Source organism: Synechococcus lacustris Maggiore-St4-Slac (assembly GCF_024345595.1).
In the GTDB taxonomy this organism is placed as follows: domain Bacteria; phylum Cyanobacteriota; class Cyanobacteriia; order PCC-6307; family Cyanobiaceae; genus Synechococcus_D; species Synechococcus_D lacustris.
The window spans coordinates 56,847-166,794 of record NZ_JAGQBK010000002.1; the positions used below are offsets into that span (position 1 = coordinate 56,847).

General features: G+C 51.2%; 127 protein-coding genes and 6 tRNA genes (2 of these 133 only partly in view). 75 read left to right on the forward strand and 58 right to left on the reverse strand.

Annotated features, from left to right (window positions below):
- The 6 genes in view from KBY68_RS01930 to KBY68_RS01955 are tightly spaced (at most 47 nt apart) and all read right to left on the reverse strand, a layout consistent with a single transcriptional unit that may run on beyond the window.
- Nucleotides 1-245: the 5' portion of a cell division protein SepF gene (locus KBY68_RS01930; protein WP_255095721.1), read on the reverse strand. 304 nt of this gene lie to the left of the window's left edge; the window shows 245 of its 549 coding nt (coding positions 1-245); its start codon is at nt 243-245; its stop codon lies off the left edge, out of view.
- A 28-nt stretch (nt 246-273) separates the two neighbouring features.
- Nucleotides 274-954: a YggS family pyridoxal phosphate-dependent enzyme gene (locus KBY68_RS01935; RefSeq protein ID WP_255095722.1), complete on the reverse strand. Its 681-nt coding sequence runs from the start codon at nt 952-954 to the stop codon at nt 274-276.
- 3 nt (nt 955-957) lie between these two features.
- The gene (locus tag KBY68_RS01940) at nt 958-1,224 is read right to left on the reverse strand and encodes a PipX family protein (RefSeq protein ID WP_106499798.1); all 267 of its coding nucleotides are present in this window, start codon (nt 1,222-1,224) and stop codon (nt 958-960) included.
- A 23-nt stretch (nt 1,225-1,247) separates the two neighbouring features.
- Nucleotides 1,248-2,114: an energy-coupling factor transporter transmembrane component T family protein gene (locus KBY68_RS01945; RefSeq protein WP_255095723.1), complete on the reverse strand. Its 867-nt coding sequence runs from the start codon at nt 2,112-2,114 to the stop codon at nt 1,248-1,250.
- A complete protein-coding gene (gene der / locus KBY68_RS01950) occupies nt 2,114-3,475 on the reverse strand; it encodes a ribosome biogenesis GTPase Der (protein ID WP_106499796.1) in 1,362 nt (453 codons plus the stop codon). Before der ends, KBY68_RS01945 begins: the two co-directional genes overlap by 1 nt.
- 47 nt (nt 3,476-3,522) lie before the next feature.
- A complete protein-coding gene (locus tag KBY68_RS01955) occupies nt 3,523-3,918 on the reverse strand; it encodes a DUF1823 family protein (protein ID WP_315855639.1) in 396 nt (131 codons plus the stop codon).
- A 12-nt stretch (nt 3,919-3,930) separates the two neighbouring features.
- Here KBY68_RS01955 and dusB point away from each other — a divergent pair, with 12 nt between their 5' ends.
- A complete protein-coding gene (gene dusB / locus KBY68_RS01960; protein WP_255095724.1) occupies nt 3,931-4,887 on the forward strand; it encodes a tRNA dihydrouridine synthase DusB in 957 nt (318 codons plus the stop codon).
- 23 nt (nt 4,888-4,910) lie between these two features.
- Nucleotides 4,911-6,932, forward strand: a complete 2,022-nt coding sequence (locus tag KBY68_RS01965; RefSeq protein ID WP_255095725.1) for a glycosyltransferase family 2 protein — start codon at nt 4,911-4,913, stop codon at nt 6,930-6,932.
- On the opposite strand, the gene KBY68_RS01970 is transcribed toward KBY68_RS01965, so the two are convergent.
- Nucleotides 6,885-7,517, reverse strand: coding sequence for a DUF4079 domain-containing protein (locus KBY68_RS01970; RefSeq protein ID WP_255095726.1), 633 nt, complete (start codon nt 7,515-7,517; stop codon nt 6,885-6,887). The genes KBY68_RS01965 and KBY68_RS01970 overlap by 48 nt on opposite strands.
- On the reverse strand, nt 7,514-8,263 hold the full coding sequence (locus KBY68_RS01975) for an SAM-dependent methyltransferase (RefSeq protein ID WP_241537097.1): 750 nt from the start codon (nt 8,261-8,263) through the stop codon (nt 7,514-7,516). Before KBY68_RS01975 ends, KBY68_RS01970 begins: the two co-directional genes overlap by 4 nt.
- Nucleotides 8,264-8,323: 60 nt before the next feature.
- Here KBY68_RS01975 and KBY68_RS01980 point away from each other — a divergent pair, with 60 nt between their 5' ends.
- Nucleotides 8,324-8,899, forward strand: a complete 576-nt coding sequence (locus KBY68_RS01980) for a 1,2-dihydroxy-3-keto-5-methylthiopentene dioxygenase (RefSeq protein ID WP_390634972.1) — start codon at nt 8,324-8,326, stop codon at nt 8,897-8,899.
- Nucleotides 8,900-8,913: 14 nt separating this feature from the next.
- On the opposite strand, the gene KBY68_RS01985 is transcribed toward KBY68_RS01980, so the two are convergent.
- Together KBY68_RS01985 and aroQ are read right to left on the reverse strand one after the other, a co-directional pair.
- Nucleotides 8,914-9,537 (reverse strand): MiaE family protein, encoded by a 624-nt coding sequence (locus KBY68_RS01985; RefSeq protein ID WP_390634973.1) that lies wholly within the window; start codon nt 9,535-9,537, stop codon nt 8,914-8,916.
- The gene (gene aroQ / locus KBY68_RS01990) at nt 9,534-9,977 is read right to left on the reverse strand and encodes a type II 3-dehydroquinate dehydratase (RefSeq protein ID WP_255095727.1); all 444 of its coding nucleotides are present in this window, start codon (nt 9,975-9,977) and stop codon (nt 9,534-9,536) included. The genes KBY68_RS01985 and aroQ overlap by 4 nt, the downstream gene beginning before the upstream one ends.
- A gap of 68 nt (nt 9,978-10,045) precedes the next feature.
- Here aroQ and KBY68_RS01995 point away from each other — a divergent pair.
- The 3 genes from KBY68_RS01995 (at nt 10,046) to KBY68_RS02005 (ending at nt 10,535) form a co-directional block, all read left to right on the forward strand.
- Nucleotides 10,046-10,127: transfer RNA gene (locus tag KBY68_RS01995), tRNA-Tyr, on the forward strand.
- Between the two features lie 7 nt (nt 10,128-10,134).
- Nucleotides 10,135-10,206, forward strand: a tRNA-Thr gene (locus KBY68_RS02000).
- Nucleotides 10,207-10,256: 50 nt separating this feature from the next.
- Entirely contained in the window at nt 10,257-10,535 is a 279-nt protein-coding gene (locus KBY68_RS02005) for a hypothetical protein (protein WP_255095728.1), read from the forward strand.
- On the opposite strand, the gene KBY68_RS02010 is transcribed toward KBY68_RS02005, so the two are convergent.
- Genes KBY68_RS02010 through KBY68_RS02030 form a run of 5 tightly spaced genes read right to left on the reverse strand, consistent with a single transcriptional unit; the run spans nt 10,529 to nt 15,497 of the window.
- A complete protein-coding gene (locus KBY68_RS02010; protein ID WP_106499789.1) occupies nt 10,529-11,560 on the reverse strand; it encodes a DUF475 domain-containing protein in 1,032 nt (343 codons plus the stop codon). The genes KBY68_RS02005 and KBY68_RS02010 overlap by 7 nt on opposite strands.
- On the reverse strand, nt 11,560-12,306 hold the full coding sequence (locus KBY68_RS02015) for an amino acid ABC transporter ATP-binding protein (RefSeq protein ID WP_315855640.1): 747 nt from the start codon (nt 12,304-12,306) through the stop codon (nt 11,560-11,562). The genes KBY68_RS02010 and KBY68_RS02015 overlap by 1 nt, the downstream gene beginning before the upstream one ends.
- Nucleotides 12,303-13,505, reverse strand: a complete 1,203-nt coding sequence (locus KBY68_RS02020) for an amino acid ABC transporter permease (RefSeq protein ID WP_255095729.1) — start codon at nt 13,503-13,505, stop codon at nt 12,303-12,305. Before KBY68_RS02020 ends, KBY68_RS02015 begins: the two co-directional genes overlap by 4 nt.
- Nucleotides 13,502-14,464 (reverse strand): ABC transporter permease subunit, encoded by a 963-nt coding sequence (locus KBY68_RS02025; protein ID WP_315855641.1) that lies wholly within the window; start codon nt 14,462-14,464, stop codon nt 13,502-13,504. The genes KBY68_RS02020 and KBY68_RS02025 overlap by 4 nt, the downstream gene beginning before the upstream one ends.
- A 7-nt stretch (nt 14,465-14,471) precedes the next feature.
- Nucleotides 14,472-15,497 carry an amino acid ABC transporter substrate-binding protein gene (locus KBY68_RS02030; protein WP_255095730.1) on the reverse strand — a complete coding sequence of 342 codons (1,026 nt, stop codon included), beginning with the start codon at nt 15,495-15,497 and terminating at the stop codon, nt 14,472-14,474.
- A gap of 83 nt (nt 15,498-15,580) precedes the next feature.
- Between KBY68_RS02030 and KBY68_RS02035 the strand changes: the two genes are divergently transcribed.
- Nucleotides 15,581-16,945, forward strand: coding sequence for an aldehyde dehydrogenase family protein (locus KBY68_RS02035; RefSeq protein ID WP_255095731.1), 1,365 nt, complete (start codon nt 15,581-15,583; stop codon nt 16,943-16,945).
- 526 nt (nt 16,946-17,471) lie between these two features.
- On the opposite strand, the gene KBY68_RS02045 is transcribed toward KBY68_RS02035, so the two are convergent.
- Both KBY68_RS02045 and KBY68_RS02050 read right to left on the reverse strand, forming a co-directional pair.
- Nucleotides 17,472-19,145, reverse strand: a complete 1,674-nt coding sequence (locus tag KBY68_RS02045; protein WP_255095732.1) for a RecQ family ATP-dependent DNA helicase — start codon at nt 19,143-19,145, stop codon at nt 17,472-17,474.
- A 38-nt stretch (nt 19,146-19,183) separates the two neighbouring features.
- Nucleotides 19,184-20,146 carry a hypothetical protein gene (locus tag KBY68_RS02050; RefSeq protein ID WP_241537101.1) on the reverse strand — a complete coding sequence of 321 codons (963 nt, stop codon included), beginning with the start codon at nt 20,144-20,146 and terminating at the stop codon, nt 19,184-19,186.
- 177 nt (nt 20,147-20,323) lie between these two features.
- Here KBY68_RS02050 and KBY68_RS02055 point away from each other — a divergent pair, with 177 nt between their 5' ends.
- Genes KBY68_RS02055 through mtnC form a run of 4 tightly spaced genes read left to right on the forward strand, consistent with a single transcriptional unit; the run spans nt 20,324 to nt 22,738 of the window.
- Complete coding sequence (locus KBY68_RS02055; RefSeq protein ID WP_106499784.1) at nt 20,324-20,533, forward strand: photosystem I reaction center subunit IV; 210 nt, start codon at nt 20,324-20,326, stop codon at nt 20,531-20,533.
- Between the two features lie 5 nt (nt 20,534-20,538).
- Nucleotides 20,539-21,405: a DNA-formamidopyrimidine glycosylase gene (locus KBY68_RS02060; RefSeq protein ID WP_255095733.1), complete on the forward strand. Its 867-nt coding sequence runs from the start codon at nt 20,539-20,541 to the stop codon at nt 21,403-21,405.
- Complete coding sequence (mtnB, locus tag KBY68_RS02065) at nt 21,399-22,019, forward strand: methylthioribulose 1-phosphate dehydratase (RefSeq protein WP_255095734.1); 621 nt, start codon at nt 21,399-21,401, stop codon at nt 22,017-22,019. The genes KBY68_RS02060 and mtnB overlap by 7 nt, the downstream gene beginning before the upstream one ends.
- Entirely contained in the window at nt 22,016-22,738 is a 723-nt protein-coding gene (gene mtnC, locus KBY68_RS02070; protein WP_255095735.1) for an acireductone synthase, read from the forward strand. Before mtnB ends, mtnC begins: the two co-directional genes overlap by 4 nt.
- Nucleotides 22,739-22,760: 22 nt before the next feature.
- Here mtnC and petD read toward each other — a convergent pair whose 3' ends face one another.
- Together petD and petB are read right to left on the reverse strand one after the other, a co-directional pair.
- Nucleotides 22,761-23,243 (reverse strand): cytochrome b6-f complex subunit IV, encoded by a 483-nt coding sequence (gene petD, locus KBY68_RS02075; RefSeq protein ID WP_106500656.1) that lies wholly within the window; start codon nt 23,241-23,243, stop codon nt 22,761-22,763.
- Between the two features lie 67 nt (nt 23,244-23,310).
- A complete protein-coding gene (gene petB / locus KBY68_RS02080; RefSeq protein WP_106500657.1) occupies nt 23,311-23,967 on the reverse strand; it encodes a cytochrome b6 in 657 nt (218 codons plus the stop codon).
- 66 nt (nt 23,968-24,033) lie between these two features.
- On the opposite strand from petB, the gene ctpZ reads away from it, so the two are divergent.
- Together ctpZ and KBY68_RS02090 are read left to right on the forward strand one after the other, a co-directional pair.
- The gene (gene ctpZ, locus KBY68_RS02085) at nt 24,034-25,254 is read left to right on the forward strand and encodes a carboxyl-terminal processing protease CtpZ (protein ID WP_390625564.1); all 1,221 of its coding nucleotides are present in this window, start codon (nt 24,034-24,036) and stop codon (nt 25,252-25,254) included.
- The gene (locus tag KBY68_RS02090) at nt 25,251-26,507 is read left to right on the forward strand and encodes an HD domain-containing protein (protein WP_255095736.1); all 1,257 of its coding nucleotides are present in this window, start codon (nt 25,251-25,253) and stop codon (nt 26,505-26,507) included. Before ctpZ ends, KBY68_RS02090 begins: the two co-directional genes overlap by 4 nt.
- On the opposite strand, the gene KBY68_RS02095 is transcribed toward KBY68_RS02090, so the two are convergent.
- Nucleotides 26,476-27,129: an HAD-IB family phosphatase gene (locus KBY68_RS02095; RefSeq protein ID WP_255095737.1), complete on the reverse strand. Its 654-nt coding sequence runs from the start codon at nt 27,127-27,129 to the stop codon at nt 26,476-26,478. The two genes, KBY68_RS02090 and KBY68_RS02095, sit on opposite strands and share 32 nt — an antisense overlap.
- Before the next feature lie 42 nt (nt 27,130-27,171).
- Here KBY68_RS02095 and KBY68_RS02100 point away from each other — a divergent pair, with 42 nt between their 5' ends.
- Entirely contained in the window at nt 27,172-27,837 is a 666-nt protein-coding gene (locus KBY68_RS02100; RefSeq protein ID WP_255095738.1) for a septum site-determining protein MinC, read from the forward strand.
- Between the two features lie 8 nt (nt 27,838-27,845).
- Here KBY68_RS02100 and KBY68_RS02105 read toward each other — a convergent pair whose 3' ends face one another.
- Genes KBY68_RS02105 through KBY68_RS02115 form a run of 3 tightly spaced genes read right to left on the reverse strand, consistent with a single transcriptional unit; the run spans nt 27,846 to nt 29,970 of the window.
- On the reverse strand, nt 27,846-28,403 hold the full coding sequence (locus KBY68_RS02105; protein ID WP_255095739.1) for a chromate transporter: 558 nt from the start codon (nt 28,401-28,403) through the stop codon (nt 27,846-27,848).
- Nucleotides 28,403-28,963 carry a chromate transporter gene (locus KBY68_RS02110; RefSeq protein ID WP_255095740.1) on the reverse strand — a complete coding sequence of 187 codons (561 nt, stop codon included), beginning with the start codon at nt 28,961-28,963 and terminating at the stop codon, nt 28,403-28,405. The genes KBY68_RS02105 and KBY68_RS02110 overlap by 1 nt, the downstream gene beginning before the upstream one ends.
- A complete protein-coding gene (locus KBY68_RS02115) occupies nt 28,963-29,970 on the reverse strand; it encodes a phospholipase D-like domain-containing protein (RefSeq protein WP_255095741.1) in 1,008 nt (335 codons plus the stop codon). Before KBY68_RS02115 ends, KBY68_RS02110 begins: the two co-directional genes overlap by 1 nt.
- Nucleotides 29,971-30,077: 107 nt before the next feature.
- Between KBY68_RS02115 and minD the strand changes: the two genes are divergently transcribed.
- The 3 genes from minD (at nt 30,078) to KBY68_RS02130 (ending at nt 31,312) form a co-directional block, all read left to right on the forward strand.
- Complete coding sequence (gene minD / locus KBY68_RS02120) at nt 30,078-30,896, forward strand: septum site-determining protein MinD (protein ID WP_255095742.1); 819 nt, start codon at nt 30,078-30,080, stop codon at nt 30,894-30,896.
- A gap of 4 nt (nt 30,897-30,900) precedes the next feature.
- Nucleotides 30,901-31,233, forward strand: a complete 333-nt coding sequence (gene minE / locus KBY68_RS02125) for a cell division topological specificity factor MinE (RefSeq protein WP_255095743.1) — start codon at nt 30,901-30,903, stop codon at nt 31,231-31,233.
- A 7-nt stretch (nt 31,234-31,240) separates the two neighbouring features.
- Nucleotides 31,241-31,312 (forward strand) — tRNA-Thr (locus KBY68_RS02130).
- Nucleotides 31,313-31,353: 41 nt separating this feature from the next.
- Here KBY68_RS02130 and KBY68_RS02135 read toward each other — a convergent pair.
- Entirely contained in the window at nt 31,354-32,061 is a 708-nt protein-coding gene (locus tag KBY68_RS02135) for a hypothetical protein (RefSeq protein WP_255095744.1), read from the reverse strand.
- Between KBY68_RS02135 and KBY68_RS02140 the strand changes: the two genes are divergently transcribed.
- Nucleotides 32,017-33,138 (forward strand): hypothetical protein, encoded by a 1,122-nt coding sequence (locus tag KBY68_RS02140; protein ID WP_255095745.1) that lies wholly within the window; start codon nt 32,017-32,019, stop codon nt 33,136-33,138. The genes KBY68_RS02135 and KBY68_RS02140 overlap by 45 nt on opposite strands.
- Here the strand turns inward: KBY68_RS02140 and KBY68_RS02145 are convergent.
- The 4 genes from KBY68_RS02145 to KBY68_RS02160 all read right to left on the reverse strand — a co-directional run bounded on the left by KBY68_RS02145 (nt 33,054) and on the right by KBY68_RS02160 (nt 38,448).
- Complete coding sequence (locus KBY68_RS02145; RefSeq protein ID WP_255095746.1) at nt 33,054-35,303, reverse strand: P-type ATPase actuator domain-containing protein; 2,250 nt, start codon at nt 35,301-35,303, stop codon at nt 33,054-33,056. The two genes, KBY68_RS02140 and KBY68_RS02145, sit on opposite strands and share 85 nt — an antisense overlap.
- On the reverse strand, nt 35,300-35,596 hold the full coding sequence (locus KBY68_RS02150) for a YbaN family protein (RefSeq protein WP_255095747.1): 297 nt from the start codon (nt 35,594-35,596) through the stop codon (nt 35,300-35,302). Before KBY68_RS02150 ends, KBY68_RS02145 begins: the two co-directional genes overlap by 4 nt.
- Nucleotides 35,597-35,661: 65 nt before the next feature.
- Nucleotides 35,662-37,890, reverse strand: a complete 2,229-nt coding sequence (locus KBY68_RS02155) for a heavy metal translocating P-type ATPase (protein ID WP_255095748.1) — start codon at nt 37,888-37,890, stop codon at nt 35,662-35,664.
- Nucleotides 37,891-38,115: 225 nt separating this feature from the next.
- Nucleotides 38,116-38,448 (reverse strand): hypothetical protein, encoded by a 333-nt coding sequence (locus KBY68_RS02160; RefSeq protein WP_255095749.1) that lies wholly within the window; start codon nt 38,446-38,448, stop codon nt 38,116-38,118.
- A gap of 168 nt (nt 38,449-38,616) precedes the next feature.
- Here KBY68_RS02160 and KBY68_RS02165 point away from each other — a divergent pair, with 168 nt between their 5' ends.
- On the forward strand, nt 38,617-39,360 hold the full coding sequence (locus KBY68_RS02165) for a hypothetical protein (RefSeq protein WP_255095750.1): 744 nt from the start codon (nt 38,617-38,619) through the stop codon (nt 39,358-39,360).
- Here the strand turns inward: KBY68_RS02165 and KBY68_RS02170 are convergent.
- The 3 genes from KBY68_RS02170 to KBY68_RS02180 are packed head-to-tail and all read right to left on the reverse strand — an operon-like array spanning nt 39,357 to nt 41,329.
- Nucleotides 39,357-40,040 (reverse strand): DUF1345 domain-containing protein, encoded by a 684-nt coding sequence (locus tag KBY68_RS02170; RefSeq protein ID WP_255095751.1) that lies wholly within the window; start codon nt 40,038-40,040, stop codon nt 39,357-39,359. The genes KBY68_RS02165 and KBY68_RS02170 overlap by 4 nt on opposite strands.
- Nucleotides 40,041-40,043: 3 nt before the next feature.
- Nucleotides 40,044-40,556, reverse strand: coding sequence for a hypothetical protein (locus tag KBY68_RS02175; RefSeq protein WP_255095752.1), 513 nt, complete (start codon nt 40,554-40,556; stop codon nt 40,044-40,046).
- Between the two features lie 20 nt (nt 40,557-40,576).
- Nucleotides 40,577-41,329, reverse strand: a complete 753-nt coding sequence (locus KBY68_RS02180; protein WP_255095753.1) for a glutathione S-transferase family protein — start codon at nt 41,327-41,329, stop codon at nt 40,577-40,579.
- Nucleotides 41,330-41,422: 93 nt separating this feature from the next.
- On the opposite strand from KBY68_RS02180, the gene KBY68_RS02185 reads away from it, so the two are divergent.
- The 3 genes from KBY68_RS02185 (at nt 41,423) to KBY68_RS02195 (ending at nt 43,008) form a co-directional block, all read left to right on the forward strand.
- Complete coding sequence (locus tag KBY68_RS02185; protein WP_255095754.1) at nt 41,423-42,211, forward strand: DUF3887 domain-containing protein; 789 nt, start codon at nt 41,423-41,425, stop codon at nt 42,209-42,211.
- A 79-nt stretch (nt 42,212-42,290) separates the two neighbouring features.
- Nucleotides 42,291-42,656 carry an AbrB/MazE/SpoVT family DNA-binding domain-containing protein gene (locus tag KBY68_RS02190; RefSeq protein ID WP_106500050.1) on the forward strand — a complete coding sequence of 122 codons (366 nt, stop codon included), beginning with the start codon at nt 42,291-42,293 and terminating at the stop codon, nt 42,654-42,656.
- Nucleotides 42,657-42,792: 136 nt separating this feature from the next.
- Complete coding sequence (locus tag KBY68_RS02195; RefSeq protein WP_255095755.1) at nt 42,793-43,008, forward strand: hypothetical protein; 216 nt, start codon at nt 42,793-42,795, stop codon at nt 43,006-43,008.
- Here the strand turns inward: KBY68_RS02195 and KBY68_RS02200 are convergent.
- Nucleotides 43,005-43,619 carry a TMEM165/GDT1 family protein gene (locus KBY68_RS02200; protein ID WP_255095756.1) on the reverse strand — a complete coding sequence of 205 codons (615 nt, stop codon included), beginning with the start codon at nt 43,617-43,619 and terminating at the stop codon, nt 43,005-43,007. The genes KBY68_RS02195 and KBY68_RS02200 overlap by 4 nt on opposite strands.
- Nucleotides 43,620-43,862: 243 nt before the next feature.
- Here KBY68_RS02200 and KBY68_RS02205 point away from each other — a divergent pair, with 243 nt between their 5' ends.
- Both KBY68_RS02205 and KBY68_RS02210 read left to right on the forward strand, forming a co-directional pair.
- Complete coding sequence (locus KBY68_RS02205; RefSeq protein WP_255095851.1) at nt 43,863-43,997, forward strand: hypothetical protein; 135 nt, start codon at nt 43,863-43,865, stop codon at nt 43,995-43,997.
- Entirely contained in the window at nt 43,960-44,823 is an 864-nt protein-coding gene (locus tag KBY68_RS02210) for a fatty acid desaturase (protein WP_255095845.1), read from the forward strand. The genes KBY68_RS02205 and KBY68_RS02210 overlap by 38 nt, the downstream gene beginning before the upstream one ends.
- An 11-nt stretch (nt 44,824-44,834) precedes the next feature.
- Here the strand turns inward: KBY68_RS02210 and KBY68_RS02215 are convergent, their stop codons facing one another.
- Nucleotides 44,835-45,050, reverse strand: a complete 216-nt coding sequence (locus KBY68_RS02215; RefSeq protein WP_106500047.1) for a hypothetical protein — start codon at nt 45,048-45,050, stop codon at nt 44,835-44,837.
- 117 nt (nt 45,051-45,167) lie between these two features.
- Here KBY68_RS02215 and KBY68_RS02220 point away from each other — a divergent pair, with 117 nt between their 5' ends.
- Both KBY68_RS02220 and KBY68_RS02225 read left to right on the forward strand, forming a co-directional pair.
- The gene (locus tag KBY68_RS02220) at nt 45,168-45,332 is read left to right on the forward strand and encodes a Nif11-like leader peptide family natural product precursor (protein ID WP_106500046.1); all 165 of its coding nucleotides are present in this window, start codon (nt 45,168-45,170) and stop codon (nt 45,330-45,332) included.
- Nucleotides 45,333-45,456: 124 nt separating this feature from the next.
- A complete protein-coding gene (locus KBY68_RS02225; RefSeq protein WP_255095757.1) occupies nt 45,457-47,265 on the forward strand; it encodes an SLC13 family permease in 1,809 nt (602 codons plus the stop codon).
- 12 nt (nt 47,266-47,277) lie between these two features.
- Here KBY68_RS02225 and KBY68_RS02230 read toward each other — a convergent pair whose 3' ends face one another.
- Nucleotides 47,278-47,709 (reverse strand): Rrf2 family transcriptional regulator, encoded by a 432-nt coding sequence (locus KBY68_RS02230; RefSeq protein WP_255095758.1) that lies wholly within the window; start codon nt 47,707-47,709, stop codon nt 47,278-47,280.
- A gap of 97 nt (nt 47,710-47,806) precedes the next feature.
- Here KBY68_RS02230 and KBY68_RS02235 point away from each other — a divergent pair, with 97 nt between their 5' ends.
- Nucleotides 47,807-48,316: a YqhA family protein gene (locus tag KBY68_RS02235; protein ID WP_255095759.1), complete on the forward strand. Its 510-nt coding sequence runs from the start codon at nt 47,807-47,809 to the stop codon at nt 48,314-48,316.
- A 14-nt stretch (nt 48,317-48,330) separates the two neighbouring features.
- Here the strand turns inward: KBY68_RS02235 and KBY68_RS02240 are convergent, their stop codons facing one another.
- Genes KBY68_RS02240 through KBY68_RS02255 form a run of 4 tightly spaced genes read right to left on the reverse strand, consistent with a single transcriptional unit; the run spans nt 48,331 to nt 51,127 of the window.
- On the reverse strand, nt 48,331-48,492 hold the full coding sequence (locus KBY68_RS02240; RefSeq protein ID WP_255095760.1) for a hypothetical protein: 162 nt from the start codon (nt 48,490-48,492) through the stop codon (nt 48,331-48,333).
- A complete protein-coding gene (locus KBY68_RS02245) occupies nt 48,492-49,124 on the reverse strand; it encodes an L-threonylcarbamoyladenylate synthase (protein WP_255095761.1) in 633 nt (210 codons plus the stop codon). The genes KBY68_RS02240 and KBY68_RS02245 overlap by 1 nt, the downstream gene beginning before the upstream one ends.
- Nucleotides 49,124-50,008 (reverse strand): peptide chain release factor N(5)-glutamine methyltransferase, encoded by an 885-nt coding sequence (gene prmC / locus KBY68_RS02250; protein ID WP_255095762.1) that lies wholly within the window; start codon nt 50,006-50,008, stop codon nt 49,124-49,126. The genes KBY68_RS02245 and prmC overlap by 1 nt, the downstream gene beginning before the upstream one ends.
- 6 nt (nt 50,009-50,014) lie before the next feature.
- On the reverse strand, nt 50,015-51,127 hold the full coding sequence (locus tag KBY68_RS02255) for a DNA-processing protein DprA (protein WP_255095763.1): 1,113 nt from the start codon (nt 51,125-51,127) through the stop codon (nt 50,015-50,017).
- A 104-nt stretch (nt 51,128-51,231) separates the two neighbouring features.
- Between KBY68_RS02255 and KBY68_RS02260 the strand changes: the two genes are divergently transcribed.
- Entirely contained in the window at nt 51,232-52,077 is an 846-nt protein-coding gene (locus KBY68_RS02260; RefSeq protein WP_255095764.1) for a universal stress protein, read from the forward strand.
- A gap of 10 nt (nt 52,078-52,087) precedes the next feature.
- On the opposite strand, the gene psbM is transcribed toward KBY68_RS02260, so the two are convergent.
- Nucleotides 52,088-52,192 carry a photosystem II reaction center protein PsbM gene (gene psbM, locus KBY68_RS02265; RefSeq protein ID WP_106500037.1) on the reverse strand — a complete coding sequence of 35 codons (105 nt, stop codon included), beginning with the start codon at nt 52,190-52,192 and terminating at the stop codon, nt 52,088-52,090.
- Between the two features lie 59 nt (nt 52,193-52,251).
- Nucleotides 52,252-52,662 (reverse strand): 2Fe-2S iron-sulfur cluster-binding protein, encoded by a 411-nt coding sequence (locus KBY68_RS02270; RefSeq protein WP_106500062.1) that lies wholly within the window; start codon nt 52,660-52,662, stop codon nt 52,252-52,254.
- A 201-nt stretch (nt 52,663-52,863) separates the two neighbouring features.
- Here KBY68_RS02270 and psbB point away from each other — a divergent pair, with 201 nt between their 5' ends.
- The 10 genes from psbB (at nt 52,864) to KBY68_RS02320 (ending at nt 60,764) form a co-directional block, all read left to right on the forward strand.
- A complete protein-coding gene (psbB, locus tag KBY68_RS02275) occupies nt 52,864-54,423 on the forward strand; it encodes a photosystem II chlorophyll-binding protein CP47 (RefSeq protein ID WP_106500061.1) in 1,560 nt (519 codons plus the stop codon).
- Between the two features lie 21 nt (nt 54,424-54,444).
- Nucleotides 54,445-54,540 carry a photosystem II reaction center protein T gene (locus KBY68_RS02280; RefSeq protein WP_255095765.1) on the forward strand — a complete coding sequence of 32 codons (96 nt, stop codon included), beginning with the start codon at nt 54,445-54,447 and terminating at the stop codon, nt 54,538-54,540.
- Nucleotides 54,541-54,653: 113 nt separating this feature from the next.
- Entirely contained in the window at nt 54,654-55,139 is a 486-nt protein-coding gene (gene nrdR / locus KBY68_RS02285) for a transcriptional regulator NrdR (protein ID WP_255095766.1), read from the forward strand.
- 85 nt (nt 55,140-55,224) lie between these two features.
- Nucleotides 55,225-56,331 (forward strand): 30S ribosomal protein S1, encoded by a 1,107-nt coding sequence (locus KBY68_RS02290; RefSeq protein ID WP_255095767.1) that lies wholly within the window; start codon nt 55,225-55,227, stop codon nt 56,329-56,331.
- Nucleotides 56,324-57,061 (forward strand): HAD family hydrolase, encoded by a 738-nt coding sequence (locus KBY68_RS02295; protein WP_255095768.1) that lies wholly within the window; start codon nt 56,324-56,326, stop codon nt 57,059-57,061. Before KBY68_RS02290 ends, KBY68_RS02295 begins: the two co-directional genes overlap by 8 nt.
- Before the next feature lie 26 nt (nt 57,062-57,087).
- Nucleotides 57,088-58,311 carry a methionine adenosyltransferase gene (gene metK / locus KBY68_RS02300; RefSeq protein ID WP_255095769.1) on the forward strand — a complete coding sequence of 408 codons (1,224 nt, stop codon included), beginning with the start codon at nt 57,088-57,090 and terminating at the stop codon, nt 58,309-58,311.
- Nucleotides 58,312-59,565 (forward strand): FGGY-family carbohydrate kinase, encoded by a 1,254-nt coding sequence (locus KBY68_RS02305; protein WP_255095770.1) that lies wholly within the window; start codon nt 58,312-58,314, stop codon nt 59,563-59,565. It begins immediately after the preceding gene.
- A 148-nt stretch (nt 59,566-59,713) separates the two neighbouring features.
- On the forward strand, nt 59,714-59,983 hold the full coding sequence (locus KBY68_RS02310; RefSeq protein WP_106500030.1) for a DUF2470 domain-containing protein: 270 nt from the start codon (nt 59,714-59,716) through the stop codon (nt 59,981-59,983).
- Between the two features lie 42 nt (nt 59,984-60,025).
- The gene (locus tag KBY68_RS02315) at nt 60,026-60,676 is read left to right on the forward strand and encodes a ComF family protein (RefSeq protein ID WP_255095771.1); all 651 of its coding nucleotides are present in this window, start codon (nt 60,026-60,028) and stop codon (nt 60,674-60,676) included.
- A gap of 15 nt (nt 60,677-60,691) precedes the next feature.
- A tRNA-Phe gene (locus tag KBY68_RS02320) sits at nt 60,692-60,764 on the forward strand.
- Here KBY68_RS02320 and KBY68_RS02325 read toward each other — a convergent pair.
- Nucleotides 60,746-62,044 (reverse strand): mechanosensitive ion channel family protein, encoded by a 1,299-nt coding sequence (locus tag KBY68_RS02325; protein WP_255095772.1) that lies wholly within the window; start codon nt 62,042-62,044, stop codon nt 60,746-60,748. The two genes, KBY68_RS02320 and KBY68_RS02325, sit on opposite strands and share 19 nt — an antisense overlap.
- On the reverse strand, nt 62,041-63,144 hold the full coding sequence (locus KBY68_RS02330; RefSeq protein ID WP_255095773.1) for an ABC transporter substrate-binding protein: 1,104 nt from the start codon (nt 63,142-63,144) through the stop codon (nt 62,041-62,043). Before KBY68_RS02330 ends, KBY68_RS02325 begins: the two co-directional genes overlap by 4 nt.
- A gap of 190 nt (nt 63,145-63,334) precedes the next feature.
- Here KBY68_RS02330 and KBY68_RS02335 point away from each other — a divergent pair, with 190 nt between their 5' ends.
- Nucleotides 63,335-63,937 (forward strand): chromophore lyase CpcT/CpeT, encoded by a 603-nt coding sequence (locus KBY68_RS02335; RefSeq protein ID WP_255095774.1) that lies wholly within the window; start codon nt 63,335-63,337, stop codon nt 63,935-63,937.
- On the opposite strand, the gene KBY68_RS02340 is transcribed toward KBY68_RS02335, so the two are convergent.
- Nucleotides 63,934-64,245: a hypothetical protein gene (locus tag KBY68_RS02340; protein ID WP_106498727.1), complete on the reverse strand. Its 312-nt coding sequence runs from the start codon at nt 64,243-64,245 to the stop codon at nt 63,934-63,936. The genes KBY68_RS02335 and KBY68_RS02340 overlap by 4 nt on opposite strands.
- A 105-nt stretch (nt 64,246-64,350) precedes the next feature.
- On the opposite strand from KBY68_RS02340, the gene KBY68_RS02345 reads away from it, so the two are divergent.
- The 9 genes from KBY68_RS02345 to KBY68_RS02385 all read left to right on the forward strand — a co-directional run bounded on the left by KBY68_RS02345 (nt 64,351) and on the right by KBY68_RS02385 (nt 71,297).
- Entirely contained in the window at nt 64,351-64,806 is a 456-nt protein-coding gene (locus KBY68_RS02345) for a hypothetical protein (RefSeq protein WP_255095775.1), read from the forward strand.
- Nucleotides 64,807-64,866: 60 nt separating this feature from the next.
- On the forward strand, nt 64,867-65,619 hold the full coding sequence (locus KBY68_RS02350) for a phycobilisome rod-core linker polypeptide (RefSeq protein ID WP_255095776.1): 753 nt from the start codon (nt 64,867-64,869) through the stop codon (nt 65,617-65,619).
- A gap of 14 nt (nt 65,620-65,633) precedes the next feature.
- Nucleotides 65,634-66,341, forward strand: coding sequence for a pentapeptide repeat-containing protein (locus KBY68_RS02355; RefSeq protein WP_255095777.1), 708 nt, complete (start codon nt 65,634-65,636; stop codon nt 66,339-66,341).
- Between the two features lie 72 nt (nt 66,342-66,413).
- Nucleotides 66,414-67,283 (forward strand): phycobilisome linker polypeptide, encoded by an 870-nt coding sequence (locus KBY68_RS02360; RefSeq protein WP_106498723.1) that lies wholly within the window; start codon nt 66,414-66,416, stop codon nt 67,281-67,283.
- An 81-nt stretch (nt 67,284-67,364) separates the two neighbouring features.
- A complete protein-coding gene (locus tag KBY68_RS02365) occupies nt 67,365-68,981 on the forward strand; it encodes a phycobilisome rod-core linker polypeptide (protein ID WP_255095778.1) in 1,617 nt (538 codons plus the stop codon).
- A 57-nt stretch (nt 68,982-69,038) separates the two neighbouring features.
- Nucleotides 69,039-69,782, forward strand: coding sequence for a phycobilisome rod-core linker polypeptide (locus KBY68_RS02370; RefSeq protein WP_106498721.1), 744 nt, complete (start codon nt 69,039-69,041; stop codon nt 69,780-69,782).
- A gap of 29 nt (nt 69,783-69,811) precedes the next feature.
- Complete coding sequence (locus KBY68_RS02375; RefSeq protein WP_255095779.1) at nt 69,812-70,351, forward strand: phycobiliprotein lyase; 540 nt, start codon at nt 69,812-69,814, stop codon at nt 70,349-70,351.
- Nucleotides 70,344-70,979 carry a chromophore lyase CpcT/CpeT gene (locus KBY68_RS02380; RefSeq protein ID WP_255095780.1) on the forward strand — a complete coding sequence of 212 codons (636 nt, stop codon included), beginning with the start codon at nt 70,344-70,346 and terminating at the stop codon, nt 70,977-70,979. Before KBY68_RS02375 ends, KBY68_RS02380 begins: the two co-directional genes overlap by 8 nt.
- Nucleotides 70,980-70,985: 6 nt before the next feature.
- On the forward strand, nt 70,986-71,297 hold the full coding sequence (locus KBY68_RS02385) for a CpeR family transcriptional regulator (RefSeq protein WP_106498718.1): 312 nt from the start codon (nt 70,986-70,988) through the stop codon (nt 71,295-71,297).
- Here the strand turns inward: KBY68_RS02385 and KBY68_RS02390 are convergent.
- Together KBY68_RS02390 and KBY68_RS02395 are read right to left on the reverse strand one after the other, a co-directional pair.
- The gene (locus KBY68_RS02390; protein WP_255095781.1) at nt 71,294-72,616 is read right to left on the reverse strand and encodes a HEAT repeat domain-containing protein; all 1,323 of its coding nucleotides are present in this window, start codon (nt 72,614-72,616) and stop codon (nt 71,294-71,296) included. The genes KBY68_RS02385 and KBY68_RS02390 overlap by 4 nt on opposite strands.
- A gap of 368 nt (nt 72,617-72,984) precedes the next feature.
- The gene (locus tag KBY68_RS02395) at nt 72,985-73,419 is read right to left on the reverse strand and encodes a DUF2656 family protein (RefSeq protein ID WP_255095782.1); all 435 of its coding nucleotides are present in this window, start codon (nt 73,417-73,419) and stop codon (nt 72,985-72,987) included.
- Nucleotides 73,420-73,484: 65 nt separating this feature from the next.
- On the opposite strand from KBY68_RS02395, the gene KBY68_RS02400 reads away from it, so the two are divergent.
- Nucleotides 73,485-74,369, forward strand: coding sequence for a HEAT repeat domain-containing protein (locus tag KBY68_RS02400; RefSeq protein ID WP_106498715.1), 885 nt, complete (start codon nt 73,485-73,487; stop codon nt 74,367-74,369).
- Here the strand turns inward: KBY68_RS02400 and KBY68_RS02405 are convergent.
- The 3 genes from KBY68_RS02405 to cpeB form a co-directional block, all read right to left on the reverse strand.
- Entirely contained in the window at nt 74,341-74,958 is a 618-nt protein-coding gene (locus KBY68_RS02405) for a HEAT repeat domain-containing protein (protein WP_255095783.1), read from the reverse strand. The genes KBY68_RS02400 and KBY68_RS02405 overlap by 29 nt on opposite strands.
- Nucleotides 74,959-75,038: 80 nt before the next feature.
- Entirely contained in the window at nt 75,039-75,533 is a 495-nt protein-coding gene (cpeA, locus tag KBY68_RS02410; protein WP_106498713.1) for a C-phycoerythrin subunit alpha, read from the reverse strand.
- A 54-nt stretch (nt 75,534-75,587) separates the two neighbouring features.
- Nucleotides 75,588-76,148, reverse strand: a complete 561-nt coding sequence (gene cpeB, locus KBY68_RS02415) for a phycoerythrin subunit beta (RefSeq protein ID WP_255095784.1) — start codon at nt 76,146-76,148, stop codon at nt 75,588-75,590.
- A 326-nt stretch (nt 76,149-76,474) separates the two neighbouring features.
- On the opposite strand from cpeB, the gene KBY68_RS02420 reads away from it, so the two are divergent.
- The 8 genes from KBY68_RS02420 (at nt 76,475) to KBY68_RS02455 (ending at nt 81,623) form a co-directional block, all read left to right on the forward strand.
- A complete protein-coding gene (locus KBY68_RS02420) occupies nt 76,475-76,711 on the forward strand; it encodes a DUF8630 family protein (RefSeq protein ID WP_255095785.1) in 237 nt (78 codons plus the stop codon).
- A gap of 2 nt (nt 76,712-76,713) precedes the next feature.
- Nucleotides 76,714-77,328 carry a phycobiliprotein lyase gene (locus KBY68_RS02425; RefSeq protein ID WP_255095786.1) on the forward strand — a complete coding sequence of 205 codons (615 nt, stop codon included), beginning with the start codon at nt 76,714-76,716 and terminating at the stop codon, nt 77,326-77,328.
- Nucleotides 77,328-78,041 (forward strand): 15,16-dihydrobiliverdin:ferredoxin oxidoreductase, encoded by a 714-nt coding sequence (locus tag KBY68_RS02430; protein ID WP_255095787.1) that lies wholly within the window; start codon nt 77,328-77,330, stop codon nt 78,039-78,041. Before KBY68_RS02425 ends, KBY68_RS02430 begins: the two co-directional genes overlap by 1 nt.
- Nucleotides 78,034-78,798, forward strand: a complete 765-nt coding sequence (locus KBY68_RS02435; protein WP_255095788.1) for a phycoerythrobilin:ferredoxin oxidoreductase — start codon at nt 78,034-78,036, stop codon at nt 78,796-78,798. The genes KBY68_RS02430 and KBY68_RS02435 overlap by 8 nt, the downstream gene beginning before the upstream one ends.
- A 201-nt stretch (nt 78,799-78,999) precedes the next feature.
- Nucleotides 79,000-79,518, forward strand: a complete 519-nt coding sequence (locus tag KBY68_RS02440) for a C-phycocyanin subunit beta (RefSeq protein WP_106498708.1) — start codon at nt 79,000-79,002, stop codon at nt 79,516-79,518.
- A gap of 43 nt (nt 79,519-79,561) precedes the next feature.
- Nucleotides 79,562-80,050 carry a C-phycocyanin subunit alpha gene (gene cpcA, locus KBY68_RS02445; RefSeq protein ID WP_255095789.1) on the forward strand — a complete coding sequence of 163 codons (489 nt, stop codon included), beginning with the start codon at nt 79,562-79,564 and terminating at the stop codon, nt 80,048-80,050.
- Nucleotides 80,051-80,127: 77 nt separating this feature from the next.
- Entirely contained in the window at nt 80,128-80,964 is an 837-nt protein-coding gene (locus KBY68_RS02450; protein ID WP_255095790.1) for a HEAT repeat domain-containing protein, read from the forward strand.
- A gap of 8 nt (nt 80,965-80,972) precedes the next feature.
- Nucleotides 80,973-81,623 (forward strand): HEAT repeat domain-containing protein, encoded by a 651-nt coding sequence (locus tag KBY68_RS02455; protein WP_255095791.1) that lies wholly within the window; start codon nt 80,973-80,975, stop codon nt 81,621-81,623.
- On the opposite strand, the gene KBY68_RS02460 is transcribed toward KBY68_RS02455, so the two are convergent.
- Nucleotides 81,565-83,127 carry a bifunctional pantoate--beta-alanine ligase/(d)CMP kinase gene (locus KBY68_RS02460; RefSeq protein WP_255095792.1) on the reverse strand — a complete coding sequence of 521 codons (1,563 nt, stop codon included), beginning with the start codon at nt 83,125-83,127 and terminating at the stop codon, nt 81,565-81,567. The two genes, KBY68_RS02455 and KBY68_RS02460, sit on opposite strands and share 59 nt — an antisense overlap.
- 9 nt (nt 83,128-83,136) lie before the next feature.
- A complete protein-coding gene (locus tag KBY68_RS02465) occupies nt 83,137-83,664 on the reverse strand; it encodes a septal ring lytic transglycosylase RlpA family protein (protein ID WP_106498704.1) in 528 nt (175 codons plus the stop codon).
- Nucleotides 83,665-84,068: 404 nt separating this feature from the next.
- Here KBY68_RS02465 and purM point away from each other — a divergent pair, with 404 nt between their 5' ends.
- From purM to KBY68_RS02485, 4 genes are all read left to right on the forward strand, one after another.
- Nucleotides 84,069-85,103, forward strand: coding sequence for a phosphoribosylformylglycinamidine cyclo-ligase (purM, locus tag KBY68_RS02470; protein WP_255095846.1), 1,035 nt, complete (start codon nt 84,069-84,071; stop codon nt 85,101-85,103).
- An 87-nt stretch (nt 85,104-85,190) separates the two neighbouring features.
- Nucleotides 85,191-85,790 (forward strand): DUF8655 family protein, encoded by a 600-nt coding sequence (locus tag KBY68_RS02475; RefSeq protein ID WP_255095793.1) that lies wholly within the window; start codon nt 85,191-85,193, stop codon nt 85,788-85,790.
- 7 nt (nt 85,791-85,797) lie between these two features.
- On the forward strand, nt 85,798-85,962 hold the full coding sequence (locus KBY68_RS02480; RefSeq protein WP_162532468.1) for a DUF8639 family protein: 165 nt from the start codon (nt 85,798-85,800) through the stop codon (nt 85,960-85,962).
- 33 nt (nt 85,963-85,995) lie between these two features.
- Entirely contained in the window at nt 85,996-86,484 is a 489-nt protein-coding gene (locus tag KBY68_RS02485) for a hypothetical protein (protein WP_255095794.1), read from the forward strand.
- Nucleotides 86,485-86,491: 7 nt separating this feature from the next.
- On the opposite strand, the gene KBY68_RS02490 is transcribed toward KBY68_RS02485, so the two are convergent.
- Nucleotides 86,492-86,562, reverse strand: a tRNA-Cys gene (locus KBY68_RS02490).
- Nucleotides 86,563-86,608: 46 nt separating this feature from the next.
- Here KBY68_RS02490 and KBY68_RS02495 point away from each other — a divergent pair.
- Nucleotides 86,609-87,844, forward strand: a complete 1,236-nt coding sequence (locus tag KBY68_RS02495; RefSeq protein WP_255095795.1) for a lipid-A-disaccharide synthase-related protein — start codon at nt 86,609-86,611, stop codon at nt 87,842-87,844.
- Here the strand turns inward: KBY68_RS02495 and KBY68_RS02500 are convergent.
- Complete coding sequence (locus KBY68_RS02500) at nt 87,841-88,494, reverse strand: ribonuclease D (RefSeq protein WP_255095796.1); 654 nt, start codon at nt 88,492-88,494, stop codon at nt 87,841-87,843. The genes KBY68_RS02495 and KBY68_RS02500 overlap by 4 nt on opposite strands.
- Before the next feature lie 110 nt (nt 88,495-88,604).
- Here KBY68_RS02500 and KBY68_RS02505 point away from each other — a divergent pair, with 110 nt between their 5' ends.
- The 3 genes from KBY68_RS02505 to KBY68_RS02515 are packed head-to-tail and all read left to right on the forward strand — an operon-like array spanning nt 88,605 to nt 90,433.
- Nucleotides 88,605-89,051, forward strand: coding sequence for a helix-turn-helix transcriptional regulator (locus KBY68_RS02505; protein WP_117434622.1), 447 nt, complete (start codon nt 88,605-88,607; stop codon nt 89,049-89,051).
- A 13-nt stretch (nt 89,052-89,064) separates the two neighbouring features.
- Nucleotides 89,065-89,619, forward strand: a complete 555-nt coding sequence (locus KBY68_RS02510) for a cofactor assembly of complex C subunit B (RefSeq protein ID WP_106498700.1) — start codon at nt 89,065-89,067, stop codon at nt 89,617-89,619.
- The gene (locus KBY68_RS02515; RefSeq protein ID WP_255095797.1) at nt 89,552-90,433 is read left to right on the forward strand and encodes a dehydrogenase; all 882 of its coding nucleotides are present in this window, start codon (nt 89,552-89,554) and stop codon (nt 90,431-90,433) included. The genes KBY68_RS02510 and KBY68_RS02515 overlap by 68 nt, the downstream gene beginning before the upstream one ends.
- Here the strand turns inward: KBY68_RS02515 and hemF are convergent.
- The gene (gene hemF, locus KBY68_RS02520; protein WP_255095847.1) at nt 90,392-91,381 is read right to left on the reverse strand and encodes an oxygen-dependent coproporphyrinogen oxidase; all 990 of its coding nucleotides are present in this window, start codon (nt 91,379-91,381) and stop codon (nt 90,392-90,394) included. The genes KBY68_RS02515 and hemF overlap by 42 nt on opposite strands.
- Nucleotides 91,382-91,505: 124 nt before the next feature.
- Between hemF and KBY68_RS02525 the strand changes: the two genes are divergently transcribed.
- The 7 genes from KBY68_RS02525 (at nt 91,506) to ppc (ending at nt 101,401) form a co-directional block, all read left to right on the forward strand.
- Complete coding sequence (locus KBY68_RS02525) at nt 91,506-92,579, forward strand: Mrp/NBP35 family ATP-binding protein (RefSeq protein WP_255095798.1); 1,074 nt, start codon at nt 91,506-91,508, stop codon at nt 92,577-92,579.
- Nucleotides 92,564-93,832, forward strand: coding sequence for a rod shape-determining protein RodA (gene rodA, locus KBY68_RS02530; RefSeq protein ID WP_255095799.1), 1,269 nt, complete (start codon nt 92,564-92,566; stop codon nt 93,830-93,832). The genes KBY68_RS02525 and rodA overlap by 16 nt, the downstream gene beginning before the upstream one ends.
- A gap of 4 nt (nt 93,833-93,836) precedes the next feature.
- On the forward strand, nt 93,837-95,219 hold the full coding sequence (locus KBY68_RS02535) for a sensor histidine kinase (protein WP_255095800.1): 1,383 nt from the start codon (nt 93,837-93,839) through the stop codon (nt 95,217-95,219).
- Nucleotides 95,220-95,247: 28 nt separating this feature from the next.
- Complete coding sequence (gene psaD / locus KBY68_RS02540) at nt 95,248-95,682, forward strand: photosystem I reaction center subunit II PsaD (protein WP_106498697.1); 435 nt, start codon at nt 95,248-95,250, stop codon at nt 95,680-95,682.
- A 90-nt stretch (nt 95,683-95,772) separates the two neighbouring features.
- On the forward strand, nt 95,773-97,260 hold the full coding sequence (locus KBY68_RS02545) for an anthranilate synthase component I family protein (protein ID WP_255095801.1): 1,488 nt from the start codon (nt 95,773-95,775) through the stop codon (nt 97,258-97,260).
- Nucleotides 97,257-98,432: a glutamate--cysteine ligase gene (gene gshA / locus KBY68_RS02550; protein ID WP_255095802.1), complete on the forward strand. Its 1,176-nt coding sequence runs from the start codon at nt 97,257-97,259 to the stop codon at nt 98,430-98,432. The genes KBY68_RS02545 and gshA overlap by 4 nt, the downstream gene beginning before the upstream one ends.
- Before the next feature lie 32 nt (nt 98,433-98,464).
- A complete protein-coding gene (gene ppc / locus KBY68_RS02555; RefSeq protein ID WP_241536935.1) occupies nt 98,465-101,401 on the forward strand; it encodes a phosphoenolpyruvate carboxylase in 2,937 nt (978 codons plus the stop codon).
- 489 nt (nt 101,402-101,890) lie between these two features.
- Here the strand turns inward: ppc and KBY68_RS02560 are convergent.
- Nucleotides 101,891-101,964, reverse strand: a tRNA-Arg gene (locus KBY68_RS02560).
- 53 nt (nt 101,965-102,017) lie between these two features.
- On the opposite strand from KBY68_RS02560, the gene recF reads away from it, so the two are divergent.
- Nucleotides 102,018-103,112 (forward strand): DNA replication/repair protein RecF, encoded by a 1,095-nt coding sequence (gene recF / locus KBY68_RS02565; RefSeq protein WP_255095848.1) that lies wholly within the window; start codon nt 102,018-102,020, stop codon nt 103,110-103,112.
- A 217-nt stretch (nt 103,113-103,329) separates the two neighbouring features.
- Nucleotides 103,330-103,794, forward strand: coding sequence for an adenosylmethionine decarboxylase (speD, locus tag KBY68_RS02570; protein WP_106498740.1), 465 nt, complete (start codon nt 103,330-103,332; stop codon nt 103,792-103,794).
- On the opposite strand, the gene larE is transcribed toward speD, so the two are convergent.
- Nucleotides 103,787-104,602, reverse strand: a complete 816-nt coding sequence (gene larE, locus KBY68_RS02575; protein WP_255095803.1) for an ATP-dependent sacrificial sulfur transferase LarE — start codon at nt 104,600-104,602, stop codon at nt 103,787-103,789. The genes speD and larE overlap by 8 nt on opposite strands.
- A 71-nt stretch (nt 104,603-104,673) precedes the next feature.
- Here larE and KBY68_RS02580 point away from each other — a divergent pair, with 71 nt between their 5' ends.
- The gene (locus KBY68_RS02580; RefSeq protein WP_255095804.1) at nt 104,674-105,816 is read left to right on the forward strand and encodes a cob(I)yrinic acid a,c-diamide adenosyltransferase; all 1,143 of its coding nucleotides are present in this window, start codon (nt 104,674-104,676) and stop codon (nt 105,814-105,816) included.
- 18 nt (nt 105,817-105,834) lie between these two features.
- On the opposite strand, the gene KBY68_RS02585 is transcribed toward KBY68_RS02580, so the two are convergent.
- The 3 genes from KBY68_RS02585 to moeB all read right to left on the reverse strand — a co-directional run.
- A complete protein-coding gene (locus KBY68_RS02585; RefSeq protein ID WP_255095805.1) occupies nt 105,835-106,737 on the reverse strand; it encodes an alpha/beta hydrolase in 903 nt (300 codons plus the stop codon).
- Nucleotides 106,738-106,774: 37 nt separating this feature from the next.
- Entirely contained in the window at nt 106,775-108,931 is a 2,157-nt protein-coding gene (locus tag KBY68_RS02590) for an ATP-binding cassette domain-containing protein (RefSeq protein WP_255095806.1), read from the reverse strand.
- Between the two features lie 62 nt (nt 108,932-108,993).
- Nucleotides 108,994-109,948, reverse strand: the 3' portion of a protein-coding gene (moeB, locus tag KBY68_RS02595; RefSeq protein ID WP_255095807.1) for a molybdopterin-synthase adenylyltransferase MoeB. It continues 218 nt past the right edge of the window; 955 of the gene's 1,173 nt are visible here — the last part of the coding sequence; its start codon lies beyond the right edge, outside the window — the gene reads right to left on this strand; it ends in the stop codon at nt 108,994-108,996.

The window sequence follows — 109,948 nt, forward strand, 5'->3', positions numbered from 1 at the left end:
TCAAAGCTGCGGGGTTCCATCACGATCACCTCTGCAGCACTGGAAGAAATGCCAGGCATGCCGATCACATTCGAGCCGATGAAACTTTCACCGAGGTCAAACTGATTAGCCATTGATAGGGCACCACCGCGGGGAGCTGGTTCACCAGCTTCGATGGCCTCATCGTACTCAAGGTCGTCGTCGTAGTCGGAATCCAGGTAATCGTCACCCGTAACAACCGATTTCAGACGCGAGAACAATGACACCGTCTTTACCCCGTAGGACGTGATGCTCCTAGATAGCGCCCCCTGAATGCACTTGCAAGTTCTTGGTTACAGATTGCTGTTGAAATAGGCCACTGCCAAGCCGCACCAGGGTGCTGCCCGCTGCCACCGCAAGGGGCCAATCGTTGCTCATGCCCATCGAAGAACCGGGCAATTGCAGCTCTGCCGCAAGGCTGGCCCCCTGTTTAAAGATTTGGGCTAGTTCATCAGTTCCTAAATCCTGGGGCGGAATCAGCATTACCCCCACCCAAGCAACGCCAGCTAGTTCCTGCAATTGCGGCCACTGCTGGCGCAATTGCTCCAACTGAAATCCACCCTTATTTGGATCTAAACGCAGCTGCACCTGGGCATAAAGCTTGGGGCTATGGCCCTCCTCAAGGGCAATGCGGCTGATGCGTTTTGCTAATTCCAAACTATCAACGCTATGCAGGCAGCTAAATCTGGCCAGCACTGGCCGCACTTTATTGGTTTGCAATCTGCCAATAAAATGCCAATCGATATCAACTAAATCCGTCAATAAAGCTTGCTTTTCTTGCGCTTCCTGCAACCTACTTTCGCCAAAACTGCGTTGGCCTAGTTCATAAAGCAACCGCACAGCATCGGCGGGTTGCCCCTTGCTCACGGCCAGTAGCTGCACAGAAGCAGGCAGCTCACGCCGCAACTGCCCATAGCGCTGCACTAACGAATCCACGGTTTAGATGAAAGTTTGATCAAACAACTTCTGCCACAGCGGTAAATCAACAGAACGATTACGCCGCTCCCTCAACAGATTTTGCTCAGCCAGATGGCGGGCATCAAGCAAAGGCATCGAGTCGAAATTAGCGCCGCGGCCGTGGTGGCTTACCCGGAAAAACATGCGCTGGGCGTAAAGAGTGGCATAAACCTCCTGGGCTTCCCCAGCCGGACACACCCGATAGAGCAAACCAAAAGTGGGATGGTTTAGGTAACGCTCAGCACTCACAGGGGCTTGCTCCGTGGAAGATCTCAGAGGCTGCCAAAACGCATTCGCAGCGCCATAAGCAACAGCAAAGCCAAAAGGCCCATCCCATCCAACCAGATCAATGGTTTGCGGGGCACCCGCAATGCCGCTGGCGATCGCCACAGATCACTGCGGGCCAATAGGGCCTCAGCCCCCTGTTCCGCCCGCAGCAACACATTGGCAAGCAGCCTCTCACCAAGGGCTAACACAAGCCCCAGCAACTGTTTCCAACCAAGCTGCCGCAGGTTCAAAGCGCGGGTAGCCAGCCCACGGGTGAGGTTTTGTAATTCCTCCTGCACAAGCGGCACAAATCGGAGCGCCAGCAGCAATTGAAAGCCGAGTTTTTGCACCGGCACCCCCAGGCGCTCCAAGGGCCGCAGCAGGGCACTAATCCCCCAGGCCAACTCCTCCGGTGGGGTGCTCACCAGCAACAGATTGGCGCTGTGCATCACCGTAAAAAGCAAACTTGCCGTGTTTAAACCCAACTCAGCCGAGCGTTTAGTGATGCGCAAAGGGCCCGCCTGAAAAATCACCCAGGCTGGCGGGGCGGGCAACTTTTGCTCCACAGGGGGGCGTTGCAGCGGTAGGGGTCTTTCCTGGCCACTGGGCAAAAATGCAGCCAGTAAACCCACCGCCAGGCTTAAGGCCAATAGGGCGGGCAAACTGCGTTGCCAAACCCGCAGGGCGATGCCACTGCAAAAAGTAAGCGCCAGCAAAAGCACCACCAGGGCCAAGCGCCAGCCGGGCCCCGCCAGCACTGGCGTTAGTAAAAAAGCCAAGCTCCAAAGGAACTTAAGGCGTGGATCCAGCTGCCTTAACCAGCCCCCACCAGCTACATATTGGCCAATGGGAAGTTGCCGCAGCCAATCCATCAACGTTCAGCAGCCCTCGATTGATCCCTTTCGGCATCACGCTGTTGCTTACCGCGCCAAAACAAGCGCAGGGGAGAACCTTCAAAGCCCAAACCCTCTCTGATTTGACGTTCCACATAACGGCGATAGGTATCACCAAACAACTTTGGATCGTTCACAAATAAGGTGAAACTTGGCGGCCGCACTGCCACTTGGGTGCCGTAGTAAACCTTGCCTTGGCGGCCACCTCGGGTGGTGGGGGGCGTACGCCAACTAAGGGCTTCTTTGAGCACTTCGTTTACCACTGAAGTGCTCACCCGGCGGCGATGTTGCTCCACCGCAAGGGCGGCCAATGGGAAAATGCGCTCCACCCGTTGGCCGGTGAGCGCAGATATGAACAACATTGGCGCCCATTCAAGGAAATAAAGCTTTGAGCGCAACTCCTTTTCCATGGCGGGCAGGGTGTGGCTGTCTTTGGAAATAAGGTCCCACTTATTCACTGCCACCACACAGGCGCGGCCGTCTTCTTCTATGCGGCCAGCAAGCCTTTGATCCTGCTCTGTTACCCCCTCTTCTGCATCGATAACCAAAACGCATACATCACTGCGTTCAATCGCCTTAAAGCTGCGATTGATGCCAAAAAATTCAGGGCCATAGGAAACGCTGCGACGGCGGCGAATACCTGCTGTATCAAGCAGCTTCCAGGTTTTACCCTCCCGTTCAATGCTGGTGTCGATCGTGTCGCGGGTGGTGCCCCTAATGGGGCTAACGATGGCTCGATTTTCGCCGCAAATTGAATTGAGGATGCTGCTTTTACCCACATTTGGCCTGCCGATAATGGCCAATTGGATCGGTTCCTCCAGGCCCTCTAATTCTTGGCTGGCAGGCAAAAAGCTGATCACCTTATCGAGTAGTTCACCGGTGCCAGCCCCGTGGATGGCGGAAACCGGATAGGGCTCACCAAGGCCAAGGGTCCAGAAATCGGCAGCCATGGCGAGGCCCTGGTCGGGCGACTCGCATTTATTAACCGCAAGTAACACCGGACAATTCTGGTGTCGCAACCACTCGGCGATGCTTTCATCGGCGGCGGTGAGGCCCTGTTGGCCGTCCACAATCACAACAGCAACAGCTGCTTCTGCCATGGCGAGCTTGGCTTGCTCGCGTATTTCAGGCAAAAATTCACTGTCGTCGTTAAAAACCAAGCCGCCGGTATCAACCACCTTGAAGGTGCGATCAGCCCAATAGCCTTCCTGGTATGTGCGGTCGCGGGTAACACCCGGTTGGTCGTGCACGATGGCATCTCGGCTACGGCAAAGCCGATTAACCAAGGTGGACTTACCCACATTGGGACGCCCGATGATTGCCACCACCGGCAGGGCCACGGCTGTTTTCCTCTCTGTTACCTATTTAACCGACCCTACATGCCTGCCTAAACACTCATTTGTTGGCGGCGCCAAGCCAATAGCCAGCTAACTGCCGTTGCTCTGCGGGTTAGCCGCGGCTGCAATTCTCCTATTCGATAACCTTTGAAACCCAGTTCCTCCTTCAACAATTGCTTTAAATCAGCCGGTATGGAACGGGTGAGCATCACAACCGGAGGCCTATTGGCAATGAAATCAGGGGCAGATGGATAGGCTTCACGCCACTGGGCTGGGGTTAGTGGCCCCGCTGGCCATGGATTTTCAGTTGAATGCCCATCAAAATTTAAATTGCTCGGCTGATAACCCAAGCGCTTCCAAATCAATTCACAAACCTGGCGATCACTTAGCTGATCATCAAGGATTTGCCAAAGGATTTCATCATTAATGGTTAGGTCTGCTGCCATCGGAACTACTGAATGCAAATAGCTACACCAATAGTTTTGCAATCTCCCCTCTCCGGGGTAAGCGACCGTTGCTTTCGCTCGCTCGTGCGGCGCTGGGCTCCCGATGCCCTGCTGTTCACTGAAATGGTGAATGCCACCAGCCTGGAAATGGGCCATGGCCGCTACAAAGTAGAAGAACTGGCAAATGAACCAGGCCCCGTTGGGGTGCAGTTGTTTGATCATCGCCCCACTGCTTTAGCGGAGGCTGCCCGTAGGGCGGAAGCAAGTGGTGCGGTGCTAATTGATATCAATATGGGCTGCCCCGTGCGCAAAATCGCCCGTAAAGGTGGCGGCAGCGCCTTAATTCGCAGCCCTGAATTAGCAGCCCAAATAGTGGAAGCTGTTGCCAAAGCAGTTCAGGTGCCCGTAACCGTTAAAACCAGGTTGGGGTGGTGCTGTAATTCAGCTAACCCAATTGGTTTTGCCTTACTGCTTCAAGAAGCCGGTGCCCAAAGGCTTTGTTTACATGGCCGCACCCGGGAGCAGGGCTTTAAAGGCAAAGCCGATTGGCTAGCGATCGCAGCTGTAAGGCAGCAGCTGCGCATACCAGTAATTGCTAATGGCGACATCACAAGCCCAAGTGATGCCAAACGCTGCCTTGAAATCACCGGTGCCGCCGGGGTGATGGTGGGTAGGGCCAGCATGGGGGCGCCATGGCTGGTGGGCCGTTTGCAGGCAACGCTCAATGGTGAGCCTGATCCTGGTGAACCCAGCAGCCAAGAGCGTTTGGCCTTAGCTGGCGAACATCTGCAAATGCTTATTAGTGAATGGGGCGACCACGGGCTGATGATCGCCCGCAAACACATGGGCTGGACCTGCAACGGTTTCAGTGGTGCTGCGCAGTTGCGCCAAGCCTTGATGCGCGCCCCCACGGCAGCGGCGGCCCAAAACTTGTTAAACCAGGCACAAGAAAATTTTGCTCCCACTTAGGGAAAGCATTAGGAAAACTATTAATGGATGTTGTTATCTGGCTGGCGCTACTTTGGCCAACTCTGCTAAGCCGGGTCCCAGAGGAGAAACGTCCCCTCTGGATGCGCCGCAGTTTATTGCTGCTTCTTAGCCTATTCAGCTTGCGATATCTGTACTGGCGATGCACAGAAAGCCTCAACCTTGAAAGCCCAACCTCTACGTTTTTAAGCCTGTTGCTCTTAACAGCAGAAGCATGGCTGCTAATAAGTGGGCTCGTGCCTATTTTGCTCTCGTGGAAGCCCTATGGCGATGGCAGGCTTGCTGCAATTAAGGCAGAAGCTCAGTGGGAAGCCAGCGATTGGCGTCCCTGGGTTGACGTATTGATACCCACCTGCGGCGAGCCATTACAGGTATTAGAGCGCTGTCTTCAAGGTTGCAATCAGCTCATATATAAGAATCGAACCCTATGGGTTTTGGATGATGCCGGGCGAGCGGAAGTTAAAGAATTAGCAGCACAATATGGCTGTTGCTATCAGCACCGCAGTGGTTGCTCAGGGGCCAAGGCGGGGAACCTAAATGCAGGTTTAGCTAATGCCACTGGCGAACTGGTGGCAGTTTTTGATGCAGATTTCATCCCACAAAAACATTTTCTCAACCGTTGCATTGGTTTATTACTGGAGCCCAATGTTGGCCTTGTGCAAACTCCCCAATGTTTTTTCAATGCCGATCCAATAATGAGGAACCTTGGCTTAGAAGCTTGGCTGCTTCCTGATGAAGAAAGCTTTTACCGCTGGATTGAACCAGTGCGTAGTGCATGGGGTGCAGTGGTTTGCGCAGGCACTTCATTTGTGGCACGCCGCAGCGCCCTTGATGACGTGGGCGGATTTATCGAAAATGCGATTTCAGAGGATTTTGTTACCGGCACCGCCCTCACGGCAAAGGGTTGGCGACTGCTTTATACCGCCGAAAAGCTAAGCGCTGGCCTAGCCGCTGAAACAATGTTGGATTTTGTGCGGCAACGCCAACGCTGGGCAGCAGGCACAATTCAAGCGCTTCGATTACCCCAAGGCCCCTTGCGAGTTAAGGGCTTAAGCATGAAACAAAGGCTGGTTTATTTAGAAGGAGCCTTGCATTGGTTTAACACTATTCCACGATTAATATTATTACTTATGCCCCTGAGCATTGGTTTACTTGGAGTGCTGCCTGTGCATTTCACAACAACAGCACTTCTTACTAATCTTTTACCGCTGTGGTTGGCATTTTTATTGAGTGTGGGCTGGTTAAATCGCGGCAGCCGCCATGCTTTATTAGCAGAATTGCCAGGCTGGGTTCTTGCTATTCCTTTGGCAAGCACTGTTTTCCTGAGCCTGGCAGGGAAAATATTACCTTTTCGAATTACACCAAAACATAGGGTGCGGGAAAAGGGGGGTATTGCAATCGAACTAGCAATGCCGCTGCTTGTGTTGATGCTACTAAATGGGATAAATCTTCTGGCAATTATCAGCGCCCTAAATATAAGAACAGATGCGGGTTCAGGTTTAGGTTTGTTTTGGGCAAGCTTAAATTTAGTTGGCCTGTTGGTGGCATTAAGGGTGTGCTGGGATCGCCCCTGCCCCGACCCCACACCCTGGTTCAAGATTCATATGGAAGCTTATTTATTAAACCCAGCCGGCAAAAAATTTCCAGTTAAAATCGATGCAATTAGCGAAAAAGGTGCGGATTTACGCTGTAAATCTGCATGGCCCCAAGGCCCTGGCTGGAAACTAATGCTAGATGATGAAACCTCTGGAACAATAGTGCCAATGGCAATACCGCTTGGCTTAATAACTCCAGGCTCAATTTTAAGTGTTAACTGGCTTGCAAATAACCTGGAAGAGGTAAAGGCCCTAAAGAACTGGTTGTTCAGCCGACCAAAGGCTTGGCCGGATCGGCAGGCAGCGCCTGAATGGAAAACATTTTTTATATTATTAAGCCGCCTAGCCTGGTTTCCAAAAACTCCCAAAGCAGGCAGTAGAAGTTTAATACCCCAACAGATCACGGGTGCCGCTGATTGCCTGCACAGCTAAAAGTATCGCCACTAAAACATTACTAGTTACATGCAATCTGCGCATACGAACTGAACTATGGATTTCTGGCCTTGCCGCCAATGAGAAAAGTAACAAGCCCGTTAGTAATACACCACTCCAATAATGGGAGCCCCAAAAACCAGCACTAAATGGGTTGTCGCTAAGGCGCCAAATTTCTGGCTCACTGCCAAGGCCAAGCACCCCAGCCCAGGTGAGCAGCGCAAAAATTGCCCGTAGTGTTGGGCGTTTTACCTGCGCTAGCGCCAACACTGAGCCCAAGCTGCCTGCTCCCACCAACAACAGCAGAGCCAACCGTTGCAGGCCACCGCTGAAAGCCAAAGCGGGATCAAACCAAGCTTTAAGGAATGAATACACAAAAGCAATCAGCACCACCACCACCACCGCCACGGTGAGCCATCGGCCATGGTCTGAATGTTCAACCGGCACCGCCGCCAGCTGTTTGGTGATCCCCAAACGCCTTTCACGAACCAATAAACCAAGCCGAATCGTTGCACCCACCACTGGGTAAACAAACAGAATCATCAACACTGGATGCAACAGCGCCAACCAATTAATTGCTGTCAAGGCAATACCTCAGGCCAGTTTTGGCGAATCAATAACAAGGAAAAATAGGGCCTCTGTGCTGCTGGCACTTCAGAAGCTGGCAGCAACAGTTGATCCGGCCAACCCACCCGCTGGGCAAACAAGCTGGCAGCTAGTAAACCTCGGGCCTCAAGCACAGGTTGCACCCATAGCCAACGTTCACCCAACTTCAATAAAGCAAGCACGGTGTTGCTTGCTTTGGCTTGCTCCAGCAATAACTCGAGCGCTGCTTGGCTATTGGGGGTGGGGCGAATCAAAAGGCCCTCATCTTGCAAAGCCAGGGGCCAGGGCATCCCCAAACTGGATGCGGCTGCCGCTGCAGCAGCCACTGCCGTAATTCCTGGAATAACAGAAACAGGCCATTGGGGATAGCGGCTTGCAAGCTCCAGGAGCACATAGGAGCAACTGGCAAATAGGGAGGCATCCCCTTCACAGAGCAACACCAGCTGCTCAGCCCTAGCCAGCTCCGCCGCTAATAGATCTGCAGCTGTGCGCCAAGCCGCAAGCCGTGGTGCCGCTGCTGCCACCATCGGGAAAAGCAGCGGTAGATGACGCTGCTCAGTAATCCACGGAGCGGCTATGCGAGCCGCCATACCTTCAGCGCCTGGCTGGGCCACGGGGTAGGCCACCACAGCTGCTTTAGCGATGGCTTGCACTGCTGCAACCGTTAATAGGTTTGGATCACCTGGCCCAACCCCCACAAGGGTTAGGGCTGCCGCCGCCTTCAAATGGAATCCACCGCAGATACCTTTCTAAGCTGCTGGTAATAAACGTTCAAAACAGCTGCCGTGAGCAAACTCACTGTTTATAGGCATCGGGAAGATCTGCAGCAGCAACCAGAAGGTCAACGAGCTCCCCAACCATCTTTTAGCAGCATTGATCCCGTGGTGATCGCAGCAACCCTGGCTGAAAAAGGTATTGGCTTTGAACGTTGGCCAGCGCCGGTAAACCTAAGCAGCAATGCAGAAGCGGAGGAAATACTTAGGGCCTACGGGCCGGAAATCGCCAGGGTGCAAGCAAACGGCAATTATCAAACCATCGATGCGATTCGCATGAAACCAACCCACCCAGATCGGGTTGCATTACGCCAAAAATTTTTAGCTGAACATACCCACGCAGAAAACGAAGTGCGTTTTTTTGTGGAGGGCCGCGGTTTATTTTGTTTACACATAAACGATGAAGTTTTACAGGTTTTATGCGAACGCAATGACTGGATAAGTGTGCCAGCTGGCACTAAACATTGGTTTGATATGGGTGAAAATCCAGAATTTTGCGCGATCCGCTTTTTTAATAATCCCGATGGCTGGGTTGCAGAATTTAGCGGTGATCAAATTGCGAAATACTACCCTTTGCTGGCTGACTAACAAAATCCAACCTATTAAAGTTCCACCCCAAAGGAATGAAAACGTAAATCCTCTGGATTTGCCAGTTCACCTGTTAGAGCAGCCACTTCCGCCAGGGCCAACTGCTCTAATCTTTCAATAATTTGCGGCCTTGGCCAATATCGTTCACAAAGCATCCAGTAAAGGCCGAAATGTTTTGCTTCACTTGAAAGTAGGTTGCCATATAGCTCCCTTAATTCCTGGTCGGGATGGTTGCTAGCAAGCAGGGCCATCCTTTCATGGCTGCGGGCTTCTATTAGGCCAGCCACCAAAAAAGTATCCAGCTGGCGCAATGGCTCTTGCTTGCGGATTTGACCCGCGAGTTGAGCGCCATAGGGTGGTGCCGCCAGGGGTCTTAGGGCAATCCCCCGCTTTTGCAGCAAGGTGAGCACCCGATCGAAATGGGCTAGCTCCTCCTGCGCCAATGGGCTTAATACCGCTGCCAATAGTTCATTGGATGGATATCTAAACATCAATTGCAGCGCAGCACCTGCCGCTTTGCGCTCGCAATGGGCATGGTCGATTAGTAGGTGCTCCGGTTGGGCAATCGCCTGCTCCAGCCAGTGGCGGCTGCTGGGGCGCACCAACCAACGAATTGGGGTGGGCGTTGCACTAATCACTGTTTTTTTGCCTTTAGGTGTCCCACCACCGCCTCTAGGGCCAGGTAATAGCTGGAGGCACCAAAACCACAGATCACACCCAATGCCCGATCAGCAAGGTAAGAGGTTTGCCTGAATTCCTCGCGGGCATGCACATTGCTCAGATGAAGCTCCACATAGGGCAACGCCACCGCAAGCAACGCATCACGCAAAGCAATAGAAGTGTGGGTGTAGGCGCCGGCATTGATCAAGATGCCATCCTCCTCGCCACTGGCCTGTTGGATGCGATCCAGCAATGCCCCCTCATGGTTGCTTTGGTAGCAAGTGAGCTCAACCCCTAGGAGCAGGGCCCTTTGGCTTAATTCAGCGTTGATTTCCGCCAGGCTATGGCTGCCGTAGAGGCCTGGTTCTCGGCTACCAAGCAGATTTAAATTTGGTCCGTGCAGCACGAGGATCCGCATGGCAGCAGCGTTTCTTTACTGATCGTATGGGCAGCAGGGTGCGCTGGTAAATTCTTTGGGTGTGGTGCGGGTCGGTGCCCGAGTGGTTAATGGGGGCGGACTGTAAATCCGCTGGCTCTGCCTACGTTGGTTCAAATCCAACCCGGCCCATCCACACGCCCTTGTAGCTCAGCGGTAGAGCACTCCCTTGGTAAGGGAGAGGTCACGAGTTCAATTCTCGTCAAGGGCTTTTAAGTTCAAATTAAAGTTTTTCAAGATTAAAAGTTATACAATCGGTAAATGGAAACTTTTTTATTGGCCTTCAGCCTGATTGCCCAAGCCTGCAGCTGTGCTTGCAATCCACCAACAGTTGGCTATCAAAGCAATACTGGAAGCTGCATATGTCCGTGTAAAATTCAAACCGAACCCTTTTTAAATATAAACAGCCTCACTGGGCCAAAGGGACCTGGCCCCTATGAATCTCCATCCAGCTGGAATGCTCCAAACTGGGGAATAAACAACGATTATGACGGCTTTGGTTGGGGTGGCTGGGGTGGCTGGCCAGTGGATTTCTATTGAATTGAAACATTGCGGCGGTGGCGCAAAGAATCAAATAATGCCAGTAGAAGTAAAACAACACCAATCAAACCACTCAGCCATTCAGGTAGATGCATATGCCATTGCTTTAAAAGAATTCCAGATAACATAAGCAGCCCCAGGGCGCCGATGGCATAGTGAGCGCCATGCTCTAAATAAACCAAACTATCTAGGGCTTTTTCACGGCTCAACATAAGTGTTAAAGAGCGTATAAACAGGGCCCCTAAACCCAAGCCAGTAAGAATTAAAGGTAAATTAGTAGTAATCGCAAATGCACCAATAGTGCCATCCAAGCTAAAGGAGGCATCTAGCAATTCTAAATAAAGCAAACTGGCCAACCCCCCGCCTGCTGCTAAACGGCCTGCCGCTTCCTCCTCACTGCCAAAGGCTTCCGCTATTGATGTGCTTAATAATTGCAATACCAAGCCAATCACCCCTGCCACTAAAACCTCCCCATGCAAACGCACTGGCAGAGCAGCTACTAAAAGCAGTAATAAAATCAATGCCAATGCCACCTCCAATGCCTCAACCCTTCCCGCCGCACTTAGGCGACGTTCCAATGGCTTAAGCCAATGCAATGTTTTAGCTTCATTAAAGAAATAGCGCAAAAATACCATCAACAAAAACATACCGCCAAAGGCCAAAATTCTTGGTTCGGCAAGATCTAATAATTCCTTGTAATGCTGCGGATTATGCAAGGCAGCATCAAGAGCTTCGCCAACCCCCACGCCACCGGCAAGGCACACCAAAGCGAGGGGTCCCGCAAACCGCACACCAAAAACAGGGATCACCAATCCCCAGGTAAGAAAAAATCGTTGCTGACCTGCGGTGAGCTGATCCAGCACCCTGGCATTAACAACTGCGTTATCAAAGGAGAGGGAAATCTCCAACAGCAACAACACAAAGGTGATCCAAGCCGCCTCCAGCCCCGCCATGCCAAGCACCAAAGCAAGGCCCAAGGCGCAACAGCCCAGAGGGAAAACCAAATACTTGAGATAACGCTGCATTAGAGGATTTGTGCCAAAAAGCGCTTGCTGCGCTCGTGTTCGGGATGGTTGAAAAATTGATCCGGCGGCGCTATTTCCACCACCTGGCCCTCATCCATCAAAACCACCCTATCTGCCACCTCTCGGGCAAACCCCACCTCATGGGTTACCACCACCATCGTCATGCCATCAATCGCCAGTTGGCGCATCACATCCAACACCTCCCTCACCTTTTCAGGATCCAAAGAACTGGTGGGTTCATCAAACAACATCAAGCGGGGTTCCATGCACAGGGCCCTTGCAATAGCTACCCGTTGCTGCTGGCCGCCACTTAACTGACCGGGGAACTTATGGGCCTGTTCAGCAATGCCCACTCGCTCCAATAGGGCCAATGCCTGCTGCTCCACCTCAGCGCGGTTGCGCTTACGCACCCAAATAGGCGCCAGCAACAGGTTATCAAGCACCGATAGATGGGGGAAAAGATTGAATTGTTGAAATACCATTCCCACCTCTTTACGCACAGCATCGATATTGCGCAAGTCGTTATTTAGCTCCATTCCATCTACCACAACTGTGCCTTCTTGATAATCCTCTAAGGCATTAAAAGTGCGTAAAAAGGTGCTTTTGCCAGAACCAGAGGGGCCCATAATCACCACCTTTTCACCGCGATTCACCTCTAAATCAACCCCCCTAAGGGCATGAAAACCATTGGGGTACCACTTCTGAACCCCTTTGGCTTCAATCATTAATTGCTTAGTTGCGTTCATTGGGGTTTAGGAATGGATTGGAGGCCAGGGGAGGCAAGCCGTTTTTCCAAAGCGCGGCTACCTAAAGACAATGCCGCACAGGAACACCAGTAGAGCACTGCCAAGAGCAAATAAACCTCCGCATAACGCCCCAACCAATCTGGATTGGCCAGAACGCTGCGGGCTATGCCTAAGAGGTCGAATAGGCCAATAATTGATAACAAGGTTGTGTCTTGCAGCAGGGAGATGCATTGGCCTCCCATCGCCGGTAGCGCCACTTTTAATGCCTGGGGCAATACCACCAACGCCATGGTGTGAACATTGGATAGCCCAAGGGAGCGGGCCGCTTGAAATTGACCGCGGGGAACCGCATTTAAGCCACCGCGGATAGCCTCCGCCAAATAGGCGGCGGCAAAAACAGTTAATACCCCTGTTGCCCGCCACACCCGATCGGGAGCGAGGCCATTGGGGGCAAGAAAACCAACTAGGTTCTGGCCAAGAAACAACAAGGTTATTAATGGTGCACCTCTAATTAATTCAATGATCCCAACGCTTATGTAGCGAAATAGGGGCAAGGAACTACGGCGCCCAAGCGCGAGGATTACCCCCAAAGGCAAGGCGAGCAAGAGGGTGAGGCTGGTGATTAATAAGGTGAACAGCAAGCCCCCCCAATCACTTGGCCGCACCGCTTGCAACCCCAGCCCCCCGGCTATTAACCACAAACCAAACACGTAAGCCACGCCCCAGATCAAGGCCCACCAATCACCAAAACGCTTGCTTAAGGCTTGGCTAAGCCGATGGCTAAATGCCAGCCGCCCAAGCAACAAAATCAATAGTAAAAACAGCACGCGCATTTGGTTTAAAGGCCCAAATGCCAGCAGGGGCGGCACCCCTACCGCGAGTACCAGCAACAAACCAGCGGCGATCCGATCATTAAGGGGCCAGCCGCTGGCGCCCCGCAGCCGCCCCCAACTAAGGCCAGCCAAACTTGTGAGCATGCCCAAAAGCAACCAAAGGCGCCATTCCTGAGCCTCTGGATAGCGGCCGATGGTGAGGGCCGCCGCATTGGCGCGCACCACTAACCATTGGGCACTATTAATTGCCCAATTCAGCACACCCCAGCCGGCCCACGAAAGCAAAGCGAGCAAACCAACGCTGATGATGCCATCGGCGGGAGTGGCAAATAATTGACGCCTCAGGCTTATGGTTAGCCGCTTCATCTCTCCTGCAACCTCACCAAACGATCAATCGCATTCATCACAACTGAAATCACTAAATCAAGCATTAAATAAACCACTAATAACAACAGAAAAACCTCGATGCCGCGGCCGGTTTGATTAAGGGTAGTTTCAGCAACGGCATAAAGATCTGGATAGCCAATTGCAACAGCCAATGATGAGTTTTTAGCCAGTGAAATATATTGGCTATTAAGCCCCGGAACTATTACCCGCAAGGCCTGGGGAAGCACCACAAGGCGCAAAATTTGCAAAGGCTTTAAACCCAAGGACTTCGCAGCCTCCCATTGGCCAAGGGGTACGGAGGCAATCCCACCCCGCACCACCTCTGCAATAAACGCAGCGGAATAAACAACAAGGCCCGTTAACAGAGCGGCTAGCTCCAAAGAAAGCCTCAGCCCCCCTACTAATTCTCCATTAACTAAATCTGCACCAAATAGATAAATGCCGCTCTTAGCAAGCTGCATACCTGGTAACTGCAGGGCTTGATCAGCAGAAGGCAGGCTAAGAAAAACGGCAAAATACCAAAATACCAATTGCAATAACAAAGGAATATTGCGAATCAATTCCACATAAATCCTGGTAACACCGCGAAGTAATGGGTTGCCACTAAAGCTGGCAGCACCAACAGCTACACCGAGGGCAGTGGCAAGCACTAAACCGGAAACCACCACCCGCAACGTATTAACAAAACCAGCCAACAAGGCGCGGCCATAGCTATCACTTGCCCGATAGGGCAAAAGCGTTTCAGCAATATCAAAACCAGCTGGTTGATTTAACCAGCCAAGGGTGAGCCGCAGGCCAGCGCGGGCGAGATTGCGCTCTAAATTGCCCAGCAACAGAGCAATTGCAAGCAATAAAAACAAACCTGCTGCCAGCTGGATCAACCAGCCCAGCTTGCGATTATCACGCCACCATGGCACCGGCATTGAAGGAAAACTCACCACTAACTCAACGGAAGGGTGGTGAATAGATCAAGCCACCATTTTTATAGGAATTATTCAAACCCCGCTCCAGCTTCAGCCGTGAAGCTTTGCCTACATTACGTTCATAAATCTCACCATAGTTGCCAACACTGGCAATAACCCTAGGCACAAAATCTGCGCTTAGCCCCAACTGTTCGCCCAGGTCGCCCTCCACGCCAAGAAAACGGCGCAGATCAGCCTGATTTGGATTGGCCTTAGCAAAGGCTAACTTCTGCTTGAGATTATTTGAATCAATACCTGATTCCTCCGCCTGCATAGTGGCAAATATCACCCAGCGCAGAGCATCGCTGAGGCCGGAATCGTTATTTACAGTTACTGGGCCCAAAGGTTCCTTACTAAGTACATCGGGAAGCAACGTATGGGCAGCCGGATCGGGGAAGCTAGTTTTTTTTGCGGCTAATTGAGAGCGATCACTGGTTACAGCCGCGCATCTTCCTTGCAGGTAAGCACCATAGGTTTGATCACCGGTTTGATATTTAACTGGGGTATATGGCACGCCAAGCTCGCGAAAGCGATCGGCCAAATTCAACTCTGTGGTAGTGCCATTTTCAACGCAAATTGTTTTACCAGCTAAATCCTTTAGGTTTGTTATGCCACTGGCTAATGGCACCATCACCCCCTGGCCATCAAAAAAGATTGTTGGTGCAAATTCCAGGCCATTTCCACCTTTGGCATCCCTGCTAAGGGTGCGGGTTGTATTGCGTGACAACACATCAACCTCTCCACTGGCAAGGGCCGTAAAGCGCTCGCTAGAAGTTAGTTCTCGATACTCAACTTTGTTGGGATCATTAAATAATGCAGCAGCTAAAGCCCTGCACACATCCACATCGATACCAACGTATTTACCTGAATTATCTTGATAGCTAAACCCTGGCAGTTTGCCGTCTACACCACAGGTGAGGCTGCCCCGCGCTTTGATCGCATCTAAACGCCCGCCGCCAACCCCTTCCCCAGAACCGCCGCAGCCTGCCAGGGCCAGGGTTAGGCCCATGAGCAGAATTGCCCAAGGGGCCTTTAAGCAACTTTTCACAGCGCTCTCAAAAATTTTTCAAACGTTAAGCGCATCCCTTCCCCATGGCTGTTCAAACCGTTCAAATCGCACCGATGCGGTTGCTGGTTTCCCAGGGCCATAGCCGTTCCTTGGCTTGGCGACTGGGGCAACTAGAGCGTTTACGCCTCTTGCTCACAGACCACGAAGAGCAGCTAAAGGCTGCCTTGGCCGCCGATTTGGGCAAACCGGAATTCGAGGCCTACCTCGAAATTTCAATCGTGCGCGATGAGCTGAACTTGGCGAAACGGCAACTGCGCCGGTGGATGGCGCCAAAACCAATGCAATTGCCATTGGTTTATCAGCCGGGGCGGGCTTGGGTTCAACCGCAACCCCTGGGCTGCGTTCTGGTGATTGCCCCCTGGAACTACCCGCTGATGTTGCTGCTGAAACCCCTGGTATCTGCCCTAGCTGCCGGTAACACCGCAGTGCTGAAGCCATCGGAATTGGCACCCCATGTGGGAGCACTGCTGGCTCAGCTGGTGGCTGAATACTTTGATGCCAGCGTTGCAACGGTTGTTCAGGGGGGTATAGATGCGGCCCAAGCCCTACTAAAACTGCCTTTCAACCATGTCTTTTTCATTGGCGGCGCTGAAGCTGGGCGCCAGGTGCTTAAGGCAGCCGCGGCCCAATTGATTCCAGTAACGCTTGAACTCGGGGGCAAAAACCCTTGCATCGTTCTTGATGACGCCGATCTTGAAGTAAGTGCCAAACGGATTGCTTGGGGCAAATTTTTTAATGCCGGGCAGAGTTGCGTTGCGCCCGATCACGTGTTGGTAACACCGGGCCTAAGGAAACCGCTAGAAAAGGCAATAACCGCTGCCATTGCAGCATTTTTTGGCCCTGATCCCAGCCTTTCAAGCAGCTATGGCCGGGTGGTTAACCAAGGCCAATTTGATCGCCTTTCAGCCCTGCTGGAGGGCGCTGAGCTGATCTGCGGTGGTGAGAGGGATCGCCAAAATCTTTATTTCGCACCCACCCTTGTGGCCTGCTGCGAAAACCATCCCTTGATGCAGGCAGAAATTTTTGGGCCATTGCTCCCACTGCTGGAGGTGGCCGATCTAGATGCCGCCCTTTCAAAGCTGAACCAAGGGCCCCAGCCCCTGGCGATTTATTTATTTAGCCGCAGTGGCAAGGCCCAGTCAGAAGTGCTGCAAAGCAGCCAATCGGGTGGCGTGGTTTTTAACGATGTGATCTTGCAAGCCGGCATCGCCAGCCTTCCCTTTGGTGGGGTGGGGGCAAGCGGCATGGGTTACGGCAATGGCCGCAGCGGATTTGAAACCTTTTCCCAGCAACGGTCGGTGTTGCAACGCCCCTTCCAACTCGATCTACCTTTTCGCTACCCCCCTTACGGCAGGCGTCTTAGCTGGTTGCGCCATTTTCTTGGTTAAACAACGGCAAGGGGGACTGGCGCTTCTCGCCAGGCTCTTTAAGGTGCGGCCACTAACCCTTTCACCTCCTTTCACTAGCCATGCGCGCCCCCCTGTTGGCCCTGCTGCTGCTGGTTGCCGCCTTGCCCCTGCGGGCAGAGGAACCCGTCCACGTGGTGCAGCCAAAAGAAACCCTTAGCGCCATCTCACGCCTTTATGGCGTTCCCATGGCAACCCTCATAAGCATCAACAGCATCGAAGATCCAAACAAGGTAAAAATTGGCACCGCCTTAAAACTGCCAGTGCAGGCAAAACCCATTGCACTGAAATCCCAAGAAACAAAACCAGTTGTTGTTAAACCAGTGGAGGCAAAACCAGTTGTTGTTAAACCAGTAGAAACAAAACCAGCAACTCCCCTGCTGCTTGCCAAGAAATCAGCAACCCCCGACTGGCGCCATTACGGGCCCTTGCAGGTGGATTGGAAAAACTGGCGCACCATGGCTGGCAGCCTTGTGGCACCAAGCATCAATAAAGAAGGGCAACCCCTTTATGTGGCCGTTAATTGCGGTGCCAAGAAACTCAACGTAACCGGGCCAGCTGGAGCCTGGAAAGCTTGGGAAGCCCCCTCGCAAGAATTTGAGAAAGAACTGGTGGGTGCCGTTTGCCGCGACACCTCCTTACAAAAGGGTTGATCCCATAGTTGAACCGGTGGCTCAGGCCAAATCAGAGGCCTGGGCTGCCGCAGTAACTGCTCGCCAGCTTCCGTGAGATACACATGTTTCCCGGAGCCGCTGTCGGCCAGCAATTCCAGCTCCACCAGGCGCCGCAGGTGCCAGCGCCATAGGGCAGCTGGCTGATCATCGCTAGCAAATTCAGCCGCCAAGCCAACCGCTTCCAAGCCCTTTGGTGCCAGGGCTAAACGCTTTAGTAATTCGATCGCCGCCGCGGCGTTGTTAATGAGGGTTAAAGGCTTAAGGCAGCGGTCGCATTTCCCGCAGGTGGGGGCCAATTCCCCCACGGCCGCCAATAGAGCCTGTTGTCTACAACTGGCCCCCTCTGCCACGGATTCCATCAGCCTCAATTGGGTTTGGGCCTGGCGGCTGCGCAACTTACTCTCTGGATCCTTGGCTGCATTGATGGCCCAGGCCAGGCTGCTGCGGTCGCCATCGCGGTATAAAACCACCACTTCAGCCGGCTTGCCATCCCGGCCAGCCCGGCCCGATTCCTGCAGATAGCCCTCTGGGCTAGAGGGGAGCTCCAGATGTAATACCAAGCCCACATCAGGTCTATCTACCCCCATACCAAAAGCAACGGTGGCCACCAACACCGGCCGGGGTTCCTGCTGAAACTGTTGCAGGGCCAGCAACCTACTTTCAGCGTCCATGCCGGCGTGGTAAGCCAAAGCTGGCATTTCTGCATTGCGCAACAGGTTCGCCCAGCGTTCCACCCCCCTGCGGGTGCGGGTGTAGATCAGCACCGCACCGCGGGCCGCCCTAGCCGCATCAAGCACAAAAGCCAATGGATCCTCAGGGCGCCACATCATCCGGTAGGCAAGATTTGGCCTGCGGGCAGAACGCACTTGGATCAAAGGCCGTTTCAATTCCAATAAACGAATTACATCTGCCCGCACCCGCGCCGGGGCCGTGGCACTCAAGGCCACCAAAGGCACCCCTGGGCACAGGCGCCGCAACTGGCCAAGCCGGCGGTAGTCGGGGCGGAAATCATGGCCCCAGGCGCTGATGCAATGGGCTTCATCCACTGCAATCGCCACCAGCTGGCCCTGGTAGATGAGCTCCTCCAACATGCGCCTGCAGGCTTCTCCCTTCAGGCGTTCAGGCGCCAAATACAGGAGCCTTAATTGGCGTTGCTGCAATTGCAGCTGTAATTGTTGATGCTGCTCCGGGCTCAATCCCCCGTGCAAACAAGCGGCGGCAATGCCCCTGCGCTGCATCTGAGCCACTTGATCCTGCATCAAAGCCACCAGGGGTGAAATCACCACCACAAGGGCCTGGCGCACCAAAGCGGGCAATTGATAACAGAGGGATTTACCCGCCCCTGTGGGTAACACCGCTAGGCAATCGCGGCCCATCAAAAGCGCTTCCACCACCTCCCGCTGGCCGGGTCGGAAATGCCTATGGCCGAAATTATTGCGAAGGATTTCAAGCAACCGATCCCCCTCAGGGGCTAACTCGCTTGGGTTTTCTGCTTTAAAAGTGCTCACCGGAGGACCATACCGGCTGGTTATGGCCAGGCAAGGCCCTAGGGCATTGGAGGTGCTTCCAATTGATCTGCGGCTTCCTCTACCAATTGCAAGCGCAGTTTTTTGCCACCGGCCAGCTCACCAAGGGAAACCCTCAGGTTTGAGCCACTAAGGCTTTCCAAACCCTGCAGGAGGCTGCGCAGATAGGGGGTGCTACTGCCGCTTTCAAGCCACAGCCGTTCGTGTAAACCGCCGAGCCGCCGCCAGCTGGTGTGGAGCTTGAGCACTGCCTGTTCCAATTGCTGCGCTTGTCCCACCACATCAGCAACCAAACCGAGCATGTCTAGGCGTTGGGCCTCCTGCATCGCCTTTTCCAGGTCGATGGATTCATGTTGCAGGGCCCGCACCGCCAAGCCAGCTTCTGCCGCTTTGGTGAGCCAGCGGGCGGTGAGGGTTACGTCTTTAATCCTTTCAATCTCTGGCTCCTCTTTCAATACCCGGCGCAGATCTTCCTGTTGCGCTTCTGGAAGCCGCGCTAATTCCCGCACCAGCGGTGCCACCACCTTGGGCGGCAGGAGGTTCTGCTGAGTGCGCTCTCGGATCACCTGGGGCAGCAGTTCACTGGTGGCGGAGGTGTATTCATCACTGAGGCGACGCACCTGGGTGCGGGTGATCTGTTGGCCTTCATTGGCAGCTTCACTAATTAATTGCTGCACTTCAGGATCTGCCTGGGCTGTTTCTAAAAAAGCGCGCTTAGAAAAATTATTAACGCTGGTTTCCTGCAACAGGCCACCGCCCACGAGGCTGTCGGCTGATTCAGAAAGCTGAATTAAGCCATAGGCCCTGGTTTTACTGATTTCCCGTTCGCGCAACCACTGCAAAAAGCCAGCACCCCTGCCTTCGCCACCGCGCTTTTCACGGTCGCGCACGGAGCCAAGAATGCGACCACGCCAAATTTCGGTTTGAAGGTCGAAACGATCACAAAGCTCCCATGCCTGCTCGAGGCGAGCATGGAATTCCATGCTGCTGAGATCATCCCTACCAGGATCAGGCAGGTCTAGGTGGAGCACCGGTGGTTCCAGGGAGGGAGCAGCTACCAAAACAAATTGCACAAAGGCCGCGACGAATCATGACGGGAGATCGGCATTGGGGCTTGGGTTAGGTAATTTCAGGCAGACAGATCTAACCCTGGCCCTGCGATGGCAATTTCCCGCGGCGACAAGGTGCGCATCAAGCGTCCTGAGTCCTATTGGTTCAACGAAGTGGGAACCGTGGCTTCTATCGACACCTCAGGCATCCGCTACCCAGTGGTGGTGCGCTTTGAAAAGGTGAACTACAACGGTTTTTCCGGCGTTGATGGCGGCATCAACACCAACAACTTTTCGGAAGCTGAACTCGATCCCGCCTGAAGTGGGTGCCTGAACTTCCAGAGGTTGAAACCGTCCGCCGCGGCCTTGAGCAGCAGGCGGATGGTTTTGTGGTAGACGAGGTTTGCGTATTACGCAGCCGTGCCGTAGCGGCCCCTAAGGGGGATCCGGATGGTTTTGCAGCAGGCCTAGCCGGATGCTGCATCAGCGCCTGGCGGCGGCGCGGTAAGTATTTGATCGCATCCTTGAGCCGAGGCAGCGAGCCCGCCGGTGAACTGGGGGCCCACCTGCGTATGACGGGCCAATTCCAGTGGTTTAAACAAGCTGAAAAGCCCGCCTGCGCCCACACAAGGGTGCAGTTTTTGGGACGCCACGGCCCCCAGGCAGAAGCGAGGGAGTTGCGTTTTGTTGATCTGCGCGCCTTTGGCGAACTCTGGTTTGTGCCCATGGGCTGTGCCACTGAGCAAATAATCACTGGCCTGCAACGGTTAGGGCCGGAACCCTTTAGCACTGCCTTCAATGCCAACTACCTGAGGCAGCGCCTGAAAGGCTCAAGCAGACCAATCAAAAATGCCCTGCTTGATCAATCCCTAGTGGCGGGGGTGGGCAATATTTATGCGGATGAAAGCCTGTTTCTCTCCGGCATTCAGCCCCACAACGCCAGTGGCAAGCTTTCTTTGCTTCAACTTGAAAAATTACATAGCTGCTTGGTGGAGGTGTTGCAGGCCAGCATTGGCGCCGGTGGCACCACCTTTAGCGACTTCCGTGATCTAAAGGGCAATAACGGTAACTATGGAGGTGTGGCTTGGGTTTATCGCCGCGGTGGTGAACCATGCCGTAAATGCGGCAGCATCCTGCGGCGAGAGAAACTAGGTGGCAGAAGCAGTCACTGGTGCCCTACGTGTCAATGCTGAATCCCAAAGCAGCCCTCATTGAAGTGATGGCTGCCGTGCAGCAAAGGGGCTGGTGCGATGGCACCGGCGGTAATTTCAGTTGTGTTTTGCAGCGCGATCCATTGCAACTATGGATGGCACCCAGTGGCGTGGATAAGGGGCAGCTCCAAGAGAGCGAACTGATCTTGGTGAATGGAGCGGGAACGGTGCTTGAGGGCAGTGGCAAAGCCAGCGCCGAAACCCTGATGCACCTTGCAATTGTTCAATATTGCAACGCAGGTGCTGTGCTGCATAGCCATTCCCAAGCTGGCACCCTGTTATCGCAATGGGCGTTATCAAAAGGGGGGCTGGAATTAAGCAATCTAGAAATGCTTAAGGGCCTTGAAGGGATCAAAAGCCACGCCACAAGTGTGCTGCTGCCAGTGCTTGCAAATAATCAAAATCTTGCCGAATTAAGCGCAGCGGCTGCACCGCTATTGCCAGGGGCTCCAAAGGGAATTTTGATCGCTGGCCATGGCTTATATGCCTGGGGTGAAAATTTATTTCAGGCAAAACGCCATCTTGAAATTATCGAATTCCTATTGGAGCAAAAGTGGCGACAATTAATACTTGAAGGCTTAGGAATAAAGCCATGATCAAGTTCAATGGCTTAAAAGGTGTGGTGCTCGACATAGAGGGCACCACCTGCCCGATTGATTTTGTTGCCAATGAACTTTTCCCCTATGCCCACCAGGCCTTACCAAAATTTGTAGCTGAACATAGCCAGGATGAACAACTAAAGGAGTTATGGGATGAGGTAAAGCAAGCGATGCAAATTGAGCCAACAAAGGGGGCACCTAAAGAAATAGCTAGCTACCTGCAATGGCTGATTAAACAAGATCGCAAATTCAGCCCTTTAAAGGAACTACAAGGCATAATCTGGCAAGAGGGCTATGGCGCCGGCAAGCTAAAAGCACCCCTCTTTGATGATGTTGGCAAGGCATTAAACAACTGGCATCAAATGGGTTTAAAACTAGCTGTTTATTCCTCAGGCTCAGTGGCAGCACAAAAATTGCTCTATAGCAATAGCTCAGCGGGCGATCTAAGCAAACTATTTAGCAACTGGTTTGATACCCGTTTGGGCTCCAAACTAGATCAGCTCAGCTATTCACAGCTGGCGAAAACCATGGCGATCCCAGCTGATGCTTTGCTATTCATTAGTGATGCACCAGAAGAATTAAATGCTGCAAAAAAAGCTGGCTACCAAACCTGTGGCAGCCAGCGCGCTGGAAACAAATTTATAATTGACAATAACTTGTTTAACGTGGTTACAAGTTTCAGCAGTTTGGAACTTGAACTAGGGAACCAAAAATAACCAACTAACTAACTAACTAAAATCAAAAGAGGCCCAAAGTGAGAGACTTATCGATTGGCAAACAGGCTCCAATACCCAAGTAAATCGTAAAGAAGGTGCCGAATAAAAAGGCAGCCATTGCCACAGGGCGGCGGAATGGATTCTGGAATTTATTGAAACTTTCGATGAAAGGAATCAACATCAAACCCAGGGGGATCATGGTTTGCAAGGCAATGCCAAGCAATTTATTTGGCACCACCCGCAGGATCTGGAAAACCGGATACAAATACCACTCAGGCAGAATTTCAAGGGGGGTGGCAAATGGATCAGCCTTATCACCAAGCATTGCTGGATCCAGCACTGCAAGGGCAACGATGCAAGCGATCGTGCCAAGGATTACAACTGGGAAGATATAGAGCAGATCGTTTGGCCAAGCTGGCTCACCGTAATAGTTATGGCCCATGCCCTTGGCGAGCTTTGCCCGGAGCTTGGGGTCGGTGAGATCGGGGGCCTTTAGAACATGCATGGTGGGTAGGAGTGATGGAACTAAGAGGTTAATTAACTATAGATAAACCCAAACCAAAATCAAATACTTAAAGGGGACCTGAAATACCTTGCTTACGGATCATCAGGAAGTGGGCAAGCATAAATACTGCAAGCAACCAAGGCAACACGAAGGTGTGCAAGCTGTAGAAACGGGTGAGGGTTGATTGACCAACACTTTCGCCGCCCCGCAGCAGTTCCACCATGAAATCACCAACAACTGGCACGGCAGCAGGAACACCACTAACGATTTTCACAGCCCAGTAGCCCACTTGATCCCAAGGCAGGGAATAGCCGGTAACACCAAATGAAACGGTAATAACAGCCATGGTTACGCCAGTAACCCAGGTGAGTTCCCTAGGACGCTTAAAACCACCGGTTAAATAAACCCTAAATACGTGGAGGATCAGCATCAGCACCATCATGCTGGCGCTCCAGCGGTGCACGGAACGGATCAACCAACCGAAACTCACGTCGGTCATTAGGTATTGAACGGAGGTATAGGCCTCAACAACCGTTGGCTTGTAGTAAAAGGTCATGGCAAATCCAGTGGCGAACTGGATCAGGAAGCAAACCAGGGTTATGCCGCCAAGGCAGTAAAAAATGTTTACGTGGGGCGGCACATATTTAGATGAAATGTCGTCAACGATGTCCTGGATCTCCAGGCGTTCGTTGAACCAGTCGTAGACGGGGGAAGGATTCGCCATGCAACGAAGGAGAGTTTGCCCACAGTTGGGTGTGAGTGAGAGTCTATAGACCGCCTTGATACCGCTGTGACCCTGTTAACCCTGGTGCGGGGTGTGCTCTGCCTATTGCTCAGCTTTAGCTGCTGGAGCTTTGCAGCCCAGCCCAGCCAAGCCCTTAGCGATGAACAGGCCCTAGTGGTTGATGTGTGGCGCCTAGTTAATGAGGCCTATGTAGACCCCAGCTTTACAGGGGTGCCCTGGCGCAAGTTGCGCCAAAAAGCGTTGGAAAAATCAATCCAAACCCCCAGCGATGCCTACAGCGCCATCGACGCCATGCTGGCCCCCCTGCAAGACCCTTACACCCGGCTGCTAAGGCCGGAGGCCTATAGCCAGCTGGAAGCAGCCACAAAAGGCAGTGTTAGCGGCGTGGGTTTACAACTTGGCCTGCAGCCCGAGAGCGGCCAGGTGGTGGTAATAGCGCCTGTGGAGGATTCCCCCGCCGCTGAAGCAGGCCTTAGCGACGGCACCCTATTGGTAACAATTAATGGGCAAGCCACTGGGGAACTGGGCCTGGAAGGCAGTGCCGCCCTGCTGCGGGGTAGCCCAGGCAGCAGTGTTCACCTGGAGGTGATCAGCCCTAAGGGTGAAAATCGCAGCCTTGATCTGGAGCGGCGACCGGTGGATCTGAGGCCGGTGCGCAGCAGAAGGCTTAGGGCTGGCGAACACACCTTTGGTTATTTGCGCATTAGTCAATTCAGCGAAACGGTGCCAGAAGCAGTTGCAGAAGCACTTAATGATCTCCAAGCGAAATCAATTGAAGGGCTTGTGCTTGATCTACGCAACAACTCAGGCGGCTTAGTTAGCGCTGGGCTTGCAGTGGCCGACGACCTCTTACCCGGTCAAGTGATTGTTGAAACCCAAGATCGCAACGGCATAAGCGAAAGGCGGCAGGCAAATCCACAAACCATTTACAGCGGGCCGATGGTTACCCTGATCAATGGCGGCACAGCTAGCGCCAGCGAAATCCTCGGCGGTGCCCTACAAGACAATCAACGCTCCGAACTGCTGGGGGCCACCAGCTTTGGCAAAGGGGAAATCCAAACGATGCTGGCCTTGGGCGATGGCAGTGGCCTTGCCGTAACCGTGGCTAGATACCTAACCCCCAATGGCAATCCAATTCAGGGGGTGGGGCTGATGCCTGATCAGCTGCTCAGCGCACCAGAACCCCAAGGCAGCAGCCTCGGCAGTGATGAAGACCAATGGCTGCAGGCGGCCAGCAGCCAACTGCTGCTGCAACTAAGCCAATGAAAAGGCGCACTTATCACGATCCGCTCCACGGCGAAATCGTGCTGGATAGTGCCGATCCGGCCGAAGCGATGGCCATGGCATTAATCGAATCGGCGCCCTTTCAAAGGCTGCGACGCATTCGCCAACTGGGGCCCGCCTATCTCACCTTTCATGGGGCTGAATCAAGCCGTTTCACCCATTCCCTTGGGGTTTTGCAGCTGGCCCGCCGCGCCCTTAAACATCTGGAGCGGCAAACACCATCGCTAGCTCAACAGCGCGGTTTGCTCTACGGAGCAGCCCTGCTTCACGACGTGGGCCACGGCCCCCTGAGCCACAGCGGTGAAGAGATGTTTGGCCTGCACCATGAAACTTGGTCGGCCCGTTTGATCCGCCAGCAAAAAAGCTTGAGGGAGCCCCTTGATGGTTGGTTGCCAGGCAATAGCGAAGCGGTGGCGCAACTGTTGGAGAGGGGAATTGCCCCCAATCCAGCCATCGCTGCACTAGTGAGCAGCCAACTCGATTGCGATCGCCTCGACTACATCCGCCGTGATAGCTACAGCACTGGCACCGCCTACGGACAGCTCGACCTTTCGCGCCTTATCGGCGCTTTAGTGATCGCCCCCGATGGCCAACTTGCAATTCATCCGCGCGGCCGCACTGCAGTTGAACATTATTTAGTTGTGCGTAGTTTGATGTATGGCAGTGTATATAACCACCGCCTCAATATTGCTTGCAACTGGTTGCTGCAGCAAATTATTGTGCAAGCACGGCGGCTAGGACCAAACAAAATCTTTGCTGATTCAGTGATGAATCAATGGCTCTGGCATATCGAAGATCTAGATAGTGATACTTATCTAGCTAATGATGATTTGCGCACTGGCTATCACTTAATTCGCTGGCGGGAAGAGGGGCCAGCACCATTGCGAGAGCTTTGTGAAAGGTTGCTAGAGCGGCGCCTATTAAAGGCCACAGATGTGCGCCAGCTCAATAGTGGTGAAAGGCTAGAAGCCCTTGCCCTAGCTCAGAGGTTAAGCATCAGCGCTGGCCTAGATCCTGAAATCTGCTGTGGGCTTCGGGAAACACGCACCACTGGCTACAAGCCCTATGTGGGTGGCTTACGGCTCTGGAATGGCGAACAACTCCAGGCCCTAGAACAGGTGTCGCCCCTAGTGGAAAGCCTCAGCCATCCCCAGGAATTGGCCTGGTTGCTCCATCCCCGAGAAATTAGCCAGGCATTGCGGCTTAGCCTCGCGGCAATAGGCCCTCAGCCTTAAGCACTGCACTCACATCATCAAAATCTTCCCAGCGATGGTGCGCTATCTGGCGCTGCTCCAACCAATGGCATAGGGGTGCGCGGGCAAAAACCAGATCTGCCACCTGGGCCATCCCCAAATCTGTAATCGAATCACCAATAACCACACTGGAACCCTGGCCATAGCGAGCTATCACAGCAGCTTTTGCTACCAATTCATCAGAGCTAAAAAATTCACTATGAAATTGCAAACCATCGAGTGAATTGAAGCTAACTTCGGCTGCCACTAGATGTTTAAAGCGATGGCGATGGGGAGCCATCAGCTTGTTTACCAATGGCACTAACCCAGCCGACACAAGTACAAATGGCAAACCAGCGCTTTCCAATTCAGCCAAAAAAGGTAGAAATCCAGGCCTAGGTTCAAATTGAGCCATATGGCTAACCATTTGCTCAAGATCTGATGGCGCTAAGGCTGCTGCCAACAGCTCCATGCTTTGGCGCAAATTGATCTCAAAATTAAACAGCTGAGCTTTTAGCGGGCCCCACACCTCAGGGGCAACTGCGGCGGCAACGGCATCAAAGGTATCTTCTGTGGTGATAGTGCCATCAAAATCACAAAACACCGTGGCAATCGCAGCAGCCATGGGTAAGCAGCAATATGTTCAGCCCTAGCTTGCAACACCCAGATGGTGGCTCGATTCATAGCTGCGCCCTCCCCTGGTTGGCCCCATCGCCTGGAGATGGGTGAATGGCAAGCGGGCCAGTGCCCGCAAGCAAGCCTTAACCAAGCCCTTGGCATAGACGCCCCCACAGGGCTAGTTGAACTGCACTGCGGCGAATGGCCCCTTGATATTGGGGCCCTAAGGGGAATGCAACAACGGCTCAGCAACCAAGGCCAGCCATTGCAACGGCTCATAACCAATAGCGCCACAACCTTGGTGGCAGCCAAAGCACTGGGGATTAATTGCGAAGTAATGGCGGCGCCGCTTGAAAGCCCTAAGGCGCTGGAGGCTGAACTGTTAGTACATCGCGGCACCCTCAGGGCTGGTGATCACTTGGAAAGTGAAGGCAGTGTGCTGGTGCTGGGGGATGTGAACCCAGGGGCGAGAATCAGCGCAGCTAACCATGTTTTGGTGTGGGGAAGGCTGCGGGGTATCGCCCATGCCGGCTGCTACGGCAACAGCGAGGGTCGCATTATTGCGCTGCAATTAAGGCCCCTGCAATTGCGCATTGCCGATGCGATAGCCCGGGGGCCAGAGGAGTTGCCACCGGATGGCCTATGCGAACAAGCTGAATTAATAAATGGCGAAATTCGGATTAACCCAGCGGCAGCAACTCTGCCAGCGCTCTAATAGGAAAACTAACGCTGGATTAATCCAAAACCGCCAAGCAAACCAGCAATTGCCATGAAATAGAGCGGTGATATGCGCGTAAAAAGCATTAAGCCGCACACCAAAAAGGAAACAATATAGGCAAGCCAATGGTGATCAGCGGTGCGTAAAACGGTAAGGCCCACAGAGAAGAGGATGCCCAAGGTGATTGGTCCCAAACCGCGCTCGAAAGCAATCCGAAAAGGTGAATCCTTAAATTTTCCCCAGCTCAAGGCAGCCGCAACCATCAAGAGGGTGGAAGGCAATAAAACAGCGATTTCAGCCGCCAAACCGGTTAGCACCCCCCATAAAACTCCATGGCGCAAACCAGCACCCAAACCAAGCAAACCCACAATCATTGAACTAGGGCCAGGGGCCGCCTCCGCTAAGGCATAAAGATCAGCAAATTGGTTATTAGTTATCCAATGGTAGGTGTCTACAGATAGATGCTGGTACTCCTGAAGCAAAGTATTACCACCGCCCAAGGAAAAAAGAGACAATCCTAAAAAAGTTTTGATCACCTGCCATAGCGTATCTAAACCAGTCATCAGTTTTCAGCCTGGGATTTGCACGGCTTCGGCCAATACAAAGCCATCGCCATGGGGCCGCCAACCAAAACCACAGGTATCAACTTAAAATTGGCAACCTGCAAAGCAAGAAAGGTAAGAATTGCGATTAAAATCGCCAAAGGATCTCTCCAATATTCATGTAAAATTTTAAAACCCATTGAAAGTGCCATCCCAGCAGCGGCTGCTACCACGCCAGTGAGCACATGATCTACGGCGGGCAGAGCATGGCTGCGAAAATAAACCAAACCCAGCAACATTAAAATACTAAATGGCACTAAAAGCATGCCTGCTATGGCTGCCATCGCTCCAATAAAACCTTTAAAAAGGGTGCCGATATAAACGGCCATATTGATTTGATTAGGGCCGGGAAATAAGCGAGCAACAGTTAAGCCAGTAAGAAAAGCTTCATTGCTCATCCAGCGGCGTTGTTCCACAACTATTCGTTGGCTCCAGGCAGAAAGCCCACCGCCAAAAGCAGATAATGCCACCTGAAGCATGCCAAAAAACAAAGCCTTGGGGCTTGGGCTAGGAGCAGGCATTAATCGTGAATGAAGTTTGGATCTGGCGGCAATTCACCATGGTTGTGCATGCTGGGATCAAGGGGATCTGGAGCACTGTATTTACTCGCCTGCTTCCAATCAAAGCTAAAGCATTCAACACAACGGGCTAACACCTCTGGCGCATCTGTTTCAATACCTAATTCACGGCGGATATCAAAGGCGCTGCGATCAATATTCATCGAGCCGATCAAGGCCTTTAATTGATCAATTATAATCAGCTTTGCATGGAGTTTTAAATGTTTCTGGCGCCTCACTTTTACCCCAGCGCTTTCCAATAGCCTTAGGCTAGAAAAAGTATCAAAAATATCCCAATCAGAGATACCATGCTTACCGCCACATAATATTCTCACCTTCACCCCCCTGTTACTTGCTGCCACAAGCCGCTCCAAAATAACTGAATCAACAAATTTTGGATGTTGCACCCAAATGCGTTGCTGAGCCGAATCAATAAGCCTTGCCATTTGACCGCGGCTATGGAAACTGCTCCAAACCAAGCCCACGTTCAAATCAGGCGCGAAGAAAGCTCGCTGCCAATCGGCTTCAAAACCAGCAATAACTTGATCTATGGCAGCTTGCGCATAGGTTATTATTCCATAATCACGGGTTTCAGTAAAATATTTATCCGAAAGGTTAAATGTAGAAATTAGCGCCGCAGAATTATCAACAACAATTGATTTTTCATGGGTTACGGCAAAGGCATCACTGCTCCAGGCAACTTCAATGCCCCATGCCTGAAGCCTTTCAAAGGCCGAATCATTCCAGCGATCACCGCCAGAGGTGTGCGGATTCAGCATTACCCGCACCTTTACGCCGCGGGCATGGGCCTCTTGCAGTGAAAGTTCAATCGCCTCAGATTCCAGCTTGAACTGCTTAAGCCGCAACTCATGGCTGGCGCCAGCGATGAATTCCTGCAGGGCTGCAACCCCATCCTCAGGCATAACCAGGAGGGTTTGATGGTGTTTGAGGCTTGTGATTCCACTCACCATTGGCCAACCGTTCCACCTACTGCACCAAGCTTGTACCAAATAAAAGGCTTTGGCAGTATTTTGGTCAAATCTGTTTCACTGGCCATTAAATGGCTGGTGCCCAATAAGTGACAGCCCCTTCCCAACACACAATCCTGATCTGTTCTGGCAAAGGGGGAGTTGGCAAAACAACCCTCACCGCAAATCTGGGAATTGCCCTTGCCTCCCAGGGGGTGCGCACGGCAGTTCTCGATGCTGATTTTGGCCTGCGCAACCTGGATCTATTACTTGGGCTTGAAAACAGGATAGTTTTTACAGCCCAAGAGGTGCTCGCTGGTAGCTGCCGGCTTGAGCAAGCAATGGTTAAACATAAACAGGAACCAAATTTATCGCTATTGCCAGCTGGAAATCCACGCATGCTGGATTGGCTAAAACCAGAGGACATGCAAAAAATAGTTGAGATGATAAAACCACATTTTGATGTGATTTTAATTGATGCCCCTGCGGGCATTGAAGATGGCTTTAAAAATGCCGCCGCCGCAGCAGAGGAAGCAATAATCGTTACCACACCAGAAGTTTCAGCTGTTCGTGATGCAGATCGGGTAATTGGTTTACTCAATACCCGCGGCATTAATCCAATTCAATTAGTATTAAATAGAGTGAGGCCAAAGATGATGGCAAATCAGGAGATGCTGGGGATTTCAGATGTTACGGATATTTTGGCTTTACCTTTAATTGGATTGGTATTAGAAGATGAACAGGTGATTGTTAGCACTAACCGAGGCGAACCACTCACCTTAGGTAATGGCAAATCACCGGCTGCAATTGCCTATCGCAATGTAGCCAAAAGGTTAATGGGAGAGCAAATTCCCCTGCCAGATCCAAACCAGTTACATAAGGGCCTGCGGGCAAAAGTAAGGCAATTAATGCAAACCAAAATCTTCTGAAGCCATGACATTACTCGACCTAATCGATAAGCTTCTGGGCCGCCAACAGGCCAGTGCCACCACAGCAAAACATCGCCTGCAATTGGTTTTAGCCCATGATCGCAGCGATTTAAATCCCGAGCTGCTGCAAAGAATGCGAAAGGAAATCCTTGAAGTAGTAAGTAAATATGTGGAGCTAGATCTCGACGGCGGCGACGTTACCCTTGAAACGGAAGATCGCAGCACTGCGCTTGTTGCCAACCTACCCATCCGCAGGGTAAAGGAAGCCGCACTGCAGAGCCTCAACCTTAATGGGCCAGCTTTAGAAGCTAAGCCTCAAAGTGATGCTATAGAATGAGCTGATTGCCGGCTTAGCTCAGCGGTAGAGCAGCGCTTTTGTAAAGCGAAGGTCATCGGTTCAAATCCGTTAGCCGGCTTAAAAGAAAACAACTAAATATATGGAGCTCGCACCTTAAATTCAACTGCGGCGGCTATGATATCTGCCAAGAACTAATGCGATCAATATAGCAACATATAATTGACCACCCAATGTGATCAACAAAGCTCCGATCTGAGCCAACGGATAGTCTTGATTAACAACAGAACTTCCTAAAGTTGTGAGGTACCCAAAAGCAGCAATATTTAAAATAGCTGTAGGATTTTGAGGCAGAGGAACGAAAGCAACGGGTTGAAAATAAAAAATAGTATTAAGTAAAACGCCTCCAACAAAGCCAAGCATAAGGTATCCGGCACCAGCACCCATAACCACAGACGTGGTTGCAAAAGGCTCACGAATCAAAGACTTAATTAATCTAATTAATAACAGTCCAAAGAAAAAGAACCAAAGCGTGAAACGAAGAAGGCTAAGGGCCGGCTGATTAAGAGCAAAAAAACCGTCCACATACGAAACGGTATAACTCAAATCCAAGATAAACCATATTAATTCCACAACAAAAGCAGAGGCCCCCAGAAAATACATGAAAAGCCGTCCTTTTCTAAGGTTTGAAACTTTACCCAAAAAGAAAAGAACATATAATTCTAAACCCAATGCCGAAGCACTTAAAACAAGTGGATAACTAAAGCCAAGGGGAATGATGCATATAATTAAAACCTTTAAGAATAGAAGATAGCGATAGGCCACATGGCGCTTGCGGATTCGATTGATATCCCAAAAATGCCGATCCATACAGCACTAACACAATGTATATATTATAGTAAACATGTAAAGGCGGTATGGCTAAAAATGACTGAAAAACTAATCCTAATAAGCTCCGATGAGCCAAGCCAGGCCTCGCTGCTAAGCGAAGCCTTAACCAAACTGCATAACACAGGTGATCCGATTGATCTCACAGGGGAGGGATTGATCAAAACAAGTAAAAATTTTAATGTAATTGATCAGCTGGATGCCCTCTGGCCTCAACTGCAAGAAAAAATATATCCATGGCTTAATCTTCTTAAATTAGACCATCAAATAATTAAACAGCCACCCCTGCTTCCAGGGCTTGAGGACTGCCTTAAGGCACTCTATTTAATAAATGAATTAGAGGAGAATCCAAACCACACAATGATATGCATTCTGCCGCCACCCGCACAGGCACAAAGGTTCCTGCTCGGTATTATCAACGCACCGGATATAATTGGGCAGTTATATATACCATTAATCGCAAGAATTAGTGAGCTAAAAGACAAGCTCAGCAGCTTTGAAGCATTATTAAATCTGAAAATACCAAGGAATATTAGCGAGCCATTAACTGAAAATCTACGCAAAAAAATAACTACACTTGCCGGCATGCTGCAATGCAACAACAGTTGCGAATGTTACCTGGCAATACAAAATAACACTCTTATGAATGAACGCATATCGGGATTTTATTTTTGTGGCATTCAAGTAAGCAAGATATGGATAAATAGTCACATTCCAGTAGAGGGAATAGATATTCTCAAGCAAAAACTTGCGCCAAGCAATATTCTTGCAACAAGTTGTGCCGATGATTTCATGGAATGCGCCAGGGAATGGTTGGAAGTAAAGCCACAAAAAGAAGCCAACATTTTATCATCTATTGATGCTAATGGCATCCATATGATTAGCTTTTTAATGCCCCTAATAAACAAAAGTACACTGCAAGTGCAAAGGAGCGGAAGCTCACTGCTGGTGCGTTCTGGCTATCTAAAACGCAGCTACGCATTAGCAGATAACCTGCTTAGTTTAGAGAGTTGTGGTGCACGCCTGGAAGATCGACGCTTAGAAGTACGCTTTCGCTGAGTCCACCAACCATGCAAATGGTTATTTTTCATATGATTGTAATTAGACAAATTGTTGAGCTCAACAAGCAACATGGGAATATCTGCAAGCAAAACTGCCAAGATAGGATCAAGCAATAACAATAAACTAAGCAATAATGCTGCAGAGTGGGGAAACAATATCAAATAGAAATTAACCCGATTAGCCGCGGCCACATCTGTAGCTAATTCGGTGCAATCTACCAAACGGTCTAAACGCTTTGCCGGCAAAACAATATCAGCCATCTCAATAGGCAAGGAGAAGCTACCATCGCTTACTGCTAAGGCAATATCAGCTGCTGCAAATGCTCCACTATCAATAAGTGCAGAGCCCAGATAAGCAACAGGACCAGATTTACGATCAAATGATCTAATTAACTCCATGCGGCCAATAAGATCAATCGAAGGGTGAATATTTTCTGATGGCAGTTGAAGCTGCCTTGCAATTCCATCTAAAATATCTCCATGCCATGTGCTAACTAAATGCAAAATCCATCCATTGCGCTTTAATCTACGCAAGGAGCGCAAAACCTTCTGATCTAACTTGTCTTCGAATAGCAAACCACCAACTACATTTCCATCTACCACCACAAACAACCAATGGCGACCTGCTTGCTGAGGCATAGAGTTAGGCCTTGGTATCCCTAGATGATGTAATAAAAAACCTCCTCCTAAATACATATTCAATCCAGACACAACACCATTAAGCCCGCAACCTACCACAGCCTTAAAAGATTCCACATGCCTAGGCTCAAGATCATTCTCTTTCAATAGTAGTTGCAGTGGGAACAAAGGAATAGATTCTGGGCTACTAAAAATACGAAAACCGGCTACAATTTCAATTAAGCTATTAACTGAATACTCAGAATCTAGGCTATGCATCTCTAAAATTGAACGATTGATTCCAAAACAAATTGATCCTTCTGAAACAACAAGAACCCTACAATTAGCCAAACGATCAAGCACATTTCCCCTGCGTAATGAAACTCCCCATTCAGCCATAAGCTGCCTCACGCCTCGATAGGCAATGGAAGCACTTAATTGCCAGTCATTCATTGGATCGAATTGCATCAAACCAGCCGCCGCATGACTACGGCCAAGCCCTAGGGCAATAAGACCACTGCCTAACACAAAAGGTAAAAGTTTCTTATGTAAGCTTTTAGCCTTCTCGATGCCCAAAGGTGCAGGGTGGTGCTGTGCAAGATTAAAAAGCTGATGATAAATAGGTTGATCAGTGAGGCTTTGAGTGAGCTTAAACACAAGTTCACCATCAACTATCTGAACACCTAATGGAAGTGGTTGAAATCCTTGCACAGGAATCAGGGCTGAATCACCATCCAACAAACTTTTACAAACCAATCCAGAACCCGACACAACGTAACCATTCAGCGGCACAACTGTTCCACTCTTAATCAAAAGCCTGTCGCCAATTCTTAACTCATCCAGTCGTTTGCTGCCAGCCTGAGGAGCAGCTAATGGGAAAAGGGCTTCCCGTTGCCACGATTCCATGGCTGCGCACAACTCTTCTCCATAATTAGAGCTGCTACTAATTCTTCCTTGAATTGCCTTATTCCCATTATCTAGAGCGATTTCTGTGGCAAACCCGCTAATTTCGCCACGTGCTATTAAGCTAACTAACCACACCAAATCCAAAGATTCCGTTGGTAATTTACCGCGGTTAAGATCGGTCTTGATATTAACCAGAAGCGGCAATAATAAAGGGGGAAGAAATAGTATTCCGATCGGAAATAGCCACGCCTCCAACAGCAAAGATTGGCCAATTAGAAGCAATACAGCAAGGAGCAACCTGATGAAAGGACCACGATCAGCGGCAAGCTCAGTAAATGAATTAGAGGATTCATTACGGCGCTTTGAGTGGGCAAGATTAATTAATTTTTGCACCTCGTTGTAGCGCCAACAAGCACCTTCTACGTGCACTAAAACTATTGATTGTGCGTTAACATTTACATGCAAATAATCCAATTTAGGAAGATCAGCAGCCGCCAATTGCAAATCCACATAATTATTAGATTTGGCTGATAAGTCGTTAATGCATATCCGCAACCTTCCTGGAATTGCAGAACGAACAATCCAGTTTGAACCGGTGGGAGAATCAAATCTATCGCCCACTTGTAAAACAGGATTCATGGGCGTTTAGGGCGCAGAGCCAGCGCTATGAGAAAAAAAGGAGTACCCGGCAACACAGGCAAAGCCCAACCAAGTATGGCTAAAATCATTAATGTGTGTATAATTCGATCACGCCAACTAGGAACATGATCCACTGGATTATTAATTAACTTTCCTATATCAGAAACTAAATTTGGGTCTAAAGGATAAGTTCCATTGCCAATTATAATTCCTTGTCCTAGGCCCCATAGCCGTAATGGCAAATCTGGATATGCACTTGATAGTTCCGTTTGAATGCCAAATGCATGATGCATTTGCAGTGCTGGCTTAAACCTTAAGCGAAGCCGATAGGGAAGGCTATGGGCTACTTCAATGCAAATCATTGCAAATTATTCGCTGTAGATTGGCTAGTAAAAACATTTGAATCAGTTTGGTATAACCACAATAGATTCTCTGGGTCTATGGAGGCACTCCAACTAGAAAAATCAGGCTTACGTCTCCTTGCTACTAATTTTTGGGAAGATACTCCCAGCCTTGAAGACAATTGCTTAAGATCAAGTTTTTGAGAATTCAATTGAGCGGGAACAGATTTTTGAACAATTTCCTTATTCTGTGGCACATACGCCTTGGAAGAAGCGGTAAAGCGCAAAGGGCGAAGGGCATTAAGGGCAGCGAATATACAACTGCCATTATTAATAAAAATTGCAAGCAAAGGAGGAATCGGCAAAAGAACGCCAATCAATAAAGCTGTAAGGTTGGGAACTGCAACAATTGCAATATTTTGCTTCACAACGGAGAAGCTAAATCTCGCCAACTCATAGGCCTCGAGTAATTGAATAATATTCCCACCAGAAAGCACAATTTCAGCAGTTTCTTTAGCTATATCACTACCATGATGAAAGGAAACTGCTACATCTGCGTAAGCAAGAGCTGCTGAATCATTCAAACCATCTCCAACAAAGGCAACTCGATGCCCCTCAGCCTTTAAGCGACGCACAACATCTGCTTTTACATCTGGAAGCGCTTCCGAATGTATTTGCGCGCGGCTCAGTCCCAATTGCATACCAACTTGCAGTGCAACTGCCTCAGCATCACCTGTTAATAAGTGGCTTTGTATACCCCTTGCCAGCAAAGATTCAACTAATTGCAGGGAATCGGGTCGTAAGGAATCAGCAACATAAATAACTCCGGCCAAGCGACCGTCTACGGCAACAATAATCTGGCTTGCCACACGAAGATGGGATTCAGTATTGAAAGGTGGCGGATCTATCCCCTCATCCCTCAATAAACGACGGTTACCAACTAATAAACTTCGACCAGCTTGAATTGCACATACACCACGGCCAATTTCACAGCGCCACTGATCTATTGGAAGCAGGCTTAATTGATGTTCTTGGGCAGCATTAGTAATAGCAAGAGCGATTGGATGGTTTAAACCCTGCTCAGCGCTTGCTGCCAATTGCAATAAATCAGATTCACTGAAAAGATTGTCAAGAACTTCTATGTGAAGCAATTCAGGTTCACCTGTTGTTAATGTACCAGTTTTATCGAAAACAACCACATCTACATCTGCTAAAGCCTCCAGTGCTCTGCCACTGCGGATCAAAATTCCTTGAGAAGCAGCACGATTTAAGGAAGCTAAGATGGAGGTTGGAACAGAAACTCTTAGTCCCGTTCCTAAATCAAGCATCAACAAAGACGCCGCTTGGGAAATACTGCCAAATAAACCAAAGCTAAGTGCCGACAGCGCGAGAGTTGGTAACACAAACTGATCTGCAACCTTGGCTGCATAATTTCCTACACGGCTATCGCACACCGGCGCATCTTGAAGCAACTGGGCGATTTGACCTGCTTTAGTGTGATCGCCAACAGCTATTGTTGAAACTTCAATAGACCCTTCTAGAAGCATTGATGAAGCTAATACCTCATCACCAGGTTCAACATATCTAGGAACAGATTCACCCGTTAAGCTACGCACATCCAAACTTGATTGACCAATTAAAACAGTGCCATCAATAGGAACTTGATCCCCAGCAAATAGAAGCACAATGTCACCAACTATTACATCAGCTAAACGAACACTAAGGATTTGCACCCCGCGGCGCACTTTAACTTCACGATTTAAATCAGCCTTCAAAGATCGGCTAGATGAGTATGCAACCCTCGCTGTGGCATCCCTTATAGATTCACCACCTTCGATCATTGATAACATTAAGGCAGGACCAAACAGGAAGCCTTCAAAGCTGTGAAGAACTACTGCTAAGGCGTCTAACACGTCTACGTTTAGTCTTTTTCGATCCCACAAGCTAATGCGAGCTCGATCAAAACATCTGCCACCCGCCAAAAGAACAATCAATAATAATGGAAAAAATGGGAGCTCAAATGGAATGGAAAAAGTTGTTAAGGCTAAGGCAAATAATGGCAGCCTTAATCTGGGCGGCAAAAGATCTAAGCGAGCGCTGGCGAGGGCTGCGGTTATTTCAGCTTGGGTCCCATCGGCAACCAGGGGTGTAAGTTCAAGATCATCTTGATCAATATTATAAAAAGCAGATTTAGATTTAACTCTATCTGCATGAATCTTACTGAGTGCAATATTTTGAACTTTCAACCAAGAAAAGCAATCAACACCAGCATCTAAACTAACAACTAATGAAGCTGCTGGCCTGTTTAAACGATAGCTTTCAACCGATTGCCATTGCTCATAGAGCATTGGCAGCAAATTGATAAAATCCCTATTAATTGAAAATCGACAACGACGATCAACCCTATGGTGTAATACCAAAGGATTCTGGATGATAGATTTCATTTAAATTGCCAAGTGGTTATAAAAAGATCAACCTTCAACTGTAACTTCAGTAACTTTTTCAACCGCAGAACCATTACTTGTATTGGAACGCTCTTGCGCTAAATCGGCTTTTGCTTCCGCAACTAAGTCGCCAAAGCTTTCACCAAGTTCAGAAACATTATGAACAACAGCAGATGTTGCTTCTGAAACCTTATCTACAACAATCACTCCAACCTTCAAACCACGCTTGGTTAAGTCGCGACCCGTTTCGGCCATGTTTAGCGAAAGCTTGCTGCCTCCAGTAACTGCCGATACAGCAGGAGCTAAGGCCATCAAACCAGCCCCAATTCCGAAAGCTACTAAAACCTCGAGTTCGAACATCGGAATGTCGGCGAATTGTTGATATTATAATGGTACAGCTACTTAAATTTTGGTTAAGCTGTCTCCGTGCTTACACGAGATCCTAATGAGCCTATGGGTATATTTGCGCTTCAGCATATCCTGCCAAAGCGAATACGCCTAAAGCTCATATACGGCAGTCACAAAAAAGTGATTGAGGTTGCAAGCAGCCTTGGGGGCCGTTGGCATGGTGCAAGCCGTTCATTAATTGTTTTAAATCCGCCTACGCTCAGCCAAGTAGCTGCAAATTTGTACGACCAGGGTTGGTGGCTGCAAGCCCCCCATCCGTTACTAGCAACAAACCTAAAAACAAACCCCTGGGAACAAATCGGTTTGGAAATAGGAGCAAGTTTAATTGGCGCTTCAGTGGGCGGAGCACTGGGCCAAAGCTTTGGATTTTTTATTGCTGGCCCCCCTGGGGCAGCCACAGGCTCATTTCTTGGTTTAGTGATTGGGGCCGTTGCCGCCACAGAAAGCCTTGATAATTTCCAACGAAAAAGTGATCTAAATACCGAACTCAATAGCGCTAAAACCCGAGTGAGCTCAAGGCTGGCCAGCCGCCTTGGCGAAGAGGCCGGAGCAATGGCAGGCTTAAGAATTGGGGGGTTACTTGCAGGCCCCTTAGGTGCAAGCGCCGGAGCATTAATTGGCACATTGCTTTTGGGCCAAATTGGAGAAGATGCCGCCCTCCATCGCAGCGAGCAGTGGCGAACTCCATTGCAATGGTTAACTCAAACTGGCAGAAGCGCCGCAGGAGAAGCTGCAAGCCAAAATCTCTTTGGGCTTTTAGGGGGCGCCATACTGCAAAACCCAGGCAGGAAAGCAGGCGAAAAACTTGGCTTATACCTTGGCCGCCGTATCAATTGGCAAAACCTCAAGCCTTTAATAAATTAAGAATTTATCATTAAATTAGCAACTACAGACAAAATAAGCGTGTAGAACATAAACGAACTAAGGGCCTGAATCATTACTATTTTGCGCATTCGGGAAGACTCTATGTTAACATCACTCATGGCAAATGTTAATGCCACAGCGTTTGCAACATACAGGAAATCAGTAAACACAGGTTCGTTATCTCCCGGGAAAATAAGCTCTTGTGGGCCCTGCTCTTCATCATCCATTTGGCTGATCTGATTGCCCCTGTAAAAGATCTTTGCGTAATATGTTGCAAATGAAAGTTGCAATTGAAGCCAACAAAGCATAACACCAAAAAAATAAAGAAATAGCTGCAGCGACCTCAAATCAGACTTTGCCTGAGATAGATCATGAAATGACAAGCTAAGGAATAGTGCCGCAATTGCGATAGTTATCAAAGATCGTTTCAGCAGCCTTCCCTTGCGCAGGTCTGCAGATAAAAATAAATTCATTGTTTGAGCTGCAGATAGGCGTAAGCCATAGGGCAAAACCAGCAACAGATCAACGATCAATGCAAACATTAATGACCCTAAAACCCAAAAATCTCTCAAAAAAATTGAAAACACTACTCCACCAAGAGCGCCTGCCAGAACAGCTCTTTGCGGACGTCTTGGCTCTAGGAATGGTGAATTCCGATAAATTTCAGACAAGTTATCCATCTATCAATCGTTCCTATCAGATATTGCAACTACTTGCCAGCCAGTTCTATGTCCCGGCTGTTGTTGTTTGCGAAATCTCATTCCATAGCGATCAAAATAAGCACCGTTTGCGTCCTGCTGACGGGCGGCCACCCTGCGCAAACCCAAAAGGGCAGCCAATTCGCCAGATTCCAAACAAATACCTCGATCCGCACATAACAACAGCAGGTCTAGGCGCTCGCGAAGCAATCGCAGTTGGGCAAATTGAGTGGCCTCATTCCAACCAGTGGAACCATCGTTTGCAGTGGGCTCAATTTTAACAACAGTGAGAGCCCCATTAATTTCATCTGGGTTAACAGCTTCCGATATTGGATCAGGCTTGATTCCTATTACCGCATCCCTACTTACATAAGTGCGTAGCCCTTTGTGCACAGTTTCGATCTTATGCTTTCGCAGAAGCAAGAGCAATTCAGACCTTTCCAAGCCAAGCTCCTCCTCCAAGTTACGCAAAGGCACCAAGCTCAAAGAATCAGCCATGGGATTAGGTAAAGGGGAGGTTAATCAAGCGGAATGGTTTCACTACCGCTAAACGGCTTCGTGTTAGTTATAACTCTCCCCAGCCTACGATAAAGTTCATCACGCCATATAAATAATGGTTCAAAGTTAGCTTGATCAGCGATACCCATCACACCGCGGGATGCCAACTGAACACCCGCCACTGCTGGAAAACGCAAAAGATATAGTTGTGCAGCTACGGCGATATCAGCAAGGCTTGGTTCATCGCCTAGCAAGTAGGGCTGGGCATTCAAAATCACCATCAGTTGCTCAAGGCAAGCAAGCAATCCCTGGCGTTCGGGTTGCAACAACAAACCCACGCCATTCATCCAATTTGAAGGCACCAAGCCAACAAGATTTTTAAGCGCATCAGGGGTTTTTTCTGGAAGCAGGGCACTACGCAGGGCAGGATCATCCATCGCCCCCTGCACAAGCGCAAACCGAGCGGCGCTGGCCAGGGCTGTGTCGGCCCAATCTTCGAATAGAAGCACCTGTGCCCTTAGCAGTGGCTCTTTGGGTAGGAGAGCTGGTTCTGGCTCAACCGCCTCTAAGTGAAGGGCAATGGCAGTGGAATCAGCGATCCATTCATTGCCGGTTTGTAGAACAGGCACCTGGCGCTGGCCTGTTTGTTGAAAAAGTTCCCATTGACCGATACCAGGCAGCACCTCCACCACGGAATACGAAATCGCTTTGGCCGCCAGCACCAGGCGCACCTTCTCGCAAAAGGAGGAGTGGCGAAACTGATAAAGCTGCATCGGTATTAAACAGAACTGCACCCATGATGCTGGTTCAAAAGGATTAATGGAGCCTGTGGCATAGGGCAGAATGCCGCTATCTGCATAACTGCCATGCTGCGGCCTTGGTTCTTGATTTTTAACGCACCTGCCCTAGTGCTTTTACTGGGTGGGCCGTTTGGCAGCCTTCAACAAAATGCCCTAGCTGCAGAACAAAGTTTTAGGGCTATTGCTGCCTTGCCTGCTGCAAAACCCGCAACGGCTACGAAGTTATCCGATAAAGCCGCAAGGGAAGCAACCGATGCAATTCTCAGCGCCATCCAACAAAGGGATGCAAACAAGCGTTTTAGTCAATTTTCCGATGAACTAAAGCAAACCAGCAGCCCCTCCATGGTTCAATCCACCCTGCAGAGCCTGCCGGAGTTGATTAGCTGGCAAATTACAAAGGTGAACAGCGGCCTGCGCAACAGCACCGTAAGTGCAAACTTAAACACTTCATCAGGCAGCCAAGCCATAACCCTGGTGCTAAACAACAAGGGCTTACTGGTAGCTCAACTATTTGATTCCAAAAACCAAGCAGCCACAAATGTGGCAGAGGGGTTTGTTAAAGCGATCAGCCAAGGTCAATTCATCACAGCGCGCAGTTACCTAAGCCTTGATTTCCAAAAAGAGCTGCCCCCAGCTGCTTTGCAAAGAAAATGGCAGGAGCTGCAAAGGGAAACTGGTAATTTCCAGCGAATCATCAAGGTAACCGAAGCAGAACACACCGCCACCAGCAGATTGGTGCTGGTGGAAACAAGCTTCAACCGCTTGAGCGATAGCCTTTTCGTTATTTTGAATGCCAACAACCAGATCATTGGGGTTGATTTCCCAACCGATGCCCAACCAAAACCAGTGCGCTGATATCAACCACTAAAAAAATTCCAAATAGTGGACACTTGCTAAATAATTGATACGATCATTAGGAGTTCATTTTAATTTCATGCTCACCGGACCCGACCTTCTCGCCAAAGTTAAAGAATTCAGCGATGGCTCTAAATCTGAGCTGGTTAAAGCCTGCGGCTACGTAAGCTCCAAAAAAGACGGTTCCGACCGCCTCAACTTCACCGCCTTTTATGAGGCGCTACTAGAAGCTAAAGGTGTTGAGATCGGTTCTGGTGCCGTTGGCAAAGGTGGCCGCAAACTCAGCTACATCGCAACAGTGCAAGGCAACGGCAACCTCCTAATTGGTAAGGCCTACACCGCCCTACTCAATCTTCAACCCGGCGACGAATTTGAAATCAAATTGGGTCGTAAGCAGATCCGCCTGGTGCCAGTTGGCGGCAGCGATGAAGATGGCGAAGATTGAGGCTAAGGCCTAGCCTGCCTAAATCGTTGTTAGCAAACTCCCCCAATGGGGGAGTTTTTTTTGTTTCTTTTCCAGCTTCAAACCCTTGTCATAGGGGCCATGTTGCGCACAATGCAGCTATTCAGCTCAATTCGCAATGAAAACTTCTCGCTTGAGCCTATGGGTGAGATTATTTCGCTCAGGCAATGCCATTGATCGCCCCCAACGCTACCGCCAACCCAACGATGAATTGATGCGTTTAAACCGCCAATACAACAATGTGGGCACTCGGATCATGGAGGGTCGCCAACAGTTAAGCCGCCGCTCAATAAGCACCGAATTCGCCAGCGAACGCTTTGATGAAGCTGCCTAAAACCAAATGGCAGCAAAACCAAATAAAAGAAAAAGCACACCACTTAGCTGATAAAGGAGTTTGTCGTTTATCCGGCCTTTAATCCAGCCTCCAGCACTAACAGCAATCCAAGTAACAAAAGCATGGCCCCCTAAGGTTCCAGCCAGCAAGGCTTGAAAACCAAAACCTGGGGCAGTGGCTAGCACAATCGTGGCGATTTGGGTGCGATCACCTAGTTCAGCAATAAATACAAGCAAAAACGCCTCCCAGATAACAAGCCAAGGGCTATTTATTTTTTGATTGCTTTCCGCTTTAGCTACAGCCAGAGCTGCTTCATTGGTTTGATCCGCAGCGCCATTGGCGTCGATTAATAATTTCACCCCAAACCCGATAAATAAAACTACGGCAAGCCATTTCAACAACATTTGGGGCAACAGGCCCCTAAAACCAAAACCAAGGGCCAGTGAAATCAGGCTCACCACCACTAGAGCAGAAAAAGCACCGATAAACACCCAGCGGGGCCTGTGGCGAGCCGCCAAGATTAAGGCCATGAAGAAGGTTTTATCCCCCAGTTCGGCAAGGGTGATTGCGGTGAAACTGGAACCGAATGCAGCTAGGGCTGAGTCGGTCAAAAATGCTTGGGCATCTATTTAGATTGGCCTGAATTGATACAGGTGATCGCTAAAAACGATAAAGTATTACGCATTAGTGGTTTTGGCTTGCTCGAAACCACAAGCTCACACCAAAACCATCCTGACTTCCCCAGTTCTCGAGCAGATACGCAAGCGGGATTTTTCTTTGCGGCCCTATCTGCAGCGCAGCAATAAGAGGGCTTTCCTTCAAATTGCCTCAACCCTGCTACCAATTGCAGGTTTATGGCTGCTGCTGCCAAAGGCCTTCGCTATTTCGCCGCTACTGGTGGCACCAATTTTAGTTTTATTAATACTTTTTTCATCCCGTTGTTTTTCATTGATGCACGATTGCGGGCATCAATCCCTATTTCGCGATAACATACTTAATCACATTGTGGGATTTATATTGGGGGTAATAAATGCAATTCCGCAACACCCCTGGTCCCGCGGCCATGCATACCACCACCGCCACAACGGCAATTGGGACCTCTACCGGGGCCCATCTGCCCTAATCACCTCTGCTGAATATGCAAGCTACTCGCCATGGAGAAAGCGCTTCTATCAATTTCTCCGCCATCCATTGATGCTATTTCCGGGTGGATTTTTCTACTTGATCATCAAACCAAGAGCAGCCCTTATTTTAGGTTCATTAGATTTTGCAATTGATTCCCTTCGCCACATAATCAACAACGGTTTTTGCAAATGGCAATTATTAATTAGCAATCACCGCAGCCGCCATTGGTATACAGCTTCTGAATTTTGGCATATTTTAGGAAACAATATTTGCGTTGTTGCCACATGGGTTTTGATGGGAAGCTGGCTGGGGCTTGGCTTGTTTTGGGTTAGCTACAGCATTGTGATGACAACTTCTGCCGCCATTATGATCTGTTTCTTTTTTGTGCAACACAATTTTGAAGGATCCTATGCCCACACCACCAACGATTGGGATTCTTTTAAAGGTGATATAGAAGGCAGCAGCTTCCTTAAAATGAATAGAATTTTCAACTGGTTCTCAGCTGATATTGGCTACCATAATGTTCATCATCTTTGCGAAGGAATACCTAATTACAACCTCCGCGCCTGCCACGAAGCGAATGCTGAATTACTTAAAAATATAAAAGTTTTAAATTTAGTTGATATTCCAAGCTGTTTCAATCTAATTCTCTGGGATCGGGACAAGCAGCAACTTGCAACTATTCCTTAATTACAAATTCCTCAGCAACCAACAGATAAAACCTGCAGCCAACAACCAGCTGGGGCCAGTTTTTCCACCACCATCGGAGTGCTTTGACCTTTAAGCATATTCAAGGCAAAAAGCTCAGCTGCTTGGCGGTTATCAAAACAAGCACTTTTTATTTCATCTGGCACCACCTGCTCCTTAGCCACTAGGGGCCTTACTCGATAGTAGGTTTTGCGGGCAGCTATTTCCATGGCTTTAATCTGAGTCCTGCGGGACCAAGTGAGGCCAAACAGCAGATAGTGTGCAGAATTCAGCAGTTTTTAAAGGCCAATTGGCTTTAGGACTAGGGGGTATTAAGGATTTAGGCCATGTCTAAAGCGCAATTGCAGGCCTTCATCACCAAGGCAAATGCCAATCCAGCCCTCAAAACCCGCCTAGACGGCGCAATCGACCCCAAGGCGGTAGTAGCCCTTGCCCTTGAGGAGGGTCACAGCTTTTCTGAGGCCACCTGGAGCAGGCATCTGAGGGCGTAGATACCACTCTTTCAGGATGGGGATTAAGCCTTGCATCCCGAAAACACAGTTCATAACTACGTTTTAGCTTCAATCCTTCCCCTGTTTCACACCGGTATATAATCATTTGGTTTGAAGCGTTGCGATGCTTGAACTGCTTTATGCAGCCTTTAATACGGCCAGTTTGATCACACTGGCTGTTATTGGCGGTGCAATTGTTTTGTTCATAGGTGGCTGGATAGCGCCAGAAATAACCGGGTTGTTAGCTCTCGCCCTACTAATAGCCACAGGGGTTCTCAAGCCAGGGGAAGCACTTCAAGGCTTCGGCAGCCCAGCCTTGATAACTGTGATGGGTTTATTTGCCATCTCAGCTGGCTTATTTCGCTCCGGTGGGCTTGATCGCCTGAGAGCCTTAATCGGTTCAGATGCAATTCGCAGCCCAAAACGAATGATCACCTTGATGGTGGCAGCCGTGGGGCCAGTGTCAGCTTTTGTTCCTAATACCCCTATTGTTGCCGCCCTTTTGCCGGTAATTGAAGGCTGGTGCCATAGGCGCAAAGTATCACCTTCAAGGGTACTTTTACCGCTCTCATTTGCAACTGTACTTGGCGGCACCATAACACTATTTGGTAGCTCAGTAAATCTATTTGCCAGTGAGGTAAGCGAGAAACTTGGCTATGGGGCCTTTGAATTATTTGGCTTTACTCCGATTGGTATTGCAGTGTGGCTATTAGGGGGGCTAATCATGGTGCTATTGGCCGACCGCTTCCTGCCTGATCGGGGCCAAAATAACGATGATCTAACAGCCCATCTATCAAGTAACGGCTACCTAACCGAAGTTGAAATACCGTCTGGATCTGAACTAATTGGTGTTTCTCTCCATGGCAGCCGGCTCCAACGCCGTTTTGATGCGGATGTATTGGAACTTCACAGGGGCAGCGAACGTTTTCTTCCTCCTCTAGCAGATAGAACCCTTTTGATGGGGGATCGATTATTGCTGCGCTGCACCCGAGCTGATTTACTGCGTCTACAGCAAGATCACACTGTTGTACTCGCACCCACTTCTGAGTTAGCAATTAACAAAAGCGATCAACAAAATAATCAACGGGTAGTGGAGGTGTTATTACCCTCAGGCTCTACATTGGCCGGGGATTGCCTACGTGATCTTCGTTTTAGACAGCGTTACAACGTAACGGTTCTTGCCCTGCGCCGCGGCAATGAAGTGTTGAGGGAAAGATTGGGCAGAGTTATTCTTAAAGATGGTGATGTGCTCTTACTACAGGGCCCCAAAGATGCAATCCGGGGCCTGCAAGCAAATAACGATCTTGTTGTTTTAGAACAGCTTGAAAATGATCTACCCACAGTTAGTAGAAAACGTTTAGCGCTAAGCATCTCCGCTTTAGTTATTTTGCTACCAGCTTTTAATTTAATGCCCTTGGTGGCTTCAGTTTTATTTGGAACTGTTGCTATGGTTGCAAGTGGCTGCCTTAGACCCGGTGAATTACAACGGGCCATTCGCCTCGACGTAATTTTGCTACTGGGCTCTTTAGCAAGTTTTAGTGTGGCCTTAGAAAAAACTGGCCTTGCCGCTGCCACCGCTAAAGCACTATTGGCGGGTTTGCAGAACTGGCCTATTTATTGGGCGCTATTAGCAGTATTTCTATTCACCACATTGCTTACGGAGGTGATGAGTAATGCAGCTACGGTTGCAATGTTGATACCAATCGCAGGCCAATTAGCCCTTGGCCTGGGCGAACCACCAATGGCCTTTATTTATGCAGTTCTATTTGGTGCAAGCCAGAGCTTTTTAAGCCCAGTTGGATACCAAACAAATTTAATGGTATTCGGCCCTGGCCGTTACCAATTCTTGGATATTGCACGCTATGGAATACCTTTAACAGTTGCAATGACCATTGCTGTTCCATTTTTTATTTGCATTTATTTTAAAATTTAGTTCAGCAAAATATCAGATAAAATACATTGATCTACATTCAAGATATTGATCGCGCTGATCCGCAAGTTGCTGCAGCGTCATTGATTCCAAAAAATCCTCCCTTCTGCGATCTAAGTTTGCTTGCAAACCAGCAACTGCCCTATGTTCAGGGGTATTGCTTGTGGGGCTATTAGTGCTAATTGTATCCCCTTCCAAGCAATTAATCACTTCAGCCAAAGCAATCTCAGAGGGTGAACGATTCAACTGATACCCCCCCCTAGGGCCACGGATGCTGCGTAAAATCCCAGCTTTGCGCAGGCTAATCATCATTTGCTCAAGGTAGCGATCAGGAATATTCTGCTGGCTGGCAATCTGGGATACCTGAAGAATTCCAGAGGAGGGGAACACCGCAACTAGTTCCAACAACGCAACTAGACCATATTCAGTTTTAGCATTGAATCCCAAGGCCCTTTGCAGATGCGCATAACTAATGCGCTATTATAACCTAAAATAAAAAATTATTTCCATGCGCCCTTTGAGTAAAAAATTTCAAAACAGCTTCATGAACAGCTTCGAGAAAAGCTTTGAAGTGTTGATATGGCGTTTTCGCTTGGTGAGCATATTGCCAGTTGTGATGAGTTTACTCGGCAGCGTTGGTTGTTTCATTCTTGGTACAGCGGAAGAGCTGAAGGCTTTTTCAGGCATGCTAAAAAGCCTCGACCACAGCAGTTCAACAAAACTGATTGGCACCATGATTGGTGGCATTGATTATTATGTTATTGGTATTGCGCTTCTGATATTTGGCTATGGCATCTATGAGCTTGTAATTTCAGATATCGATCCTCGCGATGAATCAATACCAGAGCGGCGCAGAAACCTATTAAGCATCACTTCTCTCGAAAGCTTAAAACAGAAGCTCAGCAACGTAATAGTTGTGGCCTTGATAGTTTCAGCTTTCAAAACAATGATCAGCTTTAAAATAAATTCAATGCTTGAACTACTGCAATTCTGCGGCGGTGTAACACTATTAGCCGTAAGCGCCTGGCTGATAGGCCGCAGCCACAGTGATTAATCGCTCAACACTTATTAACTTTCATTCTTAGCTAGCAGTAACCAAATAAATAGCAATGGGCCAACCCAGGCCAAAGCACTGAGGCTCAGTAAAGGCTCGAGCACAAGCACAATTGGTTTAATCAGCCAATCAAAAACAGTTAAAATTAAGCCCACTAAAAGCAGCAACCAGCCCATCAGCTCTGCTCCGATCTTCCTATTTCTGCAATATTGATGCGCAAATTGCCCTGGCGCAATATTTGCCAACAACTGCCATTTTCTCCCTGCTGCCAACCCACAACCGTGCTGGCCTTTCCTGAACCGCTCGGCCACGGCAGTGGTGCCAATAAAGCAAGGCTTGGAAAGTTTTTAGCAATCTCCTCTGGGCTTGTGCAGGCCGGCTGCCCCGAGCGATTAACGCTGGTGGTGGCAAGGGGGCCAGTGCAACGCAACAACTGCAACGCCATTGGGCACGCAGGTATGCGAAGCCCAAGGCTGCTTCCACCGGGATTGAGGGCCTCCACCACAGCCCCCTTAGCTGGCAACACCAAGGTGAGCCCACCCGGCCAACCCTGATTTGCCAACTGCTCCCAACCCTGGGGCGGCGGCATACCAAGGGCTGCCAATAATTCATCCCGCCCAGCAGCCATCAAAATCAAAGGCTTATTTGCCGCCCTTTGCTTTATTTGCCACAGCTCAGCTGCCCATGCGGGTGCCATTGCTAAAGCCGGCAGGGTATCGGTGGGAAAAGCAGCGGGGTTGCCTGCCCTTAAAAGCGCACTTAAATCTCCGCAAGCCAATGGGGCCCTTGGCAACTCGGCTGGCGTCATCAACTTCCCCCAGGTGCTCGAGCGATAGCAAATCGCAGTTTTCCCTCTAGATCCATGGCAGCATCCAAATCAATCAATCCGGCTGCTTGAAGTAATCGAGCAACATCGTTTGCTTGATTATGATGATGTTCAATCAATAGCCATCCCCCCGGGGCTAATACATGCGGCGCCATTGAGCAAATAGATCTAATCGCATCCAAACCATCTATCCCACCATCTAAGGCAAGCCGTGGTTCGTTATTAAGTACCAATGGCTCCAAATTATCCACCACTCCACTGGGGATATAAGGGGGGTTGCTTATTAATAATTGCCAGTTGCTTGGCTGCCCAAGCAGGGGTTCTAGCCAATTGCCCTGCAACCAATTAATGGCCTGCTCCACCCCATGGGCGCGGGCATTGGCCTTGGCCAAATTCAAGCTTTGCGCGCTGATGTCGATGGCCCAACCTTGGCTCTGGGGCCAAGCCCGAGCCAAAGCAACGGCTATGCAGCCACTGCCGCAACCCAAATCAAGCCAAGGCTCTAGGCAGCAGCCCTGTTTAATTGCCAAATCAAGGGCTATTTCAACCAATAATTCAGTTTCCTGGCGCGGGATTAAAACAGTTTCATCCACCTGCAACTCCATGTCGCGCCAGGGACAACGGCCCACCAAATACTGCAAAGGCACCTGCTTGTTGATGTGCTCCTCCCATAAACCAGCCAGCAATTGCAATGGTTGAGCAAGCGTTACCGGTTCCTCTGGATAAAGCCAACTGGCCTGCAGCGTTTGCCATGGCACTTTCCCTTCCATTTCCAGCAGCCAATCCAAACCAGCTCTAGAGCCAGGATTTATGCGCAGCTGCTCCCTGCGCCAAGCCCTTAGTTGTTCGCCGCTAATGGTGAGCATTAACAACTAACTAATCAACAAGCCATTCTGTCGTGGGCGCCAACGCAAGCCCGGGGCTGCCTCCACCAGCCCAGCAAGTTCCAGCTGCAATAAGCGTTCAGCCAGCTTTGGCAATGGTTTATCCAGGGTTTGAGCAAGTTGCTCCAAGCTGGCGCCAGCACCTAGGGCCTCCAGCAGGGGATCCATCGAGGTTTCAGTGGTGCGGTCCATTGAACTAGCTAAGGCCAGTGGCCCTTGGCCCAGGCTCGAGAGCAGATCCGCAGGATCGAGCAACGGCGTTGCCCCTTGGCTCAAAAGGGAGTTGCTGCCCTTCGCTGAACTTCGATTGGTGTCTGCAGGCACCACCCAAAGGGGCAACTGTTGGGCCCAGGCCAATCGAGCCCCATGCAGCGCGCCACTGCCATGGGGACATTCCACCACCACCACCGCCTCCGCCAGTGCCACCAACAAGCGGTTGCGGGAGGCGAAATGCCCCTTTGCCACAGCAGCCCCAGGCCGTTGTTCGGTTATCAACAAACCTTGTTTTGCCACCTCAGCCTGCAACTGGCTGTGGTGCCTCGGATAAACCCGATCCAAGCTGGTTGCAAGCACCCCAACTGGCACACCTCCTGCCTCCAGGCAGCCCCGATGGGCGGCCCCATCAATACCTTCAGCAAGGCCACTCAACACCGGCCAACCATTTGCGGCCAAAGCAATGCCAAGCCTCTTGGCCCAATCCAAGCCATGGGGAGATGGCCGCCGGGTGCCGATTACCGCCACCGCTCGCCTGCGCCGCAGCAGGGGCCAAAGGCTGCCCCGGCCCCGCCAATGCAACTCCAAGGGCGGACGCTGCAAACAGCCAAGTGCTTGGGGCATAGCTGGATCGGAGGGCAGCAGCAGGCGGGCCGGACAAACCAAGGGCACTCCCCGATCACCAAGGCGTTTTGCAAGCCGATCCCTGGCGGCAACCAGCTCCGGGCCTACCCCAGGGAGGCCAAGTAATGCTTCAGCTGAAGCATGCCAAGCGGCAGCGAGATCACCAAAATTACGCTCCAAAAGCTTGATGCGCTGCTCGCCAAGCCCCTCCACTTGGGCCCAGGTCCACCACCAACGCCTCCGCAAGGCCAAATCCCGATTCACTAAACCTTGACTCGCCAAACCAGCCCAAAATTCAATACATAAGTACTAGCATACTGGCCGGGTGCTAGCAGCGCCATAGGCTAAAAAAAGCCGCCTTGCCCGCCATGTTCCGCAATTTGTTAATCGCCGATTCCGGCAAGGGCCACGTGGGGGAAATGGTGCGCATGCTGCGCGATATCCCCTGCTTCTCCCAGGCTCGCTTGAACCTGCTGCACGTGGTGCCCGAACAAACGAGCGAAAACCTCAAAGATCACTGGCAAAAAGGCGCAACTTTGCTGGCCGATGCCGTGGATCGCCTCGGCTTAAAACCCACAGAAATAAACACGATCCTGCGCCAGGGGGACACCAAACAAACGGTGCTAACAGTGGCGGATGAGCTCAATGCCGACCTGATTTTGATGGGCTCCCGCGGCTTGGGCCGCTTGCAATCAATCCTTGCCAACAGCGCTAGCCAATATGTGTTTCAACTCTCCACCAGGCCCATGCTTTTGGTGCGCGACGACCTTTACGTGCGCCACGTAAACCGGCTGATGGTGGGCATCGATGGCACCGGCGTGGGTGATGACGCCCTCAAACTTGCCTGCGAAATAGCAAAAGATATCCCCGGCAGCAGCCTCACCGGAGTGCACATCGGCCACCACGACTTGGCCCCCAGCCGCAGCGGCGCAAGGCCAGCCGACAGTTTGCTCGATCAAGCCAAGCAAAGGGCCCGCAGCTTTGGCGTTGAACTGATTGCTTTGCACAAAACCGGCGATATCGGCCGCGGCCTTTGCGCAGCGGCCGCTGAAATCAAGGCTGATCTGCTTGTGATCGCCTCTCAAGATCGACGCCCACTAGTGGCAAAGGGCCTAGTAGACCTCGACAAACTGCTGGGTGGTTCCGTTAGCGACTACGTAAGGGTGCACGCACCAGCGCCAGTGCTGCTGGTGCGAGAGCCGGAAAAGCGCTGAATTTCAGCGCTTAACCCTGGCGGCTATTGGTTTGGATATAGAGAACAATCAAAAACACTGCTGGCACCAACACAAATAGGAGGCTGGCCACAAAGCCGAGATCGTTGGTTTCCATGACCGCTGGTGGATGTCTCGGGAGGGTATCACCGCCAGAGTGGCCGTGATACCTGGCGTTCACAGCTCGTCGCTCAGCGGCGGCTCCTCTTCCGCTAAAACCGGGCCCTTTGGCAGGGGTTCAAGGCGGGCTTGCTCGATTTGGGAGGAGAGGGATTCCCTGCCCACCTGGGGCCTGGTGAGCACCGCAACGGAATCCAACACCAGGGCCTGACAAGCCAAGCGCCAGCTGGAGGGACGCCTCCGCAATTTTTGATCTTCCACTGCAGTGCGCTCACTTAAAGCCGAGCCATTGCGTTCCGCTATCACTTCCACGAAACAGGTGATGCATTGGCCGCAGCCGCCGCAATTGCCCAATTGGCCCTTAAGGCCGTATAGCTGCAAACCCTCCGCCAATGCCAACTCCCGCAGGTTGGTTCCCTCCGAACAAACCACTTCGCAACCCTCCCGCACAAAACGCACCACCGGCATCCGTAAAACCGCAACAGGCTGCATTCTGCCTTGCTATGTATTGCGAATTGTGACGCGATTACGGCCTGAAGGGCGCCCCACCAGCAACCCGAAATGTTTCCCTTTGAAACCTCAAGCCAGGGTTTGGTTCTTAACCTCTACGATCACCAAATCTTCGCAGCTTCTGCGGAGCTCCTGTCTCGTTTACCCCCACAGAATCAAATGGGATTGCCCTGGTACAGGGTGCACACGGTCGTAATCAACGATCCGGGCCGCCTTTTGGCGGTGCACCTAATGCACACCGCCTTGGTGGCCGGCTGGGCCGGTTCGATGGCCCTATATGAGCTGGCCATTTTTGATTCTTCCGATGCCGTTCTCAACCCCATGTGGCGGCAGGGCATGTTTGTGATGCCCTTTATGGCACGTTTGGGCGTTACCGGCAGCTGGGGGGGTTGGAGCATCACCGGTGAAACCGGAGTTGATCCTGGTTTCTGGAGCTTCGAAGGGGTTGCCGCAGCCCACATCATCCTGAGCGGCCTGTTGTTTTTGGCCGCCATCTGGCATTGGACTTTCTGGGATCTGGAAATCTGGCAAGATCCCCGCACCGGCGAACCCGCCCTCGATCTGCCCAAGATTTTTGGCATTCACCTTCTTCTGGCTGGGCTTGCTTGTTTTGGCTTTGGTGCCTTCCACCTAACCGGTGTTTTTGGACCAGGCATGTGGGTAAGCGACCCCTATGGAATTAGTGGTCATTTAGAAAAAGTGCAGCCTGCCTGGGGACCGGAGGGCTTTAATCCCTTCAACCCTGGTGGTGTGGTGGCCCACCACATCGCCGCTGGAATCGTTGGCATCATTGCTGGCATTTTTCACATCACCACCCGACCACCTGAGCGCCTCTATAAAGCCCTGCGCATGGGCAACATTGAAACGGTGCTTGCCAGTGCAATTGCTGCTGTTTTCTTTGCCGCCTTCATCGTGGCTGGAACCATGTGGTACGGCAGTGCCACCACACCCATAGAACTGTTTGGCCCCACCCGCTACCAATGGGACCAGGGTTATTTCAAACAGGAGATTGCCCGTAGGGCCCAAGGAGCTATCGCCCAGGGGGCAAGCCCCAGCGAGGCCTATGGAGCTATCCCTGAGAAACTCGCCTTCTTTGATTACGTGGGCAACAGCCCTGCCAAAGGTGGCCTTTTTAGGGTTGGCCCCATGGTTAACGGCGACGGCCTACCCACCGGTTGGATCGGCCACATCAGTTTCACAGACAAAGAAGGTAGGGATCTGCAGGTGAGGCGCTTGCCAAACTTCTTTGAAAACTTCCCTGTGGTGCTTGAAGACAAAGACAGAATTGTTAGAGCCGACATTCCCTTCCGTAGGGCTGAAGCGAAATACTCCTTCGAACAAACCGGTGTTACTGCCACCGTTTATGGCGGCGAACTTGATGGCAAAACCTTCACTGATCCCGCTGATGTGAAGCGCTTAGCCCGCAAAGCTCAGCTTGGCGAAGGCTTTGAGTTCGACCGTGAGAAGTACCACTCCGATGGCACCTTCCGCAGTTCACCCCGTGGTTGGTTCACCTTCGGCCATGCCACATTTGCTCTGCTCTTCTTCTTCGGACACATCTGGCATGGGGCTCGCACCCTTTACCGGGATGTGTTTGCCGGAATCGATCCAGATCTCGGCGAGCAAGTTGAATTTGGCCTTTTTGCCAAACTCGGCGACAAAACCACCCGCCGCCTACCCGAGGGCTATGTGCCTCCGGCTGGCAGCACCATCAACTGACCATTAAGGAGCACCCCAACAATGGAAAGTTTCGCTTACATCTTGATCCTCGCCTTCGCCTTAGGCACCCTGTTTTTTGCAGTTGCCCTGCGGGATCCCCCCAAGATTGGCAAGTAAACCTTGCTAATCCCTTGTTGATAAACAAATCCCCTTTGAAATTCCCCCTATTAATGGGGCTTTTCAAAGGGGTTATTAATGTCTACAATCGGCAAGCTTGTTAAGTAATTCGTTTGCAGTGTCCCTCCTGCCAGCACAGTGATAGTCGGGTGCTCGAATCACGGGCAGCCGATTCTGGCAGAACAGTGAGGCGCAGGCGTGAATGCTTAAATTGCGAATTTCGTTTCACCACCTACGAACGGGTTGAAACTGTTCCAATCACGGTGATTAAACGCAATGGCAACCGTGAAATTTTTAGTCGCAGCAAACTTCTCACTGGTTTAGTGCGGGCCTGTGAAAAAACTGGGCTCGACACAAGCCGCTTGGAATTAGTGCTAGACGACCTTGAGGTACAGCTGCAGCAGCGCAATCTACGGGAGATAAACAGCCAGGAGTTAGGGGATTTGGTGCTCGATCAATTAGGTGATCTCAGCGAGGTGGCCTATGTGCGATTTGCCTCGGTATATGGCAAGTTTCGTAGTGTTTCCGATTTCATCGACACCCTTGAAAAATTGCGTCAACGTAATCAAGTGAAGCGGCAATTGGCGGAGATCGGCTGATAGGGTTAGAGATTACCGTTCTGCTTTGGCGGAGTTATGAGCGGCACCCTTCCCCCCTGCCTGAGGCAGGCCGCCCCTTCCATCCATGACTACAACCCCATCAACCACTGAATCAACCACTGAACAAGTTGAAGCGCTGGCTGCAGATTCCATGCTTGATCTGGAGCAAAGCCTTGATGCCATGGCCCATGATCTGGCCGACGACATCCCCTACGAAGTGCCTAGCGCAGAAGAAGGCATTCGAGTGGCAAGCCGCAGTGGCGACGATGTGGGTTTCACCCTGGATGAATTTGCCGCACTACTAAGTAAATACGACTATCACTTCAAACCTGGCGATGTTGTTAACGGCACCGTATTCAATCTTGAGCCCAAAGGTGCCCTGATTGATATTGGCGCCAAAACAGCGGCATTTATGCCCCTGCAAGAGGTATCGATCAACCGGGTTGAAACCCTTGAAGAGGTGCTAGAGCCAGGCGAAGTGCGGGAATTTTTCATCCTCACCGATGAGAATGAAGACGGCCAACTTTCCCTTTCAATACGCCGCATCGAATATCAACGGGCCTGGGAACGGGTGGGCCAATTGCAAAAGGAAGACGCCACCATATACAGCGAGGTATTTGCCACAAACCGCGGTGGTGCCCTGGTGCGGGTTGAAGGTTTACGGGGCTTTATTCCAGGCAGCCACATCAGCACCAGAAAGCCAAAAGAAGATCTGGTGGCAGATTTCCTGCCCCTTAAATTCCTTGAGGTGGATGAGGAGCGCAACCGCCTGGTGCTAAGCCACCGTCGCGCTTTGGTAGAACGCAAGATGAATCGCCTCGAAGTGGGCGAAGTGGTTATCGGCACCGTGCGTGGCATCAAGCCCTACGGCGCATTTATCGATATCGGTGGCGTAAGCGGCCTCTTGCACATCTCCGAAATCAGCCACGAACACATCGAAACACCCCACACGGTGTTGAATGTGAACGATCAAATGAAGGTAATGATCATCGATCTAGATGCCGAAAGGGGTCGAATTTCCCTATCAACCAAGGCTCTAGAACCAGAACCTGGCGACATGCTCACCGATCCTCAAAAAGTGTTCGACAACGCTGAAGAGATGGCAGCCCGCTATAAGCAGATGCTGCTTGAGCAAGCCGACGAATCTGAAACAGATTCATTGGTAGAAGAAGAAACAGCTGAGCTTGATTGAATTTCAAGTTCCTTTAAACAACACAAAGGCAGTGCTATTTGATAAAGATGGCACCCTTTGCTTGAGTGGTTCCTACCTAACGGCCCTGGCTATCGCCAGGGCCGATTTTTGTAAACGCCTAAGCGGCATTAACAATCTGCAAGCCCCCCTACTCGCTGCCTATGGCATCAGCGACAAAGGTATTGATCCAGCTGGGGCTACAGCAGTTGCCAGTCGCCAAAACAATTTAATTTCCACAGCCACGGTGCTTGCCATCCATGGGGTGGACTGGTGCCAGGCCCAACAATGGGCCGAAACAGCCCTTGCTCAAGCTGATGCTGCCCTAGCTGATCGCAAGGCAAAGCTCACCCCACCAACCCCAGGCCTGGTTGCAATGTTGCAGCGCCTGCAGGAAAGGGGAATCACCATGGCGATTTTGAGTAGTGACGTTGGCTCCAGCCTGGAGGCTTTTTTGCTGGAGCACCAACTAATGCATTTTTTCAAGGCTATTTACGGGGCCGATCGCAACCCGGCCAAACCCGATCCGGCAGCTGCTATCAGCGTTTGTGAAATCCTTGCTGTGAACCCTGAAGCTTGCGGCATGGTGGGTGATGCCGAAGCGGATCTAAGCATGGCAGCTGCCGCTGGTTTGGGTTGGAGCCTTGCCTACCAGGGTGGTTGGGATCTGCCGCTACAGCTTTCTGGAAGCCATGGCCACCTGCAGCATTGGGATCAATTCGCTCCGCTGTAGCCTTTGCAGCGCACTGGAATCCGCCCATGGGTCGCTACGTATTCACATCCGAATCAGTAACTGAAGGCCACCCCGATAAAATCTGCGACCAGGTGAGCGATGCCGTGCTTGATGCGCTGCTCGCCCAGGATCCAGCCAGCAGGGTGGCTTGCGAAACAGTTGTTAATACAGGCCTTTGTTTAATTACGGGCGAAGTAACAACCACCGCAAGGGTTGATTTTAATAGCCTTGTGCGCGGTGTTATCGAACAAATTGGCTACAACGGCGCCCGCGCCGGTGGTTTTGATGCCCATAGTTGCGCTGTGTTGGTGGCCCTAGACCAACAATCACCAGATATCGCCCAAGGCGTAGATGAAGCAGACGACCACGATGGCGACCCCCTAGACAAAGTTGGTGCCGGCGACCAAGGCATCATGTTTGGCTACGCCTGTGATGAAACACCTGAGTTGATGCCCCTGCCCATCAGCCTGGCCCACCGCTTGGCACGGCGTTTGGCAGAAGTGCGCCACAACGGTTCCTTGGATTACCTGTTGCCCGATGGCAAAACCCAGGTGAGCGTTGTTTATGAAAATGAAAAACCAGTGGCGATCGACACGATCTTGATCTCCACCCAACACATCGCTGAAATAGATGGCATCAGTGATGACAAAGGTTTAAGGGAACGTATTTCCTCCGACCTCTGGACCCATGTGGTGGAACCCGCCACCGCTGATCTCGCCCTAAAACCAGATCGCAACAGCACTCGCTTTTTGGTTAACCCCACTGGCAAATTTGTGGTGGGTGGCCCCCAAGGTGATGCGGGCCTAACTGGGCGCAAAATCATTGTGGATACCTACGGCGGCTATGCCCGCCATGGTGGTGGCGCCTTTTCAGGCAAAGATCCCACCAAGGTGGATCGCTCCGCCGCCTACGCCGCCCGATATGTGGCAAAAGCGCTTGTGGCAGCTGGCCTAGCCCGCAAGGTGGAAGTACAACTCAGCTACGCGATCGGCGTAGCAAAACCGGTGAGCATCTTGGTGGAAAGCTTCAACACAAGCGCCCTGAGCAACGATGAACTCACCGATCTGGTGCAAGAAAATTTCGACCTGAGGCCAGGTGCCATTATCGAAATCTTCAACCTGCGCGGCCTACCCCAAGCCAGGGGCGGCCGTTTTTACCAAAACGTGGCTGCCTACGGACATTTCGGCAGGGCTGATCTTGATCTCCCCTGGGAAAATGTGGAAACAATCGCCGCCAAATTGCGCGGCTAGATGCTGCCAATCGGTCTTGGCATAGATCTCGGCAGCAGCGGTTTAAGGCTGGCCTTAGTTGCCTCAGATGGCAGCTTGTTGGAAACACGCCAGAGTTCCTATCCATGCAGCTTTAACAACGCCAATGGCTGGAAGAAGGGGGTTGCGGCACTGAGCCAACAACTACCTGCCCATCTAAGGGAACAGGTGGTTGCCGTAGCGGTTGATGGCACATCTGGCACTCTGCTGGCCTGCAATGAAAAGGGTGAACCCCTCAGCACGGCTATTGCCTATAGCTGCGCCTGCCTAGAGCAATCGGCTGCAATAAAAGACCTGGTGCCAGCTGATAGCGCCGCGGCAAGGGCCAGTGGCAGCTTGGCGCGCGCCCTGCGCTTATTGGAGCAACTGCAATGGCAACCGAATCAAGCCTTGCCATTGCTGCGGCATCAAGCTGATTGGCTAATGGGCTGGCTACTGGGGGATTGGGCTTGGGGTGAAGAGGGAAACAACCTGCGACTGGGCTGGGATTTAGAACAAAACAACTGGGCGGGCTCCATTAATGCTGCTCCTTGGGCCAAAGCATTGCCCAAAATTGTGGCCAGCGGAGTAGCCCTTGGAACCCTCAGCAACAGTGCCAGTGCTGCCCTTGGTCTTCCCCATGGGTGCCAAGTGGTGAGCGGTAGCACCGATGCAAATGCCATGGTGCTCGCCGCCGATCCCCAAGCAAATGATGGCGTTACCGTTTTGGGAACCACCTTGGTGTGCAAACAATTCAATGCCACCCCCTTGATGGGAGCTGGCATTAGCAACCACCGCATCGGCGGCCGCTGGTTGGTTGGTGGCGCATCGAATGCAGGTGCTGGGGTATTAAGACAATTTTTCAATGATCAGCAATTGCAGGAATTAAGCCGTCAAATAGATCCAAATAAAGCAAGCGGATTAACTTATTTGCCACTACCGGCTGTGGGTGAGCGCTTTCCAATTGATGATCCTGGGTTGGAGCCGCTGCTAACACCGAGGCCCGTTAGTGATGCTTTGTACCTACAGGGCTTGCTTGAGGGCCTAAGCAAAATTGAACAACAGGGCTGGCAAAGATTGCAGCAACTGGGTGCAACGCCTATCAAAAGGGTATTAACGGTGGGAGGAGGCGCCCGCAATAGCCAATGGCGCCGCATCAGGGAGCAAGCAATTGGGCTGCCAGTGCTTAATCGAGCAAATGCATCAGCTGCCGCTGCCATGGCTCTGGTGGCCCTGCGAAGCGTCACACTGGAATGAACAGCCGGCAAAGCCCCCATGACCAACCGCCTGCGCACAATCATTTCCCTAGGGCTGTTTGTGCTGCTTGCAGGTTATGTGGGCTTCAGTGGTGTGCGCCTTGGCCTGCTGCTTTTTAATCTGCACAACTAATTAACAACCCCCTGCCATGGCCGCTGATCCCCTCACTCCAGCCGTTAGTGACCGCATCTGCAGGCACATGAATAAAGACCATGCAGAGGCTGTGTTGGCCTTTTCCTGCCATTACGGCGGCCTCAAAAATCCAGTTTCTGCAACGCTGCTGAGGGTTGAAACTGAGCAAATGGTGCTTGCTGTGGATGGCACTGAATTGGTGATCGGATTCGACCATCCCCTCAGCGATAGCGAAGATGCCCATCGCACCCTGGTGGCAATGTTGAAGGCCATGCCCCAAACCTGAATAAAGGGGAAGCCTTAGGCCTATTGAGGCCTTAAAAAATCGGTGCCTTTGTTGCTGCCCCCATGGCTAGACGGGTTATTGCTTAAGGCCAGTTGTCCCCGCTGCCAAAGGCAAACAGAAAACCGCAAACTCTGCATCAGCTGCCGCCGCAGCCTGGGCCTTGAGATAGAGGGAAGCCAGGGCCAGTGGCCCCTGCCCTGGTGGGCCTTGGGCAGCTATGAAGGTGGCCTGCGCCAACAATTGCTGCAACTGCGCAAACAAAACAACCAGCAATTGGTGCAGGCCCTAGGCCGCCAACTACATGCTCAGATCCCAAATCTTGGAGTGCCCCTATTGGTTACGGCGATTCCAGAGCGGCGCCCGAGGCGGGGCTCAATGCCATGGCAATTAGCTAGGGCGATAGCCAATGCAGGCGGCCATAAATTGATAAGAGCCCTGGAGCGCCGAAGGGCCTGCCTCGGGCAACACCACCTAAACCGAAAGCAACGGCTCAGCAATTTGGAGGGAGTATTTCATTGCGTGGTGCCAGCAGGTCAACAATTACAACCCTTGCTGCTGGTAGACGACATTCTCACAACAGGAGCTACGGCCCTTGCGGCGATGGCTGCCCTTGAAAAAGCAGGCCATGGCCTGCTGGGGCTTGCCTGCATTGCCCGCACACCCGCAGCCAAAAAGCAGGAGTGGGTGGGTTAAGATTGCCCTTCCCAAGCCGGGATAGCTCAGTTGGTAGAGCAGGCGACTGAAAATCGCCGTGTCCCCAGTTCAAATCTGGGTCCTGGCATTAGAAGCTCCATCCATGTGCAACACCCGTTGTGGGTAGGGAATCTCTATGCCCTCGCGGCTAAAGGCATTCCAAACGGCGATTCCCACCTCACTGGCAACGGAAATACCATTCATTGGATCTTCAATCCAATAACGAATTGCGTAGGTAATTGCCGAATCGTCGTAGCGCAAAAGCAAACCCTTAGGTGCCGGTTTTGCTAATACCCGTGGAACCGTAGCTGCAACCGCCTCAAGGATTGCAATCACCTTTTCTGGCGGATGCCTGTAGGCAGCACCGATTAATACCTGCCCGCGGCGATAGCGATCCTTAAGGCCGCTGTAGGTAACCATCTGTTGGGTAAAAAATAATTGATTCGGCACTACAAGTTCCACATTGTCGCGATCGCGCCAAAGGGTAGTGGCACGCATGCCAAGCTCAAGCACTTCGCAAGGATCCTCTCCGTTACCATTTTCTAAAAGCAACACATCACCGGGCCGCACGGCACCTTCAATTAGCAACCAAATACCACTAATGAAATTACTGAAAATCTCCTTTAAACCAAAGCCAAGGCCCACAGATAAACCGCCGCCAATTGCAGCAAGAAATGTATAGTTTACTCCCACAATCATAAATATTAAAAAAAAGCCAATCCCCGTTATCAGGTAACGAATAATTAGTTCTGCTGCCCTATGGGCCGGCTTTGATAATTGAAAGATCCCAGAAAAAAACCAAGTTAAGCACCAGGCGGGAAGCGCGGTGCCCGTGGCGAGAAAATAACTACCAAATACAAGCAGAAGAAGATCATTAAAGCTGAAATCATTAGAGCTCAACATCAGCACAGGAGCGTCTAAAAGGCTTGGCAAGTCGGCAATTTGAGCAATAAAACCAAGAAAACCAAAAACAACCAGAAAAGGCCTGAGCACACTTATATCAAAACTCTTAACTATTGAAATTGGCACACGCAATCTCAATAAAATTATAAAGACCCTAGTAAAAACACAGAAACCATAGAAGCCAGAGATAAATAATGCAAGCCCGGCAACACCGCTAATATTATGCAAAGCCAGAGCAAAGATCCTAAGAATAACCAGAAGCAAAACTTCATTTGCCAAAGGTTTAAATAAAGCAATGTATTTAAAGCGGTGCTCAAAGGGCCATCTACGTGTTTCTAAATGCAAACTAATCTGAAGAAAAAACCAAATAATTAAGCCAAAAATAAGCGCAAACAACTGAAGAAGCACCGAAGGCCTTAATAAATCTGATATAAAATCAGCCAGCACTGGCGATAAAGAATTCATCGGCTTTCTGTTTGCTTTAAAAGGGAATCAAATCTGGGGGCGATCGCCTGGGGACTCTGATCACCACTTAAAACCAAATCTAAATAAGGTTTGGTTTTAGGATCAATTGCATTAAGCAAATCAATATTCTGGAGATTTAAGAGCCTCCCGCTCGAACCAGCCTCAACAATCAAAGCCAATGTGGAATCTGTTTTAAGTGGCAAACTAATGCCAGGATTCACGGGCATTGCACTGCGCAATCTCAAAATCATATTACGTTGCTGCACAATATTAACGGAAAATAATGCAAATCTTTTTGCATATTCATACTGAATCGAGCTGGATTGAGAACCAAATGCCCATGTTCTTGCATTTAAGAGGCCCTGTGCTGATCCGGCGGGAAAAGATGGCAACAAGGCGATACCTAATTTTGAGCCCATGCGCTTCTGCAAACCTTGCAACCAAGCCCCTGAACAGGTAATCCAACTAAATTCACCGGAAACCAAGCCATCTCGCAACAGTTGCTGATCTGATTCAAAGCTGATGGATGGCTGTAAATTAGCTAAGCGCAGCCAAGTTAAGAAGGGTAACGAAGGGGATTTAAACAGCTCATTAGATTGCTTCCCACTGATATTAGCGCGAGCGCTATCATCAAAACCCGTATAAAGCCAGCGCAGGGATTCAAAACTGCCAGATATACCAATTGGATATCCAGCCTGACCCAACTTAATCAATTGATCGATCTTAGCAGGCGGATCTTTTAACCTACTGCGATTATAGCAAGCAATTTGAGGAAAAATCAAAACAGGTATGCCTAACAATTGCTCTTTATATGTGAATGCTGTCAGGAGGGCTGCCCGAACTGATTTTTTCTCAAATGGTTTTAGCTCAACGGGCTTAATCAAACCCTGGCGCCAAAGCGGCAACAGATTATTGGTAGTTAAAAGTATTAAATCAGGGGCTAAACCACGGCTATATTGAAAATTAAGTTGCTTTATTAATTGATCATTAGGAACAAATCTAACATCAATTTTAACTCCGGGATTAAAACGTTGAAATAAATCAACTTCCTGCTCAACAACTAATTTATTTAATTTTTGATCCGAGGGATCTGAACCCACTCTAGTTTCAACTAATAAACTGATGGTGGATCCCATCCCAGCGGATTGGGAAGCGTTTTGAAAGATTTGTTTGGCTAAGGGTGCCTCACAGCCCGCCAACAAGCAAAGCAAGGGCAGCCAGCCAATAGCTAAAAATTTGAAGAACCTGCCTCCCATGGGAGATTCGATCATATTTTTGTAATCTAAAGGCATGGATAGCCCCTTTCAGCTCTGCGAACTGCTTTGTGGAGATTTCTGCAACCGTGAACAGGCCTTCAACAACCCGCCCATCTATGCCCATATTCAAGTGCGCATAAGGGCTTTAAGCCATTTAGAACCAGGTTCATTGCTGCTGGAACAGGCCTACACCGTGGCTCCAAATGAGCCCTACCGCCTAAGGGTGCTCCAGGTGGTTGTTGAAGCCGGGCAGCTAAAAATCCTCAATAAGGGTTTGAGAAACGAAAGCAGCTTCTATGGAGCCACAGGCTCTGCCGATCGGTTGTTAGAAGTTACGGCAACTGATCTGAAATTATTAGCAGGGTGCACCTACAACGTTTCCGCAGAGGCCAGCGGATATAAAGGGGTAATAGAGCCAGGCTGTAAATGCCTAGTTGAGCGTAATGGGGTAAGCACCTATCTAGTGAGTCATTTTTTGATTAGTTCAATTGGCATGACAACCCTTGATCGGGGTTACAACATTGAAACCAATGAAATGGCTTGGGGGTCTTTGGCTGGTCCGTTTGAATTTAAGCGCCATGAAAATTCAGTGGCACCACCACCAAATCAATGGCGTAAGGCATGGGAGCTAAATTAAGCAGCCTCATCCATAAATAGTTGCTCAGGCTCATCTTCATACATAGTTTCACTAATTGGCAGAACCTCAGCCTTAGGGCGAATTGGAGTTGGCTCCAGCATCCCGCTAATGCGCTCAATCCTTAAATCCGCTGCTGCCAATAAAACCCTGTCCCCTTCTGGTATTTCCTGCTGCCCAGGGACTAATTTTTGATCCAATAGGGCCACACGCTCTTCCAGTTCCAACAAACGCACCGTGAGGGTTTCATTTACCTCTGAAAGCGCATGCAGTTGAGTTAAAAGGCTTTGCAAAAGCTGTGGGGAGGCCATGGCAAGCATTTTTGCTGATTTGCCAAGATGTTAACAACCATGCCAGCAAGCGCCAGAGCCCAGGCTGTAAAGTGGCCCTACGCATCCACATAACCAAAGGTGGCCATGGCTGTTTCAGCAATAGATCAAATTACTACAATCTATCTAGGTTGCAGTGGCATAAAGGAACAAAAAATCCTCAATGGTGAAAGTATATTGCGTATTAATTTGAATTTAGATGATCTTAGATTATGGGGAAATGCTTCTGAAAGCCTCCCCAATACAAACATAATCCTTGCCTGTGATAACGATGGAGTTGAGATTGGGCAAACAAAGCTCACCTGGGTAGTGGGGGCTGCCATTAGGGGAATGAATATTAAAAGCCCCGCTGCCGTTGTTGAACTTCTGATCCAAATGGGTAGCGAAGCTGCAATCGCCCCAGAAATCGTTACTGCTTGCCCAGGGCTCTGCACAGAAGTCAGCTGGGCCTTTTATAAAGAAAGGCATGGATGGCTATGCGCTTCCCCTGCCCTAAATCCAGAACAGCTCCAAATTTTGATGAAGAGCTGCAAAGAAATCTGATTTCTAGGCAATTCTGCTGAATGATGGTGCAACAGCTTTTCATGTTCTGGCAAAACGCCCATGTCGCTACCGCTGCTCGCCTATCCCCTCTCTAGCCAAAATTCACGGGTAGCACCTCCAGGGGGAGCAAGCCTTGCGGCGCAACAATTTCTACAGGATGCGGGGGGATCATATTCCCAAGGCAGCGGCGTTGATCTACTAATAGAAAAGGCCTATAAACAGGTTTTTTTCCATGCAATGCGCTGCGACCGGATTGAACATCTGGAATCACAATTACGCAATGGGATGATACCTGTAAGGGAATTTATCCGCGGCTTACTACTTTCAAGACGCTTCAAAGAAGGATATTACCAATGCAATTCAAACTATCGAATGGTGGATCAAATTGTTGGCAGGGTGTTAGGCCGACCTGTTTATAACGACGCCGAAAGAAGAACCTGGTCGATAGTGATTGCAAAGGAAGGTCTTGAGGGTTTTGTAAATCAACTGCTTGATAGTGAGGAGTACATAAATGCCTTCGGCCTAGATCAAGTGCCAGAGCAACGCTCGAGAAGCCTTGCCGGCCGCGCCACAGGGGAAATGCCGATATATCAGCAATTCCCGCGCTATGGCTCCGATTGGCGCGACACCATGAGGAAGAGAACACCAAGTCCAAATTCCCTGGCCTATATGCCAAGTCCAGCCTTGAAATGGCTGCCCGCCAAGCCGCCAGCATGGGCGCTCAAAGTGTGGCTTGGTTTATTTGCAATCGGTGGCTTTGAGATCCTTAGGGTACTGGTGATTGTTGCACTGTCGATGCTGCACACCAGCTGAGGCAAAGCCGAGCTATGAGCCTTGAAGCCTGGCAGCCCCCTGAATTAGCTGAACCGATTGATAACAGCAAAAACCCCATAGATGCGAGAGGAGCAGATTGGAGCGGCAAAATAATTGCCGCCATTAATCTTCAGGGTGCGCGGCTGAGTAGGGCCGATTTACGCGGCACTGATTTAAGCAACTGCAACCTTGAAAATGCAGATTTAAAACTAGCTAAATACAATCGCCAAACCCGATGGCCCCAGGATTTTGATTATAAAAAATCTGGGGCCATTGGCCCTGGAGCAAAACTTGATGCAATGTTTTTATCCGGTGCCGACTTGCGCTACATGGACTTAAGGGGAGCTTCCTGCATGGGCACCTATTTAAGTGGTGCAAACCTCAGCGGAGCAATTCTTGATGGCATCCGCATGATCTCAGCTGATCTGCGCTGTGCAGTGCTGCAGGGGGCAATGTGCAGGGGAACGCGCTTTACCGGCGCTCAATTAAACCAAGCCGATTTTCGCGGCGCCGATTTGAGTGAAGCCGGCCTAGAGGGAGCGGAAACCATTGAGGGGGCCGACTTCTGCCTAGCCATTGGCCTAGATCAGATCGCTGCAGAGCTGCTGCGCAGGCCCTACAAAGAACTCGACTGCTGGAATCCCTTCACCCGCAACACCACCCGCAAGAGCCTGGAGTGGCATCTGAACCAGCCCCCCGTGGGTGGGGATGGCAAAAGTTGAGCTTTATAAAGAAGATCGCCACAAACACGATAACTATCAGACGATGGTCTCGACCAGTTGTTGTACTCATCGATGCCCTTCGGTCCCGCCTCGCGCTTAGGAGTAGAGCGCTTTGATAGCGATTCTCCCTATGAAAATCTCCCTGGGGATGAAGACGCCAAAAAAGAAGAGGTGATCACTGCCGTATATCGGCAGGTGATGGGCAACGCCTATGTAATGGAAAGCGAGCGCCAAGTAGTAGCTGAATCTCAATTCAAACTTGGTGAAATAAGCGTAAGGGAACTGATCCGCCGAATAGCTAAGAGCGATTTGTATCAAAGCCGCTTCTTTGATGCCTGCTCCAGATATAGGTATATCGAATTGGCCTTTCGCCATCTGCTTGGCAGAGCACCAGCAAGTTTCCAGGAAATGCGCCTCCACGCTGAACGCCTAGATTCCCATGGCTACGAAGCCGATATTGATAGCTTTCTAGATTCAGATGAATATCAAAATAATTTTGGTGAATACACGGTGCCCTATCAGCGCGGCTGGAGAACTGAAAGCTGCAGCACCATGCAGGAATTTGGCTGGAGCTTCCAGTTGCTAAGGGGCAACAGCAGCAGCAGCCTCAAGGGAGATCTTGCTGGCATCAGCTCCAAACTAGGTGGTGCCGCCTATCAAAACCTACCGATTGCAGTTGTTGCACCATCCTCTGCAGACAGTCAAGGCTGGAGCTACCGCCCAGCTGCAAATCTGCAAGACGCTGCCACAAGGCTTGGCGCTGGCGCCACGGGCAAGATGTATCGCGTAAATGTTACTGGATACAGGGCAAATAACATTCGCCCAATATCACGTTATACAAAATCAAACCGGGTTTATTTTGTACCATTTGAAAAACTTTCCCAAGAATTCAAGCGGATACATAAAGAAGGTGGTGTGATCTCCAGCATCACCCCGATGTGAGCTGGTAGGGGGGCACATCCCCCCCCTTTTGAGAATTTTTCTTTACACAAATTTATTTCCCATCCCGTTACAGGTTGCCCCATGACAAACAATCAATCAAAGTCCCTATTGTTTGGGGCAACAGCCCTTATTGAAGGTCCGATATCCTTCTCCCGTAAGCGCATGCCATCTAAAGAGGCTGCCACCACCAATAGTAATTTTCGCAGCGGTGGTCAAATCAGTAGCGATAGGTTTCATCCAAGCGATGAAGAACATCTATCGATGGTGATCAATGCAGCCTACCGGCAAGTATTTGGCAATGTTCAGCCCATGGAAAGCGAAAGGCTGGCCAGTGCAGAATCCCGCCTTCGCAATAGCGAAATAGAGGTGCGTGAATTTGTGCGTGAATTAGCTAAATCCGCCTTCTATCGCAGCCGCTATTTTGATGCTGTAGGTCCCCATCGCTCAGTTGAACTTAGCTTTAAACATATCCTCGGCAGGCCACCCCATAACGAAGCGGAGGTTTCAGAACATATCGCCAGAGTTGCCTCTGAAGGTTTTGATGCCGATATCGATAGCTACGTAGATTCAGAGGAATACAACAGCGTTTTCGGTTCAGATACCGTTCCCTATGCGCGCGCATGGTCTTCCCGCCCAGGGCAACCCCAGTCGGCATTTAATCGGATTGCAGCACTGGAGCAAAATTTTGCCGGTAGCGACACTGCAATTGGCAGCAGAAGTCAACTGATGAATAGCTTGGTGAAATCCACTGGGCAATCAATCAAAATTCCTGGTCAAGTTTTCCGCTCCGGCTTCAGTCTTTCCGGTGGCTATGCAGGTGGGCCATCTGGAATTACAAGCTTTAAGCCCGTAACCAGAGCTAGCAGCGATGGTGGAGATTCAACACCCCTGCGCGGTGATATCTATGTGGGATTTGGCCTTGGCCAAAGGGAGCAAGAGAAGTTTGAACGTTGCCCTGGTGATTCCAGTGATCAAATTAATGCACTTATTCGCGCTACCTATCGCCAAGTAATGGGCAACCCCCATATCATGGAAAGTGAAAGAGTTAGCACAGCTGAAAGCAAATTCATTGAGGGCTACTTAAGCACCAGGGAATTTGTGCGTGCAATTGCACTATCTGCTGAATATCAACGTAGGTTCTTTGAAAGCAATGCACCCTACCGCTTTGTTGAATTAAACTTCAAACACCTCCTTGGTCGTCCCCCCCAGTCCCAGGCGGAATTAAGCCAGCACATCGTTCGCCTAGCAACCCATGGTTATGAAGCTGAAATCAACAGCTACTTAGATTGCGAAGAATACCAATCAACCTTCGGTGAAGATACGGTTCCATTCGCAAGAATCAGCACCGAAGCTGGTAGAGATCAAATTGGTTTCAACCGCCATCTCGCCCTAGTACAAGGTTTCGCCGCAAGCGATACGGTTCAAAACAGTTCGATCTTGGTTAATTCCGTTGCAACCAAAGCCGTTCCTGCTGGCTGGGGTACCACAACCATTCGAACCAACCGCAATGGCGCCTTCTCCGGCGGTTCAGATGCCACCACCAAGCGCTTCCGGATTGTTGTTAAGGCTCAACCAGCCGGTGGTCGTCAACGCACTCCAAACGCCAGTTACCTGGTTAGCGGCAAAGACATCACAAGCCAGCTCAGCTACATCCACCGCCGCGGTGGCAAAATTGAATCAATTACTGAAGTTATCTGATTCCACGGGCGATTATTGCTCAAACAAATCAATTAATCAATCCAACCTCCTTTTAAAATGACCTCTGTAATCACTCAATCAACAAACCCAAATCTTGATTTAGCCCATGCTGGCGATGTAATTCGCGCTGCAAATCGTCAAGTTTTTGGCAATGCCCACCTCATGGAAACTGAGCGGGTAGTTTCAGCTGAAAGCATGTACTGCAATGGATCATTAACAGTGCAGGGGCTAGTAACAGCCCTTGCCCTATCAGATACCTATCGCAGCCTTTTCCTTGATGCCAATGGCCCCTATCGCTTTGTTGAACTAAACTTCAAACATCTTATGGGCCGGGCCCCGCGTAATCAAGCCGAGATAAGTGAGCATGTGCAACGGCTAGCTAACGAAGGCTATGAAGCTGAAATCACCAGTTACACCAATAGCCAGGAATACTTCAGGGTATTTGGCAGCGATACGGTTCCCTATTGCAGAACAAATCAAACCACCGTGGGTGAATCTAATTCCACCTATGTGCGCACCCTAAATTTAGAAGCTGGTTTTGCAAGTTTTGATGGCGGAAGCAAGTCGCAACTGCTCAACAATCTTGCCACTGGCACAACCCCTTCCCTAAATCAACGCAAACCAAAAGGCGGCAGCGATCGCAACGCTCGCACCTATCAAATCGTATGGTCTTCCGCTGGCGTAGCAAAAAATCTCCGCCGCTCCATGCAGAAATCAATTATTCCCTATTCATCCCTATCTTCTACCATTCAATCCTTGCAAGCACGGGGTGCTAAAATTCTTTCAATTACTAATGTTTAAGCATTAGTAAAACAAAAAGAAGTGCCTGAATGAGCATAGAGATTTTCCTAGCTAAAAGTGAAGGTGAGTGGAGGTCCATGAGAAGTGGGCATTCACTCGCCTTTCAACAATTTGAAGAAGTTCTAAGTGAAATAAAGATCACTATCATTGATTTAAATGATCCCGCTGTAAATAAACTACTCCAAAAGCTTGCTTCCTGCCACGGCATTCCATCCACACCCTTCAAAATGGAATGGCATGCTGAAAGCGACTGGGAACCTGATGATCCCACACAGGTTTCAGCTGGGGAATGTATTCTCATACCAATAAAACAATCAGATAGCCACGGCCAGCTGATTCGCAGTGTTGGTTATGCTGAAGCAGAAGAAGCAATCTCAACTTATCAACTGCTAAGCGACAACACCTTTGTGCTCGAAACCAAATACGGTCAATCAATTGCAGAGGAGCGCATCTGGTTTGTGTCTGATAATATTCGCTGCCGATCATCAGTATTGAAAACAGCATCCGGTGCTGGGGTTTTGCAAACCTCATTTTCCTCTGAGGTGAGGAGGCTTAATATCCATGAATGATGGGCCGCAGTTAAACAATCAAAATCTACTTAGATTCGCCAATACCCTCGCTGGGCACTACAGTAATAAGCAGCAAGCGATGGATAATCCCCGCAACTACGCACATATTAATATATATTTTAGGCCTTTAAATTGGCAGGTATTCCAGGGGCCTGGTTACTATTCCGAACAAAGCTATAACCACGATCCTTGGCGTCCCTATCGCCAGGGTATTCACAAACTCCAGCAAAAAGACGATCTATTTATACTGCTAAATTATGGTTGTAGTAAGCCAGAAAGATTAGCTGGAGCTGGTTTTGAGCCAAGCCTTCTAAAGGAATTACACCCACAAGAACTAAAAGCAAGGGTTGGCTGTGCAATGCATTTTCGTGAAATTAATAATGGTAAATACAGAGGAGAAGTAGAACCAGGCAAAGCATGCATGGTGCCCCGTGATGGCAAACTTACCTATTTAGTAAGCGAAGTAGAAGTGGACGAAAATAATTGGATAAGTAGAGATCAAGGCCTTGATCCAAACAGCAATGAAGTTTGTTGGGGTTCAGAACACGGCCACCTTTGCTTTACCCGAATTGCTAAATTGAATGAACTAATTGATCAAAATTGGATTTCTAAAGCTCAATTAGATTGAATAAATATGACGATAACAAAAGTAGAAAAGCAGCTAAAAGAATGGATCCGCTCCCATCATCTCATTTGCGTTGGAACCGACTTTGTTTTTGAAACAATAGACCAAACACAACTAGATCGCTTCGAAAATTGCCTAGAGGCACTAGGCGGACACATCAGGCAAATAGAAGCAGTTGGTCATTGGCCAATGGGTCCAAACCGTAGTTTCAAAATACTAAGGGCAATTGCATCTGTTCCACGGCCAAATGCACAAATGTTTGTTCAATATTGGGCAAATAAAGGATCTCCTAACACACGATTTTCCGAAATAAGTGATTAGCTAAAGTATTTACCAGCTTTAAACGCAATAAATGGCTCCGGATCTACCTTGCTTTGCAGTGCCAAGCCCCCTAAATCCCCAAGGGAAATTGAATTACTATTTAATCTCTCTAATGCTATCAATCCTGCATATCTAGCCTCCCAAAATGGTGTATCTTTTGGATTAAGCCATTCTGGCAACTTATCAATTGCCACATCAGCTGCAATGTTTGCAAGGCTAAGAATCGCAGCTGGCTTTGATTTTAAAAATTGTGGCCTTGGATTAGCTATCGCTTCTAATAATATATTAATTGCAACCTCTAAGTATTCTTGTTTTAAGTTATTAGCATAGCCAATAAGACGCATAAAGAAGTAATGGGCCCCGTAATCATTATCTGCATCTTGATGCCAGCGTTGCAGGAAAGCTGGCCAAATATCATTAAGATCTTTTAGGGCCAAGCTGCGTAAAGCTAAATAGCAACGGCTAAAATCAGTGCCAAAAAATTCTTGTATTAAAAAATCTATAGCTGGCTCCTCATCGTAGCGATGAACCAACTCAACACTACTTGGGCTATCAATAATTAGTGAATCTACATAGTAATCTAGGGATTTTCCTTCAACCTCAGTTGCACCCTTAGGCCACAAAAGCCTAACCGCACGCATTCTAAATACAGGAGAAACCGGAGCCAGCAACACATCTGGCAACAGCATATATGCATTGGCATCAATAATATCTTGTATTGCGGCTTGCCTATCCATTTGATTGGGGAGCATTAAATGCTCCTTGAGCATTTCCAAGCCAAAATCTTGTTTCAGGAGAATATATAAACCTGCCAAGGCTGCTCCTTTTACGCCTGGGTTACTACTAGATAAATGCAATTTAATTCCTTCCACGGAGCCAATGGCACCTAACCCAGTTAGAGCTTGAATAATTACACGTTGATTTTGCCCAGGAGCATCCAGCAGTTTTGCCAAGTTATCGATAACATCTTGATCTTTACAGTTGAGTTCCTTTAACGCCCATGCTGCATTCTCAACAAGATATGAGTCGTTGCTTGATAAACACTTAGCAAGCAACGGTATGGCTTCTTGGCAACCCAAAATAGCGAGAACTTCAACTGCCTTACGTTGTGCCAATCGTGTTGATTGAGAATCATCGTTGCTAGCTAAAAGCTTCAATAAAGCGGCTTCGCTTTCCCCGCCTGGAAAATTCTGCAGATGCGCTGCCGCCATGTAGTAATCACTATTGGAATCGAGCTGATCAAGCGGAGCGCTGAGTATGCGGATCGCTTCCTCTTGACTCAAGCCCAGATGAATGTTAGTGAATCGATTGCTATTCATAGCTGGCTAGATGTTTGGTTTACTAATGCTATTTTTAAGAGATGTGATTGAATTCCCAATTAAGGCCTAACTGCGGCATGCTTGCTCTGTTGATCTTAACGAACCCATGGGACCAAATTTTTCCAATAACCTTGAAGTTACCAGAAGCTATCGAGTGGGACAGAGGCCCAGCGGCAACAGAACTACTAGCGTTCCACTTGCTCAACTCAGTAACTATATTCACTCATTAAGGGCCAGCACCAACTGCAGCTTAAACATATCGAAACCCGGAGCTACTTCCAATGCAAATGCCCATGATCAAACCAGCGGGCATGATAATTCCGATGCAGCGGCCGAGAAACCTGCCGTCAAGCGCCGCAGGCGCTGATCTAGTTGCCCTTTAGCATCTTCTCAAACACTGCATCAACTGGTCTGCCGGATTTAAGGGCATCCCAGTTGATACTTCTCAGAAAAGCATCAGAATCGATTGTTTCAACCAAATCCACGCCCCAGCTGCCAATTTGCAGGGGTGAACTTGGATTGGCATTATCATCTTTTCTCCCCCCAAGGGCGATGGCGGTGTGATTGAATGTGTGGCCAAGCTTTAAACGCACTAGGCGCCATGTATTCAATAAAGCCTCAGCCATGTTGTTAACATCTAATTCGGATTCCACCTTAAGCATCCAATGGGGATGATTTAAAGCCATGGCAGAGGTTAATTGAGGATTTTCATTTTGCAATGCATCAGCTAATTCAGCGGCAGAGAATGCTGGAACCTCCGCTGAATTGATTTGCAAATTATGCGACACAATAAAGATTGTCATGATGAGTGCATCAAGCTTGATGTAACCTAGCATAACAATGAATTAGCCAGGGGATTATTCAAATCATGCTGCCAGAATCTGCACCATTCGATAATGGCCAGGGGCAATTAAGTGAGGAGGAGGCTACTTTATTAGCTTCCGAACTTAAGCAGCAGCTGCGGGAGGGCAGAGCTCCGGCCCAAGATGCTGAGTTGATAGAAAAAATGGTAGCTGGTCTTGGTGATAAACGCGGACTAACCAGGCTTACATTTGCCGAGAGTTTAGGGGTAGTTGGCAAGGCGGCGGTGCTGCCCCTTTGCAGGGCTTTAACTAGCCATGGCAATGTAACTGTGAGAAGAGCTGCCGCAAAAACACTTACTTTAATAGGGGATCCAAAAGCGATTCCAGCCTTGGTTAAAGCCCTATTAGAAGATCCTGATCCCGTTGTTCAAGGATCGGCAGTGGGTGCTATTGCAGCTGTTGGAGCGGAGGGAGTTGCACCATTGCTAGAGGTACTAGTTAATCCAGCTGCCAGCTCAATGCAAATGGGACTTGCCAGTTGGGGGCTTGCCTTTGTTGGAGCGCAAGCGGCGGATGCATTAAAAATCGCCGCACAATCAAACAATCAAAAAATTAGAACTGCAGCAATTGCAGCCTTGGGAGATCAAATACAAGCCTTAGAAGATAGCCAGGCAAGAAATCTTTTAGTAGATGCCCTCGCCGATTCCTGCCAAGAGGTTAGAGCCGAGGCTGCCACCTTACTTGGCAAATTAAATGAACCGGAATGGGCCTATCCATTATTAATACCAAAATTAACAGATAGCAGTGATCAAGTAAGAAAAAATGCCGCCCTTTCATTAATGAAGTTAGAAGCTGCTGAGGCAATCCCAAGGCTTCAGGAATGCCTTGCTATCGAGGGCGAGCCTTCAGTTCAAGCTATTTTTAAACTTGCAATAAATCAACTCGGCTAAGGGCAGACTCTATCGTTTCCCTAACATAGGAATCCGTTTCACTACGTTGCAATAAATCTTTCAAGTAAGCCGATATCTGAGGGTCTTTAATTTCAACCATTGCATTAACCCCAGCCACTGCCAATGCAGGATTATCCCCTTGGCATACTTGCATCAATAGCGGCAGGGCTGGTTCACCCACCTGCCCTAAAGCCATCACAGCAGCTAATGCAACAACTGGTGATTCATCCTGCAAAGCATTTTCAAGGCTGTTGATCGCTTCAACGGGGAAAGTGATGCCACGGTAATTAGATGCCACCTGGGCGTAGGCCTTAACGCAACTCGCCCTAACTGTTGCATCAGTGCTTTGTGCAAACTTTGTGGCCAATGGAATCAACGCCTTTTCACCAAATGCACCTATGGCGCGCACTGATGCACGGCGCAGCGTTACATTTTCCTGATCAAGCAAATTTAATAACCTGGGCAGTGATTCATCGGGCCAATGGCGCACCAATGCAAGAAATGCCTCGGTTTGAACATAGGGATTTGGATGTTCTAGATCCTTGATCAATTGATCAATACCTGGGATTTCAGCAGGGGATTCAGTCATCTAAACAGGATTTGTGCTGCTAATAGAAAATAAAAAAGGAGGCCATAAAGGCCTCCTGATAGTTCTAAGCGGTTAATTGCTCAGGAAAGGGCGTTGATGGTGTAGTCGAGGTAAGCCTTGAACTCCTTGAGAGCTTCGGGGCTCATGTCACGGGGTGAACAAGCGCGGTCGCGGGTGTAGGTGAGGGCCTCAACGTAGGCAGCGGTAGGAAGACGCAGGGTGCGATACACCTCACGGGCTCCAGCGATGCCCCACTCGTCGAGGGGGCCGGTGCCGCCCACAACCAAGCAGTAGTTGATCAGGCGCAGGTAGTGGGCCAAGTCGCGGTAGCACTTGTCTACCTTCACCTGGTTCTCACCAGCTTCACCGGGTTGACGGAGGTAGGGATACTTGTTGAAGCAAGCATCACCAGCTTCCTTGGTGACTTTGTCGAGGCCGGCAGCCAGCTTTTCAGCAGCTTCCAAGCGGGCAGCAGCGCGCTGGATATTGCCTTGAACAGCTTCCAGATCGTTCTGGGAAGGGAAGCGACCAGCGGCGTCAGCGGCGGTCACAACGGTTGTAACGACGGATTTCATCGAGTGTTCCTTAGGTGGAAGTTTGCGTTGTTGAGAAAATTCCTAGCTGAATGTTCAGCTGAGGGCGCTGATTACGCGGTCGAAGTAGGTGCCGGCTTCGGCAACTAGGGCTGAGCAATCACCCTTAACGGTTTCCATCTTGCGGAAACGGGTTTCCACAGGGTTGGTGCCGGTGGTGTTGGTTTCGTTGATGTGGGCTGTGGAGGAAGCCTTCATGATCGAAACTGCACGGGCAGTGGACTGAAGGGGCACGCCAAGGGCAACATAGGTTTCCTTGAGGCCATTCAGGCAGCGGTCGTCGAGCACGGAGGCATCGCCGGCGAGCAGTGCATAGCTGATGTAGCGAAGCACGATTTCGCCGTCGCGCAGGCAAGCTGCCATGCGACGGTTGGGGTAGCAGTTGCCACCAGCCTGGATCAGGCCTGTGTTTTCGCAGATCATGCCGGTTACAGCGTCCGACACAATGCAGGAAGCATTGCTGGTGATGGCGTTAACGGCATCAAGGCGCTTGTTGCCTTCAGCAACATAGTTACGCAGTGAGGCAAGTTCGCCAGAACCAAGGGGAGCGGTTTTGGCATCAGCGCTTACAACAGCGCGAGAAAAGGCGTCGAGCATGAGAAAGCAGGACTATGGGGTGGATAAAGCTACCGAAAAAGCCAGGGGGGGCCTGAGCAAATCAGCAGTACTGGTTATGCGTTTGGGAGTTGGGTTTTAACAACCCTTGCCAAGCACCCCAGAACCGTAAGCTTTCTTTCCTAGCTAGAACCCCAAAAAGGGGCAATCACGTAAAACTTCGTCATCGAATTTAGTTTTGAAAACAAATTCGCAGCGGAGCTAGAAGGGGCACCATTTTTTAATAGCAGCTCCTTTTAAGATTTTGTTTAGATTTAGAGCGCGCTTGTTTCCCTTATGTAGTCTAAAAAAATCGCTAAATCAGCAAGATGGTTGATCCGATTGCAGTTGAAACCGTTAGCCCAGAACCCAGTGCCAGCGAACTACTGGAAACCATTCAAGAACTAAGCAGCTACCGCGATCGCCTTCGTAACGACGTGGTTACCCTCGGACAAAAGCTGCGCCTACCCAAAGCAAAGGTGGATGCCTCCCTTGCTGATCACCCAGAACTACAACGTATAGAAGCAATCCTGAGCCAACTTCAAGGCCAGGCACAACTGGGTTGATTATGCAAAAAACCGTTGCACAGCCCCTTGGCAAGCAGCCTGCCCCACTTGATATGGCGGGTTTTTTTGCTGCCAGCCAAGGAACCTGGTTAACCCGAAGGGCTGTTCACCACCTCGACCATCAAGCTGATGAGGCAGGGGATTCAAATTTGATCATCGCCCCCTTTGATCGGGAAGATCCCAGTGTTATCAAGATTTGCGCTGCACTTGGGGTTGATCCAGCTAGCGCGGCCGGAGGGGCGCGTTTTTGGTGGGAAAGCAACCTCACAGAGGGTTCAAGGGATCCGGATAATGCGGCGGTATTAATTGATGTGCCCCATGAAGCAGATCGAAGCAAAGGCTTTTTATTGCGGGATAAAGGTTATGTGGAAAAAGCAGCCGTGATTAGCACCTATCACTTTGCTGAAGATGGGGTGCTCTCAATAACAACAAGATACGACACAAATGTGGGCATTGAACGCTGTTGGTTTGTTACTGATCAGGTGCGCATGCGAGTGAGTTCAGTGCAATTTCTGGATGGGGTTTCCATGACCACCTATTGCACCGAACTGCGCTGCCCAAATGAAGAAACGATTAAAGCCATCGCCGCCCAAGCTCAAATGCTGGCTGAAAGCTGATGTTTGACACCTTTCTAGATGAACTCCAGGGAACAATCCAAGCTGCCGGTGGTGAAGAGCTCGCCCTACCGGCTGAATTCAAGGAATGCCACTCCAGCAGTGGCAAAAGCAGCATAAAAAATTGGTTGTGGGCTGTGCCGGGCTTCCGGCGCTGGCGGGTTACCAGGCTCGATGCCGGCGAATCCTTGCAGGTGCTTAATTCGGTTGCATATCCCGAGTATCAAAGGGACATGCCCCTGATGGGGGTTGATCTGCTCTGGTTTGGGGCAAAGTCGAAATTGGTGGCTGTGCTTGATTTCCAGCCGTTAATTCAAGCTGAAAGCTATTTCGATCAACATTTCAAAGGCTTGAAACAGCTGCATGGCACTTACCCCGAACTAAGTGGTGAAGAGGCGATGCGATCCTTTGATCCCCATCAATATTTCTCCCCTTGGCTGCTTTTTTGCCGCGGCGGTGAAGCGGAGGCATCCACATCTTTGCCAAAAGCATTTAATGCGTTTTTGAACTGCTACTGGGAGCTAGATAAACAGAGCAAACCTGAGCATTCATTGATCGCTGCCAGCGAAGTAAGGCATCTACAAATTGCATACGATCTTTACAGTGCCGAGCGCGATCCTGCCCACGGTTTGTTTAAAAGCCATTTCGGTAAGGAATGGGCCGACAAATTTCTGCATCAATTCCTATTCCCCGCCAGCGAAGGCCCCCATGCGTAGTTCCAGCCTCAGCCCAGTAGTTCTGCCTGGATGGCGCTGGCAAGCATTTCTAGATAAGGCGGTGGAGTTACTCACTCCCTTTGAGCCCCAGCCCTACCCGGTGCCCGAGCCTTTTCTTTGGCGTTCAGATAAGGGCGGATCCGCATCAAGGCCATTTGAAGTAACAACAGCCACTTGGGCTTGTAGAACAAACAAATTGCGCCAGGTGCGCGCCGCCTGCGTTGAAGGCGGTGATGCCGCATCGGTTTTGAATTTTGTAATCAACCCCAGCTGTGAATTTGAGCTGCCTTTTTTTGGGGCTGATTTAGTAACGCTTCCCAACGGCCATCTTTTAGCCCTAGACCTGCAACCGGCCCTTAAAAACGATGCCATTCACACCCAGGCGGTGTGGGAAAAGCTGATCCCCTTGCACAGCCAATGGAGCGTTCATCTGCCCAGCGGTGGGCCGATACCAGCCGAAGCAGAGCCGTTCTTTTCGCCAGGCTTCCTCTGGACGCGCATCCCCCTAGGAGCTGAAGGTGATCAACTGATCCAAGCGGCGGTTATGCCAGCATTCATATCGTATTTAAATCTCTACTTATCATTAGTTAACGAAGCTTGCCCCGTAGATAAAAGCCGCAGTGAACAACTGCTTGAGGGTCAATTACGTTATTCAAAATATCGAGCCTTGAAAGATCCAGCCAGGGGAATGCTTAGCCGCTTCCACGGCGCCGAATGGACAGAAACCTACATACATAAAGTTTTGTTCGACCTTTGAGTTTATATGCCAAAAATATGTTGCTAAAAGCCCAGGTGCCAAATTTGCTTCGCCTCAAAATTTGTCGTTAAACATTGTGAACACAGTTCAAGGATAGAGGCGTTATTGGTCAGAATCCCATCGACGGGATAGGCAGAGCTTTCGGCCCTCCCAGACCAACTCTGTGGTATCCACCAGCAGCAATCCAAAGGAGTTTTCACAATGTTCGACGCCTTCACGAGGGTTCTTGCCCAGGCAGACGCCCGGGGACAATTCATAAATCCTGGTGAGATCGATGCTCTCGCGAAGATGGTTTCGGACAGCAATAAGCGTCTCGATGCTGTCAACCGCATCACCAGCAACGCTTCAACCATCGTGGCCAATGCAGCCCGCCAGTTGTTTGCTGAGCAACCCGCATTGATCGCACCAGGGGGCAACGCTTACACCAGCCGCCGCATGGCAGCTTGCCTGCGCGACATGGAGATCATCCTCCGTTATGTCACCTATGCAATTTTTGCCGGTGATGCTTCAGTGCTCGAGGATCGCTGCCTAAACGGCCTGCGCGAAACCTACCTAGCCCTTGGCACCCCTGGCTCTTCTGTGGCCACCGGCGTGAATTTGATGAAGCAGTCTGCCATCGCGATTGCTAACGATCGCAATGGCATCACCGCTGGTGATTGCACCGCCCTAATCAGTGAAATTGGCACTTATTTTGATCGTGCTGCAGCCGCTGTTGCTTGAAGAATCCGCCGGAATTTTCTAAACCTTTTCACCCAATCAACCAATGAAAACCCCCCTTACCGAGGCTGTTTCAGCCGCAGATTCCCAGGGTCGCTTTCTCAGCAACACTGAGATTCAAGGTGCCTTCGGTCGCTTCAACCGTGCAAAAGCTGGCCTTGATGCAGCTAAAGCCCTCACCGTAAAAGCCGACAGCCTCGTAAACGGTGCTGCCCAAGCGGTGTATTCAAAGTTCCCCTACACCACCCAGATGCAGGGCCCTAACTTTGCCGCCACCCCTGAAGGCAAAACCAAGTGCTCCCGCGACATTGGCTACTACCTGCGCATGGTTACCTACTGCCTAGTGGCAGGTGGCACCGGCCCCATGGACGACTACTTGATCGCCGGCCTTGATGAAATCAACCGCACTTTTGAGTTATCTCCCTCCTGGTATGTAGAGGCTCTCAAGTACATCAAAGCCAACCATGGCTTGAGTGGTGAAGCAGCCACCGAAGCAAACAACTACATCGACTACGCAATCAACGCTCTAACTTGATTCTCAGTTAATTTGTTTTCTCAAACCCCCCTTCTCTGGAGGGGGGTTTTTTCATGTTCTTCAAATAAATTGGGGCAATGGTTAACAGCATCCCAAGCAATGAGCCCATAAGCGAAGCCGAGGCCCTTGAGCGCCTAAGCCAACAGGACGACCCCAGCCTGCAGTGTTACGGCGCTTGGTGGTTAGGTCGCATGCGCTCAAGCCACCCTGAAGCAATCCCGCTATTGCTTAATTGCCTTAGCAGGCAGCTGAATTCCATTCATTTAGAACCAGATGAACTTGCCGTTGGCAGGAGCGCTGCCCGTTCCCTGGGCAAATTGCAAGCTGAAGCGGCCTTACCGCTACTGCTCCAAGCCTTAAACCATCCAGACCACGGCCTCAGGGACGCAGCAGCCCGCTCCCTTGGTGAACTAGGCAACCCAGCTGCCATTGCGGCGCTGATGGGGCGGTTACAACAACCATTGGCCGGCGAGCCAGTGGGCAATGGTTTGAATTTGGCAGAGCCCTGTGAGGCCCTCCTGGAAGCAATTGGCCAGATCTACCTGGTGAGCGGCGTTAAAGCCAGTGCAGAATCAACTAAAGCCCTTGAAGCATTTCAGTGCCACAGCAGGCCTTTGGTAGCCAGTGCTGCCTCACGGGCCCTACTACAACTGAGTGGCGAAGCGAAATGGGCTGAACCCATGGTGGCGTTACTCCAACATCCGCAATTACAAACGCGCCGTGCTGCCCTGATGGATCTTGCCGCCTGCGGCTGGCGGCCGGCGGCAGAGGCAATCAGCGGCTGCTCAGCAGAAAATAGTTTGAAATTGATCGCCCTACGCCGTTTAGTTGAAGAGCCCTTGGGGGAGCCCCATCCTGGGGCGCTTGGCGCCAGGGAAAAAGAATTGCTCGCCCTAATGGATGGCTTGCTTTGAACCCGTTATTGAATTCTTATTTGCTAGCGGTGCAAACAGCAGCCAGCGCCAAGGGATTAGTGGTTGCCACACGCAATTTGGTGGAATATTGCCCCAATTTAGAGCCAGATTCCAGTGATCAAAAAGCAGCTATTAGCTGCTTAGTAACGTTAATTGGCATAAATAATCCCGGTGCTGCCGTGGCAGCCGTTGATGGCTTGATTGCCTGCGGCAGCGCAGCGGTTGATTGCTTAATTAACAACTTAGATGAACACAACTATGGAGCCAGGGCTTGGGCTGTGCGCGCCTTAGCCCATATCGGTGATCCCCGCGGCTTGCCCGTGCTGAAAAGAGCGATCGAGCAAGATATTGGCCCCAGTGTGCGGCGAGCTGCCGCAATGGGTTTGGGTTACCTAAAGCTAAATGAACTACCCGAATCGCAACGCATAGAAACCATGCAGATTTGCCTTGCTGGCCTCAGCCTCGGTTGCGCCGATGGGGAATGGGTGGTGCGCTATGCAGCCGTTGTGGGTTTGGAGAATTTTCTTGTTAATGCCTCTGCTGCCTATGCCGAGGCCAGCCGCAAATTGCTGCTTTGCCGTTGCCAAATGCAGGAGGAGGTTATCCCTGTGGTGCGCCTGCGGGCTGCCCAGGCTCTGGAAAAATGGCCCGCTCCTTGAACCAGGCCACGATTTGGCTAACCACTTGCTCAATAGCCATGCCATCACTCACTAGCTCAAGGGCATCTGGCGCTTTGCATAGAGGCGCAACAGCCCTGCTGGAATCAAGCTGATCCCTCTGGCTAATTTCTTGCTCCAACTGGCTCAAGGCTGGCACCGGCAAACCGCGGGCAGCCAGATCAGCCGCCCGGCGCCGGGCCCTTTCAGCAACGGTTGCCGTTAGGAAAACCTTGAGCTCAGCCTGGGGAAACACTGCGGTGCCAATGTCACGCCCTTCAGCCACCAGGCCGCCCTTGGCGCCAAAACGGCGCTGCTGGCTGGTGAGCGCCGAGCGCACGCTTGGTAATGCTGCCACCGCAGATACCCCAGCTGTTATTGCTGCCGTGCGGATCTGCTCGGTTACGTTTTCGCCATTCACCCATACCAATTGATCCCCCTCCGGCTGGGCCTCTAGCCGCAAATTGAGTTGCCCAAGGGCATTGGCCAATTCAGGGCTCTCCTCGGGCGCAAGGCCCTGGCTTTGCAGCAACCAGGTAACAGCTCGATACATCGCTCCGGTATCTAGGTAAACCAGGCCCAGCTCCCGGGCCACCAAGCGGGTAACAGTGCTCTTGCCGGCGCCGGCGGGGCCATCGATGGCAACAATTGGGAGTCGGGTCATCAAAATACGGTGATCGATTAATCGGGTGCTGCCGCATCGCACGGCAGCAGCAAGTAGTGCAGAACCCTCCAGCTGCTGCAGGGGCTGCAAACTCAAGGGCTGCACCAGTTCCAGATACTCCACTGCTAAACCTGCGGCCTCAAGGCGAGCCCGCACCCACAACAGCAGTGATTCCCCATTCTGCATTTCAGCATCAACATCCAGCTTCAAATCAGCCAGGGCCTGGGGCAAGGCCGCCGCCTGTTGCCGTTGGGCAGCACTGAGATAGGCATTGCGGGAACTAAATGGCAGGCCATCGGCTTCCCTCAGGGTGGGGCAGGCCACCACCTGCACGGGCAAACCCAGATCCAACACCATGCGGCGCAGCACCTGCAGCTGTTGCCAATCCTTTTCACCCAAATAAATTCGGCTGGGATTCACCAGGGCCAACAGGCGGGCTACCACCGTGCAAACACCCTGGAAGTGGCCTGGCCGTTTTGCTCCACAAAGATGTTTCACCAAATCAGGGGCAGGCATCACCTGGGTGAGTCCCCCCTGGCCAAGGGGATATATATCGATGCTTTGGGGAGCCCAAAGGGCATCTGCTCCATGGGCCGCCGCCAAGTTCAAATCTGCCTGCAATTGGCGGGGATAGCGTTCAAAATCCTCAGTGGGGCCAAATTGGAGCGGATTAACAAACACGCTCACAAGCAGCCTTGCTTCAGGCGCGGCGGCCAAAGTAAAAAGCCCACCATGGGCAGCATGTAAGCCGCCCATGGTGGGTACGAAATGAATTGGTTTACCGCTGGCTCTTTTCCAATGCTCCAAATCTTGAAGGGATTGGAGCAGGGCGATTTCAGCCATGGGAAGTGCTTACTGGAGCACTTCTAGCTTCACCTTTGCGGTGCCGGAAGCAATCAAACCGAGTTCGTGGGCGGCCCCGTGGGCCAAATCGATCACCCGGGCGCCATGGAATGGGCCCCTGTCGTTGATGCGCACCACGGCAGTACGGCCATTCCAGAGGTTGGTAACCCTCACCTTGGTGCCGAAAGGCAAGCTGCGGTGGGCTGCCGTGAGGCTACCGGGCCTAAAAACCTCACCGTTAGCGGTGCGATTGCCAAAAAAGCCTGGGCCATACCAGCTCGCTTCCCCTTGGCTGGAGGCAAGCACCCTTGGGGTGGGCCTCAGGGAAGGGGTTCTTGGTGCAACGGGCAAGGGTGAATCCAGGCCGGGCAGCTCAAGGTTGAGAGATGGGGTGGAAGCGGGCTCAGCAATCGCTGTGAGCTTTAGCAAAGGCTCGGTGTTCTCCTGGGCCAAACCTGGGGCCTCCGTTGAAGCAACGGTGCCAATGCAGAGCAGGGCGCTGGAGATCAGGAGCTTTGCAGCGTGAAAATTTTGCATAACAAACGAAACTGGCTGTTAAACAGCAACTGGGAGACCTTGATCCACCCAACTCAACGGTTAAAAAAGATGCAATTAGTGATCAGAAAAAACAAGATTCTGATAACGAAAAGCCCGTTGCAGTTCCTGATGATTTGAACAACGAAACGAATTTAAACCAAATAAACGGTGGGTTTCGTTCAGACAATCGCCCTAATCTCTGATTAGGAAATGCTATCAATCGCTAAATCGACGTGGTAGCAGAGGCTCTTGCCGCAAATTAAGCGAACAAAGTATCAGGAAATCCGATCAGCACCATAAGCGGCACTGATCAAAGCTTATGCCAATCTCAAATGCGTCTAGCGAATTCGGGCGTGGTTTTTGCTTTTGGGTAGGTCAGCATGGCCAATAAAGCGAGGTTTGCTTTGGATTACCGCAGCGCTGGCGTTGATGTGGAAGCTGGCAGAGCCTTTGTTGATCGGATCCGCAGCAGCGTGGAAGCCACCCGCAGGCCAGAGGTATTGGGGGGGTTGGGCGGTTTTGGCGGCCTCTGCCGCCTGCCAGCCGGCATGCGCAAACCAATCTTGGTGGCTGGCACCGATGGGGTTGGCACCAAGCTGGAACTGGCTCAAAACTGTGAACTCCACCATGGCGTGGGCATCGATCTAGTAGCCATGTGCGCCAACGATGTGATCACCTGCGGCGCTGAACCGTTGTTTTTTCTTGATTACATCGCCACGGGAAAACTCAGCCCCGATGCCATGGCCGAGGTAGTGCTGGGTATTGCCGAGGGCTGTCGCCTGAGCGGTTGCGCTCTCCTCGGGGGAGAAACCGCTGAAATGCCTGGCTTCTATCCCGCCGGTAGATACGACCTCGCTGGCTTTTGCGTAGCTGTTGTGGAAGAGGATGAATTAATCGACGGCAGCAAAATCACAGCCGGTGATCGCTTGCTGGCAGTTGCTAGCAACGGGGTGCACAGCAATGGCTTCAGCCTGGTGCGCCGAATCATTAGCGATAACAACATCGATCTGCATGCTCCCCAGCCCGCCCTTGGGGGTAGCTCCGCCGCCACTGCATTACTGCAACCAACACAGTTATATGCACCTCTTGTGAAAGTGCTGCGAGCATCGGGTTTAGCCCTGCACGGCATGGCCCACATCACCGGCGGCGGCATACCTGAAAACCTTCCCCGCTGTTTGCCCCAAGGGGTAAGGGCCCATGTGGATTCAAATAGCTGGGTAAAACCCGCTTTATTCAGCTGGTTGCAACAGCTGGGCGATGTGCCAGAGGCAGATATGTGGCATACCTTCAACCAAGGGGTTGGTTTTGTTTTGGTGGTGCCGGATGTTTCCTTAAATCCCTATCTAGAGCTCATTAATGGCCTTGGCCTAAACGCCTGGCCCCTAGGCCAGATCGAAGCCGGCTCCCCTGGTGTAACTGGATTACCAGCTGGGGCCTAATGCCCCCGAAGATCTGTCAAACTAAATGATCAATTTGCAAGTACCCCTGGCTAACCAGGTCTCTTAACCGAAGTGATTTCAAGCGAAGTGTCCCTTAATCAGCCCCGTATCACCCGCCGTCGTAGTTCCGCTGGCCCGATCCCACCAAACCGCCCCCAGCGTTTTGGCGCAGAGCAGCAAATGCGCAATGGCCCTAGGCCCACTTACCTCACCCTGGCCGACCACGGCAAGGTTTATGTGGCCGACCTGCCACAGATGTCTGATGGTCAATTGGAAACCGTTGAGAAGGAAGCCCAGGAGGTTTTTGAAAGCCTGCAACGGCGAATCACCGAATTGGAACAGCTGGGGGGGGCGAACCTGCGCGATGACGGCTTAATCCGAGCCTGCACCAAACGCGATGTTACCGACCGTTTTTTGCGTTCGGTAGCCCATGAACAGGCCCGTCGCCGGGACAACCCCAGATTGCATGCGGCCGCTGGCGAATCCCTTGCTCGCGCCTTTCTTGAGGTGGCACGCCATCGCCTGCCAGGCCAAACCTTTGATTCGATTTTGCAAGAGGCGCTTACCGCCTGTGAAACCCAACCACAACCGGAAGCAAGCGGCGATCAAGCCAACGCAGACGACGCCTCTGAACAAGCACTAAAACCACCATCGGTGCTGCCTGTGGTGTTGAGCCCTGATCTTTGAGTAGCTGATGCCCTCCACCATTGAGGAGCGAAGCAATCCACCAACTGGGCCAGCAACCCAGGAAGTAGCTGGCGACAAAAAGCAGGAGCCAGTTTTATGCAACCACTGCGGCCGCACTGCAAGCAACGGGATTAGCTGTGAAGGTATCTGCGTTGCCGACAGCGGCTACTAATCCGATCACAATGCCCCCAGCTAGTGCTTTGCCATGAAACGGTTTCTGCCCCTGTTTTTCCTATCTCTATGCCTTGCTGGCTTCTTTAATTATCCAGCCCTAGGCCAAAGAACAGCCGAAAACATTGGCACTTTGATGTTGATCACTAAAAGTTGCAGTAGGAATTTGGAAGATCAAGCCCAAGGCCCCTGTAGCCGTTTGGTGCTTGATCAACTCCAAAAAGATGTGATCAGTTTGCGTTTTATTGCCCGTGGCAAGCAGATTGATACCAGTGATCAACTCACCTTTGCAGGCACCAGCCAAGGATCATTGCAATGTAAAAACACCCGTTGCGCATTAAACGGGCCACTTGAACTTGAACTCAGCAGCCTTAGCGAAGTGGCCTACAACCGCAATGGCGTTGCAGAAGAAATGCCAAAGGCTTGGCCAGTGCTTGGTAGTTGCAAACTGGAAGCCAAATCAGTGAGCTGCAAAGCCCGCTCAATCCAAGGACAACGCTGGGAAGCCACAGCCACGTTTTAACCCCTAAAGGCGGCACCCAGATTCGAACTGGGGATAAAGGATTTGCAATCCTCTGCCTTACCACTTGGCCATGCCGCCGGCCCGGGAATCAAAATCCCAAGATCGGATCGTACCAGTCGCCCCAATGACAACTCGCCTGCTGCTGCTCAGCAATGGCCATGGGGAAGACCTAATCGCCATGCGCTTGATTAAGGCCCTGCAAGAACAAGCCAGTTGCCATGGCGAAAATTTAAGGATCAGCGTTCTTCCTCTGGTGGGGGAGGGCAATGGTTTTGCCGCTTTAGAAAATGTGGAACTGCTTGGCCCCAGGCAACACCTACCCAGCGGCGGCTTTAGCAACCAAAGCCTTTGGGCCCTGCTCAAAGATCTCTGGGCAGGCGTTGGCTTCTTAAGCCTGGCTCAAATCAAGAGCATCCGGCGCTGGTGCCGCCAAGGGGAGGGGGCGGTGCTGGCGGTGGGAGATCTATGGCCGTTACTACTGGCCTGGGGCAGCGCTAAGCCCTATGGCTTCATCGGCACACCAAAGAGCAATTACACCTGGAGTAGTGGCCCCGGCCATAGCCCCATGGCTGATGCGTACCACAGGCTTAAAGGCAGTGAATGGGACCCCTGGGAATGGGCCCTGATGGCACGGCCCAGATGCCGCTTGGTGGTGTGCCGTGATCCGCTCACTGCAAGGGGTTTAAGGAGCCATGGAGTGGCTGCTTTAGCGCCTGGCAATCCAATGATGGATGGCTTCCAAAGCCAGCCACTACCGCCTGCCATAGAGGGGATGCAAAGGGTTTGTGTGCTGCCTGGCTCCCGCTGCCCGGAGGCCCTGAGCAACTTAAAAAGTTTGCTATCAGCGATTGCCAACCCGGAAACCACAGCTAAGCGGCTACTGCTACTTGCCTGTGGTTCAAGGCCCACCGCAGCAGAACTAAAACCCTTGCTATCCGCCTTGGGTTACCGCAGCACTGCCATACCTGCCGGCACCATGGCCCAGGAGGCATGGTGGGGGCCCGCTGGCTTGCTTTTGCTTGGTAGCGGTTTATTTGCCACCTGGGCCCCATGGGCTCAGGTGGGGGTGGCATGCGCCGGAACTGCAACGGAGCAGCTCGTTGGCATTGGTTGTGCAGTTTTGTCTTTGGCGGGGCCGGGGCCCCAATTCACCCTTGGCTTTGCCCAAAGGCAAAGCCGCCTCTTGGGCGGTGCCGTGCGGGTATGCCGGCGGGGCCCAGAGCTGCAAAGGGCCCTTGAATTACTGCTAACTACTCCCGCCCTTCAAATGGAACTGGGCAGGATTGGCCGCAAACGCATGGGCCCTCCAGGCGGCAGTGCGGCCATCGCTGCATTAATCCGTAAGCGATTACTTGATTAGCTGCGATGTTCAAATATTGAACCGAAATGCAACCGATCCAATTCGGAAAAAACCGGAATGCATTTAAAGCACTGCTGGGCCAGCTCCAACCGCTCTTCCCGCTCCAACATGCGATGCAGTTGCTGCCTAGCGGGCAGCAGATAACGCACATCATTGGCGGCATAGGCCAACTGCTGATCACTTAATTCATCCACCCGGCCCCAATCACTGCTTTGGGCTTGCTTATCTAGCTCCACCCCCACAAGCTCCTGCACCACATCTTTAAGGCCATGGCGGGGGCTGTAGGTGCGGCCCAAACGGCTTGCCACCTTGGTGCAAAAAATCGGATTCACCTTTATTGCCAAACCGGCAGCAAGGGCAGCCACATCAAAACGGGCGAAATGAAACACCTTTTCAATTGTTTCTGCTTCCATTAGTTGCTGCAGCTTGGGGGCTGCGCTTTGACCACGGCCGATGCGCACACAACACACCCGATCCTGGTCGTCGCAAATTTGCACCAAACAAAGCCTGTCGCGGCCATGCACTAAACCCATGGCTTCCGTATCAACAGCTAAGGCGGCAGTGCCGCGATATCGCTCAAACCATTCATCATTCAAGTCAGAGTCAAAAACTACGAATTCCTTAGCTGGTGGCAATGGTTCTGGGGCCATGGGAAGGGAAAACAAAGGGAACCAACCTGGCCAATCTGCACGATCACGGCTTTCTCACTTGCAATTCAAAACAAGACTGGGTTAGTACTTGAGGAGAGCAAAACCTCACCATGTCCCAGCGACGCCTTCACGAAAACCACAGACTGATTGATATCAAGCGGTTCTTCGACCAACCACCCCTCCAATACCTGGGTTTAGAGCTGGCCGTTTGCTGGATTCTCGATTGCCTACTAGAAGCTGATTCCTATCCCACCGCATTGATGAATCGCCTGGCGGATCTTCACCCCAGGTTGCGTTTATCCGAAACAGTGCTGCAACAGGCGATCAGCTTTTTGGATCAACAGGGTGCCATCGGTAGCTACACCCAGCGCTGCCCCAGCCGCGGCCGCCCCAGGCGCATGTTGCACCTGAGCGAGGGTTACCGCCAGGAGGCGCAAGAGTTGATGCCCGCTTGGCAGCAGTGGCTGGAAGAGGCCCATGCCGCCGCAAATTCCGCTACAACTAGTTCCCTAACCATCAATGCCCTACCCCTACCAGCCGCCGTTTTAAGCCGGTAGTTGGCTAACAGCCATGGATTCGGTGCTCTCTTCTACTTTGCTGCTCACCCTTTTGATGGGTATCGGCTTGCTGTTCTTTCTGAGGGCGGCTAGTAAAGATCGCACCACCGTGGTGGAAGTAAACAGCTCCAGGCCACCCCTTGAGGTGCTGGAGGGCCTAAATCAATGGTTGCTGCAACGGGGATGGCAAACCATCGCCGGCGATCCAGAGCAGCAGCTACTGCGTTTTGAGGGCCAGGTAGAGGCGAGTGTGCCCTTGGCGGTGCTGCTAAGCGTGCTTGGCGCTTCAGGGGCCACCGCCCTTGGTTTGGTGCTGCGTCAATTATTGCCAGCTCTCAGTTATTGGCCCCTGCTGCTTGCCTTGTTGGGTCCGCTAGCAGGACGCATTTACCTGATCAGGGCCCGCCGGTTAGAAACCCTTGAGCTGCGTCTTTTGCCCCAACAAGGTTTTGTTCCTACCACCTTGAAACTGAGGGCCCATCGCGATGAATTAATCGCCCTTGAACGCAGCCTCGGCCGTTCCCTTAATCTCCACAGCGATGGCAGGTTGCTTAGTTCACCGCTTTAAAAAACCGCTTGCCAGCTGGCTTGCCTCCCTTTTACTAACTGCCCTATCAACACCAGCTGGGGCGTTAGAACAAGCCAAAGGATTACTAGATCTGCTTAATAGTGTTGGCGTTGATGCCCCAACACTTCAGCCAAGGGATTTCTCCCTGCCGGTGCCAGCGGGCCGCACTAAAAATTGGCTTGGCACCCGCAGCCACCCCCAAGAACTAGCGATCCTTGTTCTTGCTGGCCATGCCGATTCCCAACGCCTGGGCGGTTCTGGCACCCCTGGCGCAGCGGTTGGCCTTAGGGGTGCAGCACCGATGGATCCAGCCATAACCGATGAGTTGTATTGGAATTTGCTCACCGCCCAAAAGGTGGTGCAAATAGGCAACCAGCGGGGTTTAAATCTGCGCTTCTACGACCCCGGTTTGCGCACGATTGCCAACAGCAATGATCCCCGCAGCAACTGGAGTGTGGGGGCAGCCCATAGCGCCCTGGGCGGTTATGTGCTGGAGATCCACTACGACGCCTACAGCCCCCATGGCAGTGGCCCAGGAATCATTCCTGCTGTGCTCTACGAATTTTCCCGCCTTGATGAGGCCCTAGCCGAGGAATTTGGCAGTTATCCCTACAACTATCGCGGCATGCTTGGCGCCCCCCGCCGGGGAATTTCGATGCTGGAAATAGATCGGCTTGAGGGGGCCCTTGAGCGCAATTTACGCAATCCGCTCAGCCGAGATGCCAGCCTCACAGCCATCGCCGAACGGGTGGTTAAGGCACTGCAGAGAGGCCTAGCCAACGGCACCACTGGCGGTGCAGCGCTCAAGCAATGAGCCATCTGCAAGCCAATCCTGAGGTTTGGTGAATAAATCGGTTAACAGCGCTTCCCTACTGCCCGGTTCCACTTGATAACCATATTCCCATCGCACTAATGGGGGTAAAGACATCAAGATTGATTCGGTGCGGCCATTGGTTTGCAAGCCAAAAATTGTGCCCCGATCAAATACCAAATTAAACTCCACATATCTGCCACGGCGATACAACTGAAACTGGCGTTCCCGCTCCCCATAATCAAGCCCATTGCGACGTTCAACAATCGGACAATAACTATTTAAGAAGGCATTGCCACAGGCGGAAGCAAGCTCAAAAAGATCCTCCCAACTGCGCTCTGGCACCAGGCCTGCCCCCAGCTGAGCAGCCGCTCCATCTGGATTTTGACCGCGGTAAAGGGCAGCTCCTGGCTCTTGATAATCATAAAAAATTCCTCCAATCCCGCGGGTTTCAGCCCTATGTTTTAAGTAAAAATATTCATCGCACCATGGCTTAAATACTGGGAAATAGGCTGGATTAACACTATCGCAAGCTGCCTTTAAACAGCGGTGAAAATGTTTCGCATCCTCTAAAAATGGGTAATAGGGAGTTAGATCAGCGCCACCGCCAAACCACCACACCGGCCCCGCTTCGAAATAGCGGTAATTGAGGTGCACGGTGGGCACATAGGGATTGCGGGGGTGCAGCACCATCGAGGTGCCAGTGGCAAACCATGGCTCACCCTCCGCCTCCGGCCGTTGGCTCAAAATCGAAGGGGGCAGATTTATGCCCTCCACTTCTGAAAAATTCACCCCACCCTGTTCAAATACTCGGCCTTCCTTCATCACCCGCGAGCGGCCACCACCCCCCTCTGGCCGCACCCAACTCTCTTCGGCAAATCGCCCTTCCCCGTCTAAAGCCTCTAAACCGGAGCAGATGCTGTTTTGCAGGCCCATCAAGAGGGCCTTCATACGCTCACGGGAATCGGCGGGGCGGTTGAGATTTAGCAAAACATCACACAATGATGCCGTTACCTTTTCATGGATCCCCCAACCAGAGCAAGGCTTTGTAACGGGGCTCCCTAGGATGGAAACCATGGTGAGCACTGATGAGGCCCTCAAGGCCCTAGAAAGCATTCAAGACGCCGGCAGCGGCAGGTCGTTGCTCGACCTGGGCTGGATTAATCAATTACGGCTGCAACAGGGCCGAGCTGTTTTTCAACTCGCCCTACCCGCCTTTGCCCAAGGCCAACGGGAGCGCATCGTGAAGCAGGCCCGTGAGCTGCTTGAACAGCTTGATGGCATTGATTCGGTGCAAATTGAACTGGCCGCCGCCCCCCAAACCCAAGCGATTGGGGCAGCGGGCCACGGCCAATTGCAACCACCCCAAGCAATTCCTGGCGTTGCCAGGGTGATCGCCGTAAGTAGTGGCAAAGGCGGTGTTGGCAAAAGCACCGTTGCCGTAAATCTCGCCTGCTCCCTTGCCCAGCAAGGTTTAAAAGTGGGTTTGTTGGATGCTGATATCTATGGCCCTAATGCCCCAACCATGCTCGGGGTTGAAGGACAAACTCCAGCCGTTGAGGGGGAGGGGTCGAGTCAGCGCCTAACACCTATCGCCAGTTGCGGTTTGCTGATGGTGTCGATGGGGCTATTGATTAACCCCGATCAACCGGTGGTATGGCGAGGGCCAATGCTCAATGGCATCATTCGCCAGTTTTTATATCAGGTGAATTGGGGAAACCTTGATTTATTGGTGGTTGATCTACCGCCTGGCACAGGTGATGCCCAACTCAGCCTTGCCCAAGCGGTGCCCATGGCCGGTGTGGTGGTGGTTACAACCCCCCAAAAAGTTGCCCTTCAAGATGCCCGCAGGGGCCTTGCAATGTTCCGCCAAATGAATATTGCAATTTTGGGAATTGTGGAAAACATGAGTTGGTTTATCCCCCCAGATCAACCGGAACGCCGCTATCCAATTTTCGGGAGCGGGGGTGGCAACAGCCTGGCCGAAGAAGCCCAGGTGCCTCTGCTAGCTCAAATACCCCTTGAACTACCAGTGCAGCAAGGCGGTGATCAGGGGCGCCCCATCAGCCTGGCCCAGCCAGAAAGCGCTGCTGCCCTTGCCTTTGCCAACCTTGCCCGCCAGGTGTGGCAGCAATGCGCCTCCAACTAGCAATAAAAAGTGGCCCAAAGGGCCAACGCAAATGGCCCTGGGGTAATGCCGATCCGTTGCTCTGGGGCCTACCCATCGCCATCACGTTGCTAGCTGGGCTCCTAATCGCCAGCACCCAAAGGGATTCACCCCTGGCCGATTGGAAAAATCACTGGATAACAGGTGGCGTTGGTTTAGCGATTGCAATACTGCTAGCCAAGCTCGATCTAAGCAAACTAAAGGGGCTATTGATGCCCATTTATCTGCTTACATTGGCTAGTTTATTTGCAGTTAAATTCATGGGCACCAGCGCCTTGGGTGCCCAACGCTGGATATCAGTTGCAGGCTTGCATGTGCAGCCCTCAGAATTCGCAAAATTAGCAGCAATTTTATTACTAGCTGGCATTTTAGCCAAGCATCCCATTGAAAGACCAGTTGATTTAATTCGCCCCCTTGCAGTTATTTCGTTGCCATGGGTGATGGTATTCATACAGCCCGATCTAGGCACCTCGCTTGTTTATGGCGCCATCTTGCTAATAATGCTTTTTTGGGCTGGTCTACCCCTTCCTTGGCTACTGCTATTGATGGCGCCTTTATTTACTGCGATCATTGCGGGCACCTTCGCCTGGGGTTTGCTGCCATGGTTTGCTTTATTGGCTGTTTTGGCCTGGCGCAGCCTGCCCTGGAAACAAATTGGTAGTGCCATCATCCTGGCCATCAATTCTATATTCGCCATACTCACGCCCTATCTCTGGACCCATGGACTCAAGGATTATCAAAAGGATCGATTGATTCTTTTTTTGGATCCTTCCAAAGATCCCCTGGGGGGTGGTTATCATTTAATTCAAAGCCGCATCGGGATAGGTTCAGGGCAACTATTTGGAACTGGCTTACTGCATGGCAACTTAACTAAATTACAATTTATTCCTGAACAACACACGGATTTTATTTTTAGTGCCCTCGGAGAAGAGCTTGGTTTTATTGGTTCGCTTTTGCTGCTGGTGGCCTATGGCCTACTGGCTTGGAAACTGCTGCAAATAGCAGGTAAGGCAAGCAACGATTTCGAATCATTAGTGGTTATTGGCATTCTCGCCATGCTGATGTTTCAGGTGGTGATCAACATTTCGATGACGATCGGCCTAGGCCCAGTAACTGGCATCCCGCTGCCTTGGCTCAGTTATGGCCGCTTTGCAATGCTGGTGAACTTCATCAGCATTGGGTTGGTGGCGTCGGTGCAGCGGCGCGCCCAAAGAAACGGTTTCAAATTGCGCTGAACCTTTGCCAAACCCCTCACCATTGCTGGAGGAATTGCGCCAGGAATTAGCTGCGCCAGTGCCCCCTGGCCGCGGCGATGAGGAGGGGGCAAGGCGGCAATGGTGGGCGGCCCTGGCAGTGCTGCAAGACACCCTGCTGGAGCAGCCAAGCCCCCATGGCCTATGGCTGGCCGCGCCCCTGCCTGCCCTATATGAACCAACCCTGTTGCAACGCTTCCAGGGTTGGGTTTGGACGCCCCCTGCCCCCTCAGGTTTGCGGCCGGAATTACCCGGCAAGGGTGTGGGCTTAAACCCCAAAATCTGGCAGCTAGCCCTAAAGGAAACAGACGGCACCGATCCCCTGTTGGTGTTGATCACAGCCAAATTGCAGGTGGCCCTTGCCCTGTTTGGGGAACCGCAGCGGCGGCAGTTGATAGTGAGTTTTGACCACAAATTATTAGCCCAGCTGCTGCAACGGCTCGGTGCTCGCCTTGGCGAAGACAACCCAGCTGCCGCAATCGACCTGAAGCAAAAACTTGAAAAACTTGGCCCCCTGCAAAATTCAGCAAGGGCAGCGGAATTGTTTTGGCCCCGCCTGGCTGAACGCCTAGCTGCCGCCGCCCCTGGGCTCACCTTGATCGCTGCGCCCAAGGGTCCCCAAGCCCCCCCAGGTGGCACTGATCAGCTGGGGCTATTGGAGGCGCTTGCCCATGAGGTGCGCACCCCCCTTGCCACAATCCGCACCCTGATCCGCTCCCTATTGCGGCGCCAGGATCTGCCAACAGTGGCCGAAAACCGCCTGCGTCAAATCGATGCTGAATGCAGTGAACAAATAGATCGCTTTGGCTTGATCTTTTATGCAGCAGAAGCCCAACGGCAACCCCAGGGGGAGCGGATGCTGGCCCGCACCGATCTAGAGGCCCTATTGCTGCAATTGCAACCCGGCTGGGAAAGCCAGCTACAACGCCGGGATCTGCAACTCGATTTAAGGATTGAAACCGGCCTGCCCGCAGTGATGAGCGATGCAGCCCTGCTGGAAAAAATGTTGGCTGGCTTGATGGATCGCTTTAGTCGCAACTTTCCCAGTGGTGTGAGGGTGAAGGTGGAACTACAGGCGGCTGGGGACAAATTGAAATTGCGCTTTAGCGGCAGCCACAACCCAGGGGAAGACCAGGCCGAGCCCGCCCCTGAAGCAAGGATTGGCCCAGTGCTCACCTGGGATCCCGGCACCGGCAGCCTGCAATTAAGCCCCCAGGCCACCCAGCAACTTTTTGCCAGCCTTGGCGGTCGTTTTACCGAGCGCCGGGGCAGCAGCCTCACCCTTTATCTACCTATCTCCACAGCCACCATTGTTGAAGGCTGTGAAGAGAGCAGCGATCCTGCGTTTAGTGCCGGCGCTGAGTGCTAGCTTCCAGCCAAATCACTCCCTGGCTTCAATGTCCTCGGTAGGAACCCTCAGCGGCCAGCTTCCTGGCTTCATCGGTAGCACCGGTGGCTTATTAAATGCCGCTGAAACCGAAGAAAAATATGCAATCACCTGGACCAGCTCCTCGGCCCAGGCGTTTGAGCTGCCAACCGGTGGTGCCGCAATGATGAATTCAGGCGAAAACATCATGTATTTCGCCCGCAAGGAGCAATGCCTAGCCCTAGGCACCCAGTTGCGCACCAAGTTCAAGCCCCGCATTGAGGACTACAAGATCTACCGGATTTATCCAGGTGGAGACACCGAATTTCTACATCCCAAAGACGGTGTATTTCCTGAAAAAGTAAAAGATGGCCGCCCCATGGTGGGCCATAACCCCAGGCGCATTGGCGAAAATCCAAATCCAGCCAATCTCAAGTTCAGCGGCCGTGAAACCTACGACAGCTGATCTGTTTTAAGCCTCTAGCGCAGGCTTCATCCATTAATCATCTAGAAAGGCGGAACTTGGGTTCCGCCTTTTTTGTTTGCCCAAGCCGCGATGGTTTCTTCACACCAAGGCAGCAGCTTCGAGCCGATGTGGCGGCGCTGGCCGGCCGACCTGGAAACCCCTTTAAGCACTTGGCTAAAGGTGGGCCATGGGCGTCCCTATGGATTTCTATTGGAATCCGTTGAAGGGGGCGACCAGTTGGGCCGTTGGAGTTTTGTGGCGAGCGACCCCCTTTGGGTATTAACAAGTCGCGCTGGCAACTCCACCCTCACCCATCGCGATGGCAACAGCATTGATCTACAAGGCAACCCCTTTCAGTTGCTACGCGAACAGCTAAAGCCTTATCAAACCGTTCCCATTCCCCACCTGCCTCCCGTGGGTCAGTTATTTGGGTTTTGGGGTTATGAATTGATCCAATGGATTGAACCCACGGTTCCCGTTCATCCCCGCGCAAATGATGAACCACCAGATGGCTGCTGGATGCTCTGCGACAGCCTTTTGGTATTTGATCAGGTGCGTCGCCAGATCACTGCCATCAGCTACGCAAATATCGTTGAGGGGCAAGATCCAAACCAAGCCCGCGCCGAAGCCACCCAGCGCTTGGAGGCCCTTGAGGAACGCTTACATCAACCCTTGCCAGCTGGGATCTCACCATTGCAATGGCAAGAGCAGTCGGCAGATCAGCTTCAGGTAACCAGCAACACCAGCCAGGCAGCTTTTGAAGCCGCCGTTAGCAAGGCGGAGGAACACATTGCTGCCGGTGATGTGTTCCAGCTGGTGTTAAGCCAGCGGCTTGAAGCAAAAGTGCAACGGGATCCCTTTGATCTCTACCGCAGTTTGCGGATGGTTAACCCCTCACCATTTATGGGCTTTTTCGCCTTCAACGGCTGGTTTTTGATCGGCTCCAGCCCAGAGGTGATGGTTAAAGCAGATCCCCAAAGCGATGGCAGCGTGAAGGCCAGCGTGCGGCCGATTGCCGGCACCCGCCCCCGCGGTGAAACCGCCATTCACGATCTAGAGCTCGAAAAAGAATTACTTGCCGATCCCAAAGAACGGGCTGAGCACGTAATGCTGGTAGACCTAGGCCGTAACGACCTGGGGCGGGTATGCGAACCGGGCAGTGTTGCAGTGCAGGAGCTGATGGTGATCGAGCGCTATTCCCATGTGATGCACATCGTTTCCCAGGTGGAGGGGTTGTTGCGCAGCGATTGCGACGTTTGGGACCTGCTGCAAGCCAGCTTTCCCGCTGGAACGGTGAGTGGCGCCCCAAAAATTCGCGCCATGCAGTTGATCAATGAGCTGGAACCCAGTGCCCGGGGCCCCTATTCAGGTGTTTATGGCGCCATGGACCTAAGTGGTGCCCTCAACACCGCCATAACAATTCGCACCATGGTTGTTTGTAAAGACGGCGAAACTGGGTGGCGCGTGCAGGTGCAGGCCGGCGCCGGCATTGTGGCGGATTCCAACCCCAGCGCTGAATACGAAGAAACCCTCAACAAGGCAAGGGGATTACTGAAAGCTTTGGCTTGCTTGTCATGAGCAATAGCTTGTTAAAAGGCTTTGAGGTGGAGCTCTACACCGGTAGGGCCGATGGCACGGTGGTGGGCTGTTCAACTGAAGCAGCCGCCGCCCTAGCTGGTTTTGTAACCGAACCGGATTGCCGCAACCTTGAATACATAACCGCCCCAGAGGCCAGCTACAGCAAACAACTGGAGCAACTGCTGGAACCACGCCGTCGCCTGCGCCGTTGGCTTGAACCCAGGGGTTTAACGCTTCTACCTGGCAGCACCATGAGCCTGGGTGATAGCGGCCGTTTTGAGCGTTCCGATAGCCAAAACCCATACCACAGCTACATCGAAGCCACCTATGGCACCCGAGTTGTAACCGCCAGCGTGCATATCAACCTGGGGCTTGATAATCCAGAACAAATATTTGCGGCCTGCCGCTTGCTGCGCTGTGAAGCCGCTTTGCTGCTGGCCCTAAGTGCAAGCTCCCCATTCCTTGATGGCAAGCCCACCGGGGCCCATTCCCAGCGGTGGCTCCAGTTTCCAATCACGCCAACACTGGTGCCCCTATTCACAAGCCATGGCCATTACATGGCCTGGATGGAAACGCAATTAAGCAATGGCAATATGCGTAATGTGCGCCATCTGTGGTCGTCGGTGCGGCCGAATGGCCCAGATCGACCAAAACTATTAAATAGGGTGGAATTGCGTATTTGTGATCTAATTACCAATCCCAATGAGCTGCTTGCAATAACTGCGTTTGCGGAACTGCGTTTGCTGCAATTGCTTGAAATGCCAAGCCAACATGATCCCCTCTTTGCAAGCAAATTAAGCCCTGAAGAATTGCAGCTATTAGCTGATTCAAACGACCGGGCAGCAGCCAGCAGCAGCCTTAATGCAACCCTGATGCATTGGCGTGACGGGGCAGAAATCAATGCCCGTGAGTGGCTTCTAAATCAATTGGAGCAGTTGCGCAGTTGGCCCGCAGCTGCCCCCTTTCTGCCGCTGCTAAGTCCCCTTGATGGCCTTCTACTAAACGGCAACACCGCCATGGTTTGGCTAGAGAAATTCCAGGCTGGTGAAAGCATCAGTGCAATAGTTGGCGCCGATGCCCAGGCAATGGCAAAGGAAGAAAAAGAGCAAAAGGAAGAGAAAGAGCAAGGGGTATCGCTTAAAGCTGCCAATAACGACGGTTATTTGGGATGATCAATGATCCCTCCCCCCTCAAGGCTCCGCCCATGCGGCAGACGCTGCCCAGTTCAGATATTTTGATGGGCCGCCGCACCCTGAGGCAGCTAGCCGAACGGCTTGAACTGGTGGAAGACCTCTGGCGCACAGTTTTGCGCAGTGAATGCCCCCCTGATCAAGCGGAACGCCTACTAAAACTTAAGCAACTTTGTGATGAAGAGGAAACATCAAAAGAAATTATCCGTTTAATCGTGGAGATGGATCTAGCTGAAGCCATCGCTGCAGCTAGGGCATTCTCTCTATATTTCCAATTGGTAAATATCCTCGAACAACACATTGAAGAAGATAGATATTTAGCAACAATGGCCCATGGTGAAGAGGATAACGACCCCCTTGAAAATCCCTTCACGCCCCATCTAGCAAGCCACGATGAACCCGCTACCTTTCAGCGTTTATTTCGACGTTTGCGCAGCTTAAACGTACCGCCCGGACTACTGGAACCCCTGCTGCGCGACCTTGATGTGCGCTTGGTATTCACCGCCCATCCCACCGAAATCGTGCGCCACACAGTGCGCCATAAACAACGGCGAGTTGCAAATCTGATCCAAAAATTAGAGGGTTGCGACCGCGGCTTTGGCCCGATTGAAGATCGCCAGGTACTGCGCCAACAATTAGAGGAAGAGATAAGGCTTTGGTGGCGCACTGATGAATTGCATCAATTCAAACCATCAGTATTAGATGAAGTTGATTATGCCCTGCATTATTTCCAGCAGGTATTATTCCAAGCGATGCCATTATTGAATGAAAGGATTCGCAAAGCCCTAGCCCTTAGCTACCCAAATGTAACTCCACCAGAGGATGGATTTTGCACCTTTGGTTCCTGGGTAGGTTCCGATCGAGATGGGAACCCATCGGTTACACCAGATATAACTTGGCGCACCGCCTGCTTCCAACGCAGGTTGATGTTAGAGCGCTACATATCAGCAGTGGCACAACTTAAAGATCAACTCAGTATTTCAATGCAATGGAGCCAAGTAAGCGGCGCCTTACTTGAATCTTTAGAAATGGATCGCCTGCGTTTTCCAGATATCTATGAAAGACTTGCAGCCCGCTATCGCCTTGAACCCTACAGGCTAAAACTTTGCTACATCCTCGAGCGGCTAAAACTCACTCAACACCGCAATGGCCTTTTGGCAGAGGCTGGTTGGGAGGCACCCAGCGAAAACAATGAACCAGCACCTGGCATTGGCAACCTAGGTGTTACACCAGAACTGCATTACCGCTCCTATTTAGATTTCCGCAGTGATCTGGAATTAATCCGCACCAGCCTGCAGGGCACTCAACTTAGCTGCGAACCATTACAACGTTTATTAAGCCAAGTACAAATATTTGGTTTCACATTGGCATCCCTTGATATTCGTCAAGAGAGCAGTCGCCACAGTGAAGCTCTAACAGAGTTGAGTTGTTATTTACAACTGCCCATCACCTACGACGCCATGGATGAGGCCCAAAGGGTGCAGTGGTTGCTGCAGGAGCTCCAAACCCGCAGGCCCCTGATTCCCACCGGTCCCCATTGGAGTGCCGCCACCGCAGAAACATTCGCGGTGTTTCGAATGTTGGAGCGATTGCAACAGGAATTTGGCAATCGCATCTGCCGCACCTATGTGATTTCCATGTGCCATAGCCAGTCGGATCTGCTGGAGGTGTTGGTGCTGGCCAAAGAAGCCGGCTTGGTTGATCCGGTGGAGGGCAGCACGCGCCTACAGGTGGTGCCCCTATTTGAAACGGTGGAAGATCTGCGCTGCGCATCAGAGGTAATGGCAGCCCTATTTAAAACTCCCTTCTACCAACGTTTATTGCAACATGAGGAAATACCGCTGCAAGAAGTGATGCTGGGCTATTCCGATAGTAATAAAGATTCCGGCTTTCTTTCAAGTAATTGGGAAATTCATCGCGCTCAAATGTCTTTACAAAGTTTGTGCAGTAGCCATCAGGTGGGCCTCAGGATTTTCCATGGCCGCGGCGGCTCCGTTAGCCGGGGCGGCGGCCCTGCCTATCAGGCAATTTTAGCCCAACCCAGCGGCACCTTAAGCGGCCGAATAAAAATTACTGAACAGGGCGAAGTTCTAGCCTCTAAATACGCATTACCGGAACTGGCTCTCTATAACCTTGAAACCGTTACCACGGCAGTTTTACAAAACAGTTTATTGGGAACTGATTTAGATGAAACTGAAAGCTGGAATCAGTTAATGGAGCGGCTAGCCATATGTTCCCGCCGCCATTACCGAGCGCTAGTGCATGAAAATCCAGATCTGGTTGATTTCTTTGAACAGGTAACTCCAATTGAAGAAATAAGTAAATTACAGATCAGTTCAAGGCCAGCGCGCCGCAAGCGCGGCGGCCGCGACCTTTCCGCCCTTCGGGCGATTCCATGGGTATTTGGTTGGACCCAAAGCCGCTTCCTCCTGCCGAGTTGGTTTGGAGTTGGCGCTGCCATTCGCGATGAGTTAGATAACGATCCAGCTCAAATGGAAATGCTGCGGGTTTTATATCAGCGCTGGCCCTTTTTCCGCATGTTGATCTCCAAGGTGGAGATGACCTTAGCCAAGGTTGATTTAGATCTTGCCCATCACTATGTACAAGCCCTTGGCAGTCCCGAAAGCCGCGAGGCATTTGAATCAATTTTTGAGCAAATCTCCAATGAATATCAGCTCACTAAAGAGTTTGTTTTAGAGATTTCTGGCCATCGCCGCTTGCTAGATGGTGATCCCGGTTTGCAGCAATCCGTAGAGCTGCGCAACCGCACAATTGTGCCCCTAGGTTTCCTGCAGGTAGCCCTACTGCGGCGGTTGCGCAATCAGCACCGTCAACCACCCATGAATGAATCGGAAGCAACCGATAACCGCACCTACAGCCGCAGTGAACTTTTGCGGGGTGCCCTACTAACAATCAATGGCATTGCCGCCGGTTTGCGCAACACCGGCTGAGCCCTAAATAAATGATGCCCTATTTCCGCAGCTCTAACGCTGCACCTCAATTACCCGAGGGTTACCAGCTCCAATGGGAACCACTGCCCACCGCCGCAGATGAGGTAAATAGGCTTTTGCAAAGTTGTGGCGCCCCAAACCGCAGCGATAGTCGCGTGGCCCTTGCCCTTGAGCGCAGTGCTTGGTCTTTGAGGCTGCATAAAGCAAACCAATTGGTGGGGTTTTTACGGGTTACCAGTGATGAGGCCCTTAATGCAAACCTCTGGGATTTGGTGGTGTTGCCGGATCAACCAGAAAAGCAAAAGTTGCTTGAGGTATTGGTTTATGCGGCCCTAAATCGCATGCGTAAACAATGGCCCGGTTGCAGTATTTCCCTTGCCGCCGGTGAGGAATTGATACCTGTACTTGAAACCTATGGCTTCATTTCAGATCCCAACGGCATTCGCGCCATGGGATTAGACCTGAAACAAGAGGGTGAAAGGGAAAAAACGAGCATGGAGGGACTCGAACCCCCGACATTCAGAACCGGAATCTGACGCTCTATCCAACTGAGCTACATGCCCTTCATTGCTTAGCTTAGCTGCAATACCGCCTAGGCCCCATCCTTCTCCACCGCCTGGAGCTCAGTAGTTTTCGCAACTACAGCAGCCTGAAATTGGCGCTCGATTCACCGCGGCTATTGGTGCTAGGCCAAAACGGTGAAGGCAAATCCAACCTGCTTGAGGCAGTGGAAATACTCGCTAGTTTGCGCTCCCATCGCTGCAGCAGTGATCGCGATTTAATACAAAGGGGAGCCAAATCAAGCGTGATCAGGGGCCTCGCTGGCCCTGATGGCAAAGATGAATTGGTGTTGGAATTACGCAGCCAAGGGGGCCGCCGGGCCCAACGCAACGGCAAAGCACTTGAACGCCAAATTGACCTACTCGGCCCATTGCGCTGTGTGGGCTTTAGTGCCCTAGATCTCGATCTAGTGCGGGGAGAACCAGCCCTGCGGCGCAGTTGGCTGGATCGTGTGGTGATGCAGTTGGAACCGGTTTATGGCGAGTTGCTCAGCCGCCATGGCCGCTTGCTGCGACAGCGTAGTCAGTTATTGCGGCGCAGCTTAAATGCCCAAGCCGAATTGCTTGATGCCTTTGACCAGCAACTCGCCGCAGTGGGGGTGCGGCTCCACCGCCGCCGCCATCGAATGCTGCGGCGCCTGGAACCACTGGCCGCCCCATGGCAGGAAAAACTTAGTGGCGGCAGGGAGCTGCTGCAATTGAAGTATTTAGCCGGCACCCAGCTGGAGGAACCAGAACAAGAAAGCATCTGGCAAGCATCCCTACTTTGCCAACTGCAAAACCAAAGGGAGCAGGAATTGCGTTTGGGTGTTTGCAGTGTGGGCCCCCAAAGGGATGACGTGGCCCTACTGCTAGACGGAGAACCGGCCAAACGTTTGGGTTCTGCCGGCCAACAGCGCTGCTTGGTTTTGGCCTTGAAATTGGCGGAATTGGAACTTGTAAAGCAATGCAGTGGTTGCGCGCCAATCCTCCTGCTAGACGACGTTTTGGCCGAATTGGATCCCAGCCGCCAACAGTTGCTATTGGAAGCGATTGGCGAGGGCCATCAATGCCTTGTGAGCGCCACCCACCTGCATAGCTGTGTGGAGGAGTGGCGCCATAGGGCCCAACTGATCACTGTGCAGGGCGGTTCACTGCTGGCGGAGGGGTAGGGGCTTTGCTGGAACCAGAAAACTTCAACAGAAATAGCGAGGTACCCCCAACCGCTACTGCAACCACCAACAGCACCAGCAGCAGCTCCCCCACGGTTAATCCACCTGTTTGCTGAATTCTTCCTTGCTGAATTCTTGTTTGCCGAATTATTTTCATTTTCAAAAGCTGAAAGGCCACTGGGTAGCGCTAAGATTAGGAGCTGTTTTGCCGGATTCAATGGCTAAAGCCCCTTCCTGTTTGCACCCAGATCCAGGACGTTCCACCCCCCTTGCTCCCCCAGTTGAAAATGTCCCAACGGACATGGTGGGCAAACACTGCATTCTCGAGCTGTATAACTGCGATTCCAGCCGGCTCGACGACGAAGCTTTTCTCAGGAGCGCCATCACCTCAGCAGCGAAGCGGGCTGGCGCCACCCTCCTGAATTTGATCACCCACCGGTTCGAACCCCAAGGAGTTACTGGATTAGCCCTACTGGCTGAATCCCATATCTCCATTCACACCTGGCCTGAATCAGGCTATGCAGCAGTTGATGTGTTCACCTGCGGCGACCACACAATGCCTGAGAAGGCATGTGCGGTGCTGAGTGAAGAACTGGGCTCAACCCGCCAAAGCCTCAGAAGTTTCCGGCGGCGAACCCCATCTGCCATCGCTGATAGCCAGCGGGAACCAGTGCTTATTTGATCAGGGAGCGGTTGAGTTTGCCACTCACCAATCCCTCTAGATCCACACTCACGGCTGTAAAACCCAGCGCCAGGAACTGTTCCACCAGTTCTTGGCGCTGTTTGTGTTTTAAAAGCAATTCAAATTGATCGGTTTGCAGTTCCAGCCGCGCTGTATCCCCTTGGCAGCGCAGCCTCAACTGACTAAAGCCAAATTGACGCAATAAATTCTCCCCTTTTGCAACCCGTTGCAACCTGCTTGCACTCACCGGTTCTCCATAGGGGAAACGGGAAGCAAGGCATGGCTGGGCTGGTTTATCCCACCAGGGGAAGCCCAGGGCACGGGAGATCTGGCGAACCCCTTGCTTATCAATCCCAAATTGCAATAGGGGCGACACCACCCCCTTTTCTGCTGCCGCCTGCAGGCCAGGTCGATAGTCGCCTTGGTCGTCTTGGTTAACCCCATCCAGCACCAGAACGCCCCCAGCCAGCTGAGCCAAAAGGCTATGCAGCTCTCTTTTGCAGTAATAACAACGGTTTTCAGGGTTGCTGCTGTAACCGGGCTCCTGCAATTCTTGGCTTTCAATTTCGCGGTGGCGCAATCCAAGCCAGCTCGCCTGCCAGCGGGCTTCCTCCAACAGATTTGGCGCTAAAGCGGGCGACACACCAGTAACAGCCTCGGCCTTTTCTCCCAACTGTTCAGCCGCAAGGGCCGCCACCAAGGTGCTATCTACCCCGCCTGAGTAGGCAACTAATACAGCTGGTTGCTGGCCCAACCAATTACGCAAGGCGAGCAGTTGCGCTTGCCTTGGGGCCTCAAGGCTTTCCACTAATGGATGGGCTGAAATTTGAATTACCACAGTGCTAACCCCAAGCTATCCAGCCTCGTTACAATTGGGCGATGACTAGCTCTAGTGGTGGTGGCATCGGCATCCGCACCGCAGCGGGTAGCGAGGAACGAAACCATGGTCAGTTACATGTTTACGACGGCGATGGCAAGGGCAAAAGCCAAGCTGCCCTTGGGGTGGTGTTGCGCACCATCGGTCTTGGGATTTGCGAAAAGAAACGCACCCGGGTTTTATTGATTCGTTTCCTTAAAGGGCCGGGTAGGGCCTATGCGGAAGATGCCGCAATCGAAGCGCTGCAGCAGGGCTTCCCCCATTTGATCGATCAAGTGCGCACCGGCAGGGCCGATTATTTCAATGCCGATGAAGTAACCCGTTTTGATCGTCAAGAAGCCCAGCGGGGGTGGGATATTGCCCGTGGCGCCCTTGCCAGCGCTCTTTATTCAGTGGTGGTGCTCGATGAACTAAATCCTGTGCTTGATCTTGGCCTGCTCGATGAACAGGAAGTTGTGCGCACCCTTGCGGCAAAACCAGCGGGCCTTGAAGTGATCGCCACCGGCAGGGGTGCACCGCGGGCACTGGTAAACCTGGCGGATCTGCATTCGGAAATGCGCGCCCATCAACATCCATCCGCCGCTGATCTTGGTGTTGAAGGGATTGAGATTTACACCGGGGAAGGCAAAGGGAAATCCACCAGTGCCCTCGGCAAAGCATTACAGGCAATCGGCAAAGGCATCAGCCAAGACAAGAGCCACAGGGTATTAATTTTGCAATGGCTTAAGGGGGGCAGTGGCTACACCGAAGACAGCGCAATCGCAGCACTTCGGGAAAGCTATCCCCATTTAGTTGACCACTTACGCTCCGGTAGAGATGCAATTGTTTGGCGCGGCCAACAGCAACCAATCGACTACGTAGAAGCAGAGAGAGCTTGGGAAATCGCCAGAGCAGCTATCGCTAGCGGCCTTTATAAAACCGTAATTCTCGATGAACTGAATCCAACCGTAGACCTGGAATTACTGCCAGTGGAGCCGATAATGCAAACCCTGCTGCGCAAACCGCGCGACACTGAAGTAATAATTACTGGCCGCTGCAAACACCCTCCAGCCTATTTTGATCTGGCTAGCGTTCACTCTGAAATGGTATGCCATAAACATTATGCCGAAAGAGGAATAGACCTCAAGCGAGGCGTTGATTACTAACATCTAAGCAATCAAAAACTAGATATTATTTTTTAATTTACAGCCTCCGTCAGCCACACTTGATGCATGCTTAGAAACAAAGTTAATTATATGACTTGAAACTTCGTCGCCATCAGAGATTTTATCCCATATGGAATTATGATCACGATTCTTGATGTCCACTAAACTCACATTAGCAAAGCCAACATCCTTGAGATTTGCTACAAATCGATACTTCTGATCTCGCCTCCATTCTTCATCGCCATCGGCAATGATTGCCAACCAAGGCATCTTAGGGGAGGAGGTTCTGCCCCAAAACTGAGGAGTGGTAGAAGCGCTTTCCCAAAATTTCGGATCCTCGCCCCAAACATCTTTAGGCCTATTGGGAGCAACTAAATCAACATCATGAAAAGCACTCACGGGAATAGCCCCACTTATTGCATTCAACTTAAGATCATGCTTAGCCAAATAATCGCCGTTAAGTGCTAGAAGAGTAATAAGATAGGCGCCAGCAGAGTGGCCAATAATATAAATTAAGCTTGGATCTCCACCATAGCTAGATATATTCTTTTTTGTCCAAGCGAATGCAGCTGCCACGTCTTCCACATGGGCTGGATGAGAAACCTGCGGCGAAAGTCGGTAGTTAATTACAGCGGCAGCAATTCCAGAAGCCGCAAACAATTTACCTTTTTTGACGTCTTCACTTTTATCCCCTTTCCTCAAGCCACCTCCATGCACAGACATCAAAGTAGGAAAACATTTAGATTTTGATGGAATATACAAATCAAGCCGCCTACGATCAACTTCTTTAGCATTGGAAGAATTTACAACTTTCACATAATTAACATCTTTAATGCTGCGCACATCCTGCTGCGCTAGCACCGCTGAAGAATACAATCCCAAGCAAATCGCAGGAAGCAAACGCAAAAGATTAATGGCCATTTTATTTAAATTAATTTAAATAAATTATTTATATCAATTACACATTAGCACGGGCTGAATGAAGAAAAAAGCGCCTGTAATCCGGATCTTTTTCAAGTAAATCCAAAAACCTATCCCGATCCAAGCGCAACAGCAATCCATCTCCCCTGGCCCTCACAGTTACGCTGCGCGGTTGATCTTCCAACAAGCCTGCATCACCAAAGAAATCCCCCTCCTCAAGCACCCCCTGCTTCACAGGAATTCCACCCCAAAGATCAGCCTGCAACATCTCTAGGGTGCCTGCCACCACCACATAAAAACTATCGGGGGCATCCCCCTCTCGAAAAACCTCTTCCCCAGGACGCACCCGATCGCTCACAAATTCGGAGGCAAGCCACTCCAATAAAGAAGGCTCCACCCCTTCAAATAAGGGAATAGAAGCCAACCTTGCCGCAGTAATGCGCACCCGTTGGCCGGCCCGCAGGTCAAAACCGCCCATCTGGCGATGCCAAAAAGAGGCATAAAGCCCACCCGCTGCCAGCAGGCCATGGTGTGAACCCTGTTCCACCACCCTGCCGGCTGCAATTACAGCCACTTGGTCCATGGTTGCAGCGGCGCGCAAACGATGCAAAACAGACACCACGGTGCGCCCTTCCCCCAAGCGGGCAAGGGTTGCATTAATCGCTTGTTCCGTTGCTGGATCTAAAGCACTAGTGGCCTCATCTAAGAGCAATAAATGCGGATCCCTCAGTATTGCCCTGGCAATGGCAATTCGTTGGCGTTGCCCACCCGACAATCTGCCACCATCGCTACCCACAGGCGTATTTAAACCTTGGGGTAGTGCTTCGATAAAACTACCCAATTCAGCCGCATAGGCAGCTGCAGTTACCTCAGCGCTGCTGGCATCAAGGCGGCCCAGTTGAATATTTTCTGCGATCGTAAGATTAAAAAGCACCGGTTCTTGCGGCACTAGGGCCACCTGTTTCAACCATTGCTCCCGGTTGAAACTAGCTAGCGGCAAACCATCCACCAGTAGATCACCTCCCTGGGGATGCAATTGCCGCAGCAGCATTTTCAGCACCGTGCTCTTTCCGCCACCGCTTGGGCCCACCAGGGCAAGGGAGCTGCCAGCTGGAATCTGTAAACAAAGATCCACAAGGCCGCCACCCTCGGCATAGCGATATTGGATTTGATTTAACTCAAGGCCGATTCGTAAAGGCGGAGGAGCTAACAGCGCTTGCTCTTTTTCTATCAGCCCATGCCTATTAGGTATTTTGCGCTCGAGTAAATCCAAAGCGGTGCTGGCCGCTTGCAGGGGCAGCAAAAGGGGACCCAATTGCCACATGCCACTAACGAGGGCCGTTGCAATCCCAAGGGCAGCCACCAATTGGCCAACACTTAGTTGTTTATTCAGCACCAACCATGTGCCCAAAGCAAACACACTCACCAAAGTGAGCAAAGCAGAGGCAGTGAGGGCAGCATTTTGCAATCCCGAAACAGTGCCCACCTGCAAACCCTTGCGCTTCAGGGCGTGGTTGCGTTTGCCAAATTCCATCCGGGTGGCCTGGCCTAGGCCAAATAAATCAACCAATTCACGGCTGCGCAGCCGTTCCATGGCAAATTCCAACAACAGGGCAGCTTTTGCAACCCTTCCCTCCTCACTGCGGGCCAGGGCAGGGGTAAATGCCACTTGGCTTAATAGCAGTAGGGGAGTGAGCACCACCGCCACAAGGGCAAGCCGCCAACTGATATGGAATAGCAACAACACACTGAGCACAAGTTGCGCCAGGGTCCAGATATATAAGGGGAATTGCACCACCACTACGTTTTCGATGGTGGGGATCTGTTGGGCCAACAGGGCCTGTTCCTCCCCTTCCAAACCTCTTTCTCCAGGGGCCTTTAACTCCAGCAGTTGTTGAAATAAATGCTCCCTAAAATCATTGCCCAGTTCACCGCCAAGGGCAGCAAATAGTCTCACCTGCAAACCATTGCAGCCAACCGCTAACAACAACCACAAACAGGGCAACACCAACAGTGGTATGGCCCTGGCTGGTTCCCCAGGGGTGATTGCCCTATCGATCACCAGTTGTAACAACACAGGGATCCCCACCATCAAAAGGGGATCGGGCAACACAGCCAAAATGGCCAGCAAAACCTTGGGGCGTTGCTTACCGAAATAGGGCCAGAGGCGCAGGGGCAGCGCCAGGGCAGCCATTGGTTTAGAGCATTCGGCAACCCACTAATAGCGAGAATCCAGCTCAGTAATCAATTCAGTAATCAATAACGCTGCACTGAGGGATCTATCTCCTGGCTCCAGGCATCAATGCCACCGCTGATATTGGTGCCCTCAATGCCATGGCGAGCTAAAGCGATCAAGGCCTTAGCGCTGCGACCTCCCAACTTGCAGTGCACATATAAACGCTTACCCCTGCTCATTTCTTGCACACGCCCAATGGCAGTGCCATCTTCAATGGAATCCAAAGGCACTAAAACAGCACCAGCGATTACTGCAATCTGAGCTTCCGGCGGATTGCGCACATCCAATAGCAATATGTCTTCAGCGCCACTATCTAATAGTGCCTTAAGATCTGCAACACTTATGCTTGCCACAGAGCCGGATTCCTCCTGGCCAGGGGCACTGCCTCCAACGCCGCAAAACATCTGATAATCAATCAATTTTTCAATCACTGGTCGCTCCTTAGCGGGACGCAACTTAAGTTCTCTAAACTTCATCGCAAGGGCATCAAATAGCAATAATCTGCCGCTTAATGTGGTACCAATCCCGGTGATAATTTTAACAGTTTCCGTGGCTTGGATTACACCGATAATTCCAGGTAAAACCCCAACCACTCCCCCTTCAGCGCAGGAGGGCACCATGCCTGGAGGTGGTGGCTCGGGGAAAAGATCTCGATAGTTGGGGCAACCTGGCTCCAGGTTAAATACCGTTGCCTGGCCTTCGAAACGGAAGATGGAGCCATAAACATTTGGCTTACCTAAAAGCACACAGGCATCATTAACGAGATAACGGGTTGGAAAGTTATCAGTGCCGTCGCAAATAATGTCGTATGGCTTCATTATCTCCAGGGCATTTTCACTCGTTAATGCGGTTTCATATAGGTCAACTTGGCAGTGGGGATTGATTTCATGAATTCGATGTTTTGCCGATTCAATTTTTGGTTTTCCAACCCAACTGGTTCCATGGATCACCTGCCTTTGCAGGTTGCTGTGATCC

Bases quoted from the DNA above. Each gene is read 5' to 3' on its own strand.
- KBY68_RS01945 (WP_255095723.1), bottom strand. From the start codon at position 2,114: ATGGATTGGCTGCGGCAACTTCCCATTGGCCAATATGTAGCTGGTGGG.
- KBY68_RS01955 (WP_315855639.1), bottom strand. From the start codon at position 3,918: ATGGCAGCAGACCTAACCATTAATGATGAAATCCTTTGGCAAATCCTT.
- dusB (WP_255095724.1), top strand. From the start codon at position 3,931: ATGCAAATAGCTACACCAATAGTTTTGCAATCTCCCCTCTCCGGGGTA.
- KBY68_RS01965 (WP_255095725.1), top strand. From the start codon at position 4,911: ATGGATGTTGTTATCTGGCTGGCGCTACTTTGGCCAACTCTGCTAAGC.
- aroQ (WP_255095727.1), bottom strand. From the start codon at position 9,977: ATGCGGATCCTCGTGCTGCACGGACCAAATTTAAATCTGCTTGGTAGC.
- KBY68_RS02005 (WP_255095728.1), top strand. From the start codon at position 10,257: ATGGAAACTTTTTTATTGGCCTTCAGCCTGATTGCCCAAGCCTGCAGC.
- KBY68_RS02010 (WP_106499789.1), bottom strand. From the start codon at position 11,560: ATGCAGCGTTATCTCAAGTATTTGGTTTTCCCTCTGGGCTGTTGCGCC.
- KBY68_RS02015 (WP_315855640.1), bottom strand. From the start codon at position 12,306: ATGAACGCAACTAAGCAATTAATGATTGAAGCCAAAGGGGTTCAGAAG.
- KBY68_RS02020 (WP_255095729.1), bottom strand. From the start codon at position 13,505: ATGAAGCGGCTAACCATAAGCCTGAGGCGTCAATTATTTGCCACTCCC.
- KBY68_RS02030 (WP_255095730.1), bottom strand. From the start codon at position 15,497: ATGGGCCTAACCCTGGCCCTGGCAGGCTGCGGCGGTTCTGGGGAAGGG.
- KBY68_RS02035 (WP_255095731.1), top strand. From the start codon at position 15,581: ATGGCTGTTCAAACCGTTCAAATCGCACCGATGCGGTTGCTGGTTTCC.
- KBY68_RS02050 (WP_241537101.1), bottom strand. From the start codon at position 20,146: ATGGAATTCCATGCTCGCCTCGAGCAGGCATGGGAGCTTTGTGATCGT.
- KBY68_RS02055 (WP_106499784.1), top strand. From the start codon at position 20,324: ATGGCAATTTCCCGCGGCGACAAGGTGCGCATCAAGCGTCCTGAGTCC.
- mtnB (WP_255095734.1), top strand. From the start codon at position 21,399: ATGCTGAATCCCAAAGCAGCCCTCATTGAAGTGATGGCTGCCGTGCAG.
- mtnC (WP_255095735.1), top strand. From the start codon at position 22,016: ATGATCAAGTTCAATGGCTTAAAAGGTGTGGTGCTCGACATAGAGGGC.
- petD (WP_106500656.1), bottom strand. From the start codon at position 23,243: ATGCATGTTCTAAAGGCCCCCGATCTCACCGACCCCAAGCTCCGGGCA.
- petB (WP_106500657.1), bottom strand. From the start codon at position 23,967: ATGGCGAATCCTTCCCCCGTCTACGACTGGTTCAACGAACGCCTGGAG.
- KBY68_RS02090 (WP_255095736.1), top strand. From the start codon at position 25,251: ATGAAAAGGCGCACTTATCACGATCCGCTCCACGGCGAAATCGTGCTG.
- KBY68_RS02095 (WP_255095737.1), bottom strand. From the start codon at position 27,129: ATGGCTGCTGCGATTGCCACGGTGTTTTGTGATTTTGATGGCACTATC.
- KBY68_RS02100 (WP_255095738.1), top strand. From the start codon at position 27,172: ATGGTGGCTCGATTCATAGCTGCGCCCTCCCCTGGTTGGCCCCATCGC.
- KBY68_RS02105 (WP_255095739.1), bottom strand. From the start codon at position 28,403: ATGACTGGTTTAGATACGCTATGGCAGGTGATCAAAACTTTTTTAGGA.
- KBY68_RS02110 (WP_255095740.1), bottom strand. From the start codon at position 28,963: ATGCCTGCTCCTAGCCCAAGCCCCAAGGCTTTGTTTTTTGGCATGCTT.
- KBY68_RS02115 (WP_255095741.1), bottom strand. From the start codon at position 29,970: ATGGTGAGTGGAATCACAAGCCTCAAACACCATCAAACCCTCCTGGTT.
- minE (WP_255095743.1), top strand. From the start codon at position 30,901: ATGACATTACTCGACCTAATCGATAAGCTTCTGGGCCGCCAACAGGCC.
- KBY68_RS02140 (WP_255095745.1), top strand. From the start codon at position 32,017: ATGGCGCTTGCGGATTCGATTGATATCCCAAAAATGCCGATCCATACA.
- KBY68_RS02135 (WP_255095744.1), bottom strand. From the start codon at position 32,061: ATGGATCGGCATTTTTGGGATATCAATCGAATCCGCAAGCGCCATGTG.
- KBY68_RS02145 (WP_255095746.1), bottom strand. From the start codon at position 35,303: ATGAATCCTGTTTTACAAGTGGGCGATAGATTTGATTCTCCCACCGGT.
- KBY68_RS02150 (WP_255095747.1), bottom strand. From the start codon at position 35,596: ATGCATCATGCATTTGGCATTCAAACGGAACTATCAAGTGCATATCCA.
- KBY68_RS02160 (WP_255095749.1), bottom strand. From the start codon at position 38,448: ATGTTCGAACTCGAGGTTTTAGTAGCTTTCGGAATTGGGGCTGGTTTG.
- KBY68_RS02170 (WP_255095751.1), bottom strand. From the start codon at position 40,040: ATGGATAACTTGTCTGAAATTTATCGGAATTCACCATTCCTAGAGCCA.
- KBY68_RS02175 (WP_255095752.1), bottom strand. From the start codon at position 40,556: ATGGCTGATTCTTTGAGCTTGGTGCCTTTGCGTAACTTGGAGGAGGAG.
- KBY68_RS02180 (WP_255095753.1), bottom strand. From the start codon at position 41,329: ATGCAGCTTTATCAGTTTCGCCACTCCTCCTTTTGCGAGAAGGTGCGC.
- KBY68_RS02185 (WP_255095754.1), top strand. From the start codon at position 41,423: ATGCTGCGGCCTTGGTTCTTGATTTTTAACGCACCTGCCCTAGTGCTT.
- KBY68_RS02190 (WP_106500050.1), top strand. From the start codon at position 42,291: ATGCTCACCGGACCCGACCTTCTCGCCAAAGTTAAAGAATTCAGCGAT.
- KBY68_RS02195 (WP_255095755.1), top strand. From the start codon at position 42,793: ATGAAAACTTCTCGCTTGAGCCTATGGGTGAGATTATTTCGCTCAGGC.
- KBY68_RS02205 (WP_255095851.1), top strand. From the start codon at position 43,863: ATGGCTGCTGCTGCCAAAGGCCTTCGCTATTTCGCCGCTACTGGTGGC.
- KBY68_RS02210 (WP_255095845.1), top strand. From the start codon at position 43,960: ATGCACGATTGCGGGCATCAATCCCTATTTCGCGATAACATACTTAAT.
- KBY68_RS02215 (WP_106500047.1), bottom strand. From the start codon at position 45,050: ATGGAAATAGCTGCCCGCAAAACCTACTATCGAGTAAGGCCCCTAGTG.
- KBY68_RS02220 (WP_106500046.1), top strand. From the start codon at position 45,168: ATGTCTAAAGCGCAATTGCAGGCCTTCATCACCAAGGCAAATGCCAAT.
- KBY68_RS02225 (WP_255095757.1), top strand. From the start codon at position 45,457: ATGCTTGAACTGCTTTATGCAGCCTTTAATACGGCCAGTTTGATCACA.
- KBY68_RS02235 (WP_255095759.1), top strand. From the start codon at position 47,807: ATGAACAGCTTCGAGAAAAGCTTTGAAGTGTTGATATGGCGTTTTCGC.
- KBY68_RS02240 (WP_255095760.1), bottom strand. From the start codon at position 48,492: ATGGGCTGGTTGCTGCTTTTAGTGGGCTTAATTTTAACTGTTTTTGAT.
- KBY68_RS02245 (WP_255095761.1), bottom strand. From the start codon at position 49,124: ATGACGCCAGCCGAGTTGCCAAGGGCCCCATTGGCTTGCGGAGATTTA.
- prmC (WP_255095762.1), bottom strand. From the start codon at position 50,008: ATGCTCACCATTAGCGGCGAACAACTAAGGGCTTGGCGCAGGGAGCAG.
- KBY68_RS02260 (WP_255095764.1), top strand. From the start codon at position 51,232: ATGTTCCGCAATTTGTTAATCGCCGATTCCGGCAAGGGCCACGTGGGG.
- psbM (WP_106500037.1), bottom strand. From the start codon at position 52,192: ATGGAAACCAACGATCTCGGCTTTGTGGCCAGCCTCCTATTTGTGTTG.
- KBY68_RS02270 (WP_106500062.1), bottom strand. From the start codon at position 52,662: ATGCCGGTGGTGCGTTTTGTGCGGGAGGGTTGCGAAGTGGTTTGTTCG.
- psbB (WP_106500061.1), top strand. From the start codon at position 52,864: ATGGGATTGCCCTGGTACAGGGTGCACACGGTCGTAATCAACGATCCG.
- KBY68_RS02280 (WP_255095765.1), top strand. From the start codon at position 54,445: ATGGAAAGTTTCGCTTACATCTTGATCCTCGCCTTCGCCTTAGGCACC.
- KBY68_RS02290 (WP_255095767.1), top strand. From the start codon at position 55,225: ATGACTACAACCCCATCAACCACTGAATCAACCACTGAACAAGTTGAA.
- metK (WP_255095769.1), top strand. From the start codon at position 57,088: ATGGGTCGCTACGTATTCACATCCGAATCAGTAACTGAAGGCCACCCC.
- KBY68_RS02305 (WP_255095770.1), top strand. From the start codon at position 58,312: ATGCTGCCAATCGGTCTTGGCATAGATCTCGGCAGCAGCGGTTTAAGG.
- KBY68_RS02310 (WP_106500030.1), top strand. From the start codon at position 59,714: ATGGCCGCTGATCCCCTCACTCCAGCCGTTAGTGACCGCATCTGCAGG.
- KBY68_RS02325 (WP_255095772.1), bottom strand. From the start codon at position 62,044: ATGAATTCTTTATCGCCAGTGCTGGCTGATTTTATATCAGATTTATTA.
- KBY68_RS02335 (WP_255095774.1), top strand. From the start codon at position 63,335: ATGGATAGCCCCTTTCAGCTCTGCGAACTGCTTTGTGGAGATTTCTGC.
- KBY68_RS02340 (WP_106498727.1), bottom strand. From the start codon at position 64,245: ATGGCCTCCCCACAGCTTTTGCAAAGCCTTTTAACTCAACTGCATGCG.
- KBY68_RS02345 (WP_255095775.1), top strand. From the start codon at position 64,351: ATGGCTGTTTCAGCAATAGATCAAATTACTACAATCTATCTAGGTTGC.
- KBY68_RS02350 (WP_255095776.1), top strand. From the start codon at position 64,867: ATGTCGCTACCGCTGCTCGCCTATCCCCTCTCTAGCCAAAATTCACGG.
- KBY68_RS02355 (WP_255095777.1), top strand. From the start codon at position 65,634: ATGAGCCTTGAAGCCTGGCAGCCCCCTGAATTAGCTGAACCGATTGAT.
- KBY68_RS02360 (WP_106498723.1), top strand. From the start codon at position 66,414: ATGCCCTTCGGTCCCGCCTCGCGCTTAGGAGTAGAGCGCTTTGATAGC.
- KBY68_RS02365 (WP_255095778.1), top strand. From the start codon at position 67,365: ATGACAAACAATCAATCAAAGTCCCTATTGTTTGGGGCAACAGCCCTT.
- KBY68_RS02370 (WP_106498721.1), top strand. From the start codon at position 69,039: ATGACCTCTGTAATCACTCAATCAACAAACCCAAATCTTGATTTAGCC.
- KBY68_RS02375 (WP_255095779.1), top strand. From the start codon at position 69,812: ATGAGCATAGAGATTTTCCTAGCTAAAAGTGAAGGTGAGTGGAGGTCC.
- KBY68_RS02380 (WP_255095780.1), top strand. From the start codon at position 70,344: ATGAATGATGGGCCGCAGTTAAACAATCAAAATCTACTTAGATTCGCC.
- KBY68_RS02385 (WP_106498718.1), top strand. From the start codon at position 70,986: ATGACGATAACAAAAGTAGAAAAGCAGCTAAAAGAATGGATCCGCTCC.
- KBY68_RS02390 (WP_255095781.1), bottom strand. From the start codon at position 72,616: ATGAATAGCAATCGATTCACTAACATTCATCTGGGCTTGAGTCAAGAG.
- KBY68_RS02395 (WP_255095782.1), bottom strand. From the start codon at position 73,419: ATGACAATCTTTATTGTGTCGCATAATTTGCAAATCAATTCAGCGGAG.
- KBY68_RS02400 (WP_106498715.1), top strand. From the start codon at position 73,485: ATGCTGCCAGAATCTGCACCATTCGATAATGGCCAGGGGCAATTAAGT.
- KBY68_RS02405 (WP_255095783.1), bottom strand. From the start codon at position 74,958: ATGACTGAATCCCCTGCTGAAATCCCAGGTATTGATCAATTGATCAAG.
- cpeA (WP_106498713.1), bottom strand. From the start codon at position 75,533: ATGAAATCCGTCGTTACAACCGTTGTGACCGCCGCTGACGCCGCTGGT.
- cpeB (WP_255095784.1), bottom strand. From the start codon at position 76,148: ATGCTCGACGCCTTTTCTCGCGCTGTTGTAAGCGCTGATGCCAAAACC.
- KBY68_RS02420 (WP_255095785.1), top strand. From the start codon at position 76,475: ATGGTTGATCCGATTGCAGTTGAAACCGTTAGCCCAGAACCCAGTGCC.
- KBY68_RS02425 (WP_255095786.1), top strand. From the start codon at position 76,714: ATGCAAAAAACCGTTGCACAGCCCCTTGGCAAGCAGCCTGCCCCACTT.
- KBY68_RS02430 (WP_255095787.1), top strand. From the start codon at position 77,328: ATGTTTGACACCTTTCTAGATGAACTCCAGGGAACAATCCAAGCTGCC.
- KBY68_RS02435 (WP_255095788.1), top strand. From the start codon at position 78,034: ATGCGTAGTTCCAGCCTCAGCCCAGTAGTTCTGCCTGGATGGCGCTGG.
- KBY68_RS02440 (WP_106498708.1), top strand. From the start codon at position 79,000: ATGTTCGACGCCTTCACGAGGGTTCTTGCCCAGGCAGACGCCCGGGGA.
- cpcA (WP_255095789.1), top strand. From the start codon at position 79,562: ATGAAAACCCCCCTTACCGAGGCTGTTTCAGCCGCAGATTCCCAGGGT.
- KBY68_RS02450 (WP_255095790.1), top strand. From the start codon at position 80,128: ATGGTTAACAGCATCCCAAGCAATGAGCCCATAAGCGAAGCCGAGGCC.
- KBY68_RS02460 (WP_255095792.1), bottom strand. From the start codon at position 83,127: ATGGCTGAAATCGCCCTGCTCCAATCCCTTCAAGATTTGGAGCATTGG.
- KBY68_RS02465 (WP_106498704.1), bottom strand. From the start codon at position 83,664: ATGCAAAATTTTCACGCTGCAAAGCTCCTGATCTCCAGCGCCCTGCTC.
- KBY68_RS02480 (WP_162532468.1), top strand. From the start codon at position 85,798: ATGCCCTCCACCATTGAGGAGCGAAGCAATCCACCAACTGGGCCAGCA.
- KBY68_RS02485 (WP_255095794.1), top strand. From the start codon at position 85,996: ATGAAACGGTTTCTGCCCCTGTTTTTCCTATCTCTATGCCTTGCTGGC.
- KBY68_RS02495 (WP_255095795.1), top strand. From the start codon at position 86,609: ATGACAACTCGCCTGCTGCTGCTCAGCAATGGCCATGGGGAAGACCTA.
- KBY68_RS02500 (WP_255095796.1), bottom strand. From the start codon at position 88,494: ATGGCCCCAGAACCATTGCCACCAGCTAAGGAATTCGTAGTTTTTGAC.
- KBY68_RS02505 (WP_117434622.1), top strand. From the start codon at position 88,605: ATGTCCCAGCGACGCCTTCACGAAAACCACAGACTGATTGATATCAAG.
- KBY68_RS02510 (WP_106498700.1), top strand. From the start codon at position 89,065: ATGGATTCGGTGCTCTCTTCTACTTTGCTGCTCACCCTTTTGATGGGT.
- hemF (WP_255095847.1), bottom strand. From the start codon at position 91,381: ATGAAGGCCCTCTTGATGGGCCTGCAAAACAGCATCTGCTCCGGTTTA.
- KBY68_RS02525 (WP_255095798.1), top strand. From the start codon at position 91,506: ATGGTGAGCACTGATGAGGCCCTCAAGGCCCTAGAAAGCATTCAAGAC.
- rodA (WP_255095799.1), top strand. From the start codon at position 92,564: ATGCGCCTCCAACTAGCAATAAAAAGTGGCCCAAAGGGCCAACGCAAA.
- psaD (WP_106498697.1), top strand. From the start codon at position 95,248: ATGTCCTCGGTAGGAACCCTCAGCGGCCAGCTTCCTGGCTTCATCGGT.
- KBY68_RS02545 (WP_255095801.1), top strand. From the start codon at position 95,773: ATGGTTTCTTCACACCAAGGCAGCAGCTTCGAGCCGATGTGGCGGCGC.
- gshA (WP_255095802.1), top strand. From the start codon at position 97,257: ATGAGCAATAGCTTGTTAAAAGGCTTTGAGGTGGAGCTCTACACCGGT.
- ppc (WP_241536935.1), top strand. From the start codon at position 98,465: ATGCGGCAGACGCTGCCCAGTTCAGATATTTTGATGGGCCGCCGCACC.
- speD (WP_106498740.1), top strand. From the start codon at position 103,330: ATGGCTAAAGCCCCTTCCTGTTTGCACCCAGATCCAGGACGTTCCACC.
- KBY68_RS02580 (WP_255095804.1), top strand. From the start codon at position 104,674: ATGACTAGCTCTAGTGGTGGTGGCATCGGCATCCGCACCGCAGCGGGT.
- KBY68_RS02585 (WP_255095805.1), bottom strand. From the start codon at position 106,737: ATGGCCATTAATCTTTTGCGTTTGCTTCCTGCGATTTGCTTGGGATTG.
- KBY68_RS02590 (WP_255095806.1), bottom strand. From the start codon at position 108,931: ATGGCTGCCCTGGCGCTGCCCCTGCGCCTCTGGCCCTATTTCGGTAAG.